This window comes from Luteimonas sp. A534 (assembly GCF_054072805.1).
This window is the reverse complement of record NZ_JBSVRR010000006.1, coordinates 1-111857: the sequence shown is the minus strand read 5'-3', so window position 1 is coordinate 111857 and position 111857 is coordinate 1. Positions and strand designations below refer to the sequence as shown.

General features: G+C 68.1%; 102 protein-coding genes, 4 tRNA genes and 1 riboswitch (1 of these 107 running past the window's edge). Of the genes, 32 read left to right on the top strand and 74 right to left on the bottom strand.

Annotated features, from left to right (window positions below):
• The 9 genes from ACW5F0_RS13305 to ACW5F0_RS13265 form a co-directional block, all read right to left on the bottom strand.
• Positions 1 to 595 carry the 5' portion of an RtcB family protein gene (locus ACW5F0_RS13305; protein WP_456999915.1) on the bottom strand. The gene continues 632 nt to the left of window position 1, outside the view, so 595 of the gene's 1227 nt are visible here — the first part of the coding sequence; it begins with the start codon at positions 593 to 595; its stop codon lies off the left edge, out of view.
• A 47-nt stretch (positions 596 to 642) separates the two neighbouring features.
• A complete protein-coding gene (locus ACW5F0_RS13300) occupies positions 643 to 1764 on the bottom strand; it encodes a slipin family protein (protein ID WP_456965219.1) in 1122 nt (373 codons plus the stop codon).
• 357 nt (positions 1765 to 2121) lie between these two features.
• A tRNA-Thr gene (locus tag ACW5F0_RS13295) sits at positions 2122 to 2189 on the bottom strand.
• A gap of 3 nt (positions 2190 to 2192) precedes the next feature.
• Positions 2193 to 2263: transfer RNA gene (locus tag ACW5F0_RS13290), tRNA-His, on the bottom strand.
• Positions 2264 to 2806: 543 nt separating this feature from the next.
• Positions 2807 to 3202, bottom strand: a complete 396-nt coding sequence (locus tag ACW5F0_RS13285; protein ID WP_456963956.1) for an acyl-CoA thioesterase — start codon at positions 3200 to 3202, stop codon at positions 2807 to 2809.
• Positions 3199 to 3540 carry a thioredoxin family protein gene (locus tag ACW5F0_RS13280; RefSeq protein WP_456963955.1) on the bottom strand — a complete coding sequence of 114 codons (342 nt, stop codon included), beginning with the start codon at positions 3538 to 3540 and terminating at the stop codon, positions 3199 to 3201. Before ACW5F0_RS13280 ends, ACW5F0_RS13285 begins: the two co-directional genes overlap by 4 nt.
• Positions 3512 to 4003, bottom strand: coding sequence for a flavodoxin (locus tag ACW5F0_RS13275; protein WP_456965218.1), 492 nt, complete (start codon positions 4001 to 4003; stop codon positions 3512 to 3514). Before ACW5F0_RS13275 ends, ACW5F0_RS13280 begins: the two co-directional genes overlap by 29 nt.
• Before the next feature lie 4 nt (positions 4004 to 4007).
• A complete protein-coding gene (locus ACW5F0_RS13270; protein WP_456963954.1) occupies positions 4008 to 5069 on the bottom strand; it encodes a ribonucleotide-diphosphate reductase subunit beta in 1062 nt (353 codons plus the stop codon).
• Between the two features lie 157 nt (positions 5070 to 5226).
• On the bottom strand, positions 5227 to 7596 hold the full coding sequence (locus ACW5F0_RS13265) for a ribonucleoside-diphosphate reductase subunit alpha (protein ID WP_456999914.1): 2370 nt from the start codon (positions 7594 to 7596) through the stop codon (positions 5227 to 5229).
• A gap of 181 nt (positions 7597 to 7777) precedes the next feature.
• Positions 7778 to 8011: riboswitch (cobalamin riboswitch) on the bottom strand.
• Between the two features lie 129 nt (positions 8012 to 8140).
• On the opposite strand from ACW5F0_RS13265, the gene ACW5F0_RS13260 reads away from it, so the two are divergent.
• The gene (locus ACW5F0_RS13260) at positions 8141 to 9964 is read left to right on the top strand and encodes a diguanylate cyclase domain-containing protein (RefSeq protein ID WP_456999913.1); all 1824 of its coding nucleotides are present in this window, start codon (positions 8141 to 8143) and stop codon (positions 9962 to 9964) included.
• On the opposite strand, the gene ACW5F0_RS13255 is transcribed toward ACW5F0_RS13260, so the two are convergent.
• From ACW5F0_RS13255 to ACW5F0_RS13245, 3 genes are all read right to left on the bottom strand, one after another.
• The gene (locus ACW5F0_RS13255) at positions 9943 to 10098 is read right to left on the bottom strand and encodes a hypothetical protein (protein ID WP_456963951.1); all 156 of its coding nucleotides are present in this window, start codon (positions 10096 to 10098) and stop codon (positions 9943 to 9945) included. The genes ACW5F0_RS13260 and ACW5F0_RS13255 overlap by 22 nt on opposite strands.
• A gap of 81 nt (positions 10099 to 10179) precedes the next feature.
• Positions 10180 to 10575: a DUF6165 family protein gene (locus ACW5F0_RS13250; RefSeq protein ID WP_456963950.1), complete on the bottom strand. Its 396-nt coding sequence runs from the start codon at positions 10573 to 10575 to the stop codon at positions 10180 to 10182.
• A 6-nt stretch (positions 10576 to 10581) separates the two neighbouring features.
• On the bottom strand, positions 10582 to 10902 hold the full coding sequence (locus ACW5F0_RS13245; protein ID WP_456963949.1) for an MliC family protein: 321 nt from the start codon (positions 10900 to 10902) through the stop codon (positions 10582 to 10584).
• A gap of 144 nt (positions 10903 to 11046) precedes the next feature.
• Here ACW5F0_RS13245 and ACW5F0_RS13240 point away from each other — a divergent pair, with 144 nt between their 5' ends.
• Entirely contained in the window at positions 11047 to 11823 is a 777-nt protein-coding gene (locus ACW5F0_RS13240) for a hypothetical protein (protein ID WP_456963948.1), read from the top strand.
• Between the two features lie 97 nt (positions 11824 to 11920).
• Positions 11921 to 12382 carry a BON domain-containing protein gene (locus tag ACW5F0_RS13235; protein WP_456963947.1) on the top strand — a complete coding sequence of 154 codons (462 nt, stop codon included), beginning with the start codon at positions 11921 to 11923 and terminating at the stop codon, positions 12380 to 12382.
• Between the two features lie 41 nt (positions 12383 to 12423).
• On the opposite strand, the gene ACW5F0_RS13230 is transcribed toward ACW5F0_RS13235, so the two are convergent.
• The 6 genes from ACW5F0_RS13230 to ACW5F0_RS13205 all read right to left on the bottom strand — a co-directional run bounded on the left by ACW5F0_RS13230 (position 12424) and on the right by ACW5F0_RS13205 (position 20584).
• Positions 12424 to 14211: a DUF885 domain-containing protein gene (locus tag ACW5F0_RS13230; protein WP_456999912.1), complete on the bottom strand. Its 1788-nt coding sequence runs from the start codon at positions 14209 to 14211 to the stop codon at positions 12424 to 12426.
• Between the two features lie 110 nt (positions 14212 to 14321).
• The gene (pdeM, locus tag ACW5F0_RS13225) at positions 14322 to 14990 is read right to left on the bottom strand and encodes a ligase-associated DNA damage response endonuclease PdeM (RefSeq protein WP_456999911.1); all 669 of its coding nucleotides are present in this window, start codon (positions 14988 to 14990) and stop codon (positions 14322 to 14324) included.
• Positions 14974 to 17454, bottom strand: coding sequence for a ligase-associated DNA damage response DEXH box helicase (locus ACW5F0_RS13220; protein ID WP_456999910.1), 2481 nt, complete (start codon positions 17452 to 17454; stop codon positions 14974 to 14976). The genes pdeM and ACW5F0_RS13220 overlap by 17 nt, the downstream gene beginning before the upstream one ends.
• Positions 17451 to 19088 carry an ATP-dependent DNA ligase gene (locus ACW5F0_RS13215; protein WP_456963943.1) on the bottom strand — a complete coding sequence of 546 codons (1638 nt, stop codon included), beginning with the start codon at positions 19086 to 19088 and terminating at the stop codon, positions 17451 to 17453. The genes ACW5F0_RS13220 and ACW5F0_RS13215 overlap by 4 nt, the downstream gene beginning before the upstream one ends.
• Positions 19088 to 20083: a ligase-associated DNA damage response exonuclease gene (locus ACW5F0_RS13210; RefSeq protein WP_456999909.1), complete on the bottom strand. Its 996-nt coding sequence runs from the start codon at positions 20081 to 20083 to the stop codon at positions 19088 to 19090. The genes ACW5F0_RS13215 and ACW5F0_RS13210 overlap by 1 nt, the downstream gene beginning before the upstream one ends.
• A 12-nt stretch (positions 20084 to 20095) precedes the next feature.
• Complete coding sequence (locus tag ACW5F0_RS13205; protein ID WP_456999908.1) at positions 20096 to 20584, bottom strand: pyridoxamine 5'-phosphate oxidase family protein; 489 nt, start codon at positions 20582 to 20584, stop codon at positions 20096 to 20098.
• A gap of 165 nt (positions 20585 to 20749) precedes the next feature.
• On the opposite strand from ACW5F0_RS13205, the gene ACW5F0_RS13200 reads away from it, so the two are divergent.
• Positions 20750 to 21022 carry a hypothetical protein gene (locus ACW5F0_RS13200; RefSeq protein ID WP_456963940.1) on the top strand — a complete coding sequence of 91 codons (273 nt, stop codon included), beginning with the start codon at positions 20750 to 20752 and terminating at the stop codon, positions 21020 to 21022.
• Between the two features lie 13 nt (positions 21023 to 21035).
• On the opposite strand, the gene ACW5F0_RS13195 is transcribed toward ACW5F0_RS13200, so the two are convergent.
• The 3 genes from ACW5F0_RS13195 to ACW5F0_RS13185 are packed head-to-tail and all read right to left on the bottom strand — an operon-like array spanning position 21036 to position 25426.
• Positions 21036 to 21989 (bottom strand): ribonuclease H-like domain-containing protein, encoded by a 954-nt coding sequence (locus tag ACW5F0_RS13195; protein ID WP_456963939.1) that lies wholly within the window; start codon positions 21987 to 21989, stop codon positions 21036 to 21038.
• Positions 21986 to 24490, bottom strand: a complete 2505-nt coding sequence (locus ACW5F0_RS13190) for a DEAD/DEAH box helicase (protein ID WP_456999907.1) — start codon at positions 24488 to 24490, stop codon at positions 21986 to 21988. The genes ACW5F0_RS13195 and ACW5F0_RS13190 overlap by 4 nt, the downstream gene beginning before the upstream one ends.
• A 39-nt stretch (positions 24491 to 24529) precedes the next feature.
• Positions 24530 to 25426 carry an ATP-grasp domain-containing protein gene (locus tag ACW5F0_RS13185; protein ID WP_456999906.1) on the bottom strand — a complete coding sequence of 299 codons (897 nt, stop codon included), beginning with the start codon at positions 25424 to 25426 and terminating at the stop codon, positions 24530 to 24532.
• A 72-nt stretch (positions 25427 to 25498) separates the two neighbouring features.
• Between ACW5F0_RS13185 and ACW5F0_RS13180 the strand changes: the two genes are divergently transcribed.
• Complete coding sequence (locus ACW5F0_RS13180) at positions 25499 to 25768, top strand: hypothetical protein (RefSeq protein WP_456963936.1); 270 nt, start codon at positions 25499 to 25501, stop codon at positions 25766 to 25768.
• 55 nt (positions 25769 to 25823) lie between these two features.
• Here ACW5F0_RS13180 and ACW5F0_RS13175 read toward each other — a convergent pair whose 3' ends face one another.
• Positions 25824 to 27332 carry an amino acid permease gene (locus ACW5F0_RS13175; RefSeq protein ID WP_456963935.1) on the bottom strand — a complete coding sequence of 503 codons (1509 nt, stop codon included), beginning with the start codon at positions 27330 to 27332 and terminating at the stop codon, positions 25824 to 25826.
• A 120-nt stretch (positions 27333 to 27452) separates the two neighbouring features.
• Between ACW5F0_RS13175 and ACW5F0_RS13170 the strand changes: the two genes are divergently transcribed.
• The 3 genes from ACW5F0_RS13170 to ACW5F0_RS13160 all read left to right on the top strand — a co-directional run bounded on the left by ACW5F0_RS13170 (position 27453) and on the right by ACW5F0_RS13160 (position 29605).
• Positions 27453 to 28220, top strand: a complete 768-nt coding sequence (locus ACW5F0_RS13170; RefSeq protein ID WP_456963934.1) for a HipA family kinase — start codon at positions 27453 to 27455, stop codon at positions 28218 to 28220.
• Positions 28207 to 28596 (top strand): DUF3037 domain-containing protein, encoded by a 390-nt coding sequence (locus ACW5F0_RS13165; RefSeq protein WP_456963933.1) that lies wholly within the window; start codon positions 28207 to 28209, stop codon positions 28594 to 28596. The genes ACW5F0_RS13170 and ACW5F0_RS13165 overlap by 14 nt, the downstream gene beginning before the upstream one ends.
• A gap of 442 nt (positions 28597 to 29038) precedes the next feature.
• A complete protein-coding gene (locus tag ACW5F0_RS13160) occupies positions 29039 to 29605 on the top strand; it encodes a hypothetical protein (RefSeq protein WP_456999905.1) in 567 nt (188 codons plus the stop codon).
• 52 nt (positions 29606 to 29657) lie between these two features.
• On the opposite strand, the gene ACW5F0_RS13155 is transcribed toward ACW5F0_RS13160, so the two are convergent.
• The 3 genes from ACW5F0_RS13155 to ACW5F0_RS13145 all read right to left on the bottom strand — a co-directional run bounded on the left by ACW5F0_RS13155 (position 29658) and on the right by ACW5F0_RS13145 (position 32104).
• Positions 29658 to 29900 carry a hypothetical protein gene (locus ACW5F0_RS13155; protein WP_456999904.1) on the bottom strand — a complete coding sequence of 81 codons (243 nt, stop codon included), beginning with the start codon at positions 29898 to 29900 and terminating at the stop codon, positions 29658 to 29660.
• A 74-nt stretch (positions 29901 to 29974) separates the two neighbouring features.
• Entirely contained in the window at positions 29975 to 31639 is a 1665-nt protein-coding gene (gene hutU, locus ACW5F0_RS13150) for a urocanate hydratase (protein WP_456999903.1), read from the bottom strand.
• A gap of 153 nt (positions 31640 to 31792) precedes the next feature.
• Complete coding sequence (locus ACW5F0_RS13145) at positions 31793 to 32104, bottom strand: hypothetical protein (protein WP_456963929.1); 312 nt, start codon at positions 32102 to 32104, stop codon at positions 31793 to 31795.
• 231 nt (positions 32105 to 32335) lie between these two features.
• Between ACW5F0_RS13145 and ACW5F0_RS13140 the strand changes: the two genes are divergently transcribed.
• Positions 32336 to 32866 (top strand): hypothetical protein, encoded by a 531-nt coding sequence (locus ACW5F0_RS13140; RefSeq protein WP_456999902.1) that lies wholly within the window; start codon positions 32336 to 32338, stop codon positions 32864 to 32866.
• A 31-nt stretch (positions 32867 to 32897) separates the two neighbouring features.
• Here the strand turns inward: ACW5F0_RS13140 and ACW5F0_RS13135 are convergent, their stop codons facing one another.
• Both ACW5F0_RS13135 and ACW5F0_RS13130 read right to left on the bottom strand, forming a co-directional pair.
• Positions 32898 to 33755 (bottom strand): PA4780 family RIO1-like protein kinase, encoded by an 858-nt coding sequence (locus ACW5F0_RS13135; RefSeq protein WP_456963927.1) that lies wholly within the window; start codon positions 33753 to 33755, stop codon positions 32898 to 32900.
• Between the two features lie 77 nt (positions 33756 to 33832).
• Positions 33833 to 34006 carry a DUF1328 family protein gene (locus ACW5F0_RS13130; RefSeq protein WP_456963926.1) on the bottom strand — a complete coding sequence of 58 codons (174 nt, stop codon included), beginning with the start codon at positions 34004 to 34006 and terminating at the stop codon, positions 33833 to 33835.
• Between the two features lie 173 nt (positions 34007 to 34179).
• Between ACW5F0_RS13130 and ACW5F0_RS13125 the strand changes: the two genes are divergently transcribed.
• Positions 34180 to 35211 (top strand): Lnb N-terminal periplasmic domain-containing protein, encoded by a 1032-nt coding sequence (locus tag ACW5F0_RS13125; protein WP_456965217.1) that lies wholly within the window; start codon positions 34180 to 34182, stop codon positions 35209 to 35211.
• A complete protein-coding gene (locus ACW5F0_RS13120) occupies positions 35208 to 37235 on the top strand; it encodes an esterase/lipase family protein (protein WP_456963925.1) in 2028 nt (675 codons plus the stop codon). The genes ACW5F0_RS13125 and ACW5F0_RS13120 overlap by 4 nt, the downstream gene beginning before the upstream one ends.
• 56 nt (positions 37236 to 37291) lie before the next feature.
• Here the strand turns inward: ACW5F0_RS13120 and ACW5F0_RS13115 are convergent.
• Both ACW5F0_RS13115 and uvrB read right to left on the bottom strand, forming a co-directional pair.
• Positions 37292 to 37366 (bottom strand) — tRNA-Val (locus ACW5F0_RS13115).
• A gap of 45 nt (positions 37367 to 37411) precedes the next feature.
• On the bottom strand, positions 37412 to 39448 hold the full coding sequence (gene uvrB, locus ACW5F0_RS13110) for an excinuclease ABC subunit UvrB (RefSeq protein WP_456963924.1): 2037 nt from the start codon (positions 39446 to 39448) through the stop codon (positions 37412 to 37414).
• Positions 39449 to 39609: 161 nt separating this feature from the next.
• Here uvrB and ACW5F0_RS13105 point away from each other — a divergent pair, with 161 nt between their 5' ends.
• The 3 genes from ACW5F0_RS13105 (at position 39610) to ACW5F0_RS13095 (ending at position 40643) form a co-directional block, all read left to right on the top strand.
• Positions 39610 to 40134 carry a GspH/FimT family pseudopilin gene (locus ACW5F0_RS13105; protein ID WP_456999901.1) on the top strand — a complete coding sequence of 175 codons (525 nt, stop codon included), beginning with the start codon at positions 39610 to 39612 and terminating at the stop codon, positions 40132 to 40134.
• 58 nt (positions 40135 to 40192) lie between these two features.
• Positions 40193 to 40269 (top strand) — tRNA-Asn (locus ACW5F0_RS13100).
• Positions 40270 to 40406: 137 nt separating this feature from the next.
• On the top strand, positions 40407 to 40643 hold the full coding sequence (locus tag ACW5F0_RS13095) for a hypothetical protein (RefSeq protein ID WP_456963922.1): 237 nt from the start codon (positions 40407 to 40409) through the stop codon (positions 40641 to 40643).
• An 18-nt stretch (positions 40644 to 40661) separates the two neighbouring features.
• Here ACW5F0_RS13095 and ACW5F0_RS13090 read toward each other — a convergent pair whose 3' ends face one another.
• From ACW5F0_RS13090 to ACW5F0_RS13075, 4 genes are all read right to left on the bottom strand, one after another.
• Positions 40662 to 41228, bottom strand: coding sequence for a hypothetical protein (locus ACW5F0_RS13090; RefSeq protein ID WP_456999900.1), 567 nt, complete (start codon positions 41226 to 41228; stop codon positions 40662 to 40664).
• Positions 41229 to 41298: 70 nt separating this feature from the next.
• Positions 41299 to 41694 carry a hypothetical protein gene (locus ACW5F0_RS13085; protein ID WP_456963920.1) on the bottom strand — a complete coding sequence of 132 codons (396 nt, stop codon included), beginning with the start codon at positions 41692 to 41694 and terminating at the stop codon, positions 41299 to 41301.
• Between the two features lie 53 nt (positions 41695 to 41747).
• Positions 41748 to 42521: a LytR/AlgR family response regulator transcription factor gene (locus ACW5F0_RS13080; protein WP_456963919.1), complete on the bottom strand. Its 774-nt coding sequence runs from the start codon at positions 42519 to 42521 to the stop codon at positions 41748 to 41750.
• On the bottom strand, positions 42514 to 43767 hold the full coding sequence (locus ACW5F0_RS13075; RefSeq protein ID WP_456963918.1) for a sensor histidine kinase: 1254 nt from the start codon (positions 43765 to 43767) through the stop codon (positions 42514 to 42516). Before ACW5F0_RS13075 ends, ACW5F0_RS13080 begins: the two co-directional genes overlap by 8 nt.
• A 224-nt stretch (positions 43768 to 43991) precedes the next feature.
• Between ACW5F0_RS13075 and ACW5F0_RS13070 the strand changes: the two genes are divergently transcribed.
• Both ACW5F0_RS13070 and ACW5F0_RS13065 read left to right on the top strand, forming a co-directional pair.
• Positions 43992 to 45680, top strand: coding sequence for an ABC1 kinase family protein (locus tag ACW5F0_RS13070; RefSeq protein WP_456963917.1), 1689 nt, complete (start codon positions 43992 to 43994; stop codon positions 45678 to 45680).
• Between the two features lie 104 nt (positions 45681 to 45784).
• Positions 45785 to 46315, top strand: coding sequence for a GspH/FimT family pseudopilin (locus ACW5F0_RS13065; protein WP_456999899.1), 531 nt, complete (start codon positions 45785 to 45787; stop codon positions 46313 to 46315).
• 95 nt (positions 46316 to 46410) lie between these two features.
• On the opposite strand, the gene ACW5F0_RS13060 is transcribed toward ACW5F0_RS13065, so the two are convergent.
• From ACW5F0_RS13060 to ACW5F0_RS13035, 6 genes are read right to left on the bottom strand one after another with little or no spacing between them, the layout of a single operon-like run.
• Positions 46411 to 46821, bottom strand: a complete 411-nt coding sequence (locus tag ACW5F0_RS13060; protein WP_456999898.1) for a type IV pilin protein — start codon at positions 46819 to 46821, stop codon at positions 46411 to 46413.
• A gap of 3 nt (positions 46822 to 46824) precedes the next feature.
• Positions 46825 to 50595 (bottom strand): pilus assembly protein, encoded by a 3771-nt coding sequence (locus ACW5F0_RS13055; RefSeq protein WP_456999897.1) that lies wholly within the window; start codon positions 50593 to 50595, stop codon positions 46825 to 46827.
• A gap of 2 nt (positions 50596 to 50597) precedes the next feature.
• The gene (locus ACW5F0_RS13050) at positions 50598 to 51164 is read right to left on the bottom strand and encodes a pilus assembly PilX family protein (RefSeq protein ID WP_456963913.1); all 567 of its coding nucleotides are present in this window, start codon (positions 51162 to 51164) and stop codon (positions 50598 to 50600) included.
• Positions 51161 to 52006 (bottom strand): prepilin-type N-terminal cleavage/methylation domain-containing protein, encoded by an 846-nt coding sequence (locus tag ACW5F0_RS13045; RefSeq protein WP_456999896.1) that lies wholly within the window; start codon positions 52004 to 52006, stop codon positions 51161 to 51163. The genes ACW5F0_RS13050 and ACW5F0_RS13045 overlap by 4 nt, the downstream gene beginning before the upstream one ends.
• Entirely contained in the window at positions 52003 to 52500 is a 498-nt protein-coding gene (pilV, locus tag ACW5F0_RS13040) for a type IV pilus modification protein PilV (RefSeq protein ID WP_456963911.1), read from the bottom strand. Before pilV ends, ACW5F0_RS13045 begins: the two co-directional genes overlap by 4 nt.
• Positions 52497 to 53063, bottom strand: coding sequence for a GspH/FimT family pseudopilin (locus ACW5F0_RS13035; protein ID WP_456963910.1), 567 nt, complete (start codon positions 53061 to 53063; stop codon positions 52497 to 52499). Before ACW5F0_RS13035 ends, pilV begins: the two co-directional genes overlap by 4 nt.
• Positions 53064 to 53167: 104 nt before the next feature.
• Between ACW5F0_RS13035 and ACW5F0_RS13030 the strand changes: the two genes are divergently transcribed.
• Positions 53168 to 54220 carry a sensor histidine kinase gene (locus tag ACW5F0_RS13030; RefSeq protein ID WP_456999895.1) on the top strand — a complete coding sequence of 351 codons (1053 nt, stop codon included), beginning with the start codon at positions 53168 to 53170 and terminating at the stop codon, positions 54218 to 54220.
• A 6-nt stretch (positions 54221 to 54226) separates the two neighbouring features.
• Here ACW5F0_RS13030 and ppnN read toward each other — a convergent pair whose 3' ends face one another.
• From ppnN to grxD, 5 genes are all read right to left on the bottom strand, one after another.
• The gene (gene ppnN / locus ACW5F0_RS13025) at positions 54227 to 55618 is read right to left on the bottom strand and encodes a nucleotide 5'-monophosphate nucleosidase PpnN (RefSeq protein ID WP_456999894.1); all 1392 of its coding nucleotides are present in this window, start codon (positions 55616 to 55618) and stop codon (positions 54227 to 54229) included.
• Positions 55619 to 55764: 146 nt separating this feature from the next.
• Positions 55765 to 58980 (bottom strand): TonB-dependent receptor, encoded by a 3216-nt coding sequence (locus ACW5F0_RS13020; RefSeq protein WP_456999893.1) that lies wholly within the window; start codon positions 58978 to 58980, stop codon positions 55765 to 55767.
• A 152-nt stretch (positions 58981 to 59132) separates the two neighbouring features.
• A complete protein-coding gene (locus ACW5F0_RS13015; protein ID WP_456963906.1) occupies positions 59133 to 59732 on the bottom strand; it encodes a YhgN family NAAT transporter in 600 nt (199 codons plus the stop codon).
• Positions 59729 to 60478, bottom strand: coding sequence for an SDR family NAD(P)-dependent oxidoreductase (locus tag ACW5F0_RS13010; RefSeq protein ID WP_456999892.1), 750 nt, complete (start codon positions 60476 to 60478; stop codon positions 59729 to 59731). The genes ACW5F0_RS13015 and ACW5F0_RS13010 overlap by 4 nt, the downstream gene beginning before the upstream one ends.
• Positions 60475 to 60801, bottom strand: coding sequence for a Grx4 family monothiol glutaredoxin (gene grxD / locus ACW5F0_RS13005; RefSeq protein WP_456963904.1), 327 nt, complete (start codon positions 60799 to 60801; stop codon positions 60475 to 60477). Before grxD ends, ACW5F0_RS13010 begins: the two co-directional genes overlap by 4 nt.
• Before the next feature lie 73 nt (positions 60802 to 60874).
• Between grxD and ACW5F0_RS13000 the strand changes: the two genes are divergently transcribed.
• Positions 60875 to 61477, top strand: a complete 603-nt coding sequence (locus tag ACW5F0_RS13000) for a superoxide dismutase (RefSeq protein WP_456999891.1) — start codon at positions 60875 to 60877, stop codon at positions 61475 to 61477.
• Positions 61478 to 61518: 41 nt separating this feature from the next.
• Here the strand turns inward: ACW5F0_RS13000 and ACW5F0_RS12995 are convergent, their stop codons facing one another.
• Both ACW5F0_RS12995 and purE read right to left on the bottom strand, forming a co-directional pair.
• A complete protein-coding gene (locus ACW5F0_RS12995; RefSeq protein WP_456963902.1) occupies positions 61519 to 62691 on the bottom strand; it encodes a 5-(carboxyamino)imidazole ribonucleotide synthase in 1173 nt (390 codons plus the stop codon).
• On the bottom strand, positions 62688 to 63194 hold the full coding sequence (purE, locus tag ACW5F0_RS12990; RefSeq protein ID WP_456963901.1) for a 5-(carboxyamino)imidazole ribonucleotide mutase: 507 nt from the start codon (positions 63192 to 63194) through the stop codon (positions 62688 to 62690). The genes ACW5F0_RS12995 and purE overlap by 4 nt, the downstream gene beginning before the upstream one ends.
• A 57-nt stretch (positions 63195 to 63251) precedes the next feature.
• Here purE and ACW5F0_RS12985 point away from each other — a divergent pair, with 57 nt between their 5' ends.
• Positions 63252 to 63521, top strand: coding sequence for a Trm112 family protein (locus tag ACW5F0_RS12985; protein ID WP_456963900.1), 270 nt, complete (start codon positions 63252 to 63254; stop codon positions 63519 to 63521).
• Complete coding sequence (nadC, locus tag ACW5F0_RS12980; RefSeq protein WP_456999890.1) at positions 63518 to 64381, top strand: carboxylating nicotinate-nucleotide diphosphorylase; 864 nt, start codon at positions 63518 to 63520, stop codon at positions 64379 to 64381. Before ACW5F0_RS12985 ends, nadC begins: the two co-directional genes overlap by 4 nt.
• On the opposite strand, the gene ACW5F0_RS12975 is transcribed toward nadC, so the two are convergent.
• Complete coding sequence (locus tag ACW5F0_RS12975) at positions 64378 to 64875, bottom strand: FHA domain-containing protein (protein WP_456963898.1); 498 nt, start codon at positions 64873 to 64875, stop codon at positions 64378 to 64380. The genes nadC and ACW5F0_RS12975 overlap by 4 nt on opposite strands.
• A gap of 80 nt (positions 64876 to 64955) precedes the next feature.
• Here ACW5F0_RS12975 and ACW5F0_RS12970 point away from each other — a divergent pair, with 80 nt between their 5' ends.
• Entirely contained in the window at positions 64956 to 65288 is a 333-nt protein-coding gene (locus ACW5F0_RS12970) for a DUF3301 domain-containing protein (RefSeq protein WP_456963897.1), read from the top strand.
• 7 nt (positions 65289 to 65295) lie between these two features.
• On the opposite strand, the gene ACW5F0_RS12965 is transcribed toward ACW5F0_RS12970, so the two are convergent.
• The 6 genes from ACW5F0_RS12965 to ACW5F0_RS12940 form a co-directional block, all read right to left on the bottom strand.
• Positions 65296 to 65850, bottom strand: coding sequence for a ClpXP protease specificity-enhancing factor (locus ACW5F0_RS12965; RefSeq protein ID WP_456963896.1), 555 nt, complete (start codon positions 65848 to 65850; stop codon positions 65296 to 65298).
• Positions 65851 to 65875: 25 nt separating this feature from the next.
• Complete coding sequence (locus ACW5F0_RS12960) at positions 65876 to 66511, bottom strand: glutathione S-transferase N-terminal domain-containing protein (protein WP_456965216.1); 636 nt, start codon at positions 66509 to 66511, stop codon at positions 65876 to 65878.
• Between the two features lie 22 nt (positions 66512 to 66533).
• Complete coding sequence (locus ACW5F0_RS12955; protein WP_456963895.1) at positions 66534 to 67274, bottom strand: cytochrome c1; 741 nt, start codon at positions 67272 to 67274, stop codon at positions 66534 to 66536.
• Positions 67275 to 67278: 4 nt separating this feature from the next.
• Positions 67279 to 68538 (bottom strand): cytochrome b, encoded by a 1260-nt coding sequence (locus ACW5F0_RS12950; RefSeq protein ID WP_456999889.1) that lies wholly within the window; start codon positions 68536 to 68538, stop codon positions 67279 to 67281.
• A gap of 3 nt (positions 68539 to 68541) precedes the next feature.
• Positions 68542 to 69177: a ubiquinol-cytochrome c reductase iron-sulfur subunit gene (gene petA, locus ACW5F0_RS12945; protein ID WP_456963893.1), complete on the bottom strand. Its 636-nt coding sequence runs from the start codon at positions 69175 to 69177 to the stop codon at positions 68542 to 68544.
• A gap of 139 nt (positions 69178 to 69316) precedes the next feature.
• Positions 69317 to 70213: a lytic transglycosylase domain-containing protein gene (locus ACW5F0_RS12940; protein WP_456999938.1), complete on the bottom strand. Its 897-nt coding sequence runs from the start codon at positions 70211 to 70213 to the stop codon at positions 69317 to 69319.
• Positions 70214 to 70433: 220 nt separating this feature from the next.
• Between ACW5F0_RS12940 and miaB the strand changes: the two genes are divergently transcribed.
• From miaB to ACW5F0_RS12895, 9 genes are all read left to right on the top strand, one after another.
• Complete coding sequence (miaB, locus tag ACW5F0_RS12935; protein ID WP_456963892.1) at positions 70434 to 71837, top strand: tRNA (N6-isopentenyl adenosine(37)-C2)-methylthiotransferase MiaB; 1404 nt, start codon at positions 70434 to 70436, stop codon at positions 71835 to 71837.
• An 11-nt stretch (positions 71838 to 71848) separates the two neighbouring features.
• Positions 71849 to 72100: a hypothetical protein gene (locus ACW5F0_RS12930; RefSeq protein ID WP_456963891.1), complete on the top strand. Its 252-nt coding sequence runs from the start codon at positions 71849 to 71851 to the stop codon at positions 72098 to 72100.
• 34 nt (positions 72101 to 72134) lie between these two features.
• Positions 72135 to 73157 carry a PhoH family protein gene (locus ACW5F0_RS12925; RefSeq protein WP_456963890.1) on the top strand — a complete coding sequence of 341 codons (1023 nt, stop codon included), beginning with the start codon at positions 72135 to 72137 and terminating at the stop codon, positions 73155 to 73157.
• 10 nt (positions 73158 to 73167) lie between these two features.
• On the top strand, positions 73168 to 73656 hold the full coding sequence (gene ybeY / locus ACW5F0_RS12920; protein WP_456963889.1) for an rRNA maturation RNase YbeY: 489 nt from the start codon (positions 73168 to 73170) through the stop codon (positions 73654 to 73656).
• A gap of 57 nt (positions 73657 to 73713) precedes the next feature.
• Entirely contained in the window at positions 73714 to 74592 is an 879-nt protein-coding gene (locus ACW5F0_RS12915) for an HlyC/CorC family transporter (RefSeq protein ID WP_456963888.1), read from the top strand.
• A 21-nt stretch (positions 74593 to 74613) separates the two neighbouring features.
• Entirely contained in the window at positions 74614 to 75837 is a 1224-nt protein-coding gene (locus ACW5F0_RS12910; RefSeq protein ID WP_456999937.1) for a lipoprotein N-acyltransferase Lnb domain-containing protein, read from the top strand.
• 67 nt (positions 75838 to 75904) lie between these two features.
• Positions 75905 to 76903 (top strand): magnesium and cobalt transport protein CorA, encoded by a 999-nt coding sequence (locus tag ACW5F0_RS12905; RefSeq protein ID WP_456999888.1) that lies wholly within the window; start codon positions 75905 to 75907, stop codon positions 76901 to 76903.
• A 123-nt stretch (positions 76904 to 77026) separates the two neighbouring features.
• Positions 77027 to 79102 carry a carbon starvation CstA family protein gene (locus ACW5F0_RS12900; RefSeq protein WP_456999887.1) on the top strand — a complete coding sequence of 692 codons (2076 nt, stop codon included), beginning with the start codon at positions 77027 to 77029 and terminating at the stop codon, positions 79100 to 79102.
• Positions 79102 to 79326: a YbdD/YjiX family protein gene (locus ACW5F0_RS12895; RefSeq protein ID WP_456963885.1), complete on the top strand. Its 225-nt coding sequence runs from the start codon at positions 79102 to 79104 to the stop codon at positions 79324 to 79326. The genes ACW5F0_RS12900 and ACW5F0_RS12895 overlap by 1 nt, the downstream gene beginning before the upstream one ends.
• Before the next feature lie 47 nt (positions 79327 to 79373).
• Here ACW5F0_RS12895 and ACW5F0_RS12890 read toward each other — a convergent pair whose 3' ends face one another.
• From ACW5F0_RS12890 to ssb, 12 genes are all read right to left on the bottom strand, one after another.
• Entirely contained in the window at positions 79374 to 81332 is a 1959-nt protein-coding gene (locus tag ACW5F0_RS12890; RefSeq protein ID WP_456999886.1) for a hypothetical protein, read from the bottom strand.
• A 47-nt stretch (positions 81333 to 81379) separates the two neighbouring features.
• Positions 81380 to 82063: a methyltransferase domain-containing protein gene (locus ACW5F0_RS12885; RefSeq protein ID WP_456963883.1), complete on the bottom strand. Its 684-nt coding sequence runs from the start codon at positions 82061 to 82063 to the stop codon at positions 81380 to 81382.
• Positions 82060 to 83274 carry a glycosyltransferase family 2 protein gene (locus ACW5F0_RS12880; RefSeq protein ID WP_456999885.1) on the bottom strand — a complete coding sequence of 405 codons (1215 nt, stop codon included), beginning with the start codon at positions 83272 to 83274 and terminating at the stop codon, positions 82060 to 82062. Before ACW5F0_RS12880 ends, ACW5F0_RS12885 begins: the two co-directional genes overlap by 4 nt.
• Positions 83271 to 84497, bottom strand: a complete 1227-nt coding sequence (locus ACW5F0_RS12875) for a DUF819 family protein (RefSeq protein ID WP_456965213.1) — start codon at positions 84495 to 84497, stop codon at positions 83271 to 83273. The genes ACW5F0_RS12880 and ACW5F0_RS12875 overlap by 4 nt, the downstream gene beginning before the upstream one ends.
• A gap of 190 nt (positions 84498 to 84687) precedes the next feature.
• The gene (locus ACW5F0_RS12870; RefSeq protein ID WP_456999884.1) at positions 84688 to 86751 is read right to left on the bottom strand and encodes a dipeptidyl-peptidase 5; all 2064 of its coding nucleotides are present in this window, start codon (positions 86749 to 86751) and stop codon (positions 84688 to 84690) included.
• Positions 86752 to 86912: 161 nt separating this feature from the next.
• Complete coding sequence (locus tag ACW5F0_RS12865; protein WP_456963880.1) at positions 86913 to 88883, bottom strand: OPT family oligopeptide transporter; 1971 nt, start codon at positions 88881 to 88883, stop codon at positions 86913 to 86915.
• A 13-nt stretch (positions 88884 to 88896) separates the two neighbouring features.
• Positions 88897 to 90846, bottom strand: a complete 1950-nt coding sequence (locus ACW5F0_RS12860) for an alpha/beta hydrolase family protein (protein WP_456999883.1) — start codon at positions 90844 to 90846, stop codon at positions 88897 to 88899.
• A 77-nt stretch (positions 90847 to 90923) separates the two neighbouring features.
• On the bottom strand, positions 90924 to 91835 hold the full coding sequence (gene rfbD / locus ACW5F0_RS12855) for a dTDP-4-dehydrorhamnose reductase (RefSeq protein ID WP_456999882.1): 912 nt from the start codon (positions 91833 to 91835) through the stop codon (positions 90924 to 90926).
• Positions 91832 to 92389 carry a dTDP-4-dehydrorhamnose 3,5-epimerase gene (gene rfbC, locus ACW5F0_RS12850; RefSeq protein WP_456963877.1) on the bottom strand — a complete coding sequence of 186 codons (558 nt, stop codon included), beginning with the start codon at positions 92387 to 92389 and terminating at the stop codon, positions 91832 to 91834. The genes rfbD and rfbC overlap by 4 nt, the downstream gene beginning before the upstream one ends.
• Complete coding sequence (gene rfbA, locus ACW5F0_RS12845) at positions 92386 to 93273, bottom strand: glucose-1-phosphate thymidylyltransferase RfbA (RefSeq protein ID WP_456963876.1); 888 nt, start codon at positions 93271 to 93273, stop codon at positions 92386 to 92388. The genes rfbC and rfbA overlap by 4 nt, the downstream gene beginning before the upstream one ends.
• Entirely contained in the window at positions 93270 to 94325 is a 1056-nt protein-coding gene (gene rfbB / locus ACW5F0_RS12840) for a dTDP-glucose 4,6-dehydratase (protein WP_456963875.1), read from the bottom strand. The genes rfbA and rfbB overlap by 4 nt, the downstream gene beginning before the upstream one ends.
• 43 nt (positions 94326 to 94368) lie before the next feature.
• A complete protein-coding gene (ssb, locus tag ACW5F0_RS12835) occupies positions 94369 to 94917 on the bottom strand; it encodes a single-stranded DNA-binding protein (protein WP_456999881.1) in 549 nt (182 codons plus the stop codon).
• A gap of 168 nt (positions 94918 to 95085) precedes the next feature.
• On the opposite strand from ssb, the gene ACW5F0_RS12830 reads away from it, so the two are divergent.
• Positions 95086 to 96093, top strand: a complete 1008-nt coding sequence (locus ACW5F0_RS12830; RefSeq protein ID WP_456999936.1) for a polyprenyl synthetase family protein — start codon at positions 95086 to 95088, stop codon at positions 96091 to 96093.
• 272 nt (positions 96094 to 96365) lie between these two features.
• Here the strand turns inward: ACW5F0_RS12830 and murD are convergent, their stop codons facing one another.
• Genes murD through ACW5F0_RS12815 form a run of 3 tightly spaced genes read right to left on the bottom strand, consistent with a single transcriptional unit; the run spans position 96366 to position 101747 of the window.
• The gene (gene murD, locus ACW5F0_RS12825) at positions 96366 to 97805 is read right to left on the bottom strand and encodes a UDP-N-acetylmuramoyl-L-alanine--D-glutamate ligase (RefSeq protein ID WP_456999880.1); all 1440 of its coding nucleotides are present in this window, start codon (positions 97803 to 97805) and stop codon (positions 96366 to 96368) included.
• Positions 97786 to 99147 (bottom strand): UDP-N-acetyl-alpha-D-muramoyl-L-alanyl-L-glutamate epimerase, encoded by a 1362-nt coding sequence (murL, locus tag ACW5F0_RS12820; protein ID WP_456999879.1) that lies wholly within the window; start codon positions 99145 to 99147, stop codon positions 97786 to 97788. Before murL ends, murD begins: the two co-directional genes overlap by 20 nt.
• Entirely contained in the window at positions 99144 to 101747 is a 2604-nt protein-coding gene (locus ACW5F0_RS12815; protein ID WP_456999878.1) for a bifunctional aspartate kinase/diaminopimelate decarboxylase, read from the bottom strand. Before ACW5F0_RS12815 ends, murL begins: the two co-directional genes overlap by 4 nt.
• 134 nt (positions 101748 to 101881) lie before the next feature.
• On the opposite strand from ACW5F0_RS12815, the gene ACW5F0_RS12810 reads away from it, so the two are divergent.
• Complete coding sequence (locus ACW5F0_RS12810; RefSeq protein WP_456999877.1) at positions 101882 to 102760, top strand: PhzF family phenazine biosynthesis protein; 879 nt, start codon at positions 101882 to 101884, stop codon at positions 102758 to 102760.
• A gap of 122 nt (positions 102761 to 102882) precedes the next feature.
• Here the strand turns inward: ACW5F0_RS12810 and ACW5F0_RS12805 are convergent, their stop codons facing one another.
• From ACW5F0_RS12805 to ACW5F0_RS12780, 6 genes are all read right to left on the bottom strand, one after another.
• Positions 102883 to 104559: an amidohydrolase gene (locus tag ACW5F0_RS12805; protein WP_456999876.1), complete on the bottom strand. Its 1677-nt coding sequence runs from the start codon at positions 104557 to 104559 to the stop codon at positions 102883 to 102885.
• A gap of 99 nt (positions 104560 to 104658) precedes the next feature.
• Positions 104659 to 105243, bottom strand: a complete 585-nt coding sequence (locus tag ACW5F0_RS12800) for a glycine zipper 2TM domain-containing protein (RefSeq protein ID WP_456999875.1) — start codon at positions 105241 to 105243, stop codon at positions 104659 to 104661.
• A 12-nt stretch (positions 105244 to 105255) separates the two neighbouring features.
• On the bottom strand, positions 105256 to 105387 hold the full coding sequence (locus ACW5F0_RS12795; RefSeq protein ID WP_456963867.1) for a hypothetical protein: 132 nt from the start codon (positions 105385 to 105387) through the stop codon (positions 105256 to 105258).
• A gap of 141 nt (positions 105388 to 105528) precedes the next feature.
• The gene (locus ACW5F0_RS12790) at positions 105529 to 105963 is read right to left on the bottom strand and encodes an OsmC family protein (RefSeq protein ID WP_456963866.1); all 435 of its coding nucleotides are present in this window, start codon (positions 105961 to 105963) and stop codon (positions 105529 to 105531) included.
• Positions 105964 to 106126: 163 nt separating this feature from the next.
• Complete coding sequence (locus ACW5F0_RS12785) at positions 106127 to 106516, bottom strand: hypothetical protein (RefSeq protein ID WP_456963865.1); 390 nt, start codon at positions 106514 to 106516, stop codon at positions 106127 to 106129.
• 928 nt (positions 106517 to 107444) lie between these two features.
• Positions 107445 to 111698 carry an RHS repeat-associated core domain-containing protein gene (locus ACW5F0_RS12780; RefSeq protein ID WP_456963864.1) on the bottom strand — a complete coding sequence of 1418 codons (4254 nt, stop codon included), beginning with the start codon at positions 111696 to 111698 and terminating at the stop codon, positions 107445 to 107447.
• Positions 111699 to 111857: the final 159 nt, after the last annotated feature.

Sequence of the window (111857 nt, the reverse complement as noted above, 5' to 3'; positions counted from 1 at the left end):
CGATCAGGTTGCCGGTGCCGCGCGAGCCCGAATGCAGCATCACCCACACGGCTTCGCTCTCGTCCAGGCAGACCTCGATGAAGTGGTTGCCGCCGCCGAGCGTGCCCAGCTGCTGCTCCACCTTGTCGAGCCGGATCCGCGGATGCTTCGCCTTGATGCGTTCGAGCCGCTGCCACAGGCCGGAGCCGGCCAGGGCCGACTCGACGCTGTCGGGCGTCTTGCGGTGGTTGCCGCCCGGGCCGTTGCCGACGGGAATCGCGCGCTCGATCGCCGAACGCAGCCGCGCCAGCGAGTCCGGCAGGTCGCGCGCGTTGAGCGTGGTACGCACCGCGGCCATGCCGCAGCCGATGTCGACGCCGACCGCGGCCGGAATGATCGCGCCACGCGTCGGCACCACCGATCCCACGGTGGCGCCGATGCCCAGGTGCACGTCCGGCATCACCGCCACCCACGGCCCCACGAAGGGCAGGCTCGCGATGTTGCGCAGCTGCGCATGCGCCTTGTCTTCCAGCTGCACGCCACGGACCCACCCCTTGATCGGGGTCTCGCCTTTCCGGTGCAGCCATTCGTAGTTCGAAGTGTTCACGCGTTCCATTCCTTGAAGGGCCCACGCGCCGCGTCCATTCGACGCGCGGGGTGTTGCTACTTCAGCGTCACCAGTTGCTTGATGACGCCATCCAGGCCGCCGAACACGGTCAGCCTGTCGATCTTCTCCGTCACCTTTTCCAGGGCTTCCAGCTCCTTCAAACGCATCAGGACCGGGCTTTCCTCGATCAGTTTCGCGGTGTTGAGCAGCGATCGCGTGGCGTTCGCCTCCTCGCGGCGGCGGATCACGTTGGCCTGTGCCAGCTTCTCCGCCTGTACCACCCCGTTGAGGATCTCGCGCATCTCGCCCGGCAGGATCACGTCCTTGACGCCGACACCCAGCACCTCGATGCCGAGCGCCTCCACGCGACCACGCACATGGCCGAAGATCTCCGCGTCCAGCGTGGCCTTGTCGCCAAGCAGCTCATCGAGCGTCTTGGCGGCCACGGCCTTGCGCAGACCGTACTGCAGCTCGCGGTACACGTAGTCGCTGTACTTGGCCACCTGCGTACGCGCGGCGACCGGGTCGGTCACGCGCAGCGAAGCAGCCAGGTTCACGCGCAGGCTGACCTTGTCACGGGTCAGAAGCTCCTGGCCCGAAACCTCCATGGACTGCACGCGCAGCTCGATGGTCTCCACCGCCACGTTCTTCTGGAAGTTCCAGAAGGCGTAGCTGCCGGCGCCGACCACCTGCTCCAGCGTGTTGTCGACGAACACCAGGCCCGCCGACTCCACCGGCACATCGAGCACCACGGCCACGCGGCCCAGCATGCCGAGCTGGCGCAGGCGACGCGTCACGTCCGGCGCGACGCGCAGGCCTTCGGCAAGCGAAGCCTTCTCGACTTCGACCTGCACCAGGCCACGCCAGTACAGCTTGCGCAGGCCCGGCGGCAGCACATCCTCAAGGCGGCCGTTCTTCGACACCAGTCCGACTTCGTCCATGCCGATGTCGGCCAGCACGAAGGTCTCGCCCAGCCGGGCGCCGAGCGCGGCGATCAGCGCCTCGACGTCGTCGCCGGCGTACTCCGCCTTGCGGATGTCGTGCACGACCACGTCCAGCTGGTCGCGCCACGCGAACAGGCGATGCACGCCCGGCGCGAGGACGCGCTCGAAACGGCGGTTGCGATACACCAGGCCGCGTTCGGCGTCGCCGATCACGACCCTTCGGGTCCAGAACATCATGGGTTTTCTCCTTGTGAATGGCTCTGGTGATCCGGCTCGCTGGGTGCGGAGAGCCGGTTGCCGCCTTGTGCCGGACGCGCGATGCGGCCGACTGAAGAAGTGGGAACGCCCCTGACAGGTAGCGGGCGGGCGACCGGTGCTGGTGGTGGCGTCTGCCGTGGATCCCCGGTCGCACCCGCATCGGCGCGCAACCGCCTTCCCACGTTGTCTGCCACCGCCAGGACGCGGTGCCGGCGCGGTACCCGCTGCGTGCTTCGTTGCGCATCGCGATCCACTGCGACGCCTGGCGGAACAGGCACGGGACGTTCCCGGTTCGGGCTTGCGCCCTGTTGTGCTGATGACAATCAGCGATCGTTGGAGCGGGATTCGAACCCGCGACACATGGACTACAAGTCCATTGCTCTACCCGTCTGAGCTATCCAGAGGTCAACGTGCGGGACTCGAACCCGCAATCGACAGCACATGGCTGTTGCTCTCCCAGTTGAGCCAACGTTGTCGCAGCCGCTTCGAAACGGCATCGGCATACGCCACGGCAATGCCGCGCGCACCGGACGGAACGCAAGCCCGTACCGCTGTCACCGATCGAGATTCGACTGCGTATTGCCGCTTCTTTCCAAGCGGCAATTAATTCGCGCCCCACCGCTGCCGATGCGCTGGCAACACGGTGCACGCGTGTGCTTGGTCGTCCTTTGCGAACGCGTAAAAGAAAATGCCCCCGGCATGGAGTCCGAGGGCATTCGCCGTGCCTCGGAAGATCGGGGTGACCGATCTCCCGTGGAGGAGCCGGTCAGTTCAGGAGTGCGCCGTCATGCGCGAACCACGCACGCAGGCCCGCATCGCGCTTGGGCAGCGATGGCAGCAGGCGGTCGGCTATGCGGTTCTGCGTGGACATGGTCGAAGTGCGGCTTGAAGTCAGGAAAGGGGCTGCGGATATCCCGCAACGGGAGCGCACCTTACGCGCAGGGATGCACGTGCGCAAGAGAAATATTGACGTGGCGACGAATGGTCGGCCTGCGCAACCCGGCGGCGCCGGAACCCGCTAGGCGCCACCGTCACCCACCGCGACAGGGTGCCTGTCGACGTCGAGCGCGATCATGACGAAGGTCCCGCGCGTGCACAGTCGCCGTTCGCCCGTCAGCAGATCCTCCGCGACCAGATCCACCCCCACCCGGATCGAGCTGCGGCCGACGCCATTCACACGGGCCAGCACCTCGACCAGCTGCCCCTGCTGGATCGGCAGCTTGAAGTCGACCTGCTCGGAGCGTGCGGTCACCACGGTACGGCGTGCATAGCGGGATGCCGCGATGAAGGCAGCCTTGTCCATCCATGCAAGCGCCTGGCCTCCGAACAGGGTGCCGAGGTGGTTGGCATGGTCCGGAAAGACCATCTCCATCAGCCTGGCCTCGGTTGGCCGCCCGTCCGGCGATGCCGTCATGCCGAAACCTGCGCGAAACCCTCGGCGAGGGCGCGCATGATCTGCGCCGGGGCCTGGAATCCGGGCAGGCGCGCGATCTCCACGCCATCCGCGAACAGCGAGAGCGTCGGCGTCTGCCGCAGGCCGAGGCCGCGGAACAGCGCTTCGCCGACCACTTCCAGCTGCACCTTGAGCACGGGTATGTCCTGGATCAGGCCGGAGGCGGCAGCCTTCTGCAGCGAGGCATCGAGCATCCGGCAGCCGGGACAGTCGTCCTTGCAGTAATCGACCAGCAGGCGTGGATGCGCTGCCAGCATGGCGGCGTAGTGATCAGGCGAAGTGGCGTGCAGGATCCGCATGCGCAGTGATTCCTTCATGTGTCGTGGTGGCGGACAGGACCAGGTCGGTCCAGCGTTCGATCGCCAGGGCGTCGCCGGCGCCATGCGGCATCTGCTCGATTTCCAGGGGCGGATAGCGGCTACCGAAGAACTTCGCCATGCGCCGGACCGCACCGCAGTAGTACTCCTCGCCCCACTGCGTCTCGCCGGTGCCGAACACCGCCAGCCGGTCGGGCTTGCCGACCGCACCCATCAGCTCGGCGATGAATCGCTTCATCTCGGCAGGCGTGCGACCTGCGTTGTCGGTCCAGGAGCCGAGCAGGTACAGATCGTGCCGCGGGCCGGTCCCCGCGGCAGCCAGGCCATCCATGTCCACCTCGATCCAGGTCACGGCGTGGCCCAGCGCCTCGCAGCGCGCGCCGACTTGGCGCGCGACCTCGCGGGTATTGCCGCTCAGCGATGCGATGGCGAGCAGGATCCGCATCGGCTCAAAGATCGTCGAAGCCATTGTCGGAATTCGTCTTCTTGTAGCTGGCATTTCGCATCTCGAAGAAGTCGGTCTTGGTCTCGGTGAAGTTGTCGGCGTAGGCCTTGATCCAGGGCATCACGTTCTCGGTGGCCTCGGAATACAGCCTCTCGATGCCCAGCATCCCGGCCATCTTGTTGGCGCGGTACTTTACGTAGCGGACCATTTCGTCGACATCGATGCCGTCGATGCCGTCCAGTACTTCGCCGGTCCACTGCACTTCCAGCTCGATGGCGTGCTCGAAGGCGCTGTGCACGTAGGCGGTCAGCTCATCGGTCTGCAGCTCCGGGTTCTCGCCGACGATGGCGCGGATCAGCTCGCTGATGAACTTGGTGTGCGCAAGCTCGTCGCGGTTGATGAAGCTGATGATCTTTCCGGTGCCGGCCATCCGGTTCTGGCGCACCAGGTTGTAGAAGTAGGCGAAGCCGGAATAGAAGTTGATTCCCTCCAGGATCGAGGACTGGATCAGCGAGCGCAGCAGGGTCTCGGCGGTCTTTTCGCGCATGAAATCGTCATACGAGTTCATGATCGGCGCGTTGCGCTTCTGGATCGTCGGGTGCGTGCGCGCGATCTCGAAGATCCGGTTCTGGTTCTGCAGGTCGGTGATCGAGGCCAGCACGTAGCTGTAGCTTTCGTTGTGGATGACTTCCTGCTGCCCGATGATCGCCGCGTTCGCGTGCGCGGCCGGGTCGGTGATGTATTCGGCGACGTTGTAGATGAAGCGCGTCTGCGGCGAGTCCAGCGTGGCCAACAGCCCGATGATCGAGTCATAGGCGTTCTTCTCCCGTGCCGACAGCTCGCCGTACTGCTTGGCGTCGCTCTTCATGTCGACCTCGTCCGGGATCCAGAAGTTGGTCGAGAGCTCCTTGTAGGCGCGGTAGAACGACGGATACGGGATGTCGTTCCAGTTGAGGATGCCGCTGGTGCGGCCGTTGATGATCCCGGTCGAGCGGTTGGGATGGCGCGGCTCGAGGATGCGAATGCGGTCGAGCGGCGTGGAAGTAAGCGGTGCGGTGGCGGACATGTGGTCTTCTCGTGTTTCGGGCGTCGCGGGACGAATCGATCTGGAGGAAAGCCCCCTGAGTCAGGGGGGCGCGCCGAAGGCGCGGGGGTCTGGGTGCTGGTGATGCAGGGTCCACGGTTCGCCACGCGAACCGTGGAAGCGAAAGCGCGAATGCGCTTCAGCTACTGCACCACTCGCACTCGGCGATGTCGATGTCGTTCGAGCGCACGTAGTAGGTGGTCTTCAGGCCTTCGCGCCATGCCGTCATGTGCAGCTCAAGCAGGGTGCTGGCGCGGATGGTGCTGGGGACGTAGAAGTTGAAGCTGATCGACTGGTCGACGTGGCGCTGGCGGCGCGCGTTCTGGCGGACGCTTGCGAACTGGTCGACGCGGTAGGCGCCTTTCTCGTAGTAGGGCCAGGTATCGAGCGACAGACCCGGGGCCGCGACCGGTCGCCGATAATCCTTCTTCTCTTCGTAGTAGAACGCGGAGTAGATCGGGTCGATGGATGCGGTGGAGCCCGCGATCTGCGCGGTGCTCATGTTGGGTGCCACGGCCATCAGCCAACCGTTGCGCATGGCGCCCGCGGCCACCCGGGTAGACAGCTCCCGCCACTCCGGGCTGTCGTAGCCGCGGTCGCGGAAGTAGGCGCCGGTGTGCCAATCGCTGCCCTCGAACGCCGGATAAGCGCCCTTCTCCTCCGCCAGCGCCATGCTGGCCCGCACCGCGAGCTGGTTGATGCGCTCGTACAGCGCGTCGCTGTAATCCTCGGCCCCGGGCGCGTTCCACTCGATGCCCTTCAGCGCCAGCAGGTGGTGCCAGCCGAACGTGCCCAGGCCGATGGCGCGGTACTTCTGGTTGGTGATCGTGGCCTGCGGCACCGGCAGCTGGTTGAGGTCGATGACGTTGTCGAGCATCCGCACCTGGATCGGCACCAGGCGCTCGAGCACGTCGGTGATGAGGTCGCCCTGCCCGTCCGGTGGCACGACGGCGCGGCCGAGGTTGATCGACGACAGGTTGCAGACCACGAAATCGCCGGCCTGGCGCGTGGTCACGATCTGGTTGCCGGAGATGATCTCCTGCATGAGCCGCGTCGGGCTCATGTTCTGCAGGATCTCCGTGCACAGGTTGGACGAATACACCATGCCGGCGTGCTTGTTCGGGTTCTTCCGGTTCACTTCGTCCCTGTAGAACATGAACGGGTTGCCGGTCTCCAGCTGGCTGACCATGATCCGCTTGAAGATGTCGATCGCCTTGACCGTCCTGCGGCTCACGCGTTCGTCGCCCACGACCTCCGCGTACTTCTCGCGGAAGCTGCCCGCACCGCGGGATTCGTCGAAGAAGTCCTGCAGGTACCAGCCCTTGAGCCGCTTCACTTCATGTGGATCGAACAGGTACCAGTCGCCGCGGCGCTCGACCGCCTCCATGAAGATGTCCGGGATGCAGACCGAGGTGAACACGTCGTGTGCGCGCAGGCGCTGGTCGCCGTTGTTGAGGCGCAGGTCGAGGAAGGCCTCGATGTCGCGGTGCCAGACGTCCAGGTACACCGCCACCGCCCCCTTGCGCTGGCCGAGCTGGTCGACCGAGACCGCGGTGTTGTTGAGCTGCTTGATCCACGGCACCACGCCACCCGAAGAGTTCGGCACGCCGCGGATCGCCGCCCCCGAGGCGCGGACGTAGCCCATGTAGGCGCCCACGCCGCCTCCGCCCTTGGACACGCGGGCGATGTCGGTGTTGGAGTCGTAGATGCCCTGCAGCGAATCGTCGACGGTGTCGATGAAGCACGACGACAGCTGCCCCCCGGTCTTGCCGGCGTTCTGCAGCGTCGGCGTGGCGACCGTCATGTACAGGTTGGACAGCGCCCAGTAAGCCTCGCCCACCAGCTGCATGCGGCGCTCGCGCGGGGCTTCGCGCTGCATCAGGTACAGGGCGATCGTCAGCCACCGCTCCTGCGGCAGTTCGTACACCGCGCGGCTGGTGTCCGTCGCCAGGTAGCGGGTGGCGAGCAGGTACAGGCCGTTGTAGGCGAACAGCCTGTCGCGCTCCGGATCGATCATCTTCCCGGCTTCAACGAGTTCCTCCTTGGAGTAGGCGCGCAGGATGTCGTTGGAATACACGTTGCGGTCGGCCAGGCTTTCCTGGAGTCCGACGTAGGAGCCGTAGCGTTCGCCGACGTCGTAGAAGCGGTTGCGACTGGCGCGCTTGTACAGGCGCTGCAGGTACAGGCGTGCGGCGAACATCTCCCACTCGGGCGCGGCCACGTCCACGCGCGCTTCGGCTTCGCGCACCAGGTGGTCGACGAGGTCGTCCGCGTCCACCACGTCCTTGCGTTCGACGAACCCGCACACGCTGCGCGTGTAGTCGGCGACATCGAGCTGCGGAAACTCGGCGTGGATGCGATCGATGCTGCGCACGAGCCGTGCGCGGTCGTAGGGCATGCGGCGGTTGCCGGCTTCCTTGGTGATCCATGTGGCAACGCATCCGCTTTCGCCGTCGCGCGGGAAGGCAGCCGGGGCTGGAACGGCGGCGATGCCGTCGTGCTTGTCCATGTGTGTTCCTGGATGAGGGACGCACGGCCACCTGTCCCGCGGCAGGAGGCGGGCGGCGTCATCACAGGGTCGGCAAGCGGCGTCGCAACGGACACGCCCGATCCGACAACGAATCGCGGGCGCATGCGCGCTTCACCAGCCATCTCCCCCCGGAGATTCCGCAGCCGGCACCGCGCGATGTGCTTGCGCGCGGCTGTCGGCAGGTCTTCGGGCTCGTGGATCCGGGAGCTGGGCTCCGCGCCTCGGTCGCCGCTTCCCGGAACCACCGTTCCAGTGCGAGTGCGACCTCGTTTCCACCTACCGCTGCGGGGCAGCGCCGGAATGAGTGGGACTGGATGTTTCTCCGCCCCACCGCACCGGCTTCCCTTTTCATCCCGCGCCCTGCGGCGCGCGAACCGACGACCACAACATATCGTGGCGCCAAGGAACCGTCAACGCAAAATGTTGTGACAAGACGTCGGGGAGATTCCGGCTGCCGCGGAAGCGAATGCCGGACGCCCACCGCACCGCAGCGGTCATTCGCCTTTGCACTGCCTGGGCTAAAGTGCCGGTTCCCCACCTCGAGACCGTCATGTTCGACCGCTTTCGATTGCCCCGGACCTATTGGGCCGACCGGTCCGTCCTGGCCCTCCTGATCGCCACCACGGCCTGGCTCTCGCTGACGTTCGCGCGCGGCCCCGGCGAACTCGCCGCGATCTGGGTCGGCAACGGCATCCTCACCGGCTGGCTGCTGTCCAGGCGCAGCGCGACGTGGCCGGGCTACATCGCGATCGCGTTCGCGTGCGAACTGCCGGCCCGGATGCTCGCCGGCGATACCCCCGTCTACGCGTTCGCGATCGCGGCATGCAACATCGTGGAAGTGCTGGTGGTGGCCGGATTCGTGCGCAGCCGCGTCCCGGACATCCGCCAGCCGCGGGACTGGGTGCGCCTGGGCGGCATCGCGACCGGAGCCACGCTGCTGGCCTGTGCCTTGTCCGGACTGCTGGCCGCGGGCGTGGCATACGCCATGCACGGCCAGGCATTCGTGCGGTCCTTTGCAGGCTGGTATGCCGCCCACGTCGTGGGCATGGTGATCCTGGCCACCACCACCCTCGTCGTGCAGCGCGAAGGGCTGGGCCTGTTCATTGCGCGCGGCCGGGGCTGGTCGCTCGCGGCCAGCATGACCTTGCTGGTGGCGGTGGGCATCGGGGTGTTCATCAGCGCCTACCCGGTGATGTTCCTGACCTATCCCGCCCTGCTGCTCGCCGCGATGCGCCACCAGTTCGCGGGCGTGGCGCTGGGCGTGATCGCGTTGGCCCTGATCGCCGCCATCGCCACCACGCTGGGATACGGTCCGCTGTGGCTGCAGCATGACCTGGGGGACGGCGGCAGGATCGCGCTCCTGCAGCTCTACCTGGCTGGCGGCTGCGTGATGACCATCCCTGTCTGCCTGGCCATGGCCGAACGCAAGCGCCTTGCCATGCGCCTGGGCGACAGTGAGCGCCGCTACCGCATGCTCGCCGACCATTCGCATGACGTTATTTCCCGCATCCGGGGGGACGGTGAACGGCTGTATGTCTCTCCCTCTGCGCTGGAGATGCTGGGATGGACGCCGGACGAGATGCTCGGTTCGCGGTGGGACAGCGTGCACCCGGACGACCGCGCGACCCAGCAGCAGGCGATGGCCGACGTGCTCGCCACGGGCAACCCGCGCACCGACATCTACCGCGTGCGGCACAAGGACGGCCACTACGTCTGGGTGGAAGCGGTGTCGCGCTGCATTCCCGCCGACGACGGCAGCGATGCGGACGATCTCATGCTGACCGCGCGCAACATCAGCCGCCGCGTGGCCGCCGAGCAGGCGCTCGAGGAGAGCCGGCGCGAGCTGGAGCGGCTGACGCGCGTCGACACCCTGACCGAGCTGGCCAACCGCCGCCAGTTCGACGAGCGCCTAGCGCTGGCGCTGAAGCGGCTGCACCGCCACGACACCCCGATCGCGCTGCTGTGCCTGGACATCGACCACTTCAAGGCCATCAACGACGGCCATGGCCATGCCGCCGGCGACGCCGTGCTGCAGGCCTTTGCCGGGCGCCTGTGCGACAGCGTGCGTGAGACCGACCTGGTCGCGCGCCTGGGCGGCGACGAGTTCACGATCCTGGTCGAGGATGCGCAAGCCGGAGCGGCCGAGGCGATCGCGCGCAAGGTGCTGGAATCCACCGCCGCGACCATCGAAGCTGGCGGCACGCCGCTGATCGTGACCACCAGTATCGGCATCGCCTACGCGCAGCGGCCCACCGATGCCGCGACGCTGATGGAAGCGGCGGACGCGGCGCTGTATGCGGCCAAGAAGGCGGGGCGCAACGGCTATCACGTGGGCGAGGCATCCTGACGCCACGTCCCGGTCCGGGAACCACCGCGACATCCGGCGGTCCCGGGATTCAACGAGTCCACGTTGCGGCCGATGGCGCCGCCCGCCACGGCACCGGCCACCGTCGCGACCTTGCGTCCGCTTCCGCTGCCCACCTGGTTGCCGACCTATCGCGTGCAGTGCGTCCGCCGGACCCGCGCCGCCCCGGATCGCGATGGCCGTCATCAGGTCCGGCATCACGCACCTCCCTGGTACTGCTTCTCCTCGATGAATTCGGAGCCCGCCAGGCGATTGATGTCGTTCTTGATCGCGATCCGCTCGCCGTTGCGCATGGCCACCGCGCGCGCGAGCTGGATGAATCCGTCGTCGAAGTCCTTGGCGGCTTCCCTCGCGCGCAGGCCGTCCTGCACGTCCCACATCAGTTCATTGACCGCCTTCAGGCGGTCGTAGAACCCGTCGAGCTCCGGTTTGGCGTCCACCAGCGCCTGCCAGATCGGGCGCAGGCCCTCGAGTTCGACCGCGACGTGCGCGCGCTTGTCGGCATCGGCGATGCGCTCGTGCTTGATGTGCAGGATCGAGATCTTGTCGGCCAGCTCGCCGACCGACACGGGAACGGAAATGGTCTGCTGCATGTTCACTCACCCGGCCTTGCACTGGATGGGAACCATACGGCCGATTTCCACCGTGAGGTCGTCGCCCTTGCCGCGGATGGTGTTGGGGCCGTTGCTGTAGACGAAACCCGAAGCGCTCGGCTGCTGCGCGAGTTCGATCGCGTCGCCATTGCGCAGCAGGACCGCGCGCTCCTGCGCGGCATGGAAGCGCACGGACAGGGACTCCCCGTTGTCGCAGCTGAAGGCGACCTCACGCATATCCGGCGGAGACGGGTCCACCGCGGCGGGCGGTGAGCTGCAGGCGCAAGCCGCGCAGGCTGCGAGCATTGCCATCAAGGGCACTTTCATCGAGTTCTCCAGCTTTGGCGCACGCTGGCGCCGGACGGACATATCGATACCGTAAACTCCGGCAGGCCCCACCGCCACCCTGGTGACAACATGTTTTCCACTGTAGTGCGCACTCTTTTCGCTGCGACCGCCCTTGGCCTGGCCATGCCTGGGCATGCGGCCGCGGAGTCCCGCACGCCCCCGGCACCGCAGTGCCTGGACGCACGCGAGGTCAGCGAGGTGTTCCAGTCCGACGCGCGCACGCTGGCCATGGTGCAGTCGGATGGCAGGCGCTTCCGCGTGGAACTGGGCGCCGAGTGCCCCGAGGTCACCGCCGCCAGCAACACCCGCATGTTGGCCGCCAACGGCTGGATGTGCGGCACCGGCAACGAATACGTGTCGGTGGACTCGCAGCTGTGCCCGGTCGCCGCCGTCGCCCCGATCACCTCGGCCGAGTACGCACAGCACGCGCGCGCCAGCCAGACCAGCGCGGACGGCAGCACCACGCTGGCGACGGTGGTGGTGAAGGGTGAGCGCCGGCACGGCTTCGCGGCGTCCCCCAACTACTGCTTCAACCCAAGGCATGTGCGCGGCTGGTCGGAGGACCCGAAGGGCGTCGTGGTGGAGGTGAACCCGCGCCGCTCCGGTGGCAACCGCTACTACCGCGTGGAACTGGTGCGCTCCTGTCCGCATCTTGCCGGACCCGTCCAGATCGCCTTCCGTTCGGGCGTGGGCATCGGCCTGATCTGCGGCAACCCGGGCGACGATATCCGCACCGGCACCCGTGGAACCGGAACCATCGGCGGCGGCCTGGGGGAGCCTTTGGCGCTGGCGGACGGCAGGTCGACGGAATTCCTCATGACCGGCTCCGACCGCATGCAGATCCTGGGTGCGAAGTCCGGATGCCCGATCCGCGCGGTGTATCCCATGGAGGTGGATTGATCCACGCGTCATCCCGGCATGACGCGGCTTGAACACGCCCCGCCCCACACTGGCTCCAGGCGGCACACACGCCCGCCAACCCCACGGAGGCCAGACGATGACCCGATCCACGACCGGCAGCGCCAGCGGCGAGTTCCGCGATGTGGCGCGTGATGCGATGAAGCTCGGCGGTCGCTGTGCCAGCGCCGCGCGCGACTGGCTGGGCGAAAAGCGCGAAGAGTTCAACCTTGGCCGCGCGGCCGGCACTTCCGACGTGTCCGTCCACGGCTATCGCGGCGTCGGTCCCCGCGGCTACCGCCGCGACGACACGCGGATCCATGACGATGTCTGCGATGTGCTGGCCGAGAACGATGCGCTCGACGCCGGCGACATCAGCGTGGAGGTGACGGAAGGCGTGGTGCGACTCGCGGGCTCTGTGCCGCACCGCATGATGAAGCGCCTGGCCGAAGACCTCGCCGACGGGTGCAAGGGCGTGCGCGACGTGGAGAACGCGCTGCGCGTGGGGATTCCGCCATCGGGCGTTGTTCCCGGCGCGCCGCCGTTCGACGCGGCGCCCTGAACCTCGCAGGAAACGGAGCCGAGGTGCGGGGGTCGCTGCCATCACGTGGCGGCGGCGGCCTTGCGCTCCGCGATGAAGCGGCGCACCTCTTCTTCCAGCACCGGCAGCGGCACCGATCCCAGGCGCAGGATCGTGTCGTGGAAGGCCTTCTGGTCGAAGTCCGAACCCAGTGCCTGCTCGGCCTCCACGCGCAGGTCGCGGATGGTCTTGTAGCCGATGTAGTACGACAGGGCCTGGCCCGGCCACGAGATGTAACGGTCGACCTCGTTGACGATGTCCGGGCGCGAGAGCGCGGCGTGGCTGGCGAGGTATTCGATCGCCTGCTCGCGGCTCCAGCCGTACTCGTGGATACCGGTGTCGATCACCAGGCGCGCGGCGCGCCACATCTCGAAGCTCAGGCGGCCGAAGTCCTCGTAGGGCGTCTCGTAGATGCCCATCAGTGTGCCCAGCCATTCGGTGTACAGCGCCCAGCCCTCGCCGTAGCCGGAGAAGTAGGTGCGCTGGCGGAAGTCCGGGCGCTCCGGCGCTTCGAGCGCCAGCGCGGCCTGCAGGCTGTGGCCGGGCGAGCATTCGTGCAGGGTCAGCGCCGGCAGGTTGTACAGCGGTCGTGACGGCAGGTCCCAGGTGTTGAACCAGCAGGCATCCAGTCCGCCGCGGCCCGCGGTGTAGTTGGGCGCAATGTCGTCGGCCACCGGCAGGATGGTGAAGCGGTAGCGCGGCAGCGTGCCGAGCACGTGCTTGAGCTGGCCGTCGACCTTCTTGGCGACGTACGCGGCGGTGGCCAGCAGTTCGCGCGGCGTCTTCGCATAGAACTTCGGGTCGCTGCGCAGGTAGGCCAGGAACTCTTCAAATGAGCCTTCGAAACCGGCACGCGCCATTACCTCGCGCATCTCCGCGGAGATGCGGGCGACTTCCGCCAGGCCGAGTTCGTGGATCTCGCGCGGATCCATGTCACGGGTCACGTACTCGCGGATCTGGCCGCGATAGAACGCCGCGCCGTCGGGCAGGTCGGCGGCCGAAATCGAAGTGCGGGTGCCCGGCAGGTAGTCCTCGCGCATATAGGACAGCAGCCGCCGATAGGCCGGCACGGCCTGCTCCAGCACCACCTTGCGCCCGTCCGCGCGCAGCTGCGCGCGCACCGCTTCGGGCAGCGTCGCCGGGATCGTGTCGAAGGCGGCGAGCAGCGGGTTGGCCGCGTCATCCAGCGTGTACGGCACGATGGTGTTGTCGCGGTTGTCGAGCGACGCGCGCGGGACGCTCCAGCCGCGCGCCAGGCCGCGCTCCATGTTGGCGATGTGCTCACCGAAGACACGCGGCAGCTCGCCCAGGCGGCCGATGTAATCGCGCCATTCCTGCTCGCTCTGGTAGGGCTGGCGCGGCGCGAAGCCGGTCCAGAAGAAGGTGTCGCTGTTGAACGGCGCCTCCCAGGTGCGGCGCGTGGCGTTCTCGTGGTCGGCCTGCATCGCGGTGCGGAACACCGCCAGGTTGACCTGGTCCTCGCGCGCAAGCGCGTCGACAGGGATTGCGTCCAGCTTTGCCAGGGTCGCGGACCAGTGCGCCGCGCGGCGCTCCCAGGCTTCGGGCGTGTTCGATGGCAGGCGCGCCGACTGCCGCCAGCGGCCATCGACTTCGGTATAGCCGTATTCCTGCTGGCGCCATGTGCTGTCGGCTTCGAACAGCGCGTGCAGACGCGTGGCTGCGTCATTGGCGGGCACGGCGGCCTGCGGCGTGGCGCCGGCCTGCGCCAGCGCGACACCTGTGGTCGCGCACGCCAGCGCCAGGAAGCAGATCGTGGAAAAACGCAGGCGGAAGCGGCCTGTTGGGGACATGCGGGGGCTCTCCGAGGTGATGGATGACTGCGCGGGCCGAAGGCGCTTCGCACATTGGCAGCCTTGAAGTATGCCTGTGCGCCCGGCCGGGGTCCGACACAGTGGATGGATCAGGACGCGGTGGCCATGCGCCACGCCGTGTCGCCATGACCCACCAGCTCACCGCCGGCGCACGCGATCCAGGCCTGGTCGTCCGGAAGCAGCCATCCCCCGGTGAAGGCCGAGAACGCGGGCAGGATCGCCTGGTGCGCATCCAGCGCCAGTGCGGGGTGCCTGCCGGGCAGCCCCGGCAAGCGCACGACCGGATGCACATGGCCGCAAAGCACGTACCCGCGGGGGGGATCAGGCGCTTGGAGCGGGAAATGGCGGAAGCGGAACGGGCCGTCGCGGACGTCGTCGGGCAGGTGCACGACGCCGGCGGCATCCGCCACCAGGGCGCGGTCGTGGTTGCCGGCCACCACGCTCGCCACGCAGTCCGGATACGCGGCGAGCAGCGCCCGCCATGCCGTTTCGGCGCGCGCGTGCCGGCGGCCGTGCAGGAAGTCGCCCAGCACCCACAGTTCGCGCGCCCCGGTGGCGTGCAGCAGCGCGTCCAGGCGGGCAAGGTCGTGCCCGGTGCCGCCGCTGGGCACCGGGATTCCGGCCGCGCGCATGATGTCGCCCTTGCCCAGGTGCAGGTCGGCGATCAGCAGGCGCCCGCGCGCGGGCCAGTACAGCGTACGATCGGCGAGCAGCCGCATCGGCTCACCGGCCAGCAGCAGGTCAATCGCGCCGGGCATGGCGCTGCTCCAGCTGCAGGGCGGCGCGCGTCACGCGCGTACGCCAGTCCTCGGTGCTCAGCTGGCCGCGCATCGACTCCGCCCACAGCGGGAAGGCCAGCGGTGTCAGTCCGCGCGGGCGATGCAGGAGCAGCGTGCGCGCACCGCAGCGCTCCAGCGCCTCGCGCAGGCGCCGCACTTCCAGCTGCGCCTCCAGCACTTCGCGCTCGGCCTGCGCCAGCAACACGTGTTCCGGATCATGGCGGGTGAGCACGTCGAACAGGAGGCTGCTCGAAGCCTGTAGCTGGCGCAGTGACTTGATCGCACGCCCCGGCAGCGACGGCGCCAGCAGGCCGGCGACGCGCGCGATCTCGCGGAACTGCCGCCGCGCGAGCTCGGCCAGGTTGAGGCTGGCGCGCAGGTCGTCCATCAGGCCCTCGACGGACAGCATGCGTGTGAGCAGCACTTCGTCCGGAACGGCTTCGGCCTGGGCTGTCAGCACCAGCCCGTAATCGTTCATCGCCCAGGCGAAGGTGTTCGGCGCCTCGCGCGCCCAGCGCAGGGCCAGCAGCGGTGCCAGGCCTTCGTGCACCGCGCGCCCGGCGAACGGAAACAGGCACAGGTGCCAGCCTTGTCGCGTCTTCACGGCTTCGGCCAGCAGCGTGCCCGGCGCAGGCAATGCGGACAAGCGCGACTGCAGTGCAAGCAGCGGCGCCAGCGCGCGCATCTCCGGACTGTCGGCGGGCTGCGACAGGATCGCCTCCACTTCCGATGCGAGCTCGCTCGACAGCGGCATGCGCCCGCCCTGCCAGCGCGGCACCATGCCGTCGTTGCGCTTGGCGACGCGTACGTAGGCGGTCATGTCGCGCAGCTGCACGAGCTCCAGCGTGCGCCCTGCAAACTGGAAGCGATCGCGCAGGCGCAGCCGCGACACGAAGGCCTCCTCCACCGCGCCGAGGCCTCCGCCCTTGAGATAGCGCACCTGCACGCTGCCGTCGCTGGTAATGGTGCCGATGGAGAGGCGGTGACGGAAGGCGACGCGGCGGTCGTGCACGCGATGAATGCCGTCCTCGTCGCGCACCACGCGGCGGAAATCGGGGTAGTGCTCGAGCGCGCTGCCGCCGCGCACGATGAAGTCGAGTACGGCCGTCCAGGCCTCGTCCGAAAGCGCGGCGAAGGCATGGGTGCCGCGCACCTCTCCGAGCAGCGCGTCGGCGTCGAAGCCACCACCAAGGGCCAGGGTGACGCAATGCTGGGCCAGTACGTCCAGCGACAGCCGCGGCGGTGGACGCGCTTCGATGCGGCCGGCTGCGATGGCAGCACGCGCCGCAGCGTATTCGGCCAGTTCGAACGCGTGGGTCGGTACGCACACCACATGGCCGGCCTCCCCCGGGCGGTGACGCGCCCGCCCGCCGCGCTGCAGCAGCCGCGCCATGCCCTTCGGGCTGCCGACCTGCAGCACCTGGTCGACTGCGGGGAAGTCCACGCCCAGGTCGAGGCTGGAGGTCGCGACCACGCAGCGCACGCTGCCGTCGCGCAGGCCGGCTTCGGCGATGGCGCGCAGCGATGCATCCAGTGAACCGTGGTGAAGGGCCAGCGTGGACGGATCATCCAGCCAGACCGACTGCAGCGCGCGGTGCCAGAGTTCGGCCTGCGAACGCGTGTTGGTGAACAGCAGGCTGCTGCGTGCGCGCTGCAGCACGGCAGCAACACGTTCGAGCTGCGACAGGCCGAGGTGCCCGGCCCAGGGGAAACGTTCGCCCTCACCCGGGATCAGCGTCTCCAGCGTCATCTTCCGTGGCCGTGGCGCCGCGAGGATCGGCGCGTCCGGGACGTGCGGCAGCAGGACGTCTCGCGCCTCGTCGAGGTTGCCCAGCGTCGCCGACAGTCCCCAGGTGCGCGCGCCGGGCGCCAGCGTGCGCAGCCGCGCCAGGCACAGCTGCAGCAGCACGCCGCGCTTGTTGCCCAGCAGCTCATGCCACTCGTCGACCACCACGGCGCGCACGCCGGCGAACAACGCACCGGCATCCGGATACGACAGCGACAGCGCGAATGACTCCGGGGTCGTGACCAGCAGGTCGGCCAGGCCCTTGCGCGCCAGGCGCCGGTCTCGCGCGCCGGCATCGCCGGTGCGCATGGCGACCGTCCACGGCACGCCGAGCGCTTCGATCGGCCCGCGCGCGGCGCGCACGGTATCGACCGCGAGTGCGCGCAGCGGCGTGATCCACAGCACGCGTAGCCGCGGCGTGGCGAAGGCACCCCGACGCGTGGATGCGGGTGCGTCGCCCAGGCTCAACGCTTCCAGCAGTGGCCCACCGAGCGCGGCGAGGGTCTTGCCGCTGCCCGTCGGCGTGACCAGCAGCCCGGACTCGCCCGCAAGGTAGCGGCGCCAGGCCTCGCGCTGGAACGTGGCCGGTCGCCAGCCCTGCGCCGCGAACCAGGCGCTGAGCGGGGCATCAAGGCGGCTCCGCGCCCGAACGCTCATCGCGCCAGCGCCTTCAGTGCATCGAGGCTGTCCGCCTCGCGCGCGAGCTTGTCCTCGCGCCAGCGCAGGATGCGGGGGAAGCGCACCGCGATGCCGGATTTGTGCCGCGCAGACCGGTTCACGCCCTCGAAGCCGAGTTCGAACACGTGCACTGCTTCCACTGATCGCACCGGTCCGAACCGTTCGAGCGTGTGCGCGCGGATCCAGCGGTCCAGGCGCAGGATCTCGGCGTCGTCCAGACCGGAATACGCCTTGGCCACCGGCACCAGCGCGTCGCCGTCCCAGAGCCCGAAGGTGTAGTCGGTGAACAGGGTGCTGCGCCGGCCGTGGCCGCCCTGGGCGTACATCAGCACCGCATCGATGCTCAGCGGGTCGACCTTCCACTTCCACCAATCGCCTCGCTTGCGCCCGTGGCGGTAGGGCGAGTCCGCGCGCTTGAGCATCAGGCCTTCGACGCCGCGTTCACGCGATTGTTCGCGAAGCGCGGCGGCCTGCGCCCAGTCGCCGGCCTGCACGCGCGAGGACAGCACGAGCCGATCGGGATCGGCGTCCACAAGCAGCTCGGCAAGGCGCGTGCGGCGCGCTTCAAGCGGCCACGCACGCAGGTCTTCCCCCTCCAGTTCAAGCAGGTCGTAGGCGACCACGCGTGCCGGCGCCGTGGCCAGCGCCTTCGGTCCGGGCTTCAGCCGTTGGATGCGCGTCTGCAGCGCGCTGAAGGGCATGGGTTCGTCGGCTCCGGGCTCCCACGCGAGCAACTCGCCGTCGATCACGCAGGCGCGGCGCAGCGCGGCGGCGGCGGTCTCGATCTCCGGGAAGCGGCCATCCATGCGCTCCTCGCCGCGCGACCACAGCGCAATGCCACCGGCCCGCCGGATGAGCTGCAGGCGGATGCCGTCCCACTTCCACTCGAGCACCCAGTCGCCCACCGGGCCCAGCGTTTCCGGATCTGCTTCCAGCGGCGATGCGAGGAAGAAGGGATACGGCAGCTCGGCGTCGCCCGGCTGCGCGTCCGGTGACAGCAGGCCTTCGAGGAAGGCCGCGGTCGGCGTCCAGCGCCCGAGCATGCGCTGGGCGATGAGCGCAATGTCGACGCCGGACATTTCGGCCAACGCCTGCTGCACCAGCCCCTGCGACACGCCCACGCGCAGCGCGCCGGTCAGCAGCTTGTTGAATACCAGGCGCTCGCGGAAGCACAGGCTGCGCCACGCGGCCACGACCACCGCGCGCCGGTCCTCCGGGTCGCCATTGGCGACAGGGGCGAGGCGAAGCTCGATCCAGTCGGCCAAGCCATATTCCGCCACCGCCGCCTGGTCTACCTCACCTGCATCACATGCAGCCCGGGGCGGATCGTCCAGCAGCAGCGCCAGCGTCTCCGCCAGGTCACCCACTTGGTGATGGCAGGCCTCGACCAGCCAGTCCGGCGTGCCGCTCTCCTCGCCGATCCAGGCCCGCAGTTCACCGGTACCGGCGATCTTCGCGCGCGCGCCACCGACCTTGCCGCCGGACAGCAGCCACAGCGCCCAGGCCGCATCGCGCGGCGGCGCATCCCGGAAGTAGTCGACCAGCGCACGGCGACGGTCGAGGGTGCCAGCAAGGCGGTCGAGCCGCTCATACAGGGCGGCGAAGCGGCGCATCAGTCGTCCTCGCCATAGCCGGTGGCGAATACGCCGGTGTCGATGCCTCGGTCGTTGAGCACCCGCACCAGCGCATCGGTGTCGCCGTGGGTGGCGATCACGCGCCGCGCCCCGGTCTCGTGCGCGGTACGCAGCAGCGCAGGCCAGTCGGCGTGGTCGGAGACCACGAAGCCACGGTCGAGGTTGCGCCGGCGCCGGTTGCCGCGGATGCGCATCCAGCCCGAGGCAAAGCCCTGCTGGGCGCGCCGGAAGCGGCGGATCCACGGACTGCCCGCGGCCGACGGCGGTGCGATGACCAGTTCGCCCGCGAAGGCGGTTCCGCGCGCCTCGTCGGCGACGCGGCGGGTATCCAGCATCGGTACGCCGACCTCGCGATACACCTGCACGCCGGCGTCGATCGCGCCGTGCAGATACGCCGGCCGGTCGGTATGCGCCGCAAGTTCGGCCAGCACCCGCTGCGCCTTGCCCAGCGCGTAGCAATACAGGATCGCCGCCTCGCCGTTGGCCTCGCACTCCTCGCGCCAGGCGACGATGTCGCGCGCGACCTCCGAGACCGGTTGCCAGCGGTAGATCGGCAGCGCGAAGGTCGCCTCGGTGATGAAGACGTCGCAGGGCACGACCTCGAACGGCAGGCAGGTCGGATCGTGGTCGCGCTTGTAGTCACCGGATGCGACCCAGACCTCGCCGCCGGCTTCGATCCGCACCTGTGTCGAACCCAGCACGTGGCCCGCCGGATGGAAGGACACCAGCGCGCCGCCGATGCGCACGCGCTCGCCCAGTGCATGCACGTGGTAGTCCTGGTCGCCCAGGCGCCAGCGCAGGATCGGCAATCCTTCCTCGGCCACGTGGTAGCAGCCCATGCCGGTGCGCGCATGGTCGCCATGGCCATGGGTGATCACCGCGCGCGGTACGGGGCGCGAGGGATCGATATGGAAATCGCCGGGCGGGCAGTACAGCCCGTCCGGCGTGGACACCACCAGGTCGCCGCGCGGCATGCCGGGGCGTACTCAGCGCAGGTCGACGGCGTCAACCTTGTCGGTGTAGTCCTTCTTCGGATCGATGCCGAGCAGCATCTTCACGCCGGCAAGCATGCTTGAGGCGTCGATCCACACTTCGGCATCTTCGGCATCCAGGCGCAGCAGGCGGAGCTTCGGATCGTCCTTGCCTTCGTACCAGGCGCCGACGAAGGGGTTCCACAGTCGTTCGACCACCGCGCGGTCGGTGTCAACGCGCAGCGTGCCGCGGATGCTCGCGAACAGGTCGTGGCCCTTGGAGGCGAAGCCGGCAATCGCGCGCCCGCTGCCGCCCTCGGCGAGGGTGCGCACCAAGGCGTTGTCGACGGAGGTGAAGAACCAGATCGGAGAGCGGCGGTCTTCCGCCTGCGCGGTCATGGGGCGTGCATGTCCGTCTTCCATGCCGTCCAGGCCGAGCATGACCGTGCGGTCGCTTTCCAGCGCCTTCCAGAACTTCTCTTCAAGATCGCGTGGGTCGGTCATCGTGGACTCCGGATTGGGGGGAGGTCTGGATTCAAGCACCCGCCCGGTGACAGCCACGTTGGCGTCGCGCGCACGCCGGCAGTCGCGCCCGGCCGGTTCACCTGCCGCGGACCGTCACTGCCGGATGATCGCTGCCACCAGCGACCTCAGAAGGCAGACCCATCCATGAATCCGGACCTCATCGGCTGGGCCGCCTCGGCCATCCTGCTCGCCACCCTCAGCCGCCAGATCGTCACGCAATGGAAGGACAAGGACGCCAAGGGCGTCTCACGCTGGCTGTTCGTGGGGCAGATCGCGGCGTCGACGGGCTTCGTGGTCTACAGCTGGCTGCTCGACAACTGGGTGTTCATCGTCACCAACGCGCTGATCCTGCTGACGGCAATCGTCGGGGAAGCAGGACTCCTGCTGCGCCGCCGGCAAGCCGCCAGCGCGGACTGACCCGGCCGGCTGCTCAAGCGATCACGGGCAGCGGGCAAACCGTCGAATCGCCTTCGGCCACGTCCTGCATGGCCTCCAGCAGCCCGCACAGGCTGCGCAGGTCCTGTGCGTTGTGCAGGCCGACGCGGCGCAGCTTGGAAGCGCTGCCGCCGCGCAGGTATCCCAGCCATGCGCCGGGGGCCTCCGACCCGGGCAGGTCGTCCTCGCGCAGAACGCCCAGCAGCTCGCGTTCGACGGTGGCCAGGCGGCAATTGGCCCAGACGCCCCGATAGCGACGCCGCACCGGATGCAGCAAGTCGACATGGCGCAGCTCGGGCAGCGGATCCGGCTGCCGTGCGAGGCGGTAGCGCGTGGACAGCAGCGGGCGGTCGTAGCTCTTGCCGTTGTAGCTGACCAGCACCGTCTCCGGGTCGATCCAGGCGGCGAAGGTCGCGAGCATCGCCTCCTCCGCCGCCAGCTTCGTGATGCACAGCTGGCGGATGCGAAGGCCGCCGTCGCGCCAGTCGGCGGCGCCGATCATGAAAGCGCGCGTGCCGGTGCCTCCGGCGAGGCCGGTGGTTTCAGTGTCGAAGGCGAGCAGGTGCGCGCGCGGGATGTCGTCCTGGCCTATGCCGTGGAGTGGCAGGGTGTCCTCGCCTGCAGGCCACGGCGTCCATTGCTCGTGGTAACGCAGTCCGGGGGCGACTTCTTCGCCGGGGAGTGCGCGGTCGAGACTGCGCGGTGCCGGCGGGGGTGCCGCGGTGCGGATCTTCAACAGGCTGCGGAGCTGGGCGATCGTGGCTTCGCGCGACGCCTTCGCGGCGATGGCGTCGGCGCGATACGGGGCCCCCGTGTCGCGCAGCGCGCGGGCCGGATCCGGCCCAACGCCCGAAACAACGCTTGTGGACGGGGGGGCCGCCGGGGCCGCCGCCGGCGTCGAACCCGCCTGTCTGCGCAGTCCGGCGAGTCTTTTCGCCAGCGCGCTCATCCGGCCACCAGCAGGTCCAGCACGCGCAGCGCCAGCTGCCGCGGCGTCTGCGCCGCATCCTCGTCCACGGCCAGGATCGGCCCGACGCAGGCGGGACAGCCGCCGTGGCAGTCGCAGTCCGCCACCACCGCGCGCGCCTGCGCCAGCAGTTCGATGCGGCGTTCGTAGAGCGGCGACGACAGGCCGACGCCGCCGGGATAGTTGTCGTAGAGGTACAGCGTCGGAGTGAAGCTTCCAGCCGCCGGCAGCAGCATCGCCCCGTCGCCACCCGGCACAGGCACGCCGTCGCCATCGCTGAAGGGCGCGCCTTCCGGGCCGCGCAGCTGACCCCGCCCACGTGCATCGCGGCTCGCGAACCACGCCCCATCGCCACTGCCCACGGCCTTCAGCAGGTCGCGCGACTCCGCCATCACCGCCACCTGCGCCACCAGGTGCAGCGCGTGCGCGGCACCGAGGAAGCCGTCGAGCGCCTCGTGGCGCATCGCGAACGCATCCTCGAGCACGCGCTGCGGCAGCTGCCACCACACGGCGCTGGTGTGCAGCTCCTGGTCCGGCAGCGTCACCGGGCCGTAGCCGATGTTCTCGTGGGTATGGAAGCGGATCTTCTTGTAGCCCGACACGCGGCGCACCACGTGCACTTCGCCCAGGTGCGCGGAGCCCTGCCCCGCTGACGCCTGCTCGGCATCGTCGAGCACCTTGAGCTTGGTGTAGTCGATGGCGTCGGTGTAGTAGTCGACGTGGGTGCGCTGCACGTAGGCCTTGCGGCCCTCCCAGTCCAGCCGCTCCACCTGGAAGGGCTCGGACTGCACCATGTGGATCGCGCCCTCGTACAGCGTCAGCGCCGCGGCGGAGTAGTCGACCTCGGCGATGATCTTCTGGCGGCCGTCGGTACGGTCGACCACCACGAAGTTGCCATCGGCCACCGAGCGCAGGTTCACCGCCTGCGCGGGATAGCTGTCGGCGATCCATTCCCAGCGCTCGCCTTCGTGGTGCAGCACGCCGCTTTCGGCCAGCACCTCCAGCCACGGACCCGGATCCACGGGGCCGAAACCGTCGCCGTTGCGGAACGGCAGTTCGAATGCAGCGCAGCGGATGTGATCAAGCAGGATCAGCGGCTGGTCGGGTTCGATGCGCGCCTGCTCGGGGCTGGCCGCGGCGAAGAACTCCGGATGCCGCACCACGTACTGGTCCAGCGCTTCGGAGCTCGCCACCAGCACGCCCAGCGACGGCTGCTGTCGGCGCCCGGCACGACCGAAGCGCTGCCAGGTGGCGGAGATGCTGCCGGGATAACCGTTCAGCACCACCACGTCGAGGCTGCCGATATCGACGCCCAGTTCCAGCGCCGAGGTGCTGACGATGCCGTCGATGCGCCCGGCGCGCATGTCCTGCTCCACCGCGCGGCGTTCGGTCGGCAGGTAGCCGCCGCGGTAGCCACGGATGCGTCGCGGCTTGCGCGGATCGTGGTCGAAGACCTCCTTCAGGTACTTGGTCAGCACCTCGACCATCGACCGCGACTGGCAGAACACCAGCGTTTTCAGCCCGGCGCGGATCGCCAGCCGCGCGATGCGGTTGGACTGCGAGCGTGCCGACGCGCGGATGCCGAGGTCCGGGTTGATGACCGGCGGGTTCCACAGCAGCACGTGCTTGTCGCCGCGCGGCGCGCCGCTGTGCTCGATGACTTCGACCTCGTCGAGCGCGGCTTCGATCAGCGCGCGCCCGTGCTCGCCGGCATTGCCGATGGTCGCCGAGCACAGGATGAAGGTCGGCGACGTGCCGTAGAACGCGCACACCCGCTTCAGCCGGCGGATGACATTGGCGACATGGCTGCCGAACACGCCGCGGTAGGTGTGCACTTCATCGATCACCACGTAGCGCAGGTTCTCGAAGAACTGCGCCCACTTGGTGTGGTGCGGCAGGATGCCCTGGTGGAGCATGTCGGGATTGCTGACCACGATGTCGCCGCTGACCCGGATCGCGCGTCGCGCATCACCCGGGGTATCGCCGTCGAAGGTGGCAGCACGCAGGCCGAGGTCGCCGGCGGCGTTGAGCTCCAGCAGTTCGGACACCTGGTCCTGCGCCAGCGCCTTGGTCGGGAACAGGTACAGCGCCTTGCCGCGCTCGCGCAGCGCGCTGGCGACGACGGGCAACGTGTAGCAGAGCGACTTGCCAGAAGCCGTGGGCGTGGCGACCACCAGGTGGCGGCCGGCCTGCGTGGCGGCCCAGGCGCGGGCCTGGTGGCTGTACAGCCGCTCGATCCCGCGCGCGCGCAGCGCCCGTGCCAAGGGTTCCGGCAGGTCGTCGGGGAACGGCGCGTACTCGCCCCCCTGCCCCGGCAGCATCAGGCTGCCGGTGACGCGGCCCGGGTACTTGGCCTCCAGCTTCGCGGCCAGCGTGGTGCCGCCCGCGGTAGTTGCGAGGTCGTGGGTGGGCTTCAGGATGGCGTTCAAAGGACTGCGGGCTCCGGCGCGTGGGACCCGCAGGCTGGGCCGGAGCGGTCTCATCTCCTGCGACTCGCCCGCCGCTCCTCGCTTGTGGAGGGACTACAGCAGGCGTCGCAGTGCTTCGGCGAATCCCGCACCACGCCGCGGATCCGCGCCAAGGTAGAAATCCGGTTCGATCAGCTCGGCTTCCATCAGCAGCCAGTGGCCTGCCGCATCGCGCACGGTGTCGATACGGGCATACAACAGCGGCTTCCCGATGGCGGCCAGGGTGCGCTCGGCGAGGGCCAGCGCGCCGGCTGGCGGCGACGGCAGCGGGGTGTACAAGCCTCCGAACTGCTCCTGGACGCGGAACTCACCCTCCGGTGGCCGCTTGTTCACCGCATGGCTCAACGTACCGCCGAAGAACAGCAGCGAAGTTTCGCCCTCGGTGGCAATGGTCGGGAGGTAGGGCTGGATCAGCATGTCCATGACTTCGCCATCCGCTCGCGGTTCGTCGGGCAGCGCATTGGCGAAGGGCTCGCCGCGACGCACGCGGCGCGTGTTCCAGGCACCGCCCGACACCGATGGCTTGACGATCAGCTCCCCGGCGCCGGTATCCGCGAACACCTCTTCCAGCTGCTCCGGCGTCAGCTGGCGCGTCAGCACCGTGGGTGGCACCGGCACGCCGCGCGCCGACAGTTCCAGCAGGTAGCGCTTGTCGGAGTTCCATGCCAGCACGTCGGCCGGGTTGGACATCGGCACCCCCGCCTGACGCCAGGTCTCGCACGCGCGCAGCCAGCGGACCTGGTCGCGGTGATAGCCCCACACCAGCAGGGGCAGGACCTGCGCATGGCCACGCAGGCCGTCGGCGTCGCCCACGTGCGCGGTCCAAGGGGTAGCCACCACCGGAATGCCCCGCGCCGCGAGCGCATCCTGCAGCCGGGCCAGCACGGTCTGCCAGAGCCCGTGGTAGCTGTCGTCGGCGGGATCCGGGGTCAGGATCGCGATCTGGTTCATACCGGTTCCTCCGTTGCCACTGTCATGACGCCGCGTGGCCAACACTGGGCCCTCCACGCTCTGGAGCCCCCAATGGCCAAGTCCAACCCCACCATCCCCGACGCACCGGCCGAGGAATCCAGCCTCGACGACGGCGCCGACCTGCCCGAAACCCGCGGGCCGAAGCTGAAGGATCCGCGCGCGGTCTCGGCGATCGACAATATCGGCGTCGACACCGGCGCCGATCTCCTGGACGTGGCGCTTGACGACCAGCTTGGCGATGTCGACGCAGACGGCCGCTCCTTCGCCGACGACAAGCGCAGCGACACGCTCGGCGACGACGAAGCACGCGAACGACGCTGAAGCACCCCGCCGCGCCGGCGAACGGACCACGGCCCCGGTGCGCGGGCCACGGTCCCTAGTCCGGCATCGCCAGGCCCACGCGCGCGTGCCTGCGCCCGTAGGCGAAGTAGATGGCCGCGCCGATCACCAGCCACACCGCGAAGCGCACCCAGGTCAGCGTGGTCAGGTTGAGCATCAGGTAGAAGCACAGCACGGCGGACACGATCGGCAGCACCGGAGAAAACGGCACGCGGTAGGCGCGCGGCAGGTCCGGCCGCTTCCTGCGCAGCACCACCACCGCGATGCTCACCAGCACGAAGGCCGACAGCGTGCCGATGTTGATCATCTCTTCCAGGATCTCGACCTGGGTGAAGCCGGCCAGCAGCGCCACCGCGGCGCCGGTGATCAGCTGCAGGCGCACCGGCGTCTTGCGGGTCTTCGACGTGACGCTGAGCCAGCGCGGCAGCAGGCCGTCGCGGCTCATCGCGAGCAGCACGCGCGACAGCCCCATCAGCAGCACCATGATCACCGTGGTCAGGCCCAGCAGGATGCCGATCGAGATCACCTGCGCCGCCCAGCCCGCGCCGACGGCCACGAAGGCCGTCGCCAGCGACGGGTTCTCCGCCTCGGCCAGCAGCGTGTACGGCACCATGCCGGTCAGGGCCAGCGCGACGCCGATGTAAAGCACCGTCACCAGTGCCAGGCCGCCGAAGATGCCCAGCGGCAGCGTGCGCTGCGGATCCTTGACCTCCTCGGCCGAGGTCGCGACCACGTCGAAGCCGATGAAGGCGAAGAACACCAGCGCCGCGCCCGACAGCACGCCGGCCAGCCCGTACTTCGCCGGCTCCGCACCCGTCGCCCAGGCGAACAGCGACTGCGACCAGACATCCGCGTCGCCACCCGTGGCGGGTTCGGAGGGCGGGACGAAGGGCGTGAAGTTGGCCGGATCGAGATAGGTGAAGCCCACCACGATCACGAACACCACCACGCCGACCTTGATCACGGTGAACACGTTGTTGACCCGCGCCGACAGCTTGGTGCCCAGGATCAGCAGGCCCGTGAACACGCTCACGATGAACAGCGGGCCCCAGTCCACGGCGATGCCCAGCACGGCGATGGTGGTGGGTATGTGGACATCCATCAGCTCGAACACCATCGCCAGGTAGATGCCCCAGTACTTGGCGATCACCGCGCCCGCGGTGAGCAGTTCCAGGATCAGGTCCCAGCCGATGATCCAGGCCAGGAACTCGCCCAGCGTGGCATACGTATAGGTGTAGGCACTGCCGGCGACCGGGATGCTGGACGCGAACTCCGCGTAGCACATGATCGCCAGCGCGCAGGCCAGCGCCGCGAGCATGAACGACACCGTGACCGCCGGCCCCGCGAAGCTGCCCGCCGCGCGCGCGCCGACCGAAAAAATGCCCGCGCCAACCGCCACCGCAACGCCCAGGATCATCAGGTCCCAAGCGGTGAGCGTGCGCTTGAGCTCGCGGCCGGGCTCGCGGCTGTCGGCGATGGTCTGCTCGATGGACTTGGTGCGGAAGAGGCTTCGCGAGGGGCGGGGCCGGGGCGTTGCTTCGCTCATTCGGACGCGGCTCGTGTTGCGGTCGGGTTGATCCGCAGACTACGCCGCCCGGCAAGCGCCAGACAATGCCGAAAGGGCCGGACACAGCGCCCTCGCGACCGCCGGCGCTATGCTTGTCCGATGCGAACCGTCTCCGCCACCCGCTATGTCACGCCGCTGCGCGAAGGCGGCTCGATGCCGGCGATCGTCGAAGCCGACGACGACGGCATGTACGTGCTGAAGTTCCGCGGCGCCGGCCAAGGCCCGCGTGCGCTGGTGGCGGAGCTGGTCTCCGGCGGTATCGCGCGGGCGCTCGGGCTTCCGTTTCCCGAACTGGTGTTCATGGAGCTCGATGCCGAGCTGGCCCGCACCGAAGGCGACCCGGAGATCCAGGAGCTGATCAAGGCGAGCGCGGGCCTCAACATCGCGCTCGATTATCTTCCGGGCGCGGTCAACTTCGATCCGGTGGCGGAACAGCCCTCGGCCGGGCTCGCTTCGGCGATCGTCTGGTTCGATGCGTTCACCAGCAACGTCGATCGCACCGTTCGCAACCCCAACCTGCTGGTCTGGCACGGGCAGCTGACCCTGATCGACCACGGCGCGTCGCTGTACTTCCACCACGGCTGGGACGGCGACACCTCGGGCGCCGGGAAGCCCTTCCCGCTCATCCGCGAGCACGTGCTGCTTTCCTGGGCCAGCGAACTGGGGCAGGCGGACGCGCGCCTCAGCGCGCTGCTGCCGCCAGAGCGGCTGGCGGAGATCGTGGCGCTGGTTCCCGATGCATGGCTCCAGGGCGGCGACGCCTTCGGCAGCCCGCAGCAGCAGCGCGACGCCTACGCAAGTTACCTGCAGCAGCGTCTCGTGCTGCCCCGCGCCTTCGTGCAGGAGGCCATCCGTGCGCGCGCATGACAGCTACGACTACGCCGTGATCCGGGTGGTGCCACGCGTGGAGCGCGGCGAGTTCATCAACGTCGGCGTGATCGCTTCCTGCGAGAAGACGGGCTACCTCAAGGCGGTCATCGAACTGGACGAGGTGCGCCTGCGGTCACTGGATCCGCGGATCGACCTGCCCACCCTGCGGCCGCACCTCGACGCCATCCGGCGCATCTGCGAAGGCGGCCCCGGGGGCGGTCCGATCGGCCTGCTCCCTCAGCGCGCACGCTTTCATTGGCTGACCGCAAAACGGAGTGCCGTCATCCAGACCTCGCAGGTGCACATGGGCCGTTGCGGCGACATGGACGCCATCGTCGAGCACCTGATGGACAGGATGGTGCGGGTCAGCTGATGCGGAACATCGGCTGGCCGATGTGGGAGTCGCGGCGCGGCCGCAAGCGATAGCTGCCGTGGATATAGGCGACGTGCGGGCTGCTGCGGCGGCGGGGCACGTGATGGCCGGGCGCGGAGCGCGCCTGCGGCAGGCCGGCCTGGATGCGCGTGAGGCTGGTGGCCGGCTTCGACCTGGCGCGGGAGCGCGTGGTCCGGGAAGGGCGGCGAGGGAAGAAAAGGGACAGGATTGAGTGTTTGATTTGACTGGTGATTCTGATCCTCCAAGAATTAAATTCAATGTTTACAACGAGTTAACGCGCCAATTATAGCACAATCCTGACTTTTATGAATAGGGAACCCAGGTTTCGCTGCAATAACCCGTGGCTTGACCCGGGTCATTGGGGAAGGCGCCTGGCCACCCTTAGCATGGTTGGCAGACCCACTGCTCCCTGGAGCTTTCCATGACACTCAAGCAACTCCCCTTGGCGTTGGCCCTCACGCTCGTGCTCGGCACGATGGCGTCGGGCTGCGCCCAGGACGATATCCAGCCGGCCCCGTCGGTGGACTTCGCGACCGCCGCCCACGACGCCTACCCTGAAGCCGACGCGCACGCCGACTCGCATGACGCAGACCATGCCCACGCAGTCGCCGAGGCCTCGGGCGTGGACTTCCCCGTTCCCGACAACCACGAGCGCTGGCAGCCCGATGCACCCTTGATCGAAGGCATGTCGCGCGTCCGCACTGCGCTCGCCGGCCTGGAGCACGCCGGTGCCGCGCAACATCCGGATGAGGCCACCGTGGGGGCGCGCGCCGCCGACGTCGACGCCGCGATCGAGTACATGTTCGCCAACTGCAGCCTGGATACCGAGCCCGACATCGCCCTGCACGCCATCCTGGCGCGGCTGATGGCCGGCACCCAGGCCCTGCACGCGGATCCCGCCGACACCACTCCGGTGGTCGACATGGAAGCGACGATCGACAACTACGAGCAGCTGTTCAACGATCCCGCTGCCGAAGCCGCTTCGTAGGTACTCGCGGCCAGTACGCGCCCTCCAGCCCTGCGCTGGAGGGCAGTCACGCTCAGCGCTGCACCGGCCGCCGGTAGAGCGCGGCGCTGATGCACGAGAACACGCTGACCACGAACCACCCGAACGGGAACAGCGACAGGGTGATGATCCAGGTCAGCCCGCCGGCGATGCAGCCGGCGACGAACCACAGGATCGCCGACAGCACGCGCCCCTGCACCAGCTGGCCCAGGCCGGGAATGAAAAGGCTGCAGATGGCGGCGATGACGTTGCCGGTGGAACCTTGTCCGTTGCTCATCAGGGGTGCTCCAGGTGAATCGGTAAGCGGTCGCGGATCATGCGGCGTCCGCATTCATCCGGTCGTGAAGACGCTCAGGCCATCGGCAGTTTGAGGCCCTGCTCTTTCGCGCACTCCTTCGCGATCTCGTATCCCGCGTCCGCGTGGCGCATCACCCCGGTGCCCGGGTCGTTCCACAGCACCCGCGCCAGGCGCCTGTCGGCCTCTTCGCTGCCGTCGCAGACGATCACCACGCCGCTGTGCTGGGAATAGCCCATGCCCACCCCGCCGCCATGGTGCAGGGAGACCCAGGTCGCGCCGCCGGCGACGTTGAGCATGGCGTTGAGCAGCGGCCAGTCGCTGACCGCGTCGCTGCCGTCCTTCATGGCTTCGGTCTCGCGGTTGGGTGAAGCCACGCTGCCCGAATCGAGATGATCGCGGCCAATCACCACCGGCGCCTTCAGCTCGCCGTTGCGGACCATTTCATTGAACGCCAGGCCCAGGCGATGGCGCTGCCCCAGGCCGACCCAGCAGATGCGCGCCGGCAGGCCTTGGAAGGCGATGCGCTCGCGCGCCATGTCCAGCCAGCTGTGCAGGTGCTCGTCGTCGGGGATCAGCTCCTTGACCTTGGCGTCAGTCTTGTAGATGTCCTCGGGATCACCGGAGAGCGCCACCCATCGGAACGGGCCGATGCCGCGGCAGAACAGCGGCCGCACGTAGGCCGGCACGAAGCCCGGGAAGTCGAACGCGTTCGCACAGCCTTCGTCCTTGGCCATCTGCCGGATGTTGTTGCCGTAGTCGACGGTCGGGATGCCGCGGGCGTGGAAGGCCAGCATCGCCTCCACGTGCACGCGCATCGACTGCTTGGCGGCGTCGCGCACTTTTTCAGGATTGGCTTGCTGCTCCGCCATCCACTGCTCGACGGTCCAGCCAACCGGCAGGTAGCCATGCACGGGATCGTGGGCGCTGGTCTGGTCGGTGACGCAGTCCGGACGCACGCCGCGCTTCACCAGCTCCGGCAGGATTTCGGCGGCGTTGCCCAGGAGCGCGATCGACTTCGCTTCGCCCGTGCCGGTGTACTTCGCGATCCGCGCCAGGGCGTCGTCGATATCGCTCGCCTGTTCGTCGACATAGCGGGTGCGCAGGCGGAAATCGATGCCGGCCTGGCGGCATTCGATGGTCAGCGAACTTGCGCCGGCAAGCGACGCCGCCAGCGGCTGCGCGCCGCCCATGCCGCCCAGGCCCGCGGTCAGGATCCAGCGGCCCTTGAGGCTGCCGCCGTAGTGCTGGCGGCCCATCTCAACGAAGGTTTCGTAGGTGCCCTGCACGATGCCCTGGCTGCCGATGTAGATCCACGATCCGGCCGTCATCTGGCCGTACATCATCAGACCCTTGCGATCGAGCTCGTTGAAGTGCTCCCAGTTGGCCCAGGCCGGCACCAGGTTGGAGTTGGCGATCAGCACCCGCGGCGCGTCGGCGTGGGTCGGGAAGATGCCGACCGGCTTGCCGGACTGCACCAGCAGGGTTTCGTCGTCGCCCAAGTTGCGCAGGGATTCGAGGATGGCGTCGTAGCTTTCCCAGTCGCGCGCGGCGCGGCCGATGCCGCCGTAGACCACCAGGTCCTCCGGTCGCTCGGCCACGTCGGGATCCAGATTGTTCTGGAGCATGCGGAACGGCGCTTCGGTCAACCACGAGCGGCAGCTGAGCGTGGTGCCGCGGGGCGCGCGGACGGTACGGGAGGGGTCGTGGCGGGTCGACATGGGCGCGTCATCAACACAGGACTGGACGCCGGATTATCGCATCGCCTGAAAAGAAGACGCCCGGCACGGGGCCGGGCGCTGTGGAGGCCAACGCTGGGCCTCCGAACCGCGGACGCCCTGCCTGGACCGGGCGTCACAAGTTGCGTCGGGGGATCAGCGCAGCGACGGATCGAGTCGGCGCAACGCGTCCTGCAGATCGACCGAGCCGGTCCGCTCGATGTCCTCGCGCGTATAGACGCGGCCACCGGTGGCCACGCAGTCCTTCTGCTCGGACTTCGAACGTGCGTTGCGCGCGGCCACGATGCGCGAGCCGGTCTGCTCGATGCAGAACCGGTCGTCGGCCTTGCGCGCGTCCTTGGCACGGCTGCGCGCGGCCTCTTCGGGCTCGTCCTGCGCATGGACCAGGACCGGGGCGGCGGCGAACGCCATCGCGGCCAGTGCGGCGGTGATGAAGACATGCTTCATGGGGTCACCTCGTGGGGTGCTGTGGGGGAGCAGCCTCCAACGATACGCCGGACCTCGCGTGCGCGCAGGCGCCAGCAAACCTGCGTTCACGACATCGTCAGGCTTGTCGACAGCGTGGGGACCGGTGCCGCCGGCAGCAGCCGCGCACGATGGCGGCGCTCGGCGCAGCAGCGGATTTTCCCGCGGCGCACAGGGTAAGCTGCGGACGAGTCCCACGGGAGGAGCCTGCCGATGCGCTGGCCTGGATTCCGAGATGATGGCGGCCTCATCCTGCCGCTCGATCCGCAGCCGCTGCTGCCGCCAGGCATGCCCTTGCGCCTGCGCTTGGACGGCCATGTGCTGGAACGCAAGCGCGAACTGCACATGACCCTGCTCAACCGCGATGCCGGCATCGCCCTGCGCGCGCAACTGGGCGAAGCGTGCATGCGCGCCCTGTTCGAGTCGGTCGAGTGGGTACCACGGGGGACCGGGCGACACGCGCTGCTGCACAAGGCCAAGGAGCAATGGGACGGCCCGCTGCAAGCCTGGTCGCTGATCGAACACATGCAGGCGCCCGGCTACGCCGAGTTCCGCTATCGCCTGGCGCAGGAGAGCGGACTGACGCTCGACTGCGGGGTGCCGCACGTCACGCTGTACGTCGCGGGCGATCCCTACGGCATCGGCCTGCCGGACCTTGCCGCCTACCGCGCCTGCTTCGTGCGCGAAGTCGTGGCGTCGGAAGTGATGCGGGATCCGGCCATCCTCCGCCACTCGCCGGCCTGAGCCGCCCTGCCGGCACGGCCGGCCCGCGGGTTCAGTCCTCTTCCGCCGCGGCCTCGCGGCCCTGCTGGCGGATCAGTGCTTCCTCGCGCGCGTCGTTGATCGCTTCGCGCACGCCGTCGATGTCCGGCGCGGATTCATCATGGACGAACACACCCGTCAGTTCGCTGTCCGGCTGCAGCTCGCCCGCCTCGAACAGCGCCCACATCTCCTCTCCGTACCAGGTGTCCAACAAGTCGGGCGCCCAGGCGCCGAGGCTGGCCGTGAGATTGTTGACGTCGCGCAGCAGCATCGTGCGCGCGGCGTTGTTGCCCGCGGCGCTGACCACCTGGGGGAAGTCGATCACCACCGGGCCGTCCGGCGCCACCAGCACGTTGTACTCCGACAGGTCGCCATGGATCAGCCCGCTGCAGAGCATCCGCACCACCTGGCGCACCAGCACGCGGTGGAAGCCACGTGCCTGCTCCGGCGACAGCTCGACCTCGGCCAGCCTCGGTGCCGAGTGGCCGTCGGCGTCGACCACCAGCTCCATCACCAGCACGCCGTGGAAATAGCCGTAGGGCTCCGGCACGCGCACGCCGGCGTCGCGCAGCTGGTACAGCGCATCTACCTCGGTGTTCTTCCACTCCGCTTCCTGCTGCTTGCGGCCGTAGCGCGTGGCCTTGCCGATCGCGCGCGCCTCGCGGCTGCCGCGGACCTTGCGGCCTTCCTGGTACTGCACGCGTTGCTGGAAGCTGCGCTGCGCCATGTCCTTGTAGACCTTGGCGCAGCGGATGTCGCCGCCGGCGCGCACCACGTAGACCGCGGCCTCCTTGCCGCTCTTGAGCGGACGCATGACTTCGTCGATCACGCCGTCATCGATCAGCGGCTGCAGGCCGCTAGGTGTTTTCATGGAATTCCGGCGCCCGGCCTGTGATTGACCGGTCAGTCAAACACGCGCGCCGGCCGGACGCCAGCCCTGCGCCCGGGCTAGGTGACCTTCTTGTAGATGGTCACGCCAAGCACGAACAGGATCACGGCGATGATGATCGCCGCGAAGAACAGGAACTTGGCGATACCCATGGCAGCGCCCGCGGCGCCGGTGAATCCGAGCGCGCCGGCGATGAGTCCGATGACGGCGAAGATGATGGCCCACTTGATCATGTCGATTCCTGTGGCGGCGGATGCAATGCAGGCAACGCTATGCGGGCCGCGGTGTGACCCATGTGAATGGCTGCGCCACAATGCCTCCCGCGTCACAGGCAGCAGGAGCAGCGGTGTCCAAGTACGAGTCCGACCAGGAGAGTGCCGCGCCAGAAGCGGGTGGCTGCCGCGCTTTGCGGATCGCAGCAAGCTGCGTGCTGTCGCTGCTGATCGCCGCTGCCACCGTGTGGGGTGGACTCCTGCTCCACTTCCATGGCCCGGGATCTGCCCCGTTGCGCATGCTGCCGGTCGTCGCCTGGTGCCTGCTTGGCACCGCCGCCTGCCTGGCTCCCGCCTGGCACGCCCTTCGCGTCCGCCAGCGCCCGCTGCTGGTCTCGTTCGTGGCCGGATTCGCCGCATTGCTCGCTTGGTGGTTCACCCTCTCCCCCTCGCACGACCGCGAGTGGGCGGACGATGTCGCCCGCCTGCTGGACGCGGAGGTGCGGGACAACCGGGTGGTGCTGCGCAACGTCCGCAATTTCGAATGGCGCAGCGAAACCGACTACACGCAGCGCTGGGAAACGCGCGAGTACGACCTCGACCGGCTGGCCACGGCCGACCTGGTGCTGTCCTACTGGATGGGACCGCATATCGCACACACCCTGGTGTCGTTCGGCTTCGAGGACGGCAGCCAGGTGGTGTTCTCGGCGGAGATCCGCAAGGAGCGGCAGGAAAGCTTCTCGGCGCTGGCCGGCTTCTTCCGCAATTACGAACAGGTGCTGGTGGCCGCGGATGAGCGCGACATCATCCGCACCCGCAGCAACGCCCGCGGCGAAGACGTGTTCCTCTACCGCCTGGATGCGCCGCCGGAGGCGCTGCGCGGGATGTTCCTCGGCTTCGTGGACAGCGCCAATGCCCTGCGGCTGCGGCCAGCCTTCTACAATTCGCTGACCGGCAACTGCACCACTGTCATCTTCGACATCGCCCGCCACGTCGCACCGGGGTTGCCCATGGACTATCGCCTGCTGCTGTCGGGCCACTTCGCCGAGTACGCCCATGACCAGGGCGGACTGACGGCCGGTTACAGCTTCGACGAGCTGCAGGAGCGTGGCTACATCAACCCGCGCGCGCTGGCGGTCCCTGCCGACGACCCCGATGCAGCCGCGTTCTCCCGCGCGATCCGCCGGCAGGTGCCCGGCGTCCCGGCACCCGGGACTGCGCCATGACCGAGGTGCGGATGCCGGTCCGGCTCCTGTCCTCGGGGTTGCTGCTCCTGCTGCTGGGTGGCTGCGCGATCCTCAAGGAGTTCGCACCGCGGGTGGAGGCGGAGGCGCTGGGTCCCGGCGAATACATCGCCATCAAGCGCGGCGACATCCTCACCGCGAACGAGCTCAGCGCGTCCACCCAGGCGACCCTGCGCGTGGCAGGTCTCGACGATGGACCCTGCGCCACGCCGCCGGCACCAGGCTGCATGCCGGCGCTGGCCGCGGTGGAAGGCATCGCCGGGGAGCGACGCCTGGCCAGCTTGGCCGAACTGTGGACACAGCAGGCGATGGCGCTGACGCCCAGCGGCACCGTGCCTGCCGCGGATGCACAGCTTGATGCGTGGCTCGAAGCCGCGCGCCACGCTTATGCCTACCTCTTCTTCAGCGAACGCGCGCCGGGCGAGCGCGCCTTCGAAGATCGGCAGACCCAGGTCCGCGATTACTACAACTACGCCGTCCAACAGGCCGCGAGCGGCATGTTCGCGCGCTGGCAGGAACGCATCGGCGACGCCGGTGTCCACGAAGGCTCTTCGGCGGCCGACGTCCCCGACGGCGGCGCCTCGCTCGACATCGCCGGATGGACCATCCACAGCGACATGTCCGGCATCCGCATGCCCCAGGGAGTAGACCTGCCGGCGGAGCTGGTGCCTGCGTCCGCGCTGAACTTCGCCGGCCTGCGCAGCATCTATCGCCGCGACGGCTTTGGCGCCGAGGTGGTGGCGGTGATGGGCGACGACCCGGTGACGTCGGCGGCACCGCCACCGCTGCATGACCTGGAGGCCGGCGCCGAGGATGCAGGCGAACGCCCGCGCAGGGGAGAACGGCCCCGCGCCTGGAGCGAGATGCCCTCGCCTGCCCTGACCCTGCTGATCCGCTTCCCCGGCGAAGACCTCGCCGGGGTGCTCGCGACGCGGGAACTGATCGTCAGCGCGCACGACCCCTACGACGAGGACACCATCGAGCTGCACGGCCTGCAGGTGCCGCTGGCCGCCAACTACACCGCCGGCTACGGCCTGTGGCTGGCGCGGTCTGGATTCGCGCGGCAGTCGCTGCAGACCCTCTTCGGCCGCGAAAGCGGCATCACCCGTCCGCACCTGTACATGATGCAGCCCTACGATCCGGACCGCCGGATCCTGCTGATGATCCACGGCCTCGCCAGCAGCCCGGAAGCCTGGGTGAACGTGGCCAACGAAGTGATGGGCGACGAGACGCTGCGCCGGGAATTCCAGATCTGGCAGGTCTACTACCCCACCAACATGCCGCTGGTGCTGAACCAGGCCGCGATCCGCCGGATCTATACCGACACGCTGCGGCACTTCGATCCGCAGGGCACGGCGCAGGCCTCGCGCGACACCGTGCTCATCGGCCACAGCATGGGCGGCGTGCTGTCGCGCCTGCTGGTGTCATCGGCCGACGACCAGCTGTGGAACTGGATGCTGGAGAACTACGAGCTCGACGACGGCCGCCTGGAGCGCGCAGGCCCGCGACTGGAGCGGATGCTGCGCTTCGAACCGCTTTCGGGCGTCGACCGGGTGATCTTCATCGCCGCCCCGCACCGAGGCACCGCCGTGGCCGGCAACCGCCTGGGGCGCTTCATCGCGAAGCTGGTCCGGCTGCCCCTGACCGTGCTCGAAGAGGTGGGCGAAGTCTTCACGGGCGACGAGGGCGCATCCCCCGGTGATTTCGTGTTGCCCAACAGCATCGACAACCTGAGCGAGAACGACCCGTTCGTGCGGGCCGCCGCGGACCTGCCGATATCGCCGCGCGTGCGCTACCACAGCATCATTGCCCAGGCGGACCCGGCCCTGCCGCTGGAGGCCTCCGATGACGGCCTCGTGCCCTACCGCAGCGCCCACCTGCCGGGCGCGCTGTCGGAGAAGGTGATCATCTCGGGCCACAGCGTCCAGGAGAGCGCGCAGGCGATCCTGGAGATCCGGCGGATCCTGCACGGGCACCTGGCCGAAAGCGCCAGGCCGGGCGGGTAATGACCCGGCCGGGCAACAAAAAACCCCCGGAGCCGGAGGTTTGTTGTCCACGAAAGTGGTGGGCGGTGAGGGTTTCGAACCCCCGACCCCTACCATGTCAAGGTAGTGCTCTACCACTGAGCTAACCGCCCCGAAGGGACGCGAATTCTAGCTGCTCGACGGGGTCCCGGCAAGTCTCAGCGGAAGGCCAGCATGGCCTCCTTCAGCTGGTGGATGCGGTCGCGGACGGCCGCGGCCTCCTCGAACTCCAGGTCCCGGGCGTGCTGGTACATCTGCTGCTCCAGCTCCTTGAGCCGGGCGGCGGCCCGCGCGGGGTCCATCCGCGCGTAATCGTCGGCCGGTTCGGCGACCTTGCGGCCCTTGCCCCGCCCGCTGGCGCGGGCCTCGGCGGCGTCGCTGCGGGCGCCTTCCATGATGTCCATGACCGGCCGCGCCACCGACCGCGGGGTGATGCCGTGCTCGAGGTTGTATTCGACCTGCTTCGCCCGGCGGCGGTCGGTCTCGTCGATCGCGCGCCTCATCGAGTCGGTGACCCGGTCGGCATACAGGATCGCCTTGCCGCGCAGGTTGCGCGCCGCGCGGCCGATGGTCTGGATCAGCGAGCCGGTCGAGCGCAGGAAGCCTTCCTTGTCGGCATCGAGGATCGCCACCAGCGAGACCTCCGGCATGTCCAGGCCCTCGCGCAGCAGGTTGATGCCCACCAGCACGTCGAACTTGCCCAGGCGCAGGTCGCGGATGATCTCCACCCGCTCGACGGTGTCGATGTCGGAGTGCAGGTAGCGCACGCGCACGTCGTGTTCGCCGAGGTACTCGGTGAGGTTCTCGGCCATGCGCTTGGTCAGCGTGGTGATCAGCACGCGGTCGCCCATGGCGACGCGCAGGTTGATCTCGCCCAGGACGTCGTCGACCTGGGTCGCCACGGGGCGGATCTCGACCTCGGGATCGATCAAACCGGTCGGCCGGACCACCAGTTCCACGACTTCGTCGCCCGAGTGTTCAAGCTCGTACTTGCCAGGCGTGGCCGAGACGAAGATCTTGCGCGGTGCCCGCTCCTCCCACTCCTCGAAGCGCAGCGGACGGTTGTCGAGCGCCGACGGCAGGCGGAAGCCGAACTCCACCAGCGTCTCCTTGCGTGCACGGTCGCCGCGATACATGCCGCCGATCTGCGGCACGGTGACGTGCGACTCGTCGACCACCAGCAGGGCGTCGGGCGGCAGGTAGTCGAACAGCGTCGGCGGTGGCGCGCCGTCCGGGCGCCGCGTGAGGTGGCGCGAATAGTTCTCGATGCCGTTGCAGTAGCCGACCTCGGCCATCATCTCGATGTCGAACTGGGTGCGCTGGGCAAGCCGCTGCGCTTCGACCAGCTTGTTCTCGGCGTACAGCTTCTCCAGATGCGCCTTGAGCTCCACCTTGATGGTCTCGATCGCGTTGAGCACGCTTTCGCGGGTGCTGGCGTAATGGGTCTTGGGATAGACCGTGTAGCGCGGCACCTTGCGCTGCACCTCGCCGGTGAGCGGGTCGAAGAGGCTGAGGTTTTCGACCTCGCCATCAAACAGCTCGATGCGCAGCGCTTCCGCTTCCGACTCCGCCGGATGTACGTCGATCACCTCGCCGCGCACGCGGTAGGTGCCGCGGCGCAACTCGGTGTCGTTGCGCGTGTACTGCAGCTCGGTGAGGTGCCGGATCAGCTGGCGCTGGTCGATCAGCTCGCCGCGGGCGAGGATCAGGCGCAGCTTGAGGTAATCCTCCGGATCGCCGAGACCGTAGATCGCCGAGACCGTCGCCACGATCAGCGCGTCCGGCCGCGACAGCAGCGCCTTTGTCGCCGACAGCCGCATCTGTTCGATGTGCTCGTTCATCGAACTGTCCTTCTCGATGAAGGTGTCCGACGAGGGCACGTAGGCCTCGGGCTGGTAGTAGTCGTAGTAGCTGACGAAGTACTCGACCGCGTTGTGCGGGAAGAAGGACTTGAACTCGCCGTAGAGCTGCGCGGCGAGCGTCTTGTTCGGCGCCATCACGATCGTCGGCTTCTGCACCGCCTCGACCACGTTGGCGATGGTGTAGGTCTTGCCGGAGCCGGTGACGCCGAGCAGTGTCTGCTGCGCCAGGCCGCTTTCGAAGCCTGCGATCAGGCGTTCGATCGCCTGCGGCTGGTCGCCGGCGGGCTGGTAGGGGGAGACAAGCTGGAACTGCGGGTAATCCGGACGATTCATCCCCCCATTGTAGGAGTGCGCGCGGGCGCACTCCTGTACTCCCCTTCACATCACTGCCGGCTTCCCCTACAGCGGCCTCGCGTTCCCGCCGATTCCGATGGCTGCATGGCGGGTCCAGTCTCTGGGGCAACCGGCACGGACGCCGGAAGCGGAGAGCAGCGATGGCCAGCAAGGACGCCGGCTTTACCCTGATCGAAGCGATGGCGGTGGCGGCGATCCTGGCCATCAGCCTGACCTTTGGCGTGCCCGCGCTCAGCGGAACGCTTGAGCGGCAGCGACTGGCCGCCAGCCTGCACCTGGTCTCGGCCGACTTGGCCATGGCCCGCAGCAGCGCGATCATGCGCCGCGAACAGGTCGTGGTCTGCCCCGGCCAGCCAGGCGCCGGCTGCAGCAACGACCACGACTGGAGCCGCGGCTGGCTGGTGTTCCGGGACCCGGACGGCAATCGCCAGCCGGATGCTGCCGACGATCTGCTGCGCGTCAGCCAGGCCCCCGCCGGCGGCGCTGACCGCCTTCGCCTGACCTCGACCCGCCCCTGGCTGCGCTACCAGGCCAACGGCATGGCCGCGCACAGCAACCTGACAGTGAACGCATGCGCCCGGGGCCAGCTGCGCGGAAAGGTGGTGGTGAACCGCCTGGGGCGGGTGCGGACCGAGCGCCCGACCCGCGAAACAGCGTGTCCCTGACTCTCACAGGTGCGTCGACCTTGACCAGACGGCCACAGTCACTAAAATGTGCGTCCCCGCCCGAATAGCTCAGCCGGTTAGAGCACTTGACTGTTAATCAGGGGGTCGTTGGTTCGAGTCCAACTTCGGGCGCCAAGAATTCAAGGGCTTGTGGAGCAATCCGCAGGCCCTTTTTCTTTGCCCGCGCATTGGCTTCACGGCCAGTGTGCGCCTGCGCTGCGACTATCGAGCCACGCGCACCGGGCGCGGCAGCACGACAGGAAGGCGCCGACATGGGCAAGCAGGACAACAACTTCCCCCACGACAACCAGGGTGGTTACGCCGAGCGCGGACCCGGCAGGGGCGACCACGCTGGACGCGGCCGCGGCGAGAGCACAGGGTCGCACCCGCGCAATGCCCCGGAGGAGCGCGAACCCTCCGAACGCAGCCGCTGGCGTGACGACGACCCGGAGGCGCGCAGCGACCGCTGGAAGGAAGACGGTGCCGAAAGCGACACCGCCAAGGACTGATCCAGCGGTCCGCCGGAACTACCGCGGATCGGCCTGCGGCTGCCCGTCCAGGCCCACCAGCGACCACTTCCCCCACTGGTCCTCGACGCCGGCGCCGGCTGTGCGCTCGGCACCGGCGTCGCCCGCATAGCGATACAGCGGCTGCCCTGCGTAGGTGACATAAGTGCGGTCACCACGTACGAGGGTGCCGATGTGCGCACCCTCGACACCAGTGCCGGCAGTAGGCTGCGTCTCAAGCGCAAGCACCGGCGGCCAGGCTTCTTCGCAGGCCGCATCGCATTTGCCGCCGTCGGTATTTCCGGCCAGCACGTAGACCGCGCTTCCGGCGCCATCGACCAAGTGCGATGACGCCGTGCCGGACATCGCAAGCGTCGCGTTCTCGCTACCCAGCACGCCTGTTCCCTGCTCGGGAGCCACGGTGCCGGTCGGCCGTTGCGGCGGCATGTCGGCACGCGCGCGATCCTCGCCGGCTTGCGCCTGGCTGCGGGCGTCCCCTGCGTCGGTCTGCCGATCGCTGCGATCACACGCCGACAGCAGGATCGCGCCGCCGAAACCCAGTGCCAGCATCGTCTTGGAGCGGTTCATGGGCATCACCTCGAGAAGGAGCCGGTTTGACACTAGAGTGCCGCCCGTCGGAGGTGCGTGAATGGCGCCGTCAGCGCACCGCGATCGACGCCCCGGGCTCGCAATCCGGCCCCCGCGTGCCGCCGTCGGTGCTTACGCACAGGCGGATGTCGTGCAGGCCGCTGATCTGGCGGCTGTCGCCGCGCGCGATGACGAAGCGTTGCGCGGAGGCCGCGCGGCATCCGGTGGCCTGCGCCGTCGCCGCTGTCGCTGTCGCTGGCGTGCAGTCGCGCGGATAGACGGTGTAGTGGCACTGCCCGCTTTCGCTGCGCAGGCACTCGAAACGCCCGACCCCGGCCTGCACCTGCGCCTTGCTGTAGAGCACGTCTCCACCGTCCGCACCGACGCGATGCACGAACGTCGCCCCGCCGCCGTCGAAGCCGAACAGCGAAAGCACGAAATAGCACAGGGCAAGGAGCTTGTTCACGGGACACCTCGGTTGCAGTGATGCGGCAATACGTTCTGGACGTCGAACGCGCGCTACATGTGACGGAACAGCGGCATGAAGGTCTGGCTGACGGCTAGCGTTTCGGGCCGTGATTTGAGGCGGACGGTGCCGCGGCCGCTGTCATCGCGGGTGATACCGGCGATGGCCTTGAGGTTCACGATTGTCGAGCGGTGGATCTGCTTGAACATCGTCGGGTCCAGCACCTCGAGCAGCTCCCGGATCGGCGTGCGCAGCAGCGATTCCCCGTCGGCGGTCATCACCGTCGTGTATTTGTTGTCGGCGCGGAAGTAGGCGACCTCGTCCACCAGCACCAGCCGGGTTTCGCGGCCCGCGCTGGCGGTGATCCAGGTCAACGGCGGCGGCGCATCCTCGCGTGGACGCAGCGGACCGAGATGCTCGAGCAGTGCCGCGAGCGCCATGGCGTCGCTGCCCCCGCGCACCTGCAGGCGCTGCACCGTGGCTGCCAGGCGCTCGGCCGAGATCGGCTTCAGCAGGTAGTCGATCGCGCCGCGTTCGAACGCATCGATGGCGTACTGGTCATAGGCGGTGACGAACACGATGCGCGTGCCGGGACTGGCCTCGGCAGTTGCGGACGCAACCTCCAGGCCGCTGAGACCCGGCATGCGGATGTCGAGGAAGGCAACCTGCGGCCGGTGTTCGGCGATGGCCTCCAGTGCGCTGGCGCCGTCGTCGCACTCCGCTACCACGCGCAGCTCCGGCCAGGCGCGGTGCAACTGGTCGAGCAGCGAGCGCCGCAGCAGCGCCTCGTCCTCGGCGACCACGCAGGTCCACGCGATGTCAGACATGGCTGCGGACTCCTTCATTGACCGCGGGCACGGTGATGGTCGCCGCGACGCCGTTGGGGAAGTTGGCGACTACCGCGAGCGCCGCATCGCCACCGAAGACCAGGCGCAGGCGCTCGCGCACGTTCTTCAGGCCGATGCCGGTCCCGCTGGTCTTGGCGTTGAAGCCTTCGCCGTCATCGGCCACGGTGACCGCGACCACGCCCTCGCTGCGGCGGGCGCGGATCCACACTGTGCCGCCGGCGGTGCGCGGTTCCAGGCCGTGCTTGATCGCATTCTCGACCAGGGTCTGCAGCATCATCGGCGGTAGCGGGGTCGCGCGCAGGTTCTCCGGCACGTCCAACTGCACCGCAAGACGCGGACCCATGCGGATCTTGAGGATTTCGAGGTACGCGACCGCGCGCTCAAGTTCCTGGCCCAGCGTCGACAGCTCCTCTTCGGTACGCGGCAGCGAGTGGCGCAGGTACTGGATCAGGTGGCCGAGCATCTCCTCGGCGCGCGGCGGATCGCTGCCCGCCAGCAGCTGTGCGCTGGCCAGCGTGTTGTAGAGGAAGTGCGGCTCCACCTGGGCGTGCAGCAGGCTCAGGCGCGCGACGGCTAGTTCCTTCTCGGTGGCGGTTTGTGCTGCAGCGGCTTTCTCGCCGCGACGATGCCCGGCGACGCGGCGGCTGATCGCGCGCGTGATCGCCTCGGCGTTCTCGTAGTTGGTGCCGTCGTCGACCAGGAACCAGTCGCTCCATGCCGGCGACTCGGGCTCGCAGATCAGCGTGACGCTGCCACTGTCGTCGCTTGGCGTCACGGTGGCCAGGATCTGGTTGCGGGGGATGCCGAACCACAACAGCGGGTTCCAGCGGCCCAGCGGATGCTCGCCGTAGGTCTTCGGGCGACCGACCTTGGCGCGCAGCTGCAGGCTGTCGCGCGCGGCCTCTACATGCTCCACCCGCGGGAGTTCGCGTACCGCGGCTTCCAGCAGGTCGAAGGCCTCCCCGGCCTCGAAGGGGATCTCCACCTGCCGACGCTGCCGATTGGACAGCACCGCCTTGTCCACCCGCCCCGCGATCAGGCGCACGCGGCCCAGATGCGACAGCGCCCCGGCGACGACCAGCGCCATTGTCGCCATTCCCAGGAGCACGATCGGCCACTCCAGGCGCCCCAGCAGCGGCAGCTCGGACCACATCATGGCCACCAGCAGCACCGCGAGGAACCATGCGGCGGCGAGGCGGAGGACGAAGAAGAGGCTCTTGATCACGGACGTCGGTTTCGGGTGGGAGTGCGACGGAGCATATCCGGCGCCACCGCGGGGCTGGAGCGGTTTGCGACGGAAGCGCGGATGCGGCGACGAAGCCGCGGCAGGCGGGAGCGGGCGGAAGCGGCGACCAAGCCGCGACAGGCGGGAAGCGGGTCGCGCGGGCGCGGTGGCCGCGGCGCCGTCTTGACATCGCCCCGGCTACCTTGGCGCCACAAGGAGGACCCATGGCCGGAAACAGCAGCATGGCGCGCAGCGCCCAGGTATTGCGGTTCGCATTGAAGCATCGGGGCGCCGGTCTGTTCAGCGGCCCGGATTTCGACGCCAGTGATGAGCGGCGGAGCCCTGCCGTGAGCGACGATGGGGAGCGCGGACCGGAAGCCTTCGTCCGCGACCTGGAAGCCCTCGGGCCGACCTTCATCAAGGTCGGGCAGTCGCTGTCCACCCGTCATGACATGGTGCCCCCGCCCTATCTCGCTGCCCTGGAACGCATGCAGGACGACGTGCTGCCGGTGCCGGCCGCCGACATCCGCGCCATCGTCGAGGCCGAACTGGGCGTACGCCTTGGCAAACTCTTCCGCGAGTTCGACGACGTCCCGCTGGGTTCGGCCTCACTGGCCCAGGTGCATCGCGCCGTGCTCAATGACGGTCGCGAAGTGGCGGTCAAAGTGCAGCGGCCGGACGTGGAAGAAGTCGTGCGCACCGACCTGGACAGCCTGGCCAGCATCGCCCGCCGCGCCGACGCCGGAACGCGCATCGGCCGCCGCCTGCGCTTTTCCGACTGGATCCACGAATTCCGCAAGTCCCTGCTTGCCGAACTCGACTACCGCCTGGAAGCCGACAACCTGGAGCGCTTTCGCGAGCGGCTGGCCGGCTATCCCGAGCTGATCGTGCCGGCCCCGTTGCGCGACCTGGTGACCCGCCGCGTCCTCACGATGGAGCTGGTCCGCGGCAGCAAGGTCACCGCACTGGGTGGCCTGCGTCGCACCGAGCACGACTACGAACCGCTGGCCACGGCCCTGGTGCGCGGCTACCTTGACCAGGTGTTCGTGCATGGCGATATCCATGCCGACCCGCACCCCGGCAACATGCTGGTGACACCGGACGAGCGCTTGGCGATCTTCGACCTCGGCATGGTCGCCCACGTACCGCCACGCCAGCGCGAGCATCTACTCAAGCTCCTGCTGTCCGCCGTTGACGGACGTGGCGAAGAAGTAGCCGCCGAAACCATCGCGATGTCGATTGCTCTGGAAGATTTCGACGAAGTCCGCTACATGCGCGAAGTCGGGCACCTGGTTGCCCGCTACGCCGCGCACGGCAGCTCGCACGCCCTGTCCGAAGGCGCCCTGATGATGGAACTGGCGCGATTGGGAATGGCCTGCGGCCTGCGCTCGCCGCCGGAAATGCACCTGCTGGGCAAGACGCTGCTGAACCTCGAAGGCGTCAGCCGCGCGCTGGACCCGGAGCTGGACATGAAGCGCGTGGTGGAAGGCCACCTGCAGGCGCTGATGCGCCAGCGCGTGCGGCAGGCGTTTTCGCCGACGCGGCTGGCAGGCGATGCGATGGAGCTGCAGGCGTTGCTGCAGGAAGCGCCGCGGAAGGTGTCGACGATCCTGTCGCTGCTGTCGGAGAACAGGCTGCAGGTGCGGATGGTGGGTCTGCAGGAATCCCGGCTGACGGAGAACCTGCAGAAGATCGCGAACCGCGTCGCCGCCGGTGTGATCGTGGCCGCTTTGATCCTGGCAAGTGCCATGCTGATGCGCGGCGACGTCACCGGACCGAAACTGTTCGGCTATCCGGCGGTGGCGATGGGCATGTTCCTGATCGCCTCGGCGCTGGGGCTGGGGATCGTGGTGAGCGTGCTGCTCAGCGATCGGCGGCCGAAGGTGCGGGAGGAGCGGAGTCCGAGGGCTTGAGCACGGGTTTTCCGACCTACGCTGCCTTCCCGTACTGATGGGTTCCGCCGCCACGACGATCGAAGCTGTCCCTCCCGGCATGGACGCCGGCCATGGAGACAGCCATGCCACGCAGCCCCGTGGGTTTCACACTGATCGAGGTCGTCACGTCGCTGTCGGTCCTTTCCATCCTCCTCGCCGTTGCACTGCCCGCCTTTTCCGCCCTGCTTGAACACCAGCGCACCTCCGCTGCGATGGCGTCGCTGGTCAGCCAGATGAGCCACGCCCGCCTGGCCGCGGTTAAACATCGCCATCCCGTCGTCCTCTGCCCGTCCACGGATGGCCTGCGCTGCGACACCGGCGGCGACTGGTCGAACGGCTGGATGGTGTTCGTCGACCGTGAAAACCGGCGCAGGCCGACGCGGGCTGCTGACCTGCTGCAGCTCGACCTGTTGCCAAGAAGCACGCACCTTCACATCCAGAGTTCCGCGGGACGCAGCTACCTCCGCTACCTGCCGGATGGGCGCAGCGCGGGCAGCAACCTCAGCATCCGTATCTGCAACAGGAAGGGCGCTCAGCTGGGGGCCGTGGTGGTCAACAATGCCGGTCGCCCACGCACCGAGCGCTCGGCGAGCGATACGCCCTGTCCCGGATGACCGGCGCACGACTGCCTTCCATGGGAAGGGCATAGAGCAGAAGGCCCGCGATCGTTGCGGGCCTCCTGTTCACCGTCTTCGTACCTGCAGTCCGGCTACCAGCAGTTGGTCCCGTCGGCGTCGCGGGTCCCGGCCTGGTTGACGCCTAGCGTGCCGCAGGCATCGCCGGAGTGGGTCCCCGTCGGGTTCGCGCTGATCGTGTACGTCCTGCCGTTCGCGACCACCACGATGTTGTAGTAGTCCAGCGCGCTGTCCTGGCAGATCGCCGTGTTGGCCACGACGCCCGTGTAGGTCATGTTCGCCGTGTAGAACCGCTCCAGCTGTTGCGCCACCGCCAGAGCACACGCCCCGCCCGCTGCACGCCGTGTTTTGCGCACGTGCTCGTTGTAACTGGGCAGCGCGATCGAGGCGATGATGCCGATGATGGCCACCACCACCATCACCTCGATCAGGGTGAAGCCCGAGGCGCCGCGCGCCGACTGGAAACGCTTGATATCCGGATTCACCGATCAGTCCCCCCTGATTTCGCGCCAGGATGCGCGGTCCCAGCGTGGTTGCAAGGTCAGTGGCGCACCAAGACCCGAACCGCTGGATCCGCCCGCCACCAGCATTCCGCGCAACAGGTTCGGCAGGGTCGGCATGCCGACGCCAAGGTTGACCGAACCCACCGGAATATCCCCGACATACTCATCAGTGGTGCTGCCATCGCCATCAAGGTCGAAATACGAGCCGCCCGCACTGGTCCCGGTGAACGCATTCAGTGCATTGATGAATCCCGATCCGTCCGATTCACAGGCGTCTCCGCTGGGAATCATGCTGGCCGTGATCAGGAACGTAGACACCACCTGCGGATCCTGCACGATGCGCTCGCCCGACGCGGGAAGGTCGATGAACCAGCCTTTGGATCCCACTGGAAGCGCACCACTCGACTGGAACGCCCTGGTGGGATAGAAATGCGGGGCAGGACCGGTCCCAGTCGCCGCCACGGTGCGCTGCGTGAGATCGGTCCGCGAAAGCGTATCCGCGTCTTCGGTGAAGGCGTACATGCCCTGCACCGCAGTGCTGGCGACGTCGCCCGTGGTCATGTAGCGCCCCGTCCCAAAGAACACCCAGCGCTTGTTGGTCGTCGGATGCGTCGCGATGGTCACGCCGCCGCTGATCGGCTGCGCGGTGCCACCAGCATTGGTCGCGGTGAACAGCAAGCTCACGCTCCACGACGCAGGGTCCGTGGACGACAGGTCGAACTTCCACACGTTGCCGAGCATGTCACCGGCGTAGATGTACGCTAGCGTCCTGCCATCGGGACCGAATACGCCGGTGGGGGATGACAACCCATTCGGAAGCGCAGCCGATCCCGCCCCTGTGCTGATCTCCCCGATGACGCTGCCGTCATCGAGGTCGAGCACGATCAGCGCAGCCTCGTCGCTCGCGCTGTTCATGCCGTTGCCGAGGATCACCGCGTTCTTCAGCGCCGTGCCATCCTTGACCTTGCCGAGGATCGGGCGGCCCTGTACCAGCCCCATGTTGCCTTCGGGGGTCTCGGCGCGCTCCCACAGGAAGTCGGTGGTCCCGAATGAACCAGGAGTGGTGACGTCAAGGGCGAACAATCCCTTGCCGCCCTTGCCCAGTGCACCCACCAGGATGTTCGTATCCGGCGTCTGCTGCCGCGTGGTGACCACGATGGATCCATCGACGAAATAGCGGTGCGCGTAGTCCGGGCGGCTCAGCATCCCGAGATGCGCCCAGTTGATGATTCCCGGGATGAAAGTGAACAGCTCGTCGCCGTTGGTTGCATCAATCGCATGCAGCATGCCGTCGTTGGCCCCGACGTAGATAGTGTCTGTGTCTTCGACATGCGCTGGCGACGAACCCACGATGTCGCCCAGCAGATGGATGCGGTTACGGAGGTGTCCGCCTTGGATCAGCTCCAGGCTGCGCTCGCCGGCGATATAGGCGGCATTTTGCGCCCCGCTCACCGGGAAATGCATCGACGGACCCGGGCGGTTCAGGCTGGCGAGCTGGTCGGCAGTCGCCTGCGAGGGAAACGCGAGGCCAGTGATACCGCCCGTCACGACGGGGCTGAGCGGATTACCGTTGTTGTGGCCGTTCGAGGTGAAGATGTTCCGGTTGGCCACCGTCGGGATTCCCTTCGATGCGCACCAGCCGTTACCGGGCTGGCCGGTTCCCGCACAGTTGACCTCGTCCACGCCTCCTTCGAGGGTGATGGGCTGCGACCTCAGCTCGCCGGTCCACGGACCCGAAACATAGTTGGCTTGGAATACGCGCGTTTCGCTGTCGATCGCGGTCGAGTTGGCGGCCACGTTCGAGAACGACCCGGTCCGCTCCACGATTGCCGCCAGCGCCGACTTGAGGCCTTCGGTGAACTCGTCCGGATCGGAAGCGGCCACGAAGGTGCCACGCGAGTTCACGGCGGCATGCAGCAGGTCATCGATGCGCGAGGCGTTCTCCGACGGCATCGGGTTGGGCCAGCTGGCGAAGTTGGCGGGAACTTCGCTGACACTCCCGTATCCCGTGTTGCCGCTCAGGCCGATACTCAGGCCAAACGTGACCATGTGCTGCCAGAACGCCGGATTGGCCGTCGTGGTCGGCACGATGTTGCGCAGATCCGGACGAAGGTCGTTCTTCCAGAAGCGCATCGCGACGTCGGCCAAGGTGCCGTTCGTCCCGCCATGCGTGTCGGCGTACGGCGCCTCGACCACATACGTGAAGGAGGCCCCGGTGGTCGGTTCGGTGAGCGTAGGGCCGGCCGTGCCATCGGCATTCCCCACTCGACCTCCCGAAGGATAGTTCTGGGTTTCGTTGTTCCAGTAACCATCTGTCGTCATGATCGTGAAGTTCTGGCGACAGGCAAGCTGGTCACTGCCAGTCAGCGGACCATACGGCGAATTGATGCCGGAACTCTGGTAGTAAGTTCCCGCCTGGTACAGGGCACCGTGCAGGGGAGTGCCGTCCTGGCCGATCGACCCGTGCAGCCGGCTGTACCACTTGCTCCTGTTGTCGTACGTCACGCCAGCGACGGTCACATCGTCGAACAGGCCATCGTTGTACTGGACCGGAATCGGCACGTCCTGCCTCGGCCAGTTGCCCGAGGTAGTAGTGCCGTTTTGCTGCCAGATCGTGCGGAACCCGACGCGGACATTCGAACCAAGCTCGTTGAACGCCGCGCTCGCGCCCGCCTTCGCCGCCTTCATACGCGTGCGGTGGTACGAGAACCACGTTGCGAAGTTGATCTTTTCGGCGGCAACCGAACGCCCCGTCGGCGTGGTGGCTGGAGTGCAGTTAATCCAGCCGTTGCCGCTCTGCCCCCCGTCACAGCTGGTACTCACGTACCTTTGGGCTGACAAACGATACTCTGTACTTCTGTCGTTACTCCGCTCGAGCACAACCGTGTACTGGCCGGCCTCGGTGGGAGCGACGGTGCAAGTTGTGCTTTGATTCTTGGAAAGTGAACCATCGCAAATGGTTCTCCCAGACGGAGAGTTGACCCAGTACCGCAAGTTACGCGTCTGGTTTCCATCTTCAATATTCCGAATGAGCACATCCAGTGAAACTTCAGCAGAGACTGAAGCAAGGCTACGCGTGACCGTGTTGTTATTCTGCAGATCTCCCGTAAATTGCGATTGCCCCTCCACCAGTACGGTCTGTTGATTGGATCCAGAAACCGCACCGTATTCGGCGCGCACGACATCCGTACCGCCTTCAGCGATCTGGTATCGGTAATAGTTCGACTGGCTGGACAGATTGCCTGCGAGATTCCGCGGCACGTAGAAAGTCTGCGCACCGCCACATACCTGCGTCCCACTGTCGGTATTCCTGGGGCTTTGATTACGGTTGTAGCTCCGGCAACTATCAGGATCGCCGAGGTCGATCGTCCCGCCCCCCACCAGGTTGAAGCTGCCGTACACCGCGTTGTAGGACGTGCCTCCGGTCAACAGGTTGCCATTACCGCCGACCCACGGAAGGTAGGTCTTGGCCGGGTTGTAGTAGACGGCGTTGTGTACATACGTCCTGGTCGTCCAGGTCGAACTAACGCTACTGGCAGGCATCGCATCGAAGGCCATCGACCCCGAGTCATCGAGGACGAACAGGATGTTCGGCGGTACCCGCGCGCCCGTCGTCAGCGGATCATCCGGAATGTCGATGCCTGCCGTTGCCGGCATGGCCAGCATGGCCGCAAGGAAGCCCGCGGGCGCGGCCCACCACTTGCGCTGCGACGAGGCTGCACGTGTTCCACGAGGGTTCGTACGCATGTTCTTCATGTTCAAGTCCCCGGGTCCGGGATACGGCTGATGATGTTGGCCTGCAGCATGACGTCGGCACGGCCTTCGGCGCGGCTGCGCGCAATGACTCGAAACATCGGGCTCTGGCAGTCCAGAGAGGGCGGCAGCGTGTCGCAGCTGCCCTTGCGTCCGGGTCCGGTACCCAGATACTCGATCCAGTATTCCGGAGCAGCCGCCAGACGCACGGAATCGTACTGGTCGGCCGGGACGGCCACCCACGGCGGCACGAAATCGACAGTGGCCGGATCGTCCGGATCAAGGGTGCAGACGCTGAAGTTCGTGCAGTCCTCATCCGTGGGGATCTGCGTGTCCCAGGTGCTGCCGGCCAGCACCACTTCCTGCGCATAGCGCAGCGCGGACTCGGCTGCCTGGAAGGCCAGGCTGCGATCACGCAGGTTCGCGCTCATGCGCTCCTGCATGGCCGTGCTACGCAGGACCGCGATCCCCAGCAGGGACGTGGCCACCAGCAACACCAACACGATAACCAGCGAAACGCCGCGCTCGCGCCTTGCGGGCAGGCGCCCGTTCTTCCGCAGGACAGGATTCATAGGGTCCGGCTCCTCATGGCGACCACGTTCGACGCCGTGCGCGTCAGCTGCTGGCCGTCGATGTCCGCGCCCTGCAGGGTCATGGTGATGCGAACGGCGACGACGTTGGCCCAGTCGGGGGCGGTGGTATAGGCGCCGCCGCCCTGCTCCAGGTACTCGAAATCCAGGTCCGTGATGCCTTCGGCGACCTCTTCGGCCGCAGCGCCGCCGCGGCTCACCCAGAGCGAGCTGCCGCCGCGCGTGTTGGCGCCGACCGACCAGTTGACGTCGCGGAACCGTGCAAGGACAACCGCGGCCGGCGGTGCGAACTCGTCGTCCATCGGGTCGTAGCTGCCCGGCAGCTCCGCGAACGTCACCGTGGTCGTGCTGACGCCCGTGGCTTCGACCAGGAACGTCTTTCGGGCATTGCACAGCAGCAGCAGGTCGTCAGTGCTGAAGACCTCGGTCGCATCGTCGACCTGCTGCGGATCCAGCGTCACCGAGGTGGCGCTGGACGCGGCGATCCGATAGGCAGTGTCGTCGCCGGAAACCACGGTCAGGCTGTCCGCGCCGCCGCTGACCGGCGTGTCCCGGAACGCCACCGACTCCGTAGTCGCGGTTTCCACCACCGACATGTTCGAGCAGGCCGATCCGCCGGCCGCGCGGATGTCGCGCGACATGAGTTCGAACGCCACCCGCGCGCTTTCCTGGATGCGATTGATGCCTTCGTTCGCACCAAAGGTTCTCTGGTTGGACATGAAGACCGCGAACGCAGCGCCCATCACTATCAGGCCCAGCACCATCGCGATCATCAGCTCGATCAGGCTCAGGCCCGCCATCCGCTTGTGCGTGGCCGTCCTCATATGCGCGACTCCGTCACGACCTGCCGGGTTTGGGCGCCGCCGGCGCGGGCGTCATCCCACTGAACGGTCACCACGCAGTCATCCGGGCAATCGGTGATCTGGCCGCACGTGGTGGTGTCGGCGGCGGCGCCCTGCCCGATCGAATCCTTGAGCGCGCTGATCCAGTCGCGCTGGTCGTTCTGCGCCAGCGTTCCGCCGGCCGGAACGTCGCACTCCATGCCGGCGGTGTTGTACTGGGCCGCGTTGAACCGGTTGGCGCGCATGGCCTCCATGATGGAGTTGGTCTGCATCACCGCCTGGCTGCTTTCCAGCGAGCTCTGCGCGCCGCGCAGCGCCATCGACTGCATGGCCGCGATGCCGAGCAGGCCGATGGCGATGATCACCACAGAGACCAGCACTTCGATCAGGCTGACGCCGCGCATGCGCCTGGCGCCACACGCCACGGGCTGCGGCCGCGGGCGCTGGATGCAGCCCGTCCTGGCATTTCGACTCATGGGCACGCGCCTCCTCCGTTCATTTTTTCGCTGATGACGGTGCCGCTGATCATCACTGTGATGCGCCGCTGGTTGTCCGCGGGCGAATCCGTGGGCACGCAGACCGTCAGCCGGTTCTGGTTCGGGACGGGGTTCGGCGCCAACAGGCCTGACGAACGGAAGACCAGGCCGTTTACCGGGCCGTCGACCTGCACCGAATCCGAAGTCACGCCGGCGTCCTGGACGACGACGGTGGCCCCGGTGACGTTCTCGGTGCCGGTCACGATCCAGCGGCTCCAGTCGCCGCCGCAGGTGGTGCCGTCGCTGGTGCCGCAGATCGTCACGCTCGAGCTCCTGCGCAGGGCTTCCGAGCGCGCCAGCTGCAGCGATGCCGTCAGCTCGCTGGCGTTGCCGGTGAGCCGGCTGCCATTGATCATCGAGGTCATCGCCGGAACTGCCACGGCTGCCAGGATGCCCACCACCGCCAGCGTGACCATCAACTCCACCAGCGTGAAGCCTGACTGCCGCCACTGGCGGCCAGGGCCAGCGACGGAGCCGGCGGCGATTGTTGCAGTGTTCGACATGCAGCTCCCCCTCTGGACGCAATACGCTAGTCCGCGACGGGTCTTGGCTCCAGCACTTCAGGACGAGCGGCGCGATCCGGGCCACGGGTGGCTAAACTCGACGGATGCACCCGCCCCGCCCCGCCGCGAACGCACCGCCTATCCGTCCTCTGGACACCTTGTGGCAGGCAGGCACGGTCATCCGCATCGTGCTCGCAGGCGAGGCCCTGGCGGTAGTGCTCGCCCTTGCACCCGGAGTGGGGGGCGATCGCCTTGCCTACTTCGGCATGGCCTCGTTCGCGATCCAGTGGATCGCGCTGATGGCCATGGGCCTGCTTTTCCTGGGGCGCCGGGGACTCGCCCGCGCAAGCCCGGTGCAGGTGGCCCGGATCGCGCTGGGTTCATTGTTGCTGAGCACGTGGCTGGTCACCGGCCTGGGCTGGCTGGTGCTCCACGACATCTGGCCGGCGCCCAAGGGTGGCTGGCTGGCGATTGCGCTGAAGCTCACCATCATGGCGCTGACCGTGGGCATGCTCGCGCTGGCCGCCTTCCGCGGCCACTGGCACGTGCGGCAGATGGCGGTGCGCGCGAAGCAGGCGGAACTGGAGGCCCTGCAGGCCAGGGTCCGTCCGCACTTCCTCTTCAACACGCTCAACACCGGTATCGCGCTGGTCCACAGCAGGCCGCAGGAGGCCGAGCGGCTGCTGCTGGATCTATCCGACCTCTTCAGGGCGGCACTGTCCGGGCGTAGCGAGGTGTCACTGGGTGAAGAGCTGTCGCTGGCCCAGCGCTATCTGGAAATCGAGGCGCTTCGCTTCGGCGAACGCCTGGACCTGCGCTGGCAGATCTCCGCGACCGATGCCGAGCTGCAGGCCGCCACTTTGCCCGCGCTCTCGGTCCAGCCGCTGGTCGAGAATGCGATCCGGCATGGTGTCGAGTCCGGCGGCTCGGGCGGACGCATCGGGATCAACGTCGAATCCACGGGCGGTTTCATCACGGTCACCGTACGCAACTCCGTGCCTTCGGGCGGCCAACCCTCTCCCCACGGGCACAGGATCGGACTGGCGGCGGTGCGCGCACGGCTCGAGGCGATGACCGGCGATGGGGATTCGCTGGAAACCTCGTCCAGACCCGACGAGTTCGTCGCGACGCTCCGCATCCGGAAGCAGCCGGCCTGAGCTCCCTCAGGTCACCACCTCATAGCACGGCTTGTACTCCCCACTGATCTTCATCCGCCGCTGCTCCACAAACGCCCGCAACAGCGCATCCAACGACTCCATCATGTCCTTGTCGCCATGGATCTGGAACGGCCCATACGCCTCGATCCGGCGCATGCCGTCCTCCTTCACGTTCCCCGCCACGATCCCGGAAAACGCCCGCCGGAGATCCGCCGCCAGCTCATGCGGCTTCCGCCCATGGTGCAGGTCCAGCCCCGCCATCGCCTCGTGCGTCGGCACGAACGGCTGTTGGAACGTCAGCGGGATGTCGAGCCCCCAGTTGAAATAGAACGAGTCCTTGTGCGCGATCCGCGCTTCGCGCACGCGCTTCACGCCGACCGACATCCGGCGGGCCACCGCCTGAGGGTCGCCGATGATGATCTCGTAGCGCTCGGTGGCGGCTTCGCCCAGGGTCAGGCGGATGAACTTGTCGATCTGCTCGAAGTACGGCGCGGACGCCACGGGACCGGTCAGGATCAGCGGGAACGGCAGCTCGGCGTTCTCCTCGCGCAGCAGCAGGCCGAGCAGGTAGAGGATCTCTTCGGCGGTGCCGACGCCGCCGGGGAACACGATGATGCCGTGGCCGACGCGGACAAAGGCCTCAAGGCGCTTCTCGATGTCCGGCATAATCACCAGCTGGTTGACGATCGGGTTCGGCGATTCGGCCGCGATGATCCCCGGCTCGGTGATGCCGATGTAGCGCGGACGGCGCTGGCGCTGCTTGGCATGGGCGATGTTGGCGCCCTTCATCGGGCCCTTCATGGCGCCCGGTCCACAGCCGGTGCAGATGTCCAGGCCGCGCAGGCCGAGTTCGTAGCCGACGAGCTTGGTGTACTCGTATTCGACGCGGTTGATGGAGTGGCCGCCCCAGCAGACCACCAGGTTGGGGTCGGACGGGTACAGCAGGCGGGCGTTGCGCAGCTGGCCGAACACGGCGTCGGTGATGCCGGCGGACGATTCGAGGTCGGCGGCGTTCTCCGGGCCAAGCTCGATCGCCATGTAGGCGAGGTCGCGCACGGTGGCGAACAGCAGCTCGGCGACGCCGCGGATGATCTCGCCGTCGACGAAGGCCATGGCCGGGGCGGCCTTGAGTTCAATGCGCAGGCCGCGGTCCTGCTGCAGCACCTGGATGTCGAAATCCGGGTACATCTCCTGCGCGGCGCGCGGGTCGTCGTTGGCGCTGCCGCTGGTCAGCACGGCGAGCGCGCAGCGGCGCAGCAGGTCATGCAGGCCACCGGACGAGGCGTCCTTGAGGCGGGCCACTTCCTCGCGCGAAAGCACGTCCAGGCCGCCCCGGGGATAGATGCGGGCGTCGACGGTGGGCAGGGTGGTGGCTTCGGGGCTTGTTGCGTGGGTCATCTGTCTTCTCTTCTTCTTGTTGTCATCGTCGTTTTCGGGCAACGACTCTAGCGCACCCCGGCTTGCCTGCGGGAATGCCTCCAGCCCTGGAAACGGGAACGGCCGGGACATGCCCGGCCGTTCCGTTTACTGCTTCGCGCGTGGGATCAGAACTTGTACTTCACGCTCAGCATGACCGACCAGCGGGAGACGGCGGTGTTGATGCCGTCGCCGTTGTTCTCCTGGATGCCGGAGTTGTCGGTGGAACCGCTGAAGTTGTAGACGTACTTGCCGGTCTCCGGGTTGATGCCCGCGTAGTTGGCCACGCGGCGGGTGGAGAAGAAGCCATAGTCGTCGATCAGGCCCCAGTCCTTATCGATCAGGTTGCCGACGTTCATGATGTCCAGGGCGATCTCGGCCTTGTGGCCTTCGAAGAACATCGGGATTTCCTGGCTCACGCGGACGTCGAAGCTGTTGGTCCAGCCGGCGCGGAAGGCGTTGGCCGGGGCCACCTGGCCGCGGTAGCGCTCAAGCTCCGGAGCGTTGGTAGCCATCCAGTCGAAGAAGCGCTGTTCCATCGCGGTGCCGCCCACCCACTCGACGTCGCCGGGGCCGGCGGGCACGTAGAACAGGTCGTTCGTGCCGGCGCTGTCGCCGTTGAAGTCGTTGTAGTAGATGTAGCTGAACGGACGACCCGAGCGACCTTCATAGAACAGGCCGGCGGTGGTCATGTTGTCGCCGAAGAACGCCTTCTGCCAGGTCAGGGCCGCGGTGAAGCGATCCTTGATGGCATAGCGGGAGTTGTAACCCACCGGGCTGTTGGAGTTCATCACCAGGGTGTTGTTCCAGTTCGACGAGTTCTGCGAGCTCGTCGCCGGGCTGAACTCCGTGGCGGACGTGTGGGTGTAGCCCACGGTCCAGCCCCACTGGTCGACGACCGGCTTGGACAGCGCCAGGGTGAGCTGGCGGGCCGAGCCCTTGTCGGTGTTGCGGATCACGATCGCCTGGTCGACTTCCGGGTGCCGGTTGGCACGGTTGCCCGCCCCGTTGCGGCCGTTGCTGATGCCGTTGCCCGAGATGCTTTCCGGATCGTAGCCGGCGGCATTCCAGAACATCGCGCGGCCGTCCTGGCCATAGCGGGTCGCGTCACCGATGTCGATGCGGTCGAACCACAGCGCGTTCTTGTTCTTGGTGACCAGCAGCTCGGCAGACGCCACCAGGCCGTACCACGGCAGCTCGTGGTCGAACGCCAGGTTGGCCTTCCAGATCGACGGCAGGGCCAGGCCCGGCTCCATGATGTCGGCGGTGATGCGCGGTGCCGAGGCGCCGCCACCGGCCGGGATCGTCGGCGGGACGGTCGGATCGAAGTCGGGAACATCGTCGCCGGTGATGTTGTACGAATCGAAGTTCAGGCCGGTGTTCTGGAACGGACCGGCGAGCCACACGTTCGGGTTGCCGCCCTGGAACAGGCCGATGCCGCCGCGCAGCTGGGTCGGGCGCTCGCTGTCGAAGGTGTAGTTGAAGCCGAAGCGCGGCTGCCACAGCTCCTTGTCGACGGTGACGGTGTTGTCCAGGCCGTAGATGTCCTCGATGCGCTGGTTGTAGATCGGCGAGTTGCCGAAGTCCGGCATGTCCACGCGCAGGCCGAACATCAGGCTCAGGTTGTAGTTGACCGCCCAGGTGTCCTGCACGAACAGGCCGGTGTTCTGGAACGAGTAGGCCGCCGGGATGTCCGCCATGCTGCCGCCCTGACGCGGGGCCCGCAGCTGGTAGTTGAGGGCGTTGCCGGCCTCGAAGTCCTCGAGGCTGTCGAAGGTCCAGACGCCGTTCACGTCACGGCCGTAGAAGTTGAGGATGTCGTTGTCTTCGTAGTCGAAGCCGAACTTCAGCGTGTGGTCGCCGACGTACCAGGTACCGGCGCCGAACACGGTCAGCTGCTCGGTGTCCACGACGTTGGCGTGGCGGTTGCGCTCGGTGCCGAGGTTGATGCTGTCCTGGCCCGGGCCGACGTTGTCGATGAAGATGGTCGGCAGGTTGGCGTAGGTCTCGGCGATCGACGAGTAGTCGCGCTGCGAGACCTTGAACTCGGTCGAGAAATTGTCGCTCCAGTCGCTGAACAGCTCGGCGACGGTGCTTTCGAAGGTCTTGTTCTGGTCGTACCAGTAGCTCGACAGGGAGACGCTGCTGCCGCCGAAGCCCACCAGCTTGGGCACGATTTCCTCGGTCTTGCTGTAGCGCAGGGCCGCGCGGTGGTTGTCGTTGATGTTCCAGTCGAGCTTGACCGCATATTCCTCGATGTCGGTCTCGGAGATGCTCGGCGGGTTGAGGCTGCCGGCATCGAAGCCGAAGCCCTGGGCGGCGGCGATCACGCGCTGGATGTCGGTATCGGTGATGTCGCCATCGCCGTACGGGGTGCCCGACAGGCTGGTGCCCGGGCGCGCGCGCTTGAACTGCTCGTAGTTGGCGAAGAAGAAGAGGCGATCCTTGACGATCGGGCCGCCGAAGGTCAGGCCGTAGGTCTCTTCCTTGTCGAAGCCGTTGAACTCGACGCCACGCAGCTCGCTGCGGACCCAGTCGCCGTCGCGCAGCGCGTAGTACATGCTGCCGTGGAATTCGTTGGTACCCGACTTGGTCACGGCGTTGACCACCGCGCCGGTACCGCCGGAGATCGTGGTGTCGTAGTTGGCCAGGTCGATCTGGATTTCCTCGATCGCGTCCATGGAGACCGGCTGGCGCTCGGTCGGCATGTTGTTGGCTTCGAGGCCGAAGGGATCGGAGTTGCTGACGCCGTCGATGCGGATCACGTTGAAGCGCGAGTTCTGGCCACCGGCCGAGATCGAGCCGTCGGCCTTGCTGACCTGCGAGATGCGCGGATCCAGGCGGATGTAGTCCTGGATGTTGCGGCTGGCCGAAGGCAGCGCTTCGATGGCATCGTTGTTGAGGTTGGTGCCGGTGCCCATCTTGGTGGCGCTGAAGATCTCGGAGCCGCCAGCCACGCCGACCGCGGTCACGGTGCCGAGCGTGGTCACGTCGCCGGTGAGCTGGGCGTTGACGGTGTTGGCCTGATTCAGGCCAAGGTACACGTTGTCCTCGGTCCTCGTGCCGGCGCCGGCCTTGGTGATGACGATTTCGTACGGGCCGCCCACGCGCAGGCCGCGGGCGCTGTAGCGGCCGCTGGCGTCGGTGGTCACGCGGCTGGTGGTGCCGGATTCAACGTGGACGATCGTGACTTCTGCGTTCGTGACCGGCTGGCCGTCGCTACCCAGTACGACGCCGCCCACGCCTGCGGACGTGGCGCTCTGGGCGAGGACGGGTGCGGCGGCAAGCGCGGCGATGAGGCCGAGCGAAAGTTTCGACACACGGAGGGCGTTGCGACGGGTCATGGCTGGACTCTTGGCAAGGAAAACGGATCGCGCCAGGCGGCACGGGAGGATGACTTCGGGTGGGTTCCCACTCACGCCGCGACCGCCAGAGCGGCAGCGGTTAACGACAGATTAACACGGTAGCCCGTCTGTATGACAGCGGGATGACTGTTTCAAACCGACCCCAGGCCGCCCAGGTAGGAGGACAGGCCGTCGAGCAGCATCTGCACTGAAATCGCCACCAGCAGCATGCCCATCAGGCGCTCCACGGCGGTCAGGGCGCGGGCGCCCAGCAAACGGTACAGGTAGGGGGCGCAGAACAGGATCGCAGCGGTGGCACCCCAGGCGATCATCAGCGCCAGGCTCCATTCCCAGAGGCGGTCCGGCTCCCGGGTCCCCATGAGCATGACGGCGGCCATGCCCGAGGGGCCCGCAACCAGCGGCACCGCCAGCGGGACGATGAACGGCTCGCCGCCCGGGATCTCGCCCATCAGGCCCTCCGGGGGCGGGAAGATCATGCGGATGCCGATCAGGAACAGGACGATGCCGCCCGCGATCGACACCGACTCCTGGCGCAGGTGCATGACCTCAAGCGCGTGCTTGCCGACCCAGAGGAAGACCATCAGCACGCCCAGCGCGATCAGGAGTTCCCGGGCCAGCACGATTCGCTGCCGCTTCGGCGGCAGGTGGCGCAGGATGCTGAGGAAGACCGGGATGTTGCCCAGCGGATCCAGGATCAGGAACAGCAGCAGCGCTGCGGAGGCGATGGTCATCGCGGCAGCGCCCAGGCCTCGCCACGGTGGGCCGCACCCGCGGCAGACAGCAGGGTGACGCAGGCCTCGGCCGCCATGGCGGGATCACGGGCGCGCCGGTCCTCGTCGACGACATGCGAACGCGCGCGCAGCGGCGTCCGCAGCGGACCCGGGCGCAGGCCGTGGAAGCGGACCGGGCCACTGGCATGCTCGGCGTGCAGGGTGTCGAGCAGGGCGCGCTGGCCTTGCTGGGCGATGCCATAGGCGCCGCGGTAGGCGGCTGGTACGTCGTCGTCGAGCACGAAGACCACCGATGCATCTGGCGCCCGGCGCAACAGTGGCAGGCAGGCCTGGGTCAACCACCAGCGTGCGGTGAGGTCGACGTGCAGCGTGCGGGCGAAGCTGCCCGGATCGGTATGTTCCAGCGGGGTCAGGCCGGCGAAGTCGGCGGCACAGTGCAGCAGGCCATCGAGGCGCCCGAGCTGGACACCGATGCGTTCCGCCAACTCGACGTGATCGCCGTATTCCGCGCCGGCAAGGTCGAAGGGATAGTTGACCGGCTCCGGCAGGCCCGCCGGGTCGCGCGCGATCGCGTCATAGACCCGGTTGAGCTTGGGCACCTTGCGCCCGAGCAGCACGGCAGTCGCGCCCGCGCGCGCGCAGGCAAGGGCGGCGGTCGCACCCAGCCCGCCGTGGGCACCGGTCACCAGGACCACGCGCCCGGCCAACGCAGCCTGCACGCCCGCGGCGGCCGCGGGGGTGCTCACGCCTTCTGCGTCTCCGCGACCATGCGTGCCAGCTCACCGGACTCGAACAGCTCCATCGTGATGTCGCAGCCGCCGATCAGCTCACCGTGGATGAACAGCTGCGGGAAGGTCGGCCAGTTGGAGATGCGCGGCAGGTTGGCGCGGACCTCGGGGTCCTCGAGCACGTTGACGCTGTGCAGGGTCGCCATGTCGGCGCCGGCTTCGCGCAGGGCACCCACGGTGCGGCTGGAGAAACCGCACATCGGGAACTGCGGCGTGCCCTTCATGAAAAGGACGATCGGGTGGCCTGAAATCTGGGCCTGGATGCGTTCGATGATGGGCATGTCTGCTCCGACGTTCTGGGCGCCTGGCCGGGAGCCGGCAGCGCACGATGGGGATCGCGCTATTGTAGCGTCCATGGCCATCGAACTTGCCGCCCTGCCCTGGGACCGCACCGCGCTCGAACCCCATATCTCGGGTGACACCCTCGATCTCCATCATGGCCGCCATCACCGCGCACACGTGGAGGCGGTCAACGCGCTCGCGCCGGCTGCCGGCATGGGCGCGGCCAGCCTCGAAGACCTCGTGCGCGGCGCCCAGGGCGCACTGCAGCAACACGCTGCGCAGGCTTGGAACCTGGCGTTCCAGTGGCGTTGTCTCAAGCCGGCCGCGGGTGGCGGTGGCGGCGAGCCGCAGGGCGTGCTGGCCGAAGCCATCACGCGACGGTTCGGGGACATCGCACGCTTCCGCACGCAGTTCGCAGCGATGGCCACCTCACTGCAGGGTTCCGGATGGATCTGGCTGCTGCAGCGGCCGGACGGCTCGGTCACCCCGGCGCTGACGGCCAATACCGCGTCACCGATCACCGGCGAGGACCGGCCCCTGTTCGGGTTGAGCCTGTGGGAGCACGCCTACCTGCTCGACTATCGCGAAGCCCGCGGTCGCTACGTCGATGCGGTCTGGAACCTGGTCGACTGGACCTTCGTCGCTTCGAACCTGAGGTCGGCGGGGCAGCTATAGCTGCGACTTGCGACCACCTGAGATCGCAGCTGTAGCTGCTCCTACAGCTGCGGGGCGAACGTGGCCTCGCGCGGTTCCCGCAGGCGGGCGGCAACAGGTGCCACCTGCGCCTGGCGACCCAGCGCCGCGCCGACCCGCTCCAGGGCACCGGCCAAGTCTTCGTCGGAGTCCGCACGCAGCGTGGCATGGCCCACCTTGCGGCCGGGGCGTGCAGCCTTGCCGTAGTCGTGCCAGTGCCCGCCGGCCTCGGCCAGTACGGGGCCGGGCGAAGGCATCTCGCCGATCCAGTTGAGCATGCAGGCTCGCCCCAGCGCCCGCGTCGCGCCCAGCGGAAGGCCGAGCACGGCACGCAGGTGGTTGTCGAACTGCGAGGTCTCGGCGCCTTCGATGCTCCAGTGCCCGGAGTTGTGCACGCGGGGCGCGAGTTCGTTGGCGAGCAGGACCCCGTCGCGGCAGAACAGCTCCAGCGCGAACACGCCAACGTAGTCCAGCGCTTCCGCCAGCGCGCGAGCGTATCCGACGGCGCAGGCCTCGAGCTCCGGGGCGACGCGTGCCGGCGCGAGGCTGGCGGACAGCACGCCATCCACGTGCCAGTTCTCGGTCAGTGGCCAGGTACGGAACTCGCCATCGCGGGCACGTACGGCAACCACGCTCAGCTCGCGCTCGAAGGGAACGAAGGCTTCCAGGATCAGTCCTCCGGCCCCGGCCTGCGTCCCCAAGGCTTCCCACGCCGCGCCTGCATCACCCGCTGCGCGGATCCGGAACTGGCCCTTGCCGTCATAGCCCAGGCGCCGGGTCTTGAGGATGCAAGGCGTACCGAGCTTCGCCACCGCGGCATCCAGGTCCTCGCGCGTGTCGACGGCCACATAGCCGGGCACGGGAATGCCAAGTTCGCCGAACAGCGTCTTTTCCGCCAGGCGATCCTGGCTGGTCCCCAGCGCGCGCGGGTTGGGGAACATCGGCACCCGCTCGCTCAGCCACTGCGCGGACTCGGCCGGCACGTTCTCGAAGTCGAAGGTGGCGATGTCGATCCCGGACGCGAACTCGGCAAGGGCCGCGCCATCGCGGTAGTCGCCCACCACCAGCGGCGCGAACTGGCCGGCGCAGGCCTCGGTGCTCGTGTCCATGACCGAGAAGCGCAGGCCCAGCGGTGCACCGGCCAGCGCCATCATGCGCGCCAGCTGTCCGCCACCGAGGATGCCGACGGTGGTCATCGCCGCGGGTCGTCGTTGCCAGCGACGTCGTCGGTCTGGCGCTTGCGGAAGGCGTCGAGCGCCGCGGCGACGTCGGCATCGCCGGCGGCCGCGAGCTGCGCCGCGGCGAACAGCGCCGCGTTGGCCGCGCCGGCGTTGCCGATGGCGAAGGTAGCGACCGGCACCCCCGCCGGCATCTGCACGATCGACAGCAGGGAGTCGAGTCCGTTGAGCGCCTTCGACTGCACCGGCACGCCAAGCACCGGAACGGCGGTCTTCGACGCCAGCATGCCGGGGAGGTGCGCGGCACCGCCGGCGCCGGCGATGATCGCCTTGAGGCCGCGCTCGCGCGCCGTGGCGGCGTACTCGAACAGGACGTCGGGCGTGCGGTGCGCGGACACGACGCGGACCTCGTGCGCGATGCCGAGCTCTTCGAGCTTCTGCACGGCGTGCTGCATGGTGTCCCAATCGGATCGAGAACCCATCACGACGCCGACGACGGGCGAACTGCTGGTGGCGGTCATTGGCCGTCCCCGGTGGCAAAGACGTATTCTAGCGGCCCCACGCCGCGACGTACCGCCATGGACCGCAAGCTGCTCGACATCCTTGTCTGCCCCGCCAGCCGCCAGCCGCTGGCGCTGCTCGAACCCGCGGGCCTGGACGCGCTGAACCGCGCGATCGCCGCCGGCGGCGTGGTCCGCGGCGACGATACTGCGCAGGCCGCGACGCTGCGCGAGGCCCTGGTCACGCGCGACCGGCGCACCGCCTACCGCGTCGACGACGGCATCCCGGTGCTGCTGGCCGACGAGGCCATCGCCACCGCGCAGGTTCCGGACTTCCCCGGCGCATGAGCGGGGCCGGCGACGTCTTCGCTCCGCCGCCGGCCGACATCGTCGCCGCGGACATCGCGCAGGCCCTGGCGGAAGACCTCGGCAGCGGCGATGTCACCGCCGCCCTACTCCCCGACGCGCCGGAATCCGCCTACCTGCTGTGCAAGGAAGACGCCGTGGTCTGCGGCCGGCCGTGGTTCGATGCCTGCCATCGGGCGCTCGACCCGGGCGTCGGGATCGATTGGCGCGTGGCCGAGGGCGACCGCGTGCAGGCCGGCACCGTGCTCGCCACGCTGCGCGGCCGCACCCGCGCCCTGGTCAGCGCGGAGCGCACGTCGCTCAACTTCATGCAGACGCTGTCGGGAACGGCAACCGCCGTTGCCGCCCACGTCGACGCAGTGCGCGGCACACGTGCGCGCATCCTCGATACCCGGAAGACGCTGCCCGGCCTGCGCATCGCGCAGAAGTACGCGGTGCGCGTGGGCGGCGGCGACAACCATCGCATGGGCCTCTACGACGCGGTGATGCTCAAGGAAAACCACGTGCGCGCCGCCGGCTCGATCACCGCGGCCATCGCGACTGCGCGTAGCAGCCAGCCCGGCCTGCCGCTGATCGTCGAGGTCGAAACGCTGGACGAACTGCGCGCCGCGCTGGATGCCGGCTGTGACCGCATCCTGATCGACGACTTCGATGCCGCGACCCGGCGCGAGGCCGTGCGCATCGCCGCGGGGCGGATCCCGCTGGAAGTCTCAGGCGGCGTCGACCTGCAGTCGCTGCGCGCGATCGCCGCCGATGGCGTCGACTGCATCTCCATCGGTGGGCTGACCAAGCACGTGCAGGCCGTCGACCTGTCGCTGAAGCTCGGGCCGCCGCCGGCCTAGCGCAGCAGCAGCGCGACAGCGGCGCCCAGCACGCCCAGCGCGGCCACCCACCACCACGCCGATGCCCCGCCCCGCGCCCTGCGCCCGGGCGCCTGCTGCTGCGTGACCGCGCCGGGCGCGACCACGCGGAAGCGCAGCACGTCGAAACCCAGTTCGTCACCGTGGCGTGCCCACCCGCGCTGCTGCGGCGTTTCGTTGAGCAGCCAGCCGTTGGTCGAACCGAGGTCCTCCACCAGCAGCCCCTCGTCGGTCGGCGTCAGCCGCACGTGGTGGCGGGACACCCCGGGATGGTCAAGATGGATGCCGCAGTCCGGTGCCCGCCCGAGCACCGTCGGCCCGACCAGCGGGAAGGTGCGGCCGAAGCCGGCACCGCCCACGCCGCGCAGCACGTAGCGCGGCAGCGCCGGGCGGACCACGGTGGCCGCGACCGATCGGTCCACGGGTGGCTGCGACGGCAGGTCAAGGGCCTCGTCGGCCTGGCGGATGGTGTTCATGCGACGGAAACTGCGATGTGGTGCGTGAAGCCCACGCAAAGGCTTGCCGAAAGTCGGGGCTGGCCCCAGATTGCACATCCATGCCCAGCCTGATCCTGCTCATGATAGCCGCCGCGTTCGCTTACGCGTGGTGGAACGCGGCGCGCGCCGCCAGCGAATACGCTACCGATGTGGGGCGCGCCGCCTGCCGCGCCGCTGGCGTACAGCTGCTGGACCAGACCGTGCATGCCACCGGCCTTCGCCTGCGGCGCCGCAGCGATGGCCGCCTGGGCCTGGAGCGCAGCTTCCGCTTCGAGTACTCGCACGAGGGCACGGACCGCAATCGCGGGCGCATGGTCTTCCATGGGCGGCGCCTGATGTCGCTGACCGGACCCGCGCCGGCAGTGGCGGCGACGCTCCCCGGCAAGGACTGAGCGCGGGCTACTTCACCACGCGCAGGTGCGCGCCGCGGCGCGGGGGCGAGGTGCCATCGTCATCGCCGCCGTCATCGCCGTCCGGCGGGGTGCGATCGACGTCGCCGTCACCCGCACCGCCCGGAACCACGCCGAGGATCACCTCGCTGCCAGAGGCACCGCCGCGCGCCGCGGGGTCGTCATCAGCCACGCCGTCGCCGGCCGCTTCGCCCGTCATCCCGCCTCCGGGTCCAGGCTGCTCTTCCGGCAGGGCCATGCCCTGCCCCGTCTCGCGCGCATAGATCGCGAGCACTGCGCCCACGGGCACCAGCACGGGATGGCTGACGCCGCCGAAGCGCGCTGTGAAAGTCACCGCTTCGTTGTCCATGTCCAGGCGGGCCACGGCGCGCTCGGCCACGTTCAACACCACCCGGCCATCTTTCACTGTGTGGGCGGGCACGCGCACGCCCGGGCGGGTGGCGTCGACCAGGAGGTGCGGCGTCATCCCGTTGTCCACGATCCATTCGTACAGCGCCCGCAGCAGGTACGGGCGATGGCTGGTCATCCGCGACACGTCATTCATGCCGGGATTCTAACGCGGGCACTACTCAACCAGGCAGGTCGCGCAGGTTGCGCTCCTGCGGCGTCAGGCTCCGGGTGAAGCCCGGGTTGCGGAAGATGCGGTTGCCGTAGTCCTCGATCGCCTTGCCATCCTTGGGCAAGGGCACGCCGAGCGAATCTAGGCGCCAGATGATCGGCGCCATGGCGCAGTCGGCCAGGCTCATTTCCGGATTCAAGAAGAACTTGAAGGCCTTGAACAGCGGCACCGACGCGGTCACCAGGTCCTTCAGGCGCTTGCGCGCGGCATCGGCCTGCGCCTTGGTGCCGGTCTGGATCGCGCGGACCTCGGGAACCCAATCGTGCTCCAGGCGCAGCATCGCCAGGCGCAGCCGCGCCCGCGACAGCGGGTCGACCGGCATCAGCGGCGGATGCGGGTAGCGTTCGTCAAGGTACTCGGTGACCACGCTCGAGGCGTAGAGCACGAGGTCGCGCTCCACCAGTGTCGGGACCGAGTGGTAGGGGTTGAGGTCGATCAGGTCTTCGGGGGGATCCTTCGGATCCACCGTGATCAGATCGTAGGTGACGCCCTTCGCCGCGAGCACCAGCCGCACGCGGTGGCAGAGGACGTCGTCGACGGAGGAAAAAAGCGTGAGTGCATTACGCATGCGCGGACTCGCTGCCATCATCGAACCAATCCCCCCCAAGTCAGTGGACGTCCTTCCAGTATTCCTTCTTCAACAGCCAGGCCAGGAAGGTGAAGAACGCAAGGAACAGCATCACCCAGACGCCGATCGCCTCGCGCTTGAGCGCAATCGGCTCGCCCGCGTACTCGAGGAAGGCCGTGATGTCGCGCACTGCCTGGTCGAACTGCACCGGATCCATGCTGCCCGGGGTGGCGATTTCAAGGCGCTCGATCAACGGGTCGCCGGTGGCTTCGTCCTTGCCGCCGTAGACCGGCTGCTGGATGCCCTGCAGTTCCCACAGCACGTTCGGCATCGAGGCGTTGGGGAACACGGTGTTGTTCCAGCCCAGCGGGCGCGAATCGTCGATGTGGAACGACTTGAGGTAGCTGAAGATCCAGTCGCCCCCGCGCACGCGCGAGGTCAGGCTGAGATCGGGCGGCACGGTGCCGAACCACTGCGCGGCGCCCTCGGCAGGCATCGCGGTGAGGATCTGCTCGCCGAACTTGGCGCCGGTGAAGTTGAGGTTCTCCATCACCTCGTCCTCGGTCAGGCCCAGGTCCTCGGCCATGCGCGAGTAGCGCAGGTACTTCAGCGAGTGGCAGGCCGAGCAGTAGTTCATGTACAGCTGCGCACCACGCTGCAACGAGGCCGTGTCACCGAGATCGGTACCGGCGTGCTGCAGCGGGCCGCCCGCCGCGGCCAGTGCCGAGAACGAGAGCAGCATGGCGGCCGCGAAGGCCGTGGCGCGGGTGATCAGGGTCATGGGCTTAGTCATGCGTGGTCACCCGCTCCGGGACCGGCTTGGTGGAATCGAGCTTGGTCCACAGCGGCATGGTGATGAAGAAGGCGAAGTAGAAGAAGGTCAGCACGCGGCCGACGATGGTCTCGACCGGATTGGTGCCGGGGCCGGCGCCGATCTTGCCCAGCCAGAAGAAGCTGAGCGCGAACAGGCCGAGGAGCACCTTGGACATCCAGCCGCGGTAGCGGTACGAGCGCACCTTGGCGCGGTCGAGCCACGGCACCAGGAACAGGATCGCGATCGCGCCGAACATCACCAGCACGCCGCCGAGCTTGTCCGGGATCACGCGCAACATCGCGTAGTACGGCGTGTAGTACCAGACCGGCTTGATGTGCTCGGGCGTCACCAGGCGGTTGGCCTCGGTGAAGTTGTCATGTTCCAGGAACCAGCCACCGAACGCCGGCGCGAAGAAGATGATGAAGGCCGCGATCATCAGGAAGAAGCCCACGCCCACCAGGTCCTTGACCGTGTAGTAGGGGTGGAACGGGATGCCGTCTGCCGGCTTGGTCGCGTCCCAGCGGTTGCCCTTCGGACCCTTCTTGATGTCGACGCCGTCGGGGTTGTTCGACCCGACCTCGTGCAGCGCGCCCAGGTGCAGGACCACCAGCAGCAGCAGCACCAGCGGCAGCGCGATCACGTGGAGTGCGAAGAAGCGGTTCAGCGTGGCGTCGCTGGGCAGGTAGTCGCCCATGATCCACTCCACGAGGCCGCCGCCGATCACCGGGATCGCACCGAACAGCGAGATGATCACCTTCGCGCCCCAGAACGACATCTGGCCCCAGGGCAGCACGTAGCCCAGGAAGGCCTCGGCCATCAGCACCAGGTAGATCAGCATGCCCAGGATCCACACCAGCTCGCGCGGCTTCTGGTAGCTGCCGTACATCAGCCCGCGGAACATGTGCAGGTAGACGACGATGAAGAACAGCGATGCGCCGGTGGAGTGCATGTAGCGGATCAGCCAGCCCCACTCGACGTCGCGCATGATGTATTCCACCGACGAGAAGGCCTCGGCGGCGGACGGCTTGTAGTGCATCGTCAGGAAGATGCCGGTGACGATCTGGTTGACCAGCACCAGCATGGCCAGCGAGCCCATGTAGTACCAGAAGTTGAAGTTCTTCGGCGCGTAGTACTCGGTCATGTGCTTGCGGTACATCGGCATCATGCCGGGCGCACGCTCGTTGACCCAGTCCATCACGTTGTTGGCGGTGCGCGTGATCACGTTCGACATGGCTTACACGGCCCCCTGCGGATCGACGCCGATGACGATGGTGTTGTCGTCGACGAAATGGTGCGGCGGCACCACGAGGTTGGTCGGAGCGGGCACGCCCGAGAAGACGCGGCCGGCCATGTCGAACTTCGACTTGTGGCAGGGGCAGAAGTAGCCGCCCTTCCAGTTCGGGTCGAACGGCGCCGGGCGGATCTCGGCGACCATTTCCGGCGAACAGCCGAGGTGGGTGCACAGGCCCACGAGCACCGAGATCTCGGGCTTCAGCGAGCGCAGCTCCGGGTTGGCTTCGCGGACGTACTCCGGCTGCTGCTCCAGGTTTTCCGACCTGGGGTCGCGGAGCTGGTCATCGAGTGTCGGCAGCAACTGCAGGATTTCCTGCGAGCGCTTGACGATCCAGATCGGCTGGCCGCGCCATTCCAGCATCAGGCGCTCACCCACGCCCAGCGCGCTGATGTCGGCGGTCACCGGCGCGCCGGCGAGCTGCGCGCGCTGGCTTGGGAACCAGCTCTTGACGAACGGAACCGCGGCCACGCCGACGCCCACGGCGCCGACCACCGCGGTGGTGGCTGTCAGGAAGCGGCGACGGCCGTTGTCGACCGTGCCCCCCTCGACAGGATCCAGAACCCCTTCATTGCCCATCACCACTCCGAATGTCGTCCGGTCGCTGTTGTTTTGGCTGCCACAGACGGGACACCCGGTACCGGGTGCCCGCCGTCAAAGACAATGAAGTGTAGCGGAACGCCGATTCAGGGGACAACGTTCCGTGCCCTGCGACCAGTCAGTTCGCCGCCAGGTGACCGCGGTAACGATCGGCCAGGACGCCCACGCGCTCGACGTAGCGCCGGGTTTCGTTGTAGGGCGGCACGCCCTTGTGGCGATCCACCGCGCCCTCGCCCGCGTTGTAGCCGGCCGCGGCCAGGGTCAGGTCGCCGTTGAAGCGCTTGAGCAGCCAGGCCAGGTATCTCACGCCGCCACGGATGTTCTGCGACGGGTCGAAGGCGTTGGTGACCCCGAAGCGGTCCGCGGTGGCCGGCATCAGCTGCATCAGGCCCTGGGCCCCGACGCGCGAAAGGGCGTTGGGATTGAACGCCGATTCGGCATGCATCACCGCGCGGATGATGGCCTCCTCCACGCCGAACTCCGTGGCCGCGGCCTTGACCTCTGCGTCGTAGGCGATGGTGTTGAGGCGGACATTGCCGAAGTTGAGCCCCGGCGACCCGCAGGCGTAGCAGGTCTCGAAGAAGCTGTAGGAAATGGTGCGCAGCGCGCTGGCACCGCCGCCGCTGGGCTTGCGGCTGGTGTAGTGGCGGACCCCGTCCTTCACGTAGGAATAGACCTGGCCCTGGACGAGGCGCCGCGAGCCCGAACCTGCCGACGGCGCCGAAGGCACCGAGACGGTGACGGGCGCCGCAGCCGCTCCCGACCCCATGAACGTGGCGGGCGCATTGGCATTGAGCGAGGCAGGCGAACCCTCGACCGCGGCCGAAGCCCTCACCGCACCGACGGCGGCCGGGGCGGTCGACGGCTGGCTGGGACGCGAAGGACGGCTCGGGCGATAGGTGCTGGCCACCTTGCAGTCGGCGCCCTTGATGCGCTTGCTGACGTAGCTCGTGACGCCGTCACCGGCTTCGCAGCGGTAGATGGTCCCGGCCACGGCTGGCGCGGCCATCACCATGCCGGCCAGGCCGATCGTCGCCAACACGGCGAAACCCGTGGCTTTACCGTAGCAATTCATCCCCGCCCCTCCATCGCGCGCAGTCTCCTATCTTGCGGGGGCCTTGCCAAGGGCCGGAACCGTGACGCCGTCCGAGGAAACGCCGCCTCCCCGCCGGAACGGCCATCGGACTGTAAACTGCGCGCCCCGGCCCGGATTGACCGCCGCCCCCGGAAATTCCATGACCCGCGAAACCACTCCGCGCAAGCTGTTCATCCAGACCCACGGCTGCCAGATGAACGAGTACGACTCGGCCCGCATGGCCGATGTCCTGGCCGCGTCCGACGGATTCGAACTCACCACGAAGGCCGAAGAAGCCGACGTGATCCTGGTCAATACCTGCTCGATCCGCGAAAAAGCGCAGGAAAAGGTCTTCAGCCAGCTGGGCCGCTGGAAGCACCTGAAGCGCGACGGCCGGCCGGTCCTGATCGGGGTGGGCGGCTGCGTGGCGAGCCAGGAGGGCGCAGCGATCGTGAAGCGCGCGCCCTACGTCGACCTCGTCTTCGGCCCGCAGACCCTGCACCGGCTGCCGGAGCTGCTCCGCAGCCGCCGTGACACCGGCCTGCCCCAGGTCGACATCAGCTTCCCCGAGATCGAGAAGTTCGACCGCCTGCCGGAGCCGCGCGCTGAGGGCCCGAGCGCCTTCGTCTCGATCATGGAGGGCTGCAGCAAGTACTGCTCGTTCTGCGTGGTGCCCTACACCCGCGGCGAGGAGGTCAGCCGGCCGTTCGAGGACGTGCTGGTGGAGGTCATGCAGCTGGCCGCGCAGGGCGTGCGCGAGGTGAACCTGCTGGGCCAGAACGTCAACGCCTATCGCGGCCCCTTCGCGCCTGCCGACGCCGGGGATGACGGCACGGCCCCGGCCGGGCCGCAGTTCGCCGACCTCGGCCTGCTGATCCGCACCATCGCCGAGATCGACGGTATCGACCGCATCCGCTTCACCACCTCGCACCCCCTGGAGTTCTCGGATTCGCTGATCGAGGCCTACCGCGACGTGCCGCAGCTGGCCAACTACCTGCACCTGCCGGTGCAGTCGGGCAGTGACCGGATCCTGTCGGCGATGAAACGCGGCTACACCGCGCTGGAGTTCAAGCAGAAGATCCGCAGGCTGCGCGCGGTGCGCCCGGACATCTCGATCTCGTCGGACTTCATCGTCGGCTTCCCCGGCGAGACCGATACCGATTTTGAAAAGACGATGAAGCTGATCGAGGACGTGGGCTTCGACCAGTCGTTCTCCTTCATCTATTCGCGCCGCCCCGGCACGCCCGCCGCCGACCTCGAGGACACCGTGTCCAGCGAGGCCAAGCACGCGCGCCTGTCGCAGCTGCAGGCGCGTATCAACGCGTGCGCGGCCGGCATCTCGCAGGCGATGGTGGGCAGCGTGCAGAAGGTGCTGGTGACCGGACCGTCCCGCAAGGATCCGAACGAACTCACCGGGAGAACCGAGAACATGCGTCCGGTGAACTTCGCGGGCCACCCGCGCCTGGTCGGGCAGTTCGTCGACGTCGTGATCACCGACGCCCTCACCAATTCGCTGCGGGGGCGCGTGGCCACGTCCGACGCAACGGTCCCGGCAATCGCCTGAGCGGCGCGTCCGTGAGCCGTCCGACAGGACCGACGAAAGCGGCGCGAGGACGCCGCTTCGATCCCCTCGGCCTCTGGCTCTGCGGCCTGGGCGCGCTCGGCCTGGCCCGCGCCTGGCTTTACCTCGTGCGCGATGGCGGCACGGCCGGTCCGGTCGGCTGGATCTGGCTGGGCGGCTCCGTGCTGCTCGCCTGCATCGGCCTGGTGCTGCTCGTGCGCCGATGGCTCGCGGAATCGCACGGCCGATCAATCAAGAACACGTGACGCCTACCGACGGCTTCCGCGCTACGCTTCCCGCATGCCCAACCCGCACCAGCGCGACTTCACCCTCGACCCCGCCGACACCGAACGGCTGGCCAACCTCAGCGGACCGTTCGACGGACACCTGCGCCAGATCGAACTGGCGCTGGGCGTCGAGATCGCCAACCGCGGCAACGTCTTCCGGGTCAGCGGCACGGATGCCGCGCGCGTGGACGCGGCCGAGCGCCTGCTGCGCGACATGTACCGTGAAGCCGCCACCGAGACCTTCGACGGCCACGGCATCCACCTGCGCCTGAACGCCGCCCGCGCCGCGCGCGAGGACCAGGAAGCGACCCGCCCCGCCACCACTCGCGATGCCGACGCCGACTTCGTGCCCCAGGACGTCGCGATCCGCGTCAAGCGCGGCACCATCCGCGGCCGCGGCCCGAACCAGCAGAAGTACCTGCACGCGATCGCCACCCACGACATCAACATCGGCGTGGGTCCAGCGGGCACCGGCAAGACCTTCCTGGCCGTGGCCAGCGCGGTCGAGGCCCTGAACGAATCGCGGGTGCAGCGGCTGGTCCTGGTGCGCCCGGCGGTGGAGGCCGGCGAGAAGCTCGGCTTCCTGCCCGGCGACCTGTCGCAGAAGGTCGATCCCTACCTGCGGCCGCTGTATGACGCGCTCTACGAGATGCTGGGCGTGGAAACCGTGCTGCGGCTGCTTGAGAAGAACGTCATCGAGATCGCCCCGCTGGCCTATATGCGCGGACGCACGCTCAACGACGCCTACGTGATCCTCGACGAAGCCCAGAACACCACCATCGAGCAGATGAAGATGTTCCTGACCCGCCTCGGCTTCGGCAGCACGGCGGTGGTCACCGGCGACCTCACCCAGATCGACCTGCCCAAGCAGGTGAAGTCGGGCCTGCGCGACGCGCTCGACGTACTGCACGATGTCGAAGGCGTCAGCTTCACCTTCTTCGAATCGCGCGACGTCGTCCGGCATCCGCTGGTGGCGCGCATCGTCAACGCCTACGACCGCCGCGACGCGCAGGACGCGTCCACCGGTCCGGCGTAGACTGCCGGCCATGACCAAGGGTCCGGTCCGCCTCGACGTGTCCGTCGGCTATGCCCTGCCCCGCGCAGGGCTGCCGGCCTCGGTGAGCTTCCGCAAGTGGGTGGCCGCTGCGCTGGCCGGCCGCATCCTGGAGGCCGACCTGGCCATCCGCCTGGTGGATGCGAAGGAAGGCCGCGCCCTGAACCGCCATTACCGCGGCAAGGACTACGCCACCAACGTGCTCAGCTTCCCCGCCGAGCTCGACGAAGGCATCAAGCTGCCGCCGGGCGTGCGCATGCCGCTGCTCGGGGACCTGGTGCTCTGTGCCCCGGTCATCGCCCGCGAGGCCCGCGAGCAGGGCAAGCCGCTCGCGGCCCATTACGCCCACCTGACCGTCCACGGCACCCTGCACCTGCTGGGCTGGGACCACGGCGACGACGTCGAGGCCGAGGCCATGGAGCAGCTGGAACGGGACATCCTGGCCGGGATGGGCATCGACGACCCCTACCGCGCAGGCTGAACGGACGCGGTAAACTCCCCCGGCCGCCCCACCCCCCGGGGCGACGATACGAGCGAGATGTCCGAAGACGACAGTAGTAATGGCAATGGCCCCGGCAGCACGCCGGAACCTCCGGAACGCCGGCGCAGCTGGCTGGATCGACTGAGTTCGGCCATTTCGGGCGATCCCGACTCGCGCGACGACCTGGTCGAGCTGCTGCGCGACGCCCAGGCCGACGGCCTGATCGAGGCCGACACCCTGCGGATGATGGAAGGCGCGATCGCCGTGTCCGACATGACCGTGGGCGACGTCATGGTGCCGCGCTCGCAGATGGTGTCGCTGTCGGTCGATTCCCGCCTCATCGATCTGATGAAGGACGTGGTCGAGTCCGGCCATTCGCGCTTCCCCGTGCACGGCGAGGACAAGGACGAGATCCTGGGCATCCTGCTGGCGAAGGACCTGCTGCGCGGCGTGGTCGCCGACAACGGCCCCGGTTCGATCCACGCGCTGCTGCGCCCGGCGGTGCTGATCCCCGAGTCGAAGAAGCTCAACGTGCTGCTGCGCGAGTTCCGCCAGTCGCGCAACCACATGGCGATCGTGATCGACGAGTACGGCGGCGTCGCCGGCGTGATCACGATCGAGGACGTGCTGGAGGAGATCGTCGGCGAGATCGACGACGAGCACGACGATGCCGAGGATCCCGAGGCCCTGATCGCGGCCCAGGCCGACGGCCAGTACGTGGTCGACGCGCTGACGCCTATCGACGACTTCAACGAGCGCTTTGGCGCCGACTTCGACGACGACGAGTACGACACCATCGGCGGGCTCATCACCGCGGCCATCGGCCACCTGCCCGAAGCCGGCGAGGAGCTCACGCTTGGCCGCTTCACGTTCCGCGTCGCCAGCGCCGACGCGCGCCGGCTGCACGCCCTGCACCTGTCGATCCATGGCGACTGAAGCGTGACGGCATCCCTGGCCATGGTGGGGCGCGCAACCCGCCCGGCCGCCATGCTCGGCCTGCTGCTGGCGCTGCTCGCCTGCTGCCTGCCGGCCCTGGCCGCCCCGCGCATCGGCGTGGCCACGATGCAGCCCGGCGAGATCTTCTTCGAGCGCTTCGGACACAACGCGATCGTGGTCGACGACCCCGCCGCCGGCCCGCCGCTGTCCTACAACTTCGGCTTCTTCGACCCCGAAGAACCCGACTTCCACCAGCGCTTCATGCGCGGTGACATGCAGTACCGGCTGGCGGTGCTGCCGCTGGCGCAGGACCTCGCCTACTACGAAAGCGTCGGCCGCGGCGTCGCCATCCAGTGGCTCGACCTCGAAGAGGAGACGGCTACCGCGCTTGCCGAACGCCTGGCCTGGAACGCGCGCCCTGAAAACGCCAGCTATCCCTACGACTACTTCCTCGACAACTGCAGCACCCGTGTGCGCGACGCGCTCGACGCGGCATTGGGCGGCCTGCTGGCGCGGCACCTGCAGGGACGCTCGCAGGGCAACACCTTCCGCAGCGAAGCCGTGCGCCTGGCGCGCCCGGACCGGCTGATGGCGCTGGGCTTCGACCTTGGCCTGGGCCCGGCGGCCGACCGTCCGAACGCGCTCTGGGAGGATGCTTTCGTCCCGATGCGGCTGGCGCAGTCCCTGCGCGACGTGCGCCTGGCCGACGGGCGGCCCCTGGTCGTGGCCGAGGAGGCGTTGCTGCCGCACCTGCTGGAGCCCGAACCCGTGCCGCGCCGCGTCGCCTGGTGGCCGTGGCTGCTGGTGGGCGTCGCGCTGGCCGCGCTGGCGTGGTCGCAGCGCCACCGTCCCCGCGCGGTGGCTGCCGCCGCGCTTCCCGTCTGGCTGCTGTGCGCCGCGCTCGGCGCCGTGATGCTCTACATCTGGCTGGGCACCGCGCACCGCTTCGGCTGGGCCAACCACAACCTGCTGCTGTTCAACCCGCTGTGCATCCTGCTGCTGCCCGGAGCCTGGCGGATTGCCCGCGGACGCGACGGCGGCCTGGCCTTCCGCATCGTGCTGGCCGTGGTCACGCTGGGCCTCCTGGTGGCGCCCTTCCTGCTGTGGATGCCGCTGCAGACGCAGCGCAATGCGCATTGGCTGGCTTTGATGCTGCCCTTGCAGCTGGCATTGGCCGCGGCGCTGCATGCGCGCGCAGGCCCGCGTGCCCGTGGCAGTGACGAGGTGGCCGCGGCGGAAACCTGATCAGGCCGACGCCACGGCCCGATCGACCGCCTTGCCCGAAGCAGGCGCTCGGCGCAGGATCCGAGCCATGAACGACCAGCGCTGCGACCTTCCACAATCAGTGGTGAACTGCGCGGCCTACGACCGCGACGGCCGCCGCCGCGACATCGACCTCGACGCGATCAGCGACGTGCTCGCGGTCGATGACGGCAGCTTCGTCTGGATTGGCCTGTACGAGCCTGGCGAGGACGTGCTGGAGAAACTGCAGGAAGAATTCTACCTGCACGACCTCGCCATCGAGGACGCCCACAACGCACACCAGCGGCCGAAGCTCGAGGCCTACGGCGATTCGCTGTTCCTGGTCGCCAACACCGTGCAGGTGGTCGACGAGCGCATCCGATACGGCGAGACCCATGCCTTCCTCGGCCCACGCTACCTGGTCACCGTGCGCCACGGCGATTCGCTGTCCTACGCACCGGCGCGTGCGCGTATCGAGCGCGACCCCGAGCTGCTGGCACTTGGCCCGGCATTCGGCCTGTACGCGGTGCTCGACGCCATCGTCGACAACTACCTGCCGATCGTCGACGAGTTCAAGGCCACCCTGCAGGCGCTGGAGCAGGACGTTTTCAGCGAAGCCTTCAGTCGTGGAACCATCCGCCGCCTCTACGACCTCAAGCGTGAGTTGACCTATATGCGGGTCGCGGTGACGACGATGCAGGACGTGCTGTCGCAGCTGGTGCGCAGCAGCAGTCCGCTGGTATCCGACGAGGTGCGCCTGTACCTGCGCGACGTGCTCGACCACTCGGTGCGCGCCAACGATGCGGTCGACGTGCTGCGCGACATGCTCGGCACCGCGCTGGGCGTCAACCAGGCCCTGGTCACACTGGCCCAGGGCGAGGTGGTCAAGCGCCTGGCCGGCTGGGCGGCGCTGCTCGCAGCCCCCACGCTCATCGCCAGCTGGTACGGCATGAACTTCACAAACATGCCGGAACTGCAGGGCCGCTGGAGCTATCCGGTGCTGGTCGGCGGAGTCGTCCTGGTGGTCCTGGTGCTGTACCGCTACCTGCGGAAAGTACGCTGGCTCTGATGCCGCCTGACGCGACGCCTTCGACCAAAGTATGAGTCGGAATCACGCTGCAGTGCAGCATTGGCGATTGACCGCGATGGGAGTAGAAGCGACCCTGATCCCAACCAATCAAGGGGGCGTCTCATGAAGGGTGGAATCGGCAAGATCGCATGGGCCGCACTGGCATTGCTGGGTGCGTTTTGCCTGGGGACGGTCGCGCTCAGGCGCGGCGAACCGATCAACGCGCTGTGGATCGTGGTCGCCGCCGTCTCGATCTATCTCGTCGCCTACCGCTTCTACGCCCGCTTCATCGCCGACAAGGTGTTCGAGCTTGACGGCTCGCGCGCAACGCCCGCGATGATCCACAACGACGGCCTGGACTACGTTCCCACGAACAAGCACGTGCTGTTCGGCCACCACTTTGCCGCGATCGCCGGCGCCGGCCCACTGGTCGGCCCCGTGCTGGCGGCACAGATGGGCTACCTGCCCGGCACCCTGTGGCTGATCGTCGGCGTGGTCCTGGCCGGCGCGGTGCAGGACTTCATGGTGCTGGTGGTATCGAGCCGCCGCGATGCGCGCTCGCTCGGCGACCTGGTGCGCGAGGAGATGGGCCAGGTGCCCGGAACCATCGCGCTCTTCGGCGCCTTCCTGATCATGATCATCATCCTCGCGGTGCTGGCGATGATCGTGGTGAAGGCCCTGGCCGAAAGCCCCTGGGGCATGTTCACGGTGATCGCGACGATTCCGATCGCGATCTTCATGGGCGTGTACATGCGCTACCTCCGGCCCGGGAAGATCGGCGAGATCTCGGTCATCGGCCTGGTGCTGCTGGTGGCGGCGATCTGGTTTGGTGGTTCCGTCGCCGCGCACCCGACCTGGGGTCCCGCCTTCACCTTCACCGGCGTGCAGATCACCTGGATGCTGATCGGCTACGGCTTCGTGGCCGCGGTGCTGCCGGTGTGGCTGCTGCTCGCCCCGCGCGACTACCTGTCCACCTTCCTGAAGATCGGCGTCATCGTCGGCCTGGCCGTCGGCATCCTGATCGTGATGCCGGAACTGCGCATGCCGGCCCTGACCCAGTTCACCGATGGCACCGGCCCGGTGTGGAAGGGCTCGATGTTCCCGTTCCTGTTCATCACCATCGCCTGCGGCGCTGTCTCCGGCTTCCACGCCCTGATCGCCTCGGGCACCACGCCCAAGCTGATGGCCAACGAGCGCCACGCGCCGTACCTGGGCTACGGCGGCATGCTGATGGAATCGTTCGTGGCCATCATGGCCATGGTCGCGGCCTCGATCATCGACCCGGGCGTGTACTTCGCCATGAACAGCCCGGCGGCGCTGATCGGCACCGATCCGGTCGCCGTCGCGGAGATGGTGTCGAGCTGGGGCTTCGTGGTCACGCCCGAGATGTTGATCCAGACCGCGGAAGACGTTGGCGAGGCCTCGATCATCTCGCGTGCCGGCGGCGCACCGACGCTGGCCGTGGGCATCGCACAGATCTTCCACGCGGTGATTCCCGGCGAAGGAATGATGGCGTTCTGGTACCACTTCGCGATCCTGTTCGAAGCGCTCTTCATCCTCACCGCGGTCGATGCCGGTACCCGCGCCGGTCGCTTCATGCTGCAGGACCTGCTCGGCAACTTCGTGCCGGTGATGCGCAAGACCGAGGCCTGGATCCCGAACCTGATCGCGACCGCCGGCTGCGTGGCGATGTGGGGCTACTTCCTCTACCAGGGCGTGACCGACCCGCTGGGTGGCATCAACATGCTGTGGCCGCTGTTCGGCATTGCCAACCAGATGCTGGCTGCGATCGCATTGATGCTGTGTACGGTCGTGCTGTTCAAGATGAAGAAAGGCCACTACGCCTGGGTGCCGATCCTGCCCACCGTCTGGCTGCTGGCCTGCACGCTCAGCGCCGGCTGGATCAAGATCTTCGACGGCAACCCGGGCGTGGGCTTCCTGGCCCAGGCCAACAAGTACCGCGACGCGCTGGCCGCCGGCGAACTGATCGCTCCGTCGAAGGACTTCGGCGGCATGCAGCAGATCATGATCAACAACTACGTCAACGCGGGGCTGACGGCGCTCTTCATGTTCGTCGTGCTGGCGGTGCTCTTCTACTCGTTCGGCGCCGTGCGCAAGGCGCGCGCGAATCCGGCACGCACGGATCGCGAGACCGCCTACGTCGCACTGACGCCCGAGCAGCAGAAGGTCTGGCTCTGATGGCCGGACAGCTGGTCACGCTGGACCACTTCGCCACGCACAAGCGTGTGTGGCGGAGGATGGTGCAGACCGCCCGGCTGTGCTGCGGGATCCCGGACTACGACAACTACGTGCGCCACACGCTGGAGAAGCACCCGGATCGCGAGGTCATGGACTATCCGACCTTCTTCCGCGAGCGCCAGGAAGCCCGCTACGGCGGGCGCAGCGGGTTCCGCTGCTGCTGATTCCTTGCATCCCGCCCGGCACGGCGCTGCCGGGCGATTGAAGGGGATCACGATGGAGTCGCACGCCCTTGCCGGCGCGCATGCCATTGCGACAGCAGCGGCGACACGAGCGCCAGCGACACGATCGCCGCGAGCAAGAACATCGGGAACGCCGGCTGCATGTAATGCACATGCAGCGCCGGGAAGGACGACATCTCCACCAGTGCCAGCATCCCCGCGCGGGCGGCGGCCAGGCACCACGCCGCCGCTGCCAGCGCATGCAGCGGCTCGATCCGACGCCGCCGCAGTGCGCGGATGGATGCCCAAGCGAATGCCAGCAGGCCCGCCAGCGACAGCCACGGGAGGATCGCCGCGTAGACAAGGCCGATGCCGTGCCGGATCCATCGCGCGGACATGGGCGCTTCGGCGCTTTGTGGAAGGCTTTCATGCACCGAGTCGAAGCGCAGCCGTCCGGCATCCATCGCGAATTCACGGGTGCCAGCCGCCACCGCGGCCAGTTGCGCGGAGCCTGTTCCGCGCGTGGGCTCGATGGCGCAATCCGCGACCGTCGGAAGGGCGATGGCGAAACGGCTCCGGTCCGCGCCCGGGTCCTTGAAATGGCGTGCGATGTCGGGACTCGGGAGGCGTTCGATCGCAATCGCCTCCTCGACTCCCTTGCACCGCGCCTGCACCCAGCCGCCCTGCGGGTCGCGGAACCAGCCCGTCGCCGATACGCCGAGCGTGTCGGCAGGATCGGGGACCCGCGGCTCACCGACGAACTTCCACATCGCCCGCACGCGCGGCGACTTCACGTGGCTTTCGGTCTGGCCTTCGCCGATGCGCTGCCATGCAAGCATCGACAGGGCCTTGGCAAGATGACCCGGCATGTCCTGCCATTGCGATGCGGCGATCGGCGGAATACTCCCGACGAAGGTCGTGGCACAGTGCAGGCGCCGGTCCTCGCAGGCGGCGTTGATCTCGTCGGCGACCTGCCGGTAGTAGGCCTCCGCCTCGGGCGCGGAGCGGTACACGCCGATGGTGCTCACCGCATCGCGGAGCGCCCACATGAACCAGCCGCCCGCATAATCGCCGCAGCTGTGCGGATACAGCCTGCAGCCGGTTCTGGTCCAGGGCGAGCCGGGAACCTCGAGATGCGGGCGCAGCCGCGCGAACGCCGGACTGACCGCATACACAGCCTCCCGCACCTTGGCCGGCACGGGGACATACGGAACCGGTTCGCCCACGCGCACGCGTTGCAGCGCGGACATCGCGTCGGCATACGCCCCTTCGCGGGTTTCGACCGTGACGAACGCGCCGTACTTCGCAAGGTTGGTGGTGGCCACCAGTGCCATCCAGCCCCCAAATGCCAGGGCCACGCAGGCGATCCCCACCCCCGCCCGCCGCCGCCCGCCGGGTATGCGCCAGGCCGACGTGACCGCGGCCAGCAGCAGGAGCAGCACGCCCGGCACCACCCAGACCACGTCCTCGCGCGTGGTCCACATCCAGCCCAGCACCAGGCCCGCGAGCCCGGCCCAGCCCCATCCACGCCTGCCGGCGTGGCAGGCGTGGAGGAAGTGCAACAGGCACGCCAGGGCGATCAGGAGCTGCGCGGCGCCGATGTTGTCGCGCAGCACCCGGTTCCAGACGAGGGCCGCTGGATGCCACTGCAGCGCCAACACCACCAGCAGCGCCAGCCAGGTGCGTCCGCTGATCCTCTGCACCGCCGTCCCGAGCAGCAGGCAGGCAGCCGCGTAGAGCAGCGCCTGGGTCGTCATCAGTGACAGGCCCATGAGGTGGGTGAACGCCAGGAACAGCGGATAGCCCGGGCCTTTCATCAGGGTCGACTTGTCGTAGGCGCCCAGCCAGTCTCCCGACGCGATGGTTTCGCCACGCCACCAGAACCACGCGTCGTCATAGCTCGCGTCGGCAAGGATCGCGACCGGCATGTACGCCACGAACACGACGAACGCCATGGCCGACAGCACCGCCACCACTGCCGGTGCCCGGCGCTGCCACCCGTCCTTCATTCCCTGCTGCCCCATGGCCTTCCCTCGCACGTCCACCGGCAACGGTCCTAGTGCCGACGCGCCAGGAGCAACAGGTTGCTGGGCCATCCGCCAAGCGACACGCTGTCGATGCGCCAATCCACCAGGCCGGCCTGCGCGCACGCCTTCGCGAGGTCCGCCTTCCCCAGCAGGTTGAGATTTTCCTCCAGGCACAGCTCGCGATGGCCCAGCCGCCGCAGCAGCGCGCGGAACCAGGGCGCCGGCAGCCAGTGCAGCAGCGGCAGCACGGTATGGAACTCCACCGGGAACCAGCGGTTGGGCGTGGTCACGAACAGACCCTTCCTGGACACGCGGTACAGCTCGGCGAGGAACTTCGCCTGCTCGCCCGCCGACCCGACGTGCTCGAGCACGGCACTCGAATGCACCCAGTCGAAACTCCGGTCCGCGAACGGCAGGTCCTTGCCATCGGCGCGCACGAAACGCAGGCCCGGGTACATCTCCTCCAGGAAGCCCGCGTCATCGATACCGCAGGCGGTGATCCTGTCCTTGCGCGGATGCCACGCCTCGAGATAGTTCGAAGCCAGCTGTTCACGGTCGCTGGTCACGCCGACATCCAGGATCGTGTCATCGCGGGCCACGCCGGCGGCGATGAAGCGGGCGTACATCTTCCGGCGCATGTACGTGGACACGCGATCGGTGATGCCGCCGCCGCGCGCGACGTTGTACTGCGCGTTGACGCCGGGGCCGCTCACACCGCTTGCCCGGGACGGCGGGCATCCGGCAATCGCAGGGCCTCCAGGAAGAAGGCGGCCAGGCCGACCTCGCCACCGACCGCCATCAGCATGACCGAGGGCAGCACCCAGCGCATGGTCTCCCGCGGATCAAGCGCGCCGAAGTCACGCGAAGCCCAGACGTAGACGGCATACAGCGAAATCACCACGCCGGCCACGAACGTCAGCACCGCGGCGGCCAGGCACCGCTCCAGCGTCAGCACCGGGAACAGCCCCCGCCGGCGCCCGGTGTTGGGCAGCCAGCCGTTGCGGACGCCCATGGCCGTCGTCAGCACCGAGAACAGGACCATCTGCACGCCGAGCACGACGGCCGCGCCCGCGTAGGCCAGGGTATGCACGTCGAGGTTCACGCCAGCGATGCGGACGCTGTGCATCGCAATCAGGGCCATCGCCAGTACGCCGATCGCGACCAGCGCGAGGCCGGGGACCAGGAACAGCCAGCGCGGGCTATGGACCAGCAGGAAGCGCAGGTGCCGCCAGCCATCGCGCCAGGTCCGCAGGTGCGGCGGGCGCGAGCGGCCATCAGGCTGGAGCGTGGTCGGCACTTCGGTGATCCGGTAGTCGGCAAGCGAGGCCTTCACCACCATCTCGCTGGCGAACTCCATGCCGGCGGTCCGCAGGCCGAGCGCGGCAATGCGGTCGCGGTTGAAGCCACGCAGGCCGCAGTGGAAGTCGCGCACCTTCACCCCGAAGAACAGCCGACCGAGGAAGCTCAGCACCGGATTGCCCAGATACCTGTGCAGGAACGGCATGGCGCCTGCTGCAATCCCGCCCCGGAAGCGGTTGCCCATCACCAGGTCGCTTCCGCGTCGCAGCTCCTCGACGAAGGGCATGAGCCGCGAGAAATCGTAGGAATCGTCGGCGTCGCCCATGACCACGAAGCGGCCCCGTGCCGAGCGTATGCCCGCCATCAGGGCGGCGCCGTAGCCTCGCTCGGGCACCTCGACGACGCGCGCCCCCTCCCGGATCGCGATCTCGCGCGAGCGGTCGGTGCTGCCGTTGTCGGCGACCAGGACCTCGCCCGCCACGCCCGAGGCATCAAGGAAGGCCCGCCCCTTGCGGATGCAGGTCGCGAGCGTCTCTGCCTCGTCCAGGCAGGGCATGAGGATCGTCAGCTCGACGTCCGCGGCGGTCGCCGCTGCCACCAGTTCCGCGGACGGCGCCTCGCTCATGCCCCGGCCATGACCCGCAGGATCTGTCCGATGCCGTAGGCGATGACCGTGCCGGTGGCATAACCCACCGTGCCCAGCAGCACGCCGACCGGCGCCAGCGTCGGGTGGAAGGCCGCGGCCACCACCGGCGCGGAGGCCGCGGCGCCGATGTTGCCCTGCGAACCCACCGCGAAATAGAACAGCGGCGCGCGCACCAGCTTCGCCGCGATGAGCAGCACGATGATGTGCACGGCCATCCAGATCACGCCGATCAGGATCAGCTCCAGCCGCTCGGCGAGCTTGAAGAAGTCCATCTGCATGCCGATGCAGGCGATCAGGAAGTACAGGAACACGGTGCCTACCCGGGACGCGCCGGCGTTCTCCAGCCGCCGCATGGGAGTGAAACTGAGCAACAGGCCGCCCAGCGTCGACAGCACGATCACCCAGACGAAGGGCGCATCGAGGCTGAACTGGCTGGCCCAGGTGGTGTTGGCCCTGAACCAGGCCGAAGCCGGATCGGCCACGAAATGCGCCAGCCCGACCAGGCCGAAGGCCACGGCCACGATCACCATCAGATCGGTGAGCGTGGGGATGCGTGCGTTGGCGGCCTCGTAGGCCGAGATGCGTTCCTTCATCTCGTCGATGGCGCGGGTATCGGCGCCGGTGCGCGCGTCGATCTGCCGCGCGCGGTTGGCGAGGAACAGCAGCGTGCCCATCCAGAGGCTGGCAATGGCGACGTCGACCACGGCGAACTGACCGAACAGCGTCGCGTCCACTTCGTAGATCTCGCGGATCGCGACCATGTTCGCGCCGCCGCCGATCCAGCTTCCGGACAGTGCCGCCATGCCCTTCCATGTGTCACCGGCGACCGCCGCCGGCCAGAACCACTCCATCAGCTGGAAACTCACGATCGCACCCAGCACGATGCCCAAGGTACCGGCGCAGAACACGAACAGCAGCTTCGGCCCCAGCTTCAGGATGCCCTTGAGGTCGATCGACAGCGTGAGCAGCACCAGCGCCGCCGGCAGCAGCACGCGGCTGGCAATCGGGTTGTACAGCGCGCTGCTTTCACCGTCGATCAGGCCGGCGGTGTTGTAGATCGCGGGCACGAAATAGCACAGCAGCAGTGCCGGCACCCATGCGAAGAACTTCTTCCAGAACGGCGTCGGCCCGGATGCGAGCCAGAAGATGGCGCCGAGCGTGGCCGCGATCAGGCCGAAGACGACGATGTCGTTGGTGATCATCGGCATCGCGGCGTCGATCGCCTCGACCGCGCCGACCGGGTCCATGGCGTCGATGGCGGCGGCTTCGGCGGATGCTTCGGGCGCGGTGGATGCAGGGGCCATCGGCAGTGTTCCTGTCGGTTCGGTTCGGGATGGGTGGTGCAGGGTCGCGCGCGGCCGGCAGCGTTGTGCCGGCCGCGCGGAGTAGCGATTACCGGCCGATGTGCTGCTTGAGCCAGTCGTTGACGGTGTCGTGCCAGAACACGCTGTTCTGCGGCTTCAGCACCCAGTGGTTCTCGTCGGGGAAGTACATCAGCTTCGACTCGATGCCCTGGCGCTGCAGCGCAGTGAACGTCGACAGGCTCTGGTCGATCGGCACCCGGAAATCGTTCTGGCCGGCGACCACCAGCATCGGCACGCGCCACTTGTCGATGTGCCGCGCCGGGTTGTGGCGTTCGTAGGCTTCGGGATTGTCGAACACGGTGCCGCCGTTCTCCCACTCGGTGAACCAGAGTTCTTCGGTCACCAGGCCCATCGAACGGGTGTCGAAGACGCCGTTGTGGTTGACCAGGCACTTCCACGGCTCGTTCCAGTTGCCGGCGATCCAGTTGACCATGTAGCCGCCGTAGCTGGCGCCCAGCGCGCAGGCGTTGTCGCCGTCGAGGAAGTCGTACTGCTGCTGCGCGGCGGCCCAGCCCTTCTGCAGGTCTTCGAGCGGCGCGTCGCCCCAGTCGCCGCTGATCGCATCGGTGAAGGCCTGGCCGTAGCCGGTGGAGCCGTGGAAGTCGATCATGACCACGGCATAGCCCTGGCCAGCGTAGGTCTGCGGATTCCAGCGGTAGCTCCAGCCGTTGCCGAAGCTGCCCTGCGGGCCGCCGTGGATCAGGAAGGCGACGGGATAGGTCTTGCCCTCCTCGAAATTCCACGGCTTGACCACGTAGCCATGGACGGTCGCGCCCTTGGCGCCCTTGAAGCTGAACTGTTCGAAGGTGCCGAAATCGACGTCGGGCAGGCGCTCGGCGGCCGTCGGGGTGATTGCGCGCTGGTTCTGGCCATCAGTGGAGGCCACGTGGATCACGTCACCCGTGTCGATCGCATTGCGGCTGAAGACCAGGCTGTTGCCGGCGACCTCGAAGGACGACACGCTGCCGCCGCCGACCAGGCGCGTGACCTCGCCGCTGGCGATGTCGACCTTGAACAACGGGTACTCGCCGGTGTCCTGCGCGGCCACGTACAGCGCGCTGCCGTCCGCGGAGGGCTGCAGGCTGCTCGGCGAGCGGTCCCAGTCCGGCGCGATCTCGCGGCGCTCGCCGCTGGCCAGGTCGAGTGCCATCAGCGCGAAGCGGTCGGCCTCGAAGCCGGGGCGCGCCATCGCGCGGTAGAACAGGGTCTTGCCGTCGGCGCTGAACACCGGGCCGGCATCCCAGGCCTTGTTGTCGGCGGTGAGGTTGACCGGCGCCGCGCTGCCGGCGACATCCAGGCGGTACAGGTCGTAGTTGGTCGACCAGGCCGCCTCGCGCCCCGCCACGTTCACGCTGGCAACGATGCTGCCGCCGTCCGGCGCCCAGGCGTAATCGCCGGCACCACCGAAGGGCTTGCCCGGCACGTCGCCTTCCAGCGCAGCACTGATGGCGGTGGCGGCGGCGACGGGCTTGGCGCCGTCACCGGGCAGGCCGGCCACGAACAGGCGGTTGCGGCGGCCATCGGCCCAGGTGTCCCAGTGGCGCACGAACAGCTGGTCGTAGACGACGCCGGAAACCTTGGAGTCCTTGCGCTCGTCCAGGCGCTGCTTCGTGCAAGCGAAGTCCGCGCCGCAGTCGCCGAAGGTGTCGACGCTGAAGGCCACGCGGTCGCCGTCGGGCGAGACATGGTAGGTGCCGACGTCCATCGCGAAGGCGGTCAGCTGGCGCGGCTCGCCGCCGGCGAGCGGGATCGCGTAAAGCTGCTGCGAGCCGTCCTTCGCACTGAGGAAATAGACGGTTTCGCCATCGGGCGAGAACGAAGGCGAGTTGACGTTCCAGCCTTCCGGCGTCAGGCGCTTCGGCGGCGCCATGTCCCGCGTCACCAGGTTGCGCACGTAGAGCGCGCTGGTGTCCGAGTTGGCCTCGAGGTCGATGCTGCGCTGCGCGAACACCAGGTGCATGCCGTTGGGCGACAGCGTCGGCGAGGACACGCGCTCCATGGCGGCGAGGTCGCGCCCCTCGAGGCCGCGGGCGTCGGCGACCGCGGGCAGCGCGGCGATCAGGCACAGGGTCAGCAGGGCGATGCGCGGCATGGATCGGGACTCCGGACGGAAAGTCCCGATGGTAGGCGGCGCGGACGCGTGGCGCAAAGGCGGGAAGTCCGGGTCCCGGGCGTGGCCGTGGCCGCCGGGCGGGTGCTTGCCTTGGCGCGGTGGAGCGGCCCCGGCAAGCGGCACGGGACCGTCCTCCAGCTTCAGAGCGGCCCGGGCTCCACCGGCACTGCCGCCGTGTCCTGCTTCGCGCCGCTGCGGTAGAGCAGCCACGCGACCACGGCCAGCACCGCCAGGCCAACCCACTGGTTGAAGTGCAGCGACTCCGCCACCGCCAGCACGTCGGCGCGCTCGGTGAGCACGATCGGCACTGCGATCGCGATCCCCATCAGCGCCTCACCGGTGATCAGGCCCGCGGCGAACAGGGTGCCCGGGCGGTGGATGCGGTCGCGCGCGGCCTCGTCCTGCCCGTCGATGCCGTGCTTGCGTTCGACCATCCACGCCAGGACGCCGCCGAGGAAGATCGGCACCATCAGCTCGATCGGCAGGTAGATGCCGATCGCGGCCGCAAGCACCGGCACGCGGAAGGTCGAGGCGCGCGCCTTCAGCCATTCGTCGAAGGCGATGATCGCGGCACCGACCCCGGCACCGATCGCGATCATGTCCCAGGGCAGCTTGCCGCCGAACATGCCCTGGGCCACCGAGGCCATCAGCGTCGCCTGCGGCGCGGCCAGCGATTGCGGCTGCTCCGGCGTGGGCGCGCCGATGCCGTAGGCCTGGGCGAGCAGGTTCAGCACGGGCGCCATGATCAGCGCGCAGGAGAAGGCGCCGATGCCGAGCATCAGCTGCTGCTTCCAGGGCGTCGCCCCGACGATGTAGCCGGCCTTGAGGTCCTGCAGGTTGTCGCCACCCACCGCCGCGGCGCAGCACACCACCGCGCCGATCATGATCGCGGCCACGGCGCCCACCGGCGAATCGCGGCCCAGCAGCAACAGCAGCACCGCTGCCGCGAAGAGGATCGTGGCGATGGTGATGCCCGAGACCGGGTTGTTGGACGAGCCGACCAGGCCGGCCAGGTAGGCCGACACCGACACGAACAGGAAGCCGGCCACGATCATGATGATCGTCATTGGCACGCTGACGAACCAGTTGCCGACGATCGCCTGGTACAGCACCAGCAGCGGGATCACGAACAGCAGCAGCGCGATCAGCATCCACTTCATCGGCAGGTCTTTGTCGGTCTCGGCCACCGCCTCGCCGCTGCCCTTGCGCGCCGCGGCGATGCCGCTCTTCACGCCCGACAGCAAGGACTTGCGCAGCGAGAACAGCGTCCAGATGCCGCCGACCAGCATCGCGCCCACGCCGAGGTAGCGGATCTTCGCCGACCAGATCGCCCCAGCGGCGTCGGCGGCCGGGACACCAGCCAGTTGCGTCGCGAGCACCGGATCGGTATCGAGGAAGAACGCGTGGTAGATCGGGATCGCGATGTTCCAGGACAGGATCGCGCCGGACAGCACCACGATGCCGATGTTCAGTCCGACGATGTAGCCCACGCCGAGCAGCGCCGGCGACAGGTTGGTGCCCATGTAGCCGAGGTACTTGCCGATGAAGCCGGACCCCACGGCGTTGTCGGGGATCATGCGCATGCCGCTCTCGGCGGCCACCTTCACAAGGGCGCCGATGCCCGCCGCCAGTGCCAGGATCCTGAGCCCGGGCCCGGCGCTCTCGCCGGCCTTGAGCACCTCGGCGGCGGCTTTGCCTTCGGGGAACGGCAGCGGATCCTCGACGATCATCGTGCGCCGCAGCGGCACGGAGAACAGCACGCCGAGCAGGCCGCCCAGGCCCGCGATCGCCAGCACCCACCAGTAACGGAAGTCGTCCCAGTAGCCGAGGATGACCAGCGCCGGGATGGTGAAGATCACGCCCGCCGCGATCGAGGAGCCGGCCGAGGCACCGGTCTGGACAATGTTGTTTTCGAGGATGGTGCCGCCGCCCAGCAGGCGCAGCACGCCCATCGAGACCACCGCCGCCGGGATCGCGGTGGCGATGGTGAGCCCTGCGAACAGGCCCAGGTAGGCGTTGGCCGCGGCCAGGATGACCGCCAGCACGATGGCCAGCAGCACCGCGCGGAAAGTCAGTTGCGGAACAGGCTCATCACGCGTGCGTTCGACCATGTGTGTCTCCAGGCTACTCGGAGGCCGCCGCGACGGTCCTGCCGCCGAGGTGCAGGTTCAGGAAAGCCAGCAACCGCGTGTAGTAGTCACGCCGGTTGGCTTCGACATAGAAGCCGTGTCCCTCGGTCGGATAGTACAGCGCCTCGACCGGCACGCCCGCCTTCGCCAGCGCGCGTTCCATCTTCTTCGTGTGCTCGACCGGCGCGATCCGGTCCTCGCCGCCCGCGGCCAGGAGGACCGGGACCTTGATGCGGTCGGCGAAGCGGTTGGGCGAGGCTTCGGCGAGCTTCGCAGCATCGCTGCCCACCCACTCGGACGACCAGTTGCCCAGCCGACGGCTGTCACGGGCGGTCGTGGCCTGCATCTCGGGGAGGTCGTACACGCCGACATAGCCCGAAGCACAGCGGTACAGGTCCGGCTCCTTCGCCACGCCCATCAGGGCCGCATAGCCGCCATAGCTGCCGCCATGGATGCAGATCCGGGCCGGGTCGGCGATGCCCTCCGCGATCGCCCAGCGGGTGGCGTCGGTGACGTCATCCTGCATCTTGCCGCCCCACTCGCGCGCGCCCGCTTCCTGGAATGCACGGCCGTGGTTGCCCGATCCCCGGTAGTTCACCTGCAGCACGGCGTAGCCCGCCGCCGCCAGCAGCTGGACGTCGGTGTCGAAGCCCCAGCGGTCGAAGACGCCGTAGGGCCCGCCGTGCGGCATCACCACCGTGGGCAGCGAGCGACCCTCCGAACCGGGCGGCAGCGTCAGGTAACCGGCCAGGGGCAGGCCGTCGCGCGCGGTGAGCGAAACCGGCCGCATCGCGGCCATCCGCTCCGGGTCGTGCCAGCTGCGGGCGCTCATGACGTAGGCGGCCTTCTTGGCCACGGTATCGAACGTGAAGTAGTCGCCCGAATTGCGGTCGCTCCAGGCATAGACGAGCACGCTGCGGCCATCTTTCGTCGACGAGGTGACCAGGACCGAGTGCCCCGGGAAAGCGGCCTCGAGGCTGCGGTACTGTCGTTCGGCCGCCGAGCCGGGTTCGAAGAAGGCCGTGCGTGGCTTCCCATCCATGTAGCGCACCCCGACCGGCATCCCGCTCACCGGATCGTGGAGGATGGCTTCGGGCTCGGCGCCGTCGTCGGCCAGGACCACGGAACGCTCGCCCGTGGCCATGTCGAGGCCTTCGATGATCGATGTGCCGGCAATGCGCTGCGAGCGCAGGTACAAGGTGGCGTTGTCAGGCGAGAACCCGAGCGGAATCCGCGATACGCCGTGACTGGCCTCGTCGTTGAACAGCACCCACTCGGCGCCTTCGTCCTTGCGGGTGTAGGTCTTGATCGAGTTGTCGACGTTGGCGCCCCATGCGGCCCGCACCGCACCGGTGTTGTCGGTCACATAGCTGCCGTTGCGCACCGGGGCGCGGGTGATCGGCGCGCGCCGCCCGGTCACCACATGCATGCGCTCGGCGCGCGTGTAGGGATCCTCGCCGAAGCCGCCGACCGCGATGATGACCTCGTTCTCGCTGCCGGGCAGCGCATCCACGAGCTCGGCCCACACCATTTCCGTGCGCTTGCCGGTGGTGATGCGCGAGCCGAGCTCGGGTGCGTACAGGCTCTGTCCCACCAGGATGTCGGAGCGGCGATCAGTGGCCCGGGCCGTGTAGATCTCACCGGTCTCCCGGGGCGCATCCAGCAGGCCCATCTTCTCGGCCACGGAATACAGCAGGCGATCGTCGTTGACCCACGTCATCCGACTGACGTGCCGGTACTTGCCGGGCGACCCGCCACCGGTGACCTTGTTGTCGGAAAGCCGCACGATCACCAGCGCCGTGGTGTCTTCCAGCGGCACCGTGGCCGCGACGTATTCGCCCGTCGGTGAGATCTCGATATCGCCGAACTCGGACTTCCTGATGAACGGCTCGATGTCCACCGCGAATGCCGGCGCCACGCACGCAAACGCCACCAGGACGGCCACGATCAAACGAATGCTGTTCCCCACGATGCTTCCCCCAGGATGTTCAATGTTCCCGCCGCGCCCCCGACGCGCCGGCCTTACTTTTTCCCGCCCGCCGCCGACACTTCGTCGAGCACGCCGGACAGGGCGTCCTTCCAGTCGGGCAGTTCCAGCCCGAACTCCGCCTGCATGCGGGTGAGGTCCAGGCACGAGTACGCCGGCCGGCGCGCAGGCGTCGGGTAATCGGCGGTCGTGATGGGCAGCACCCGTGGCACCCGCTGCAGCAGGCCACGCGCGTGCGCACCGGTGAAGATCGCCTCGGCGAAGCCGTGCCAGCTGGTACTGCCGGCCGCGGTGAGATGCCAGAGCCCGCTCGCTTCGGGCTTCGTCCGCAGCGCATGCGCGGTGGCTCGCGCGATCACGCGCGCCGGGGTCGGCGTGCCGACCTGGTCGGCGACCACCCGCAGCTCATCGCGATCCGCGCCCAGGCGCAGCATCGTGCGCATGAAGTTGTGGCCGTGGGCGCCATAGACCCAGGCGGTACGGAACACCATGTGGCGCGCACCGCTGTCGCGCACGGCCTGCTCGCCCGCGAGCTTGCTGGCGCCGTAGACGCCCAAGGGCGCGGTCGCGTCGTCCTCGCGCCAGGGCTGCGTGCCGCTGCCATCGAATACGTAGTCCGTCGAGTAGTGCACGAACAGCGCGCCGCGACGGGCACAGGCCGCGGCCAGCGCGGCCGGCGCCTCGGCATTGGCGCGGTACGAGGCGTCCCGCTCTTCTTCGGCGCGGTCCACGGCGGTGTAGGCGGCGGCGTTGACCACCACGTCGGGCGCGATGCGTTCGACCAGCGCCGGCAGTGTTCCGGGCTGGTCGAAATCCGCGCGCTCGCAAGTGTCTTCGTCGTCGAGCGTTCCGCTGCGGGTGGTGCAGACCACCTCACCCAGCGACGCGAGCTCCCGGCGCAGCGCGTGGCCGACCTGGCCGTTGGCGCCGAGCAGCAGCAGCCTCATGGCGCGTAGACCGGCAGCCGCTCCTCGGGCACATCGGCCAGGAACGGTGCGCGTGCGTCCTTGTCGGAAAGCACGGGGTCCGCGACCGGCCAGTCGACCGCCAGCGCGGCGTCGTTCCAGCGGATGCCGGCGTCCGCGTCGCGGTCGTAGGTTTCCGTGCACAGATAGGTGAACACCGCGCGTTCGCTGAGCGTCACGAAGCCGTGCGCGAAGCCTTCCGGGATCCAGAAGTGGCGCTTGTTCTCGGCGCTCAGCACGACCGCCGTCCACTGGCCGAAGGTTGGCGAGCCACGGCGGATGTCGACCGCGACGTCCCAGACCTCGCCTTCCACCACCGAGACGTACTTGCCCTGCGGCTTGGGCCACTGGTAGTGCAGGCCACGCAGCACGCCGCGCGTCGACGACGACACGTTGCCCTGCACGAAGGCGGGCGCAAGTCCGTGCTGCGCGAGCTTGTCGGAGTTGAAGGATTCGTAGAAGAAGCCGCGATCGTCGCCGAATACCTGCGGTTCGATCACCACGCAGCCCGGCAGCCCGGTCTCGATCACTTTCATCGCACCACTCCGCGCTTGGCCAGCGACAGCAGGTACTGGCCGTAGCCGTTCTTGGCCAGCGGAGCCGCCAGGCGGGTGAGGTCGGCGTCGTCGATCCAGCCGTTGGTCCAGGCGATCTCCTCCGGACAGCACACGCGCAGGCCCTGCCGCGCCTCGACGGTCTCGATGAAGTTCGAGGCCTCGATCAGCGACTGGTGGGTGCCGGTATCGAGCCAGGCGTAGCCCCGGCCCAGCTGTTCAAGATGCAGGCTGCCCTCGTCGAGATAGCAGCGGTTGAGGTCGGTGATCTCGAGCTCGCCGCGCGGCGACGGCGTGAGCGAGGCCGCGAAGTCGCTGGCGCGGCCGTCGTAGAAGTACAGCCCGGTGACGGCGTAGTTCGAGCGTGGGTTGACGGGCTTTTCTTCCAGGCCGATGACCTTGCCGTTGCCGTCGAACTCGGCCACGCCGTAGCGCTCCGGATCGCCGACCCAGTAGCCGAACACCGTCGCGCCCTCCTGGCGCGCATCGGCGCGCTTGAGGATCTCGGTGAAGCCATGGCCGTGGAAGATGTTGTCGCCCAGCACCAGGCAGCTCGGCTTGCCGTCGACGAAGTCGCGGCCGATCAGGTAGGCCTGTGCCAGCCCGTCCGGGCTTGGCTGCACCGCGTAGCGGATGTCCATGCCCCACTGCGAGCCGTCGCCCAGCAGGTGCTGGAACAGCGCCTGTTCGTGCGGGGTGTTGATGATCAGCACTTCCCGGATCCCGGCGAGCATCAGCGCGCTGAGCGGGTAGTAGATCATCGGCTTGTCGTACACCGGCAGCAGCTGCTTGCTGATCGCCTGCGTGATCGGGTACAGGCGCGTGCCGGAGCCGCCGGCCAGGATGATGCCGCGGCGCGACGTCATGCCGCCCCCCCGATGCGTTCCAGGCGATAGCTGCCGTCGAGCACGCGCTGCACCCAGGGCTGGTTGTCGAGGTACCAATCGACCGTTTCGCCGATGCCGCGCTCGAAGGTGTATTTCGGCTCCCAGCCGAGCTCGTCACGCAGCTTGGAGGCGTCGATCGCGTACCGGCGGTCGTGGCCGGGCCGGTCCGCCACGAACGCGATCTGCGATTCGCGCGGCTGGCCGTCTTCGCGCGGCCGGCGTTCGTCGAGCAGCGCGCAGATCGTCTTCACCACCTCGATGTTCTGCATCTCGGCGTTGCCGCCGACGTTGTAGGTCTCGCCCACGCGGCCACGGGCCAGCACCGTGCGGATCGCCTCGCAGTGGTCGGTCACGAACAGCCAGTCGCGCACCTGCTTGCCATCGCCATACACCGGCAGCGGCTCGCCGGCCAGTGCCTTGGCGATCACCAGCGGGATGAGCTTTTCCGGGAAGTGGTACGGGCCATAGTTGTTGCTGCAGTTCGTGGTCAGCACCGGCAGGCCGTAGGTGTGGTGGAAGGCGCGCACCAGGTGGTCGGAGGCGGCCTTCGACGCCGAATACGGCGAGTTCGGCGCGTACGGCGTGGTCTCGGTGAAGAGGCCGGTGTCGCCCAGCGTGCCGTAGACCTCGTCGGTCGACACGTGCAGGAAGCGGAACGCCTCCCTCGCCTCGCCTTCCAGCGCCTTCCAGTAATCGCGCACCGCTTCCAGCAGCGCCAGCGTGCCGACGACGTTCGTCTGCACGAACGCCGCCGGGCCGTCGATCGAACGGTCGACATGGCTCTCGGCGGCGAAGTTGATCACCGCGTCGGGACGGTGCTCGGCCAGCAGGCCGGCGACCAGCGCGGCATCGCCGATATCGCCCTGCACGAACACGTGGTCCGGATTGCCGCCCAGCGACGACAGGGTGTCGAGGTTGCCGGCGTACGTGAGCACGTCGAGGTTGACGATGCGCACGCCCGCGGCGACCGCCTCGAGCACGAAATTGCCGCCGATGAAACCGGCACCGCCGGTCACGAGCCAAACAGGCATGTGGGGAAATCCTCCTGGGAATGCTGCGACCGCCGGGGGGCGATCAGAACGGGATGTCGTCGTCCGAGAAACCGCCGTCGTCGAATTGCGAGCCAGCTGCGCCACCGGCTGCGCCGCCCGCGGCCGCTCCGGGACCCTGGCCCTGGCGGCCCGGACCGGGCGCCTCGCGTCCACCACGCTGGGTATCGCCGCCGCCACCGCCGCCGCGCTGATAGTCGCCGCTGCCGCCACCGCGCTGTCCACCACCACCCTCGCCACCGCCGCCCAGCATCTGCATCTCGCTGGCGATGATGTCGGTGGTGTAGCGCTCGACGCCGTCCTTGCCGGTGTACTTGTCAGTGCGCAGCGAGCCTTCGACATAGACCTGGCGGCCCTTCTTCAGGTACTCGCCGGCGATCTCCGCCAGGCGACCGAAGAACTTGACCCGGTGCCACTCGGTGCGCTCCTGCTGCTGCCCGGACTGCTTGTCCTTCCAGGCCTCGGTGGTGGCCACGCTGATGGTGGTGATCGTGGTGCCGCTCTGGGTGTACTTGACGTCGGGATCGTTGCCGAGGTTGCCGACGATGATGACCTTGTTGATTCCGCGGGCCATGGATTGGGTTCCTGTCGCTCTTCGCCGGGATTGGCGGAGGAAAAGGGTGAGTATAACCGCCGCCCCCCGGCCATCCGCCGGTTCCCCGGCCCACGGTCGGGGAACGCCGCGCGGGGCCGCGAACGGGCCCCGGACCCTATAATGACGGCCCCCAGAACCGCGCCCGACATGGATCCCGACTCCCAGGCCGCCCCGGCCAGCCCCGCCCTCCCGCTGCCCGAGATCCAGGCCTACGCCGCCGCCGACATGGCCGCGGTCGACGCCCTGATCCGCCGCCGACTGGCGTCCGACGTGGTCCTGGTGAACCAGGTGGCCGAGCACATCGTGGCCGGAGGCGGGAAGCGCCTGCGCCCGATGCTGCTGCTGCTTGCCGCCCGGGCGCTGGGCCACCAGGGCCCGGACGCGCACCAGCTGGCGGCGGTGGTGGAGTTCATCCACACCTCCACCCTGCTCCACGACGACGTGGTCGACGAATCCGACCTGCGCCGCGGCCGCAGCACCGCCAACGCGGTCTTCGGCAATGCCGCCAGCGTGCTGGTTGGCGACTTCCTGTATTCGCGCAGCTTCCAGCTGATGGTCGAACTGGGTTCGATGCCGATCCAGGAGATCCTCGCCGACACCACCAACCGCATCGCCGAGGGCGAGGTGCTGCAGCTGCTCCACGTGCGCAACCCGGACGTGGACGAAGCCGCCTACCTGCGCGTGATCGAGCGCAAGACCGCGATCCTGTTCGCCGCCGCCACGCGCCTGGGCGCGCTGCTGGCCGGCGCGAGCGGGGAGGTGCAGCAGCGCCTCCACGACTACGGGCTCAACCTCGGCATCGCCTTCCAGATCGCCGACGACGTACTCGACTACAGCGCCGACGAGGCCTCGCTGGGCAAGCACCTGGGCGACGACCTCGCCGAGGGCAAGATGACGCTGCCCCTGATCCACGCCATGGACCGAGCCGACGACGCGCTGCGCCTGCGCCTGCGCGCGATCGTCGAAGAGGGCGATGTCGATGCCTTGGGCGAAGCGATCGCCGCGATCCACGCCAGCGGCGGGCTTGAGTACAGCCTTGCACGCGCCCGGGAATACGCCGCCCTGGCCGAGGCCGCGCTCGACGGGCTGGAGGACAGCCAGGCCGTGGCCGCACTGCGCGGACTGGTCAGACACGCAGTGGACCGCGGCGCCTAGGAATTCCCGGGGTTCGCTTCGTGGGAGCCGGGTCCCGTAGGAGCCGGACCTTGTGGAAATCCTTGTGGGAGCCGGATCCTTGTGGGAGCGGCTATAGCCGCGATCGTTGTGTCCGGGGCGCAGCGACAGCCGCGTGCCAGCGCGTGTTTCCGTGCCCATCGCGGCTATAGCCGCTCCCACAACAGCAACAGCAACAGCAGCAGCAGCAGCAGCAACAGCAACAGCAACAGCAACAACAACAGCGGCTGCGAACCGCCGTACCGTGCTCCGCTTCAGCCAGGATTCGACGAAGCGATCCCCAGCCCCGCAATCGCCGCGATCGCATCGGGATCGAAGCCGCCCAGCCGCGCGAAGTGGCGGCCGCGCTCGACGTAGTCACGATAGGGGCCGAAGCTCGGCGCGCCCGGGGACAGCAGGATGACGTCGCCTGTCGCCGGGCGCGTGCCAGCGGCCAGCACAGCCCGCGCCTGCACGATCGCATTGGCAAGGTCGGGCGCTTCGCACAGGGCGAAGTGGCCGGCCTCCGCCAGCGGCACCAACAGCTCATGGATGCGCGGGCCGTTCCGACCCATGGTCACGACCGCCGCCGGTGCATCGTCGCGCATGCGCGCAGCGAAGTCCGACCAGTCCAGCCCGCGATCGTGGCCACCCACCAGCAGCGCCACGCGTCGCCCACCGTAGACATCCAGAGCGGCCAGGGTCGCGTGTGGCGTGGTGCTGATCGAATCATTGACCCAGGTGGCACCATCGCGCTCGCCAAGCACCTGCAGGCGGTGCGGCAGCGGCCGGAACCCGCGCGCCGCCGGCGCCAGCGCCACGGCGTCGTGGCCCAGGGCCTCGATCGCCGCCAGCGCCGCGCACAGGTTGCCGCGGTTGTGGCGTCCGGGCAGCGGCACGTCGCCGGTGTCGAACACCGCTTCGTCGCCGCGGTGGAGCATGTCGCCGCGCAGGTGCCAGCCGTCGTCGCGGCCGTACCAGCGCACTTCGGTCGCGGGATCGAGTGAGCCGCCGAGCGCGGCCAGCCGCGGGTCGGCGGCGTTGAGCACGGCGATGCGCGGACCCGCGCGCGTCACCAGCGCGAGCTTGTCCTCCACGTAGCGGTCTTCGCTGCCGTGCCAGTCCAGGTGCTCGGGGAAGATGTTGGTCACCACCGCCACGTCCGGACGCACGCCGCCGGCCGCCACGTCGCCGGTCTGGTAGCTCGACAGCTCGATGGCCCAGGCGTCGGCATCGCCATCCAGCACCTCCAGCAGCGGCAGGCCGATATTGCCGGCCAGCGCGGTGCGCACGCCGCCGGCGCGCAGCAGGTGCGCCAGCAGCGCCGTGGTGGTGCTCTTGCCCTTGGTGCCGGTGACGCAGGCGACGCCGCGGGCGACTTCGCCGTCCCCTGCCCGCTCGCCGAACCAGAGCGCAGTGCCGCCAATGAACGCCGTGCCTGCGCGGGCGGCCACCAGGGCTTCGGGCCGGTAGGGGCTGATGCCCGGCGACTTCACCACGACTTCGAACGCCGACAGGCGGCCGGCGCTGGCGTCCGTCTCGACTGACAGCAGCCCGTCGCCCAGCGCCTCGGCCGACGCGACTTCGTCAGGTGCGCAGAACAGCGTCAGCGGCTGCGCAGGCAGCCGCCGGCGCAGCGCCTGGTAGGCCGCGCGGCCTTCGCGACCCCAGCCCCAGAGCGCGATGCGCCGGCCTTCAAGCTGCGAAATACGCATGCAGCCGGCTCCAGACCGCGTCAGGGATGCCGTGTTCCGCATCGGCCACCAGCAGCGGCGCGATCTCGAGGTCCTCGCCCGCGAGCTGCGGCTGGATCACGCTGCGGAATCGCGCCACCACTGCGTCCTCGCGCCACTCAGGGCGTGCAGCAAGCGCCGCCATCGCCGCGCGCGACTCGCGCGCCTCGCCCACGCACTCGAAGGGCTTGTGGTCGCGGTATTCCACCAGCGCGTCGTAGCCGGGGATCTGCGCCGGATCGTCCAGCAGGTTGCGGCCGAGGATGCCGACCAGCCGCGGCTTGGGCATGAACGGCGCCAGCGCCAGGAACACGAAGTGGCACTTCGGGCACACCCCGCACCAGCGGCTGGTGGGGCGCTCGCCGAGCAGGTGGAAGTTGCGGTTGCAGCTCGAGAACCAGGCGTCGTAACGATCGCTGCGCGCGAACTGCCGCGCCACCGCCAGCTCCGACAGCGGCCGCAGCAGCGAGTAGTAGCGCAGGTCGGCGGCGACGTGGCGCTGCAGGTGGGCGGCAAAGGCCTGCTCGAAGGCCCAGCCCTTCGACCACTGGTGGTTCACCTCGCCGGTGCCCTCGATCAGGCTGCCGTAGCTGGCCGAGCGCTCGTTGGAGAACACGACCTGGCCGGCACCCAGCAGTACCGCCGCGAAGGCAAGGATCGCGGAGTTGATCGCGGTCACCGGGATATGCCCGTTGTACGCACCCTGCCGGTTGTACTCGAACAGTTCCGGTGCCAGTTGGCGGCCGATGTTGAGCGTCGGCAGGCCGGTGCGTTCGGCGCAGGCGCGGATCAGCTGCGAGCCCCCGATCCAGGACACGGTCTGCTCGATGCCGGCGGCGCGCAGGGCTTCGATGGAGACCAGCGAGTCCTTGCCGCCACCGATGGCCACCAGCGCACGGGTGGACAGGCCGATGTCGCCCGTCGGCGCCCGCGCCGCGTCGGCGGCGTGCGGAAACCGGATGCGCCCGTGCAGGTCAAGCCCGTTGCGATACGCGAACTCGCCCAGGCCGTGCAGGTACACGTCGTCCAGCAAGGCCGCGGTGTCGCCGTCGATGGCATAGCCGTCGATGCGGATGTCGCCAGGCACCGCGGCCTTGTAATAGCTCACGCCTGCGACCAGGTGCAGCAGCCGTAGCGCCCGGGTCGCGGCCTCGGCGCGCGCACCATCCAGCACGAACGGCGCGCCCGGCACGGTCACCGTCTCGACCAGCTCGGGGCCGTCGTCGAAGGCGTAGACCAGGCGCGCGATGCCGGTGGCGGGATCGAAGCCGCAGTCGACGAAGCGGAAACACGCCACCGCCTCGCGCGTGAACACGATGCTCATTCCTTGCTCTCCACGAGCACGCTCTCAGCAGGCAGCGCGCGCAGGTTGTAGGTGTTGGCCATGGCCATGCCATAGGCGCCGGCGTCGGCGACCAGCAGCACGTCGCCGGGCGCGGTGTCGCCCGGCAAGGGCCGGTGGTGGCCGAGCACATCGCCGGATTCGCAGATCGGGCCGACGATGTCGAAGGCGGCCATCTCGCCACCGTCGGGCCGCGACAGGTTGTGGACGTCGTGCCAGGCCTCGTACAACGCCGGGCGCAGCAGCACGTTCATGCCGGCGTCGGCGCCGACGCGGCGGATGCCGCCCTTTTCCACCACCTGGGTGGTGGTCAGCAACAACACGCCCGCTTCCGCGACCAGGAAACGGCCCGGCTCGATCGCCAGGCGGTAGGCCGGATACGCGGCCTTGACCTCCGCCAGGCCGGCGCTCCAGGCATCGAGGTCGAAGGGTTCGTCGTCCTCGCGGTAGGGGATCGGCAGGCCGCCGCCGATGTCGATGGTGTCGATGCTGCCGATGCGGTCGGCGATGCCACCGAGCTCGTCGCAGACCTCGCGCCAGTGGTCGGGCGTGTCGACGCCGCTGCCCAGGTGCGCGTGCAGTCCGGTGACGCGCACGCCAAGTGGACGCGCGGCGGCCAGGAAGTCCTCGACGCGATCGACCTGCAGGCCGAACTTCGATGCCAGGCCACCGGTGCGCACCTTCTCGTGATGCCCTTCCCCGCGGCCGAGGTCGACGCGCAGCCACAGCGCGCGGTCGCGGAACACGTCCGGCCAGCGCTGCAGCGCCTCGACGTTGTCCAGGGTCACGGTCACGCCGCGCTCGAACGCGAGCGCGTATTCCTCGATCGGCGCAAAGCTCGGCGTGAACAGCACGAGCTCCGGATCGAGCCCCGGCAGCACCGAAAACACGTGCTCGATCTCGCCCGCCGACACGCATTCCAACCCGAAGCCCTCGTCCACGATCAGGCGCAGGATGTCCGGGTGCGGGTTGGCCTTGATCGCGTAGAAGCGGCGATCGACCGCGGCCACCGCCTCCAGCTGGCGCGCGCGGGCGCGCACCGTGGCCGGGTCGTAGGCGTAGCGCGGCGTGCCTTGCGCGGCCAGCGCCAGCAACTCCTCGCGACGTGCCTGCCACCACGGCGCCTCGCGTCGCCGCAGCCGGCCTTCGATCTCCCGCCAGCGGGGCCCGAAGACATCGGTGTCGCGCACCGGCATCGCGCCACTGGCGATCAGTTCGTCGTGGATTTCCTGCATGAGGCCCTCGGCGTCGGCTTCGTCGATGACGAAGGTCAGGTTGAGATCGTTGGACGACTGCGAGATCAGGTGCACGCGCTCGCGATCGAAGGTCGCCCAGACATCGGACAGCTTGTGCAGCAGCGAGCGCATGCCGCGCCCGACCAGGGTGATCGCCGCGCAGGGGGCGATCACCTTCAGCCGGCAGCTTTGCGCGAGGTCTTCCGACAGGCGCGCCAGCACGTCGGTGCTGACCAGGTTTTCGCTCGGGTCGAGCGACACGGTGACGTTGGTTTCCGACGAGCCGATCAGGTCGACCGACAGCCCGTGGCGGCGGAAGATCTCGAAGATGTCCGCCAGGAAGCCGACCTGCTGCCACATGCCCATGGTTTCCATCGACACCAGCACCACGCCGTCGCGGCGGCAGATGGCCTTGACCCCGGGCACGGTGTCGGCGCCGCCGTCGATGCGCGTGCCGGGAAGCTCCGGGCGCGCCGTGTCCAGGATCGCGATCGGCACGCCGGCATCGCGACAGGGCTTGATCGCGCGCGCATGCAACACCTTGGCGCCGGTCGTACAGATTTCCTGCGCCTCGGCATAGTCCAGGCGCGTGAGCAGGCGGGCGTCCGGCACCTCGCGCGGATTGGCACTGAACATGCCCGGCACGTCGGTCCAGATCTCGACCCGCCGCGCGCCCAGTAACGCGCCGAAGTGCGCCGCCGAAGTGTCCGATCCGCCGCGGCCCAGGATCGCCGTGCCGCCGTCTTCGTGGCGGGCGATGAAGCCCTGCGTGAGGATCATGGCGCCCGGCTGTGCGTCGAAGCGCGCGCGCCAGCCGGTGTCGGCGTCGCGGCGGCAGGCCACGGACAGCCGCCGCGCCCAGTCGTTCTGGTTGGGCAGCGACACCGCCTGCAGGCAGTCCCGCGCATCGCACCAGCCGAAGTCGAGACCACGGCTGCGCAGGTAGGCGGCGCCGAGCGTCGACGACAGCAACTCGCCCTGGGCCAGCACTTCGGCCTGCCAGTCCAGCGGCCGCGTGCGCGCGCGAGGCTCGGCGACCAAGGTGCGCAGCGCGTCCAGGCGGCCGCCGAGCACGGCGTCCGGGTCGAGCCCAAGGGCGATGGCGAAGCCGACATGCCGTTCCACCAGCGCCTGCACCCGCGCCTGCGTGTCGGGCGCGCCGTCGGCGATCGCAGTGAGTTCATTGGTGACGCCCGACAGCGCGGACACCACCACCAGCACGCGGTCGCCGTCCGCCGCGCGCGACGCGGCCAGCTGGCCGATGGTGTCCCAGCGCTCGCGGCGCGACACCGAAGTGCCGCCGAACTTGAGCACGATCCAGCGGTCGGGTTGGGGAATGGTGGGCATCGGCGGCCGGTGTTCCGGCGGAGCGGGCAAGGCCTGCGATTCTAGCGCCGCAGGCGGCCCGGCACCCCGGGCCGCAAGCATCGACCGCCATTGGCCACGGCTACACTGGCGCGCCCCGCGTTGGAGCTCCCTCGATGCCCGCCTGCCCCTACGTCCAGCTCGATGTCTTCGCCGACCGCCCCGGTGCGGGCAATCCGCTGGCCGTCGTCCCCGATGCCACCGGCCTGAACGACGCCACGATGCAGGCCATCGCGCGCTGGACGCGGCTGCCGGAAACCACCTTCGTCTTTCCCGCGCCCACGCCGACCGCGGACTACGCGGTGCGGATCTTCAGTCCGCGCCGCGAAGTGCCCTTCGCCGGCCATCCCAGCGTCGGCACCGCGCACGTGCTGCTCGACCGCGGACTGGTCACGCCGCGCGACGGCCTGCTGGTCCAGTCCTGCGCGGTGGGCGAGCTGCCGCTGCGCGTGGACGGCGAAGGCGCAAAACGCACGGTCGCGGTGCGCACGCCGCGCGCAAGCGTGGTCGAAGTCGCCGATGCCGCGGATGCGAGGCTTCGCGACGCGCTCGCCGGACTTGCCACCGGCGCGCTGCCGCCGGTGCTGATGGACGGCGGCCGCCGCTGGTGGCTGGCCGAACTGCGCGACGAGGCTGAGCTGCGCTCCGCGACGCCCGACTGGGCGGCGATCACCGCGCTCGCCGAAGCCACCGGCACCATGGGCCTGTGCGTGTTCGCGCGCAGCGAGGACCCGGTCTATTACCTTGCGGTGCGCGCCTGGGTGGGATCACCCGCGCCGTTTGAAGACGTCGCTTCCGGTGCCGCCAACGCCACGCTTGCGGCCTGGCTTGCGGAACGCGACGCCCTCCCCGGCGACACCGGCTTCTACCGCATCAGCCAGGGCCGCGAAGTCGGCCACGACGCCATCATCGAACTGCGCGTGGACGAGGAAGGCGAAGTCTGGTCCGGCGGCCGTGCGCGCAGCGTCGTCAGCGGCACGATCGACTGGAGCTGATCCGCACTCTGTTGTGGGAGCCGCTACAGCGGCGATCGCTCTGCCATTGATCGATCGCGGCTATAGCCGCTCCCACAGTGGCAATCAGATCGATCGCGCTGTAGCCGCTCCCACAGTGGCGATCAATCAGCCTCGAACACAGGCTGCCCATCGACCCAAGTCGAGCGCACCGTGAGCTCGTCGAGCTCGTTGCCCGGAATCGCCAGCGGGTCCTGCCCAAGGATCACGAAGTCCGCGCGCAGCCCCGGCGCTAGGCGTCCGATCTCGTCTTCGTCGAATGCCGCCCACGCCGCGCCCGCGGTGAAGCCGTGCAGCGCTTCGGCCGCGGTCAGCACCTGCCCGGGCAGCCAGCCGCCCGGCGGATGGCCATGGACGTCCTGCCGCGTCACCGCCGCAAGCAGGCCCAGCCGCGGATCGGCGAACTCCACGGGGAAATCAGACCCAAGGGCCAAAGGCACGCCGGCCTCGACGAAGCTGCGCCAGGCGTACGCGCCCGCAAGCCGCGCCTCGCCCAGCCGCGCGCCCGCCCAGGGCATGTCGGAGGTCGCATGCGTCGGCTGCATCGACGCCACCAGCTTCAGCCCGCTGAAGCGCGCGATGTCGCCGGGCGCCATCACCTGCGCGTGCTCGACCCGCCAGCGGTGGTCGCCGGACGCATCGTCGCCCAGCACCCGCTTGTAAGTGTCGATCACAATGCGGTTGCCGCGATCGCCGATGGCGTGGGTGGCCACCTGGAGCCCGCACTCGTGCGCGCGGCGCACCGCGGCTTCAAACGCGTCCTCGTCCTGTATCAGCAGCCCGCGATTGCCAGGATCGTCGCTGTAGTCCTCGATCAACGCCGCGCCGCGGCTGCCCAGGGCGCCGTCGATCATCAGCTTCACGCCGCGCATGTCGAGGCGGCCGGAGTCGTGGTGGTAGGCGCCGTCGCGGCACAGCGACTCGATCGCGCCGGCGCCGCGGGAGGCGTAGGCGCGCACGCGCAGGCTCAGCGCGCCGCGGTCTGCGAAGCGGTTCATCAGCGCGAGATCCGCGTCGGAGGTGCCCATGTCATGCACGCCGGTCAAACCGAGGCTGGCGACATGCTGCAGGGCACGCTCGAACGCCCGGTCCTGCCACTCCTCGCCGGGCGCGGGCGCCGCGGCGTAGACCAGGCTCGAAGCGGTATCGATGAAGACGCCGGTGGGCTTGCCATCCTCGCGCAGTACCAGGCCGCCATCGGGCTGCCAGTCGCCGGACAGGTCGCGGTCGGCGGCGCGCATCGCCGCGCTGTTGGCCCAGGTGGCGTGGCCGTCGATGCGTTCGAGCACCACCGGGCGCTCCGGGAACGCGGCATCGAGCACGGCGGCGGTGGGGAACGCGGTCTCCGGCCAGAGATTCTGGTCCCAGCCACGGCCCATCAGCCAGGCATCAGCAGGCATGTCCTTCGCGAATGCCTGCAGGCGCTCGACGATCTCGGCGGTGCTGCGCGCGCCCACCAGGTCGGCCTGCATGAGGGCGTGGCCAAGACCGACCAGATGGGCGTGGGCGTCGATCAGGCCGGGGACCACGGTGGCGTCGCCGGCGTCGATGCGCTCGGCATCGGGGTAGCGCGCGGCAAGTTCGGCGGCGTCGCCCACGGCAATGATCCGGCCCTCGGCATCCCAGGCCATCGCGGTCGCGACCGGCATCGCGGCGTCGGACGTGTGGATCCGCGCCGCGGTCAGCAGGCGCTCGCCATCAGCGGCATGGGCTGTCGCGGCAAGCGCGAGCAGCAGGCCCGCGGCGACGGGGGCGATGGGAACGTTGACGAGACGACGCATGCGGCGGGCTCCCTGGATGGACCGCGCCGACTATGTCGGTGATCACGCGGCAGGGCAATGACGCTCCGCAGCACGCCGCTGGTGCGGCCTCGCCGCCGCCTACTCCGGCCGCACGTCCACGCGCACCCGGATGGTGTCGCCGGGGTGGTAATCGGTGCGGGTGGTGTAGCGGCGGCCGCCGTATTCGTAGGTCACGTCGTACTCGGTCACGCCACCGTAGCCGTCATCGGGGTACCGGCCCGAGGCATGACGGTCCGGCACCGGATCGCAGACGGTCACGCGGCCATGGCGGTCGACGCGGTCGCGCTGGCTGGCGTCGTAGATCTCGCGTCCGGCGATGCCGCCCACCATGGTCCCGATCGCCGACGTGGCGTAACGGCCCGAGCCGCCGCCGACCTTGCTGCCCAGCACCGCGCCGACCACGCCGCCCACCACGGTCGCGACCATGCGCCGGTTCTCGTCGTCGCGGCGATAGCGATCGCCGTCATGGCCGTCGTAGCCGTCCTGGCGGTACGTGTCGCGGCCATACGCGTCGCGCGCGTACCCGTCGTCCCCGTACGAACCGTAGTCGCGATAGTCATCGCTTCCGTACCCGCCGGTGTAATGATCCTCCCGCGTGTAACAGCGCAGCTGCGACGCCGGGTAGCCGCGGGCGCCGTCAAAAACAGGGTCGACGCGCACCACGCGCGCAAGGTCTTAGCCGCCATCGTCGGGGATGCCCGGGCCATTGAGGTTGGCCTGGGGATAGGCAGGCCCGTAGGGCGACTGCGTGGATGCGCAGCCACTGGCAGCGACGAGGGCGATGGCAAGGACGGCGGCACGACGCATGGCAGGCTCCGCGCGCCACCCTGACGCTCGAACGCAACGCTAGGATGTTGGCGTTGACGCGCGGCTGAATCCACACGAGCGCAGCGCCGCGGCGGGAGTCACGTTCATCGCGCCGACAGTAACTGCCCGGCGCTGTGGGACTCAGCCCAGGAGTTCGGCCTCAAGCGTGATCGGCACCGCCGACAGCGCCTTCGAGACCGGGCAGTTCTTTTTGGCGTCGTCAGCGATCGAGCGGAACTTCGCCTCGTCGATCCCGGGCACCTTCGCCTTGGTGAAAAGCCGGATCGCGCTCAGCGTCGGCCCGCCCTCCATCGACAGGTCGACCTCCGCGCGCGAGTCCAGCGAATCCGCCGGATGCCCGGCTTCGGCCAGGGCGTTGGCCAGCGCCATCGTGAAGCAGCCGGCATGCGCGGCGGCGATCAGCTCCTCGGGGTTGGTGCCCTTCTCGTCGCCGAACCGGCTGTTGAAGCCGTAGCGGGTGTCCTGCATCAATCCGCTGGCGGGCGTGCTGATGCTGCCGCGGCCGGACTTCAGGTCGCCTTCCCAGTGTGCGGTGGCCTTGCGTGAAATGCCCATGTCGGATGCTCCGTGAGTGTGCGATCCATTACGGTAGCCGTGGGGTCGTTACGTTGGTGTTCGATTAGCCGCGCGGACCTCGCAGGCAGCCCAAGAGATCGCGTCGGACTCGATCGCACATGTGAATCAGCTTCCCATCTTCGATTCACCATCAAATGCGCAGCTATTCTTCTGAATCACCAGATTTGGCCGAGGGTGAACTGCTTGCGATCTTCCCCCGCCCGTCGTAATTGACGGACGAGGCTCCAGCTAATCCCCGCAACCCAAAGAGGAATAGACCGGTCCCAAAAAGCTGGGCAATCAAACGAGCTGGGCGCAGTTGAGTGTCCCGTGACGCGATTCCGCTGACGTAATCCTGTGATCGTCCCTCGGCAATGGCTTTTTGGGCAAGCATCCTTGTTGCGCCCATGCCGAACATGACCGTTCCGGTAAACAAGGCATAGATGGCAGTCAGCGCCATAACTCGTAGCCACCGCCGCTTCGCGAAACAGATAACGATACCAAGCAAAATCAGCAGGCTCGTGGCTAGAGAGATAATCGTGATTTCACTCATGATCAGGGACACCCGCAACTGACAAGGCGGTTGGCGAGCTCATTCTGAGCCCTTTTCGCCCCTGCGAGAATATCGTCTCGGCTGCCATCATTATCAAAGTTAAAAGGGGTCACTTGAGCGCCGGCGGAAAGAAGTGATGCCGCAGTATCTTCTGCTTGATACCTGACCCCTCCCCAGAGCACGGCCGCAAGACCTCTCACGCCTCCGTAATGCCATCCAGCGTAACCGGCAGCATAGTTCCCAAACTGCGCTCCCGTCATGGTCCTTCCATCATAACTAAATGTAGGATTGCCGGCACGCATTTCGTAGTCGTGAGCGCCGATATTTCCGGCGTTTCGACCAGTGTGGTTCTGAATAGCTTGCCTCGCAGCCGAGACCGGACTTCCAGTACTCATTTGACTGCGAATAGAGTTGAGAATTTCCCGTGTTTCGCAGACTGAATGTGCTTGCAACCCCCACGGGTCGATACGACTGACTGGGTTACCTGCGACATAGGCGTAGGTGTTCAATCCCTTGCTGGAATTTCGACTCTTGCCTACGGCTCTCTAATCTTTGTTCTTGTTTTGAGCAAGTAGTTGTCTTGCCAGCCAAACAGAGCCGACTGCTAGCAGTGCCATTAGAAACATGGCCGCGAACGCTCCGGGAACACCAAATGGCGACCTTGATTCAGGTGGAGGAAGCCATGTGTATATGGCCGTGCCGAGAACTGCGAAGGTGTAGCTCAACGCAGCTATTTGCAGAGAAGCGACGCTTGATCTTAGCGTGCCTATCAGTATCCATATTCCAATCGCTGACAGTAGTGCGCCAACCGCCAGGCCTCCATTAAACATGGATCGCGTTCCTGCCGCGATCCAGCTAGCAGCGAATGCGAGATTAAAAGTCACCACCGCCAAAGAAATGATCTTTGGGCGTGGAAGTTCAGAAATTATCATTTTCCGCACCCGCAATCAGGATCTGATTGTGGCTTATCTACGTTTCCGTCTCGCAGTCCAGCCCATCCCGCATGAATCGCTTGAACCGTGGGGGGCGAATGTGGGTTGGCATTTGTGAGCCCATTAAAAGCCTGATATGCCGGCACAGCCCAAAACATCGAACCCGCAGTTCCAACCCTGCCAGCCCATCGATTTGCGCCTTCGTCTACAGCCACATAGGCAGCCAGATAGTTCTCGGCATTCCTAAGGCTGTTACCTGTATCGGTCCGGGCCTCCCAACCCCTCGCCATCCGATCAGCTTGCGCTGCACCGAGAGCCCCTTCGATCGACCCGGCCTTAGCAACGTAATCCAAGGCTTTGCAATATCCCGCAAATCTTTCGAGTCCGAGCGGATCAAAGTAGTTAACCGGATTCCCCCCGACATAGGCGTATGTGTTCGTTCCGCCCCCCAATCCAATGGGGTCACTTTCCAGATACCGTCCCGTTCGCGGATTGTACGTCCGATTGACGTTGTACCAGAGCCCGGTTTCCCCGTCGTAGTACTGCCCCGGAAAACCCAGGTTCAGCCCCCCGAGACTGTCCAGCGTCACGGTCCGGTCGAACGCATGGTTGCTCGCCCGCCATACCACCGCCTTGGCGCTGTTGGTCACGATCTCCGGGCGTCCCAGGTGATCGGTGTGGATCATGCTCACCTGGCTGCCCTTGATCCTGGCCACCGGCGTGCCGCCTAGCCACACGTAGTGCGTCCAGCTGCCTTGGTGTTCGCCGAGCAGCTGCCCGCCCGGGCCATAGCTGAACCACTGGTTCGCGCCCGCGCCGACCTTCTTGTGCACTCTCTGGCCAAGCGCATTGATCGCGTAAATCGTGGTCACCCCCGCCTTGCTCGCCGTCGCCAGGCGGTTGAAGGTGTTGTACGTATAGGCCGCGCCCTCGCCGCTCAGGGTGTTGCCGTTGACATCGTAGGCATAGCTGGTGGCCCGCTGCCCGGCGATGGCGCCAAGCCGGTTGCTCGACGCGGGCGTGCTGTAGAGATCCGTGGCGCCGCCCCAGGTGTGGCTGGAGCGGTTGCCGTTGATGTCCCATGCAAGGTTCTGGTTCGCGCCGCTCGCCGTGGCCGTGGTGAGGCGTGAGAGGGCGTCGTAGCCATAGTCCTGGGTCAGCGTTGGATTCACGTGGTTGGTGATCTTGCTGATTTCGTCGTGCCCGGTGTATTGATAACCGAGACGTTGCAGATAGGCGCTGCCGTTCCGGGTATTCAGCTCGGTCACGCGGCCGTCAACGTCGTAGCTGATCTCGCGCCTCAAACCGTTGCCCCAGCTCCATGCGACCGCGGGGCCAAACGGCTGGTGGCGCAGCCCGGTGATCACGTTGTGGGATGTGCCACCGACGGTGGCCGTGATCGTGCGCAGCCGTCCGCTCACATAGCCGTACCCGACGCCCACGCCGCCGGGGTAGCCTATCCCCGTCAGCCGGCCAAGGGTGTCGTACGTGTACGCATGGGCGGCTGCGCCGCCGGCGGGCATCGCGCTGCTCTGGCCGGCCAGCCGCCCCTGCGGGGTGTACGTGTAGTTGACGCTTCCGGTCGGGTCGACGACCTGACAGAGCCGCCCCTTGCCGTGCGTGCATGCATCGTAGGCGAGGGTCTGGACCTGCCCGCCCGCCGTGATCGACACGGGACGCCCCAGACCGTCATAGGCAAAGCTGGTGGTGGCCGCGGAGTGCCGGGTCATCTTGGTACGCAGCCCGCCGGCGTTGTACTCGAAGGCCGTGGTCCCGGTATCCGGGCTCGCCTGCGACCACAGCTGGCCAAAGCCGTCGTAGACGTACGACGTGGCGTTGCCGCGCGGGTCGACGACGCTGGTCAACCGGCCGATGCGGTCGTACTGGAAGTTGATGATCCGGTTCAGCGGCCCCACCGACTGGACGACATTCTGCTGCCGGTCATAGGTGAGCGTGGTCACGCGATCAAGCGAATCGGTCATCGTCTTGACGTTGCCATTGGCGTCGTATGTATAACGGACGTCCTGGCCACTCGTACCCTTCACGGCACGAACGAAGCCTGAGGGATCGTATTCGATGAACTGCCGGTAAGTGATCTCGCTTCTAACGACTACCTGGCCGGACCCCGGGTCGGGATCGATGCCGCAGATCGGGTTCGGAATGCACACCAGTTCGTTCCATCGCCTTTCGTTCACGTACTGGATCGGCTCGCCGAACAGGTTGTAATTGATTCCCCCCAATTCGGTCACCAGTCCATCGGTGCTGTTCAATATCTCCCCTGGTTCGGCCGGGCGCGTGGTGGAGACCCACGCCAGTCTTCCGTGCTGGGCGTAGCCATACGTGTAGACCTTTCCATCCGGGTGCGTGACCTTCTTCGGTTGGCCATGCGAATTGTTCTCATGGATGGTGGTGGCCGTGGTGCCGTTGATGTGGTCCTTGCGCGTCAGGAGACTCCCGCGGGCGTCGTACGTGAAGTCCGTGATGGCGCCATTCGCATTCACCACCCGGCCCGGGATGCCGAGCGCGCTGTAGTTCGAATAGGTCGTCGTGTGATTCAGGCTGTTCCTGACCGAAGTCGGATTGCCAGCCGTGTCGAAGGTGTAGACGATCGCATCCGCTGACCCTGCGACCGGGCCGTCGATGGTGGCCGTGGCGACGAGCCTGCTCGGGTGGACGGTGTAATCGTAGGAAGTGACCTGCGTGCTGTCGGGGATCCCGTGCGAACTCCGGTTCTTCACTGCGACCGACTGCAGCAGATGGCGCCGCGGATCCGCGTCGGGATAATAGGAGTAGCTTGTCTCGGAAATCGGCTCGGCGACCGACGCGCCGAAGACCTTGACCTTGAGCAGCCGGTCCGGGTTGACGGGATCCCACTCGTACTGCGTCACCTGGCGCTGATCGGTCTCGCCAGCGGGGCCGATGCCGGCGATCTTCTGGATGAGCCGGTCACTGGCGTTGTAGCTGTACTGAGTTTTCACGTCGTAGGCATCGAGCTCGAAGTCCACGTTTCCGTGGATGTCAAAGCTGGTGTAGCGCTGCCACCCGGCGGGGCACGCGCCGCTGGCCGGGCGCTCGATGCCGATGATGCGCCTGCTGCCGTCGAGTTCGTTGACGAGATACTTGGTGGTCTGCCCCAGTGCATTGCCGACGCTGACGTGGTCCGGCCCGTAGGTGAACGAGCTGCTGTCGAAATCGCCATTGCCGAGCCCGGACTTCTTGACGCGGCCATCGGGGTGGTAGCTGTAGCGGCTGTATCGCACACCATCGACGGTGATGCCGGTCACCCTACCGAGAAGCGCCGCGTCTTCGTAATGGTAGGTTCGCGTGCCAAGGCTGTCTGGATACGTGACGCTGCTCAGGTGCACGCCGGCGTAACCGTAAGTGTACGTCTTGCCGTTCGGGGCCGTGACCGTGTTCACGCGGTTGCCGGACCAGGTGAAACCCATGCTCCGTCCGGAAGAATGCGTGACCGAACTCAGCCGATTGCTGCTGTACGCATACTGGTTGCCAACGCCCCGCGCATCGAGGATCGAAACGGCCTGTCCGTGTGCGTTGTAGGTCTCGATGCCACCATCGGCATTGGTCAGCACCCAGCTGGTGCCGGACTTGCCGAGGGTTGCGCCGTCCTCATTGCTCCATATGCCTGCGCCCGCAGGGTCGAACTTGCGGCCCGCGCCCGGGCCATAACGGACCATGATCGAAAGCAGATTGCCGCTCGCGCTGCAGGCCATGGGCCCGCCCAGCCACCCCTGGCAGGTCTGCCCCGCATATTCGAACGCGAGCGAGTACTCGATTGTCGACGCCCATTTGGCACCGAAGATGCCCGTACCGCTCCGCGTGCTCCGGTAGGTGCGCAGCATCGACAGCGTGCTTCCGGGTTGGCCTGACGCGAAATCAAGTTCGTTCAGCAGCTTGACGCCGGTGGCAATATCGACCGGGTGCGCAGTGGTGCCTGCGGCAGGCGTCCCACTGCTCCCGCAGGGATCCTCGTTGGAATCGTCGGCGCCGACAGCGGCGACCGGGCCTAACGCGCTCGGATTGAACCCGAAACCTCCGAAACTCAGCGAAATGTTGATACTGATGGGTACAAAGGGAACGCCCCGGACCGTGACACGTTCCAGATCGTGCGGGGGCTTCTCGGGTTCCTCATCGAAGAAGGCACCGGCCGTTGGCGCAAAGCAGGTCAGCAGGCAGGCCGCGAGTGCGAATGAAGCCGGTCGGCGGCCCCTGGAGCGCGCGCGATCATCCATGGGACCAACCCTGCATGCGTTACCCGACATTTCCCATCCCCTGGAGCCAGCGTGCTGCCTGGCTGATTAGCCCTCAGAAATTGCCAGACTAAGTGCGACAAATCCAGCGCCCCGAAAAGGAGAGGTGAGCTGGCAGACTGGAAGGGACTCTTATCCGGC

Coding starts and splice junctions, on each gene's coding strand:
- ACW5F0_RS13300 (WP_456965219.1), bottom strand. CDS start 1,764: ATGTTCTGGACCCGAAGGGTCGTGATCGGCGACGCCGAACGCGGCCTG.
- ACW5F0_RS13285 (WP_456963956.1), bottom strand. CDS start 3,202: ATGACGGCATCGCCGGACGGGCGGCCAACCGAGGCCAGGCTGATGGAG.
- ACW5F0_RS13280 (WP_456963955.1), bottom strand. CDS start 3,540: ATGCGGATCCTGCACGCCACTTCGCCTGATCACTACGCCGCCATGCTG.
- ACW5F0_RS13275 (WP_456965218.1), bottom strand. CDS start 4,003: ATGCGGATCCTGCTCGCCATCGCATCGCTGAGCGGCAATACCCGCGAG.
- ACW5F0_RS13270 (WP_456963954.1), bottom strand. CDS start 5,069: ATGTCCGCCACCGCACCGCTTACTTCCACGCCGCTCGACCGCATTCGC.
- ACW5F0_RS13265 (WP_456999914.1), bottom strand. CDS start 7,596: ATGGACAAGCACGACGGCATCGCCGCCGTTCCAGCCCCGGCTGCCTTC.
- ACW5F0_RS13250 (WP_456963950.1), bottom strand. CDS start 10,575: ATGCAGCAGACCATTTCCGTTCCCGTGTCGGTCGGCGAGCTGGCCGAC.
- ACW5F0_RS13245 (WP_456963949.1), bottom strand. CDS start 10,902: ATGAAAGTGCCCTTGATGGCAATGCTCGCAGCCTGCGCGGCTTGCGCC.
- ACW5F0_RS13240 (WP_456963948.1), top strand. CDS start 11,047: ATGCCTGGGCATGCGGCCGCGGAGTCCCGCACGCCCCCGGCACCGCAG.
- ACW5F0_RS13235 (WP_456963947.1), top strand. CDS start 11,921: ATGACCCGATCCACGACCGGCAGCGCCAGCGGCGAGTTCCGCGATGTG.
- ACW5F0_RS13230 (WP_456999912.1), bottom strand. CDS start 14,211: ATGTCCCCAACAGGCCGCTTCCGCCTGCGTTTTTCCACGATCTGCTTC.
- pdeM (WP_456999911.1), bottom strand. CDS start 14,990: ATGCCCGGCGCGATTGACCTGCTGCTGGCCGGTGAGCCGATGCGGCTG.
- ACW5F0_RS13220 (WP_456999910.1), bottom strand. CDS start 17,454: ATGAGCGTTCGGGCGCGGAGCCGCCTTGATGCCCCGCTCAGCGCCTGG.
- ACW5F0_RS13215 (WP_456963943.1), bottom strand. CDS start 19,088: ATGCGCCGCTTCGCCGCCCTGTATGAGCGGCTCGACCGCCTTGCTGGC.
- ACW5F0_RS13210 (WP_456999909.1), bottom strand. CDS start 20,083: ATGCCGCGCGGCGACCTGGTGGTGTCCACGCCGGACGGGCTGTACTGC.
- ACW5F0_RS13205 (WP_456999908.1), bottom strand. CDS start 20,584: ATGACCGACCCACGCGATCTTGAAGAGAAGTTCTGGAAGGCGCTGGAA.
- ACW5F0_RS13200 (WP_456963940.1), top strand. CDS start 20,750: ATGAATCCGGACCTCATCGGCTGGGCCGCCTCGGCCATCCTGCTCGCC.
- ACW5F0_RS13195 (WP_456963939.1), bottom strand. CDS start 21,989: ATGAGCGCGCTGGCGAAAAGACTCGCCGGACTGCGCAGACAGGCGGGT.
- ACW5F0_RS13190 (WP_456999907.1), bottom strand. CDS start 24,490: ATGAGACCGCTCCGGCCCAGCCTGCGGGTCCCACGCGCCGGAGCCCGC.
- ACW5F0_RS13185 (WP_456999906.1), bottom strand. CDS start 25,426: ATGAACCAGATCGCGATCCTGACCCCGGATCCCGCCGACGACAGCTAC.
- ACW5F0_RS13180 (WP_456963936.1), top strand. CDS start 25,499: ATGGCCAAGTCCAACCCCACCATCCCCGACGCACCGGCCGAGGAATCC.
- ACW5F0_RS13175 (WP_456963935.1), bottom strand. CDS start 27,332: ATGAGCGAAGCAACGCCCCGGCCCCGCCCCTCGCGAAGCCTCTTCCGC.
- ACW5F0_RS13170 (WP_456963934.1), top strand. CDS start 27,453: ATGCGAACCGTCTCCGCCACCCGCTATGTCACGCCGCTGCGCGAAGGC.
- ACW5F0_RS13160 (WP_456999905.1), top strand. CDS start 29,039: ATGACACTCAAGCAACTCCCCTTGGCGTTGGCCCTCACGCTCGTGCTC.
- ACW5F0_RS13155 (WP_456999904.1), bottom strand. CDS start 29,900: ATGAGCAACGGACAAGGTTCCACCGGCAACGTCATCGCCGCCATCTGC.
- hutU (WP_456999903.1), bottom strand. CDS start 31,639: ATGTCGACCCGCCACGACCCCTCCCGTACCGTCCGCGCGCCCCGCGGC.
- ACW5F0_RS13145 (WP_456963929.1), bottom strand. CDS start 32,104: ATGAAGCATGTCTTCATCACCGCCGCACTGGCCGCGATGGCGTTCGCC.
- ACW5F0_RS13140 (WP_456999902.1), top strand. CDS start 32,336: ATGCGCTGGCCTGGATTCCGAGATGATGGCGGCCTCATCCTGCCGCTC.
- ACW5F0_RS13135 (WP_456963927.1), bottom strand. CDS start 33,755: ATGAAAACACCTAGCGGCCTGCAGCCGCTGATCGATGACGGCGTGATC.
- ACW5F0_RS13130 (WP_456963926.1), bottom strand. CDS start 34,006: ATGATCAAGTGGGCCATCATCTTCGCCGTCATCGGACTCATCGCCGGC.
- ACW5F0_RS13120 (WP_456963925.1), top strand. CDS start 35,208: ATGACCGAGGTGCGGATGCCGGTCCGGCTCCTGTCCTCGGGGTTGCTG.
- uvrB (WP_456963924.1), bottom strand. CDS start 39,448: ATGAATCGTCCGGATTACCCGCAGTTCCAGCTTGTCTCCCCCTACCAG.
- ACW5F0_RS13105 (WP_456999901.1), top strand. CDS start 39,610: ATGGCCAGCAAGGACGCCGGCTTTACCCTGATCGAAGCGATGGCGGTG.
- ACW5F0_RS13095 (WP_456963922.1), top strand. CDS start 40,407: ATGGGCAAGCAGGACAACAACTTCCCCCACGACAACCAGGGTGGTTAC.
- ACW5F0_RS13090 (WP_456999900.1), bottom strand. CDS start 41,228: ATGAACCGCTCCAAGACGATGCTGGCACTGGGTTTCGGCGGCGCGATC.
- ACW5F0_RS13080 (WP_456963919.1), bottom strand. CDS start 42,521: ATGTCTGACATCGCGTGGACCTGCGTGGTCGCCGAGGACGAGGCGCTG.
- ACW5F0_RS13070 (WP_456963917.1), top strand. CDS start 43,992: ATGGCCGGAAACAGCAGCATGGCGCGCAGCGCCCAGGTATTGCGGTTC.
- ACW5F0_RS13065 (WP_456999899.1), top strand. CDS start 45,785: ATGCCACGCAGCCCCGTGGGTTTCACACTGATCGAGGTCGTCACGTCG.
- ACW5F0_RS13055 (WP_456999897.1), bottom strand. CDS start 50,595: ATGAAGAACATGCGTACGAACCCTCGTGGAACACGTGCAGCCTCGTCG.
- ACW5F0_RS13050 (WP_456963913.1), bottom strand. CDS start 51,164: ATGAATCCTGTCCTGCGGAAGAACGGGCGCCTGCCCGCAAGGCGCGAG.
- ACW5F0_RS13045 (WP_456999896.1), bottom strand. CDS start 52,006: ATGAGGACGGCCACGCACAAGCGGATGGCGGGCCTGAGCCTGATCGAG.
- pilV (WP_456963911.1), bottom strand. CDS start 52,500: ATGAGTCGAAATGCCAGGACGGGCTGCATCCAGCGCCCGCGGCCGCAG.
- ACW5F0_RS13035 (WP_456963910.1), bottom strand. CDS start 53,063: ATGTCGAACACTGCAACAATCGCCGCCGGCTCCGTCGCTGGCCCTGGC.
- ACW5F0_RS13030 (WP_456999895.1), top strand. CDS start 53,168: ATGCACCCGCCCCGCCCCGCCGCGAACGCACCGCCTATCCGTCCTCTG.
- ppnN (WP_456999894.1), bottom strand. CDS start 55,618: ATGACCCACGCAACAAGCCCCGAAGCCACCACCCTGCCCACCGTCGAC.
- ACW5F0_RS13020 (WP_456999893.1), bottom strand. CDS start 58,980: ATGACCCGTCGCAACGCCCTCCGTGTGTCGAAACTTTCGCTCGGCCTC.
- ACW5F0_RS13015 (WP_456963906.1), bottom strand. CDS start 59,732: ATGACCATCGCCTCCGCAGCGCTGCTGCTGTTCCTGATCCTGGATCCG.
- grxD (WP_456963904.1), bottom strand. CDS start 60,801: ATGCCCATCATCGAACGCATCCAGGCCCAGATTTCAGGCCACCCGATC.
- ACW5F0_RS13000 (WP_456999891.1), top strand. CDS start 60,875: ATGGCCATCGAACTTGCCGCCCTGCCCTGGGACCGCACCGCGCTCGAA.
- ACW5F0_RS12995 (WP_456963902.1), bottom strand. CDS start 62,691: ATGACCACCGTCGGCATCCTCGGTGGCGGACAGCTGGCGCGCATGATG.
- purE (WP_456963901.1), bottom strand. CDS start 63,194: ATGACCGCCACCAGCAGTTCGCCCGTCGTCGGCGTCGTGATGGGTTCT.
- ACW5F0_RS12985 (WP_456963900.1), top strand. CDS start 63,252: ATGGACCGCAAGCTGCTCGACATCCTTGTCTGCCCCGCCAGCCGCCAG.
- nadC (WP_456999890.1), top strand. CDS start 63,518: ATGAGCGGGGCCGGCGACGTCTTCGCTCCGCCGCCGGCCGACATCGTC.
- ACW5F0_RS12975 (WP_456963898.1), bottom strand. CDS start 64,875: ATGAACACCATCCGCCAGGCCGACGAGGCCCTTGACCTGCCGTCGCAG.
- ACW5F0_RS12970 (WP_456963897.1), top strand. CDS start 64,956: ATGCCCAGCCTGATCCTGCTCATGATAGCCGCCGCGTTCGCTTACGCG.
- ACW5F0_RS12965 (WP_456963896.1), bottom strand. CDS start 65,850: ATGAATGACGTGTCGCGGATGACCAGCCATCGCCCGTACCTGCTGCGG.
- ACW5F0_RS12960 (WP_456965216.1), bottom strand. CDS start 66,511: ATGGCAGCGAGTCCGCGCATGCGTAATGCACTCACGCTTTTTTCCTCC.
- ACW5F0_RS12955 (WP_456963895.1), bottom strand. CDS start 67,274: ATGACCCTGATCACCCGCGCCACGGCCTTCGCGGCCGCCATGCTGCTC.
- ACW5F0_RS12950 (WP_456999889.1), bottom strand. CDS start 68,538: ATGTCGAACGTGATCACGCGCACCGCCAACAACGTGATGGACTGGGTC.
- petA (WP_456963893.1), bottom strand. CDS start 69,177: ATGGGCAATGAAGGGGTTCTGGATCCTGTCGAGGGGGGCACGGTCGAC.
- ACW5F0_RS12940 (WP_456999938.1), bottom strand. CDS start 70,213: ATGGTGATGGCCGCGCCAGCCGTGGCCGGGACCATCTACCGCTGCGAA.
- miaB (WP_456963892.1), top strand. CDS start 70,434: ATGACCCGCGAAACCACTCCGCGCAAGCTGTTCATCCAGACCCACGGC.
- ACW5F0_RS12925 (WP_456963890.1), top strand. CDS start 72,135: ATGCCCAACCCGCACCAGCGCGACTTCACCCTCGACCCCGCCGACACC.
- ybeY (WP_456963889.1), top strand. CDS start 73,168: ATGACCAAGGGTCCGGTCCGCCTCGACGTGTCCGTCGGCTATGCCCTG.
- ACW5F0_RS12915 (WP_456963888.1), top strand. CDS start 73,714: ATGTCCGAAGACGACAGTAGTAATGGCAATGGCCCCGGCAGCACGCCG.
- ACW5F0_RS12910 (WP_456999937.1), top strand. CDS start 74,614: ATGGTGGGGCGCGCAACCCGCCCGGCCGCCATGCTCGGCCTGCTGCTG.
- ACW5F0_RS12905 (WP_456999888.1), top strand. CDS start 75,905: ATGAACGACCAGCGCTGCGACCTTCCACAATCAGTGGTGAACTGCGCG.
- ACW5F0_RS12900 (WP_456999887.1), top strand. CDS start 77,027: ATGAAGGGTGGAATCGGCAAGATCGCATGGGCCGCACTGGCATTGCTG.
- ACW5F0_RS12895 (WP_456963885.1), top strand. CDS start 79,102: ATGGCCGGACAGCTGGTCACGCTGGACCACTTCGCCACGCACAAGCGT.
- ACW5F0_RS12890 (WP_456999886.1), bottom strand. CDS start 81,332: ATGAAGGACGGGTGGCAGCGCCGGGCACCGGCAGTGGTGGCGGTGCTG.
- ACW5F0_RS12880 (WP_456999885.1), bottom strand. CDS start 83,274: ATGAGCGAGGCGCCGTCCGCGGAACTGGTGGCAGCGGCGACCGCCGCG.
- ACW5F0_RS12875 (WP_456965213.1), bottom strand. CDS start 84,497: ATGATCACCAACGACATCGTCGTCTTCGGCCTGATCGCGGCCACGCTC.
- ACW5F0_RS12870 (WP_456999884.1), bottom strand. CDS start 86,751: ATGCCGCGCATCGCCCTGCTGACCCTGTGCCTGATCGCCGCGCTGCCC.
- ACW5F0_RS12865 (WP_456963880.1), bottom strand. CDS start 88,883: ATGGTCGAACGCACGCGTGATGAGCCTGTTCCGCAACTGACTTTCCGC.
- rfbD (WP_456999882.1), bottom strand. CDS start 91,835: ATGAGGCTGCTGCTGCTCGGCGCCAACGGCCAGGTCGGCCACGCGCTG.
- rfbC (WP_456963877.1), bottom strand. CDS start 92,389: ATGAAAGTGATCGAGACCGGGCTGCCGGGCTGCGTGGTGATCGAACCG.
- rfbA (WP_456963876.1), bottom strand. CDS start 93,273: ATGACGTCGCGCCGCGGCATCATCCTGGCCGGCGGCTCCGGCACGCGC.
- rfbB (WP_456963875.1), bottom strand. CDS start 94,325: ATGCCTGTTTGGCTCGTGACCGGCGGTGCCGGTTTCATCGGCGGCAAT.
- ssb (WP_456999881.1), bottom strand. CDS start 94,917: ATGGCCCGCGGAATCAACAAGGTCATCATCGTCGGCAACCTCGGCAAC.
- ACW5F0_RS12830 (WP_456999936.1), top strand. CDS start 95,086: ATGGATCCCGACTCCCAGGCCGCCCCGGCCAGCCCCGCCCTCCCGCTG.
- murD (WP_456999880.1), bottom strand. CDS start 97,805: ATGCGTATTTCGCAGCTTGAAGGCCGGCGCATCGCGCTCTGGGGCTGG.
- murL (WP_456999879.1), bottom strand. CDS start 99,147: ATGAGCATCGTGTTCACGCGCGAGGCGGTGGCGTGTTTCCGCTTCGTC.
- ACW5F0_RS12815 (WP_456999878.1), bottom strand. CDS start 101,747: ATGCCCACCATTCCCCAACCCGACCGCTGGATCGTGCTCAAGTTCGGC.
- ACW5F0_RS12810 (WP_456999877.1), top strand. CDS start 101,882: ATGCCCGCCTGCCCCTACGTCCAGCTCGATGTCTTCGCCGACCGCCCC.
- ACW5F0_RS12805 (WP_456999876.1), bottom strand. CDS start 104,559: ATGCGTCGTCTCGTCAACGTTCCCATCGCCCCCGTCGCCGCGGGCCTG.
- ACW5F0_RS12795 (WP_456963867.1), bottom strand. CDS start 105,387: ATGCGTCGTGCCGCCGTCCTTGCCATCGCCCTCGTCGCTGCCAGTGGC.
- ACW5F0_RS12790 (WP_456963866.1), bottom strand. CDS start 105,963: ATGGGCATTTCACGCAAGGCCACCGCACACTGGGAAGGCGACCTGAAG.
- ACW5F0_RS12785 (WP_456963865.1), bottom strand. CDS start 106,516: ATGAGTGAAATCACGATTATCTCTCTAGCCACGAGCCTGCTGATTTTG.
- ACW5F0_RS12780 (WP_456963864.1), bottom strand. CDS start 111,698: ATGGATGATCGCGCGCGCTCCAGGGGCCGCCGACCGGCTTCATTCGCA.